Origin of the sequence: Microcystis ichthyoblabe FBCC-A1114, from assembly GCF_050500245.1 — a bacterium.
Taxonomy (GTDB): domain Bacteria; phylum Cyanobacteriota; class Cyanobacteriia; order Cyanobacteriales; family Microcystaceae; genus Microcystis; species Microcystis ichthyoblabe_A.
The window spans coordinates 4,662,975-4,778,317 of sequence record NZ_CP191408.1; the positions used below are offsets into that span (position 1 = coordinate 4,662,975).

Below are 115,343 nucleotides of genomic sequence, written 5' to 3' on the forward strand. Positions count from 1 at the left end.
AAAGCTAACGAAAGAATTAGGGATAGGAGCGAGCTTACTAGGAATTATTATTAATAAGTGAGAGATGGTGCGGCGAACTTTTTAGAGCTAAAACCATGAAAAGCTTATGATATATGGATTTCAGCCTTCTTGTCCCCCTTTCAGGTTTTTTCTGCCACATTTTTATACCCTATCCACAGGTCTATACTTACTTCCTCTATTTGGCTCAAAACCTCTTCTCCCCAGTGTTTCAGATATTCTGTTAATGCTTCTTCTGTTCTTTTTTTCACTAAGCCTATAATTTTTCCTGTGTCTATATTTACTAACACAGCATAGTAATTTCCTTTTCCCTTTATCATGGCTATTTCATCTATTCCTAGTTTTTTTAGCCCTTGAGGTTTTGCGGTTATTAACTCTTCTCCTAAGTCTTTGAGCATCGTCTCTATTTCTTGTTCGCTTACTCCATTTCTTTCTGCCGTATTTTTGAGATCACTATTCAGGACTTCGGCCACTATTTTTTTTCTAAATCTGTCTGTGTAGGTTCTTTTCTTCGGCAAATAATTTAGTTCTTCTGTGAATTTTTTCCCACATTTCTCGCAGCTCATCTGACGACGATTGATTCTCAGATATAATGCCTGTTCTCCAAAGGGTAAATCTCGGATTGTTAATTCATTGTTTTGATGAACTTTTTCCGTTTTACTTCCACAATGAATGCACTGGCTTTCTCTTGACATATTTTCTAAATGTAAAACAATTCCTATATCGGTAATAATTTGATAATTGGTAACGACAACTCCTTCTAGGTGAAGTAGCCCGGTCATTAACTTTAATTGTGGATTTGATGGCATAAGTATAGCTTGTGTCTAAAATTGCTGGTCTTGGCTGTCTATATTTTAAACAATAAATTGCTGTATTGCAAGCATAGTCAGCTTTTAAAGATAAATTATTGTTTTTATTGGTCAGCAATAAGTGTCTGTTTTTTCTTTGATTTTACACGACAAGTTCGGAAGAGCCATTAAAATCGGGAGTTCATAATTACCTAGTCACCGATAGTGATTAGACCCCACAGTGCGGTATTGGGTTTTATTGAGGGGGTGTCGGACCGATGGGGTAGGATAGTAGGACAGAGGAGGAGGCTCGACCGCAGAGAGCGGTATAATTAATATTTAGATGCCTTCATGCCTAACTTGAAGTGAGAGTATATGTTTAAAGAAACTACTTATTGGCATAAGTTCAGTTATTTTCTTGGATTGGTTCGAGAGATTGGTGGCTGGAATTTCCTATACCGCTATGTAATACGAGCATTTTATAAGATAACCAAGCTCAACCAGAAAATGGTTCTATTTAATAATGTAGAAATGACTCTGCCCTATGATAGTCGATTCGGAACGGAAATTTTCCTCAAGGGAAGCAAGTTAGATTGGGGATCTGAAATTATCCTTCATCGGTTCTTAGATATTAATAAAGACTTTATTGATGTTGGGGCTAATATTGGTTATTACAGTTTACTGGCTGCTCCTTCATCCAATCAGGTTTATGCCTTTGAACCCGATCCGAGAATGGTTGAACACTTAAAGAGAAATCTTTCCCAGTTTCAAAATTGTCATATTCTAGAAGAAGCACTTTTTTCCGAGCCTGGCACTATGGATCTTAATTTGAACTCAATGCCTGAACTAAATTCGCTGGTTAGGTATAGTCCCCAAGAGAACAAGGTGACAGTCAAGGTAAATACTTTAGACAAATTGATGTCTGATTATCCGTTACTAAGTGTTTCCTGTATCAAAACAGATGCTGAAGGAGCAGATTTCGATATACTAATGGGTGGCAAAAATCTTCTCATTCGAGATCAGCCTTTGGTCTTGTCGGAAATTTATCCAACAAAGAAGCTCCTCGAATTTATTAAATCTATTGAATTTACCTGTTTTGCTTTCGTCAAATCTAAGGATGAGAATGGAGATAATTTCCAACCAAAATTCATGAAGATTGAAACAAAACCGACAAACTCTCGTGTTAAAATGATTTTCTTAGTTCCTCATAGGCTCTTGTCAAGGTTTGAAGAGCTAAAAGATGTCTAACACTTCGTTGCTGCGGACGGAACAGAGCTTATTTCTAGGATAGCGATCATCATAGCTATAGTGTGCGTTCCTTGATGTGGCTCCTACTGCCGGACCGATAGATTTTGGGGAACGCACCATGCTCATTAAACATCTCCAAAAATTATAACCTGATCACAGCCTGCTTTGGGTGTATATAGCGGTTCTCGCATCTGTGCGGCACACTTAAACCTTTGCTGATTAAGCTGTTCAGGATCGGGAATGTACCTCTTGTGAATCAGAAACGCTATATACTAACTAAATAGTTCGATAGCTCAAATGTATATCTATCGTTGCTAATTCAATTTCACTGAAAAAATATCAGGGCTCTTCTCGACTTTGTGTGATAATTTTTGCTTATGGAATCTTGAAATGCTTATCGGGCAAGACGTTTAGGGCTATTTTAACGTTCGGCGATGACTTCGGCGTGAGATCAGTAGTTCGACAAGCTCACTAACACGAACGCTCAGTCGAGCTGCGGAAGAGACTATCAGTATAGATCTCGTTTCCACACATAAACCAGAAGAGCCGCCAGTTTTCCTAGCCATTGCCTGATAAGTGATATATTTACTGAAAAACTGGGCAATCTAGAACTAAACAGCATCGTGATGAGGGGGATAAGACTTTGGACTCTGCTAACGCTCAGAAAATTCTCGGCTATTTCATCGAAGAAGCAAAAGAACACCTGGAAACTTTAGAACAGGGTATTTTAGACTTAGGCAATCTCGTCAACAACAATGAACAGATGAACGAGATGTTTCGTGCCGTCCATTCCGTCAAGGGGGGGGCGGCCATGTTAGGTTATAGCAGTATCCAAAAAACTGCTCACCGTCTTGAGGATGCTTTCAAAATACTAAAAGAAAATCCTATAGAAGTCGATCAAAAATTAGAGTCTTTGTTCCTCAAGGGTTATGATCTGCTTCAGGTATTAATCGATAAGCTGCGGGAGCCCTTAGGTTTGCAAAGCGAGGAAGCTAACGCCATCGTTAAAAACGGTGAAGCGACTTTTGCCGAATTACAGGCCCATCTTAACTATCTTCTCGGCCAGGGAAAATCTACCTCTGCTATTGCGGCAGCCCCTTCTATCTCCATTAGCGTCAGAGATATACTCAAACAGATGTTACAACTGTTTAAACAGCAAGAAACCAGCGCTTCCCGTCAGCAATTACAAAAATTAATTTCATCTCTGTCTCAATTGGCCTCAGAACAGCAACAATGGCAATATTTAGTTAAAAATGCTCAATCGGCTCTGGCTAACCCCAAACATTCCTACCGTACTCTCGCCCCAGTTATCATTAAAGAATTAAAACAAGCCAGTGATTTATTAGCATGGGGTCGCGGGGAAGAAATCACCGTCAGTCAAGAATTGCAATTATTAGCCACCGCCAAATTACCACAAATCCTGATTACCCTAGAACCCGAATTAGCAGCTAGTACCCTGCGGCAAATGTTCAGTCGCCAACAGGTCTCGCAACTGGTACAGTTATTACAAAAAAGACGTTAACAGCTGCCCCAGCGTAATTAATTGTGCGCCAACCGAGGTGGCAATAATTCTCGATGGTGAATTGGGATAGAGCCAAACCAGAAAAAGCTAAGATATGGCAAGATAAAAACTTAATGCTGACGGCTGACAAATATCAGACCTGAGGCAGCATCTCTTGAATCACCGGTCAAGCTGGGATTTACTGAGAGTAAGCGATCTGCTAGAGTTTTAACGTTCGTTAAATTTCTCGGGCAGAGAAAACAAACAAAACCATAATGGTGTTACTGGGTGTGTGGAAGTGCTTAAAAATCTCAATTTTTCGAGGCGATACTCCTCGCTGGCCCTGCTGCTGGCTATTTTCGGATTATTTCACGGGACGGTCATGGCCGAAGAAGAACCCACAGAGACGGTTTTTCCCCGCGTCGAGCAGCTAGTACAGTCTCCTCCTGCGACGGGAGAAACTACTCCACCCGTGGCACCACCGACGGAAACTCCGACGGAAAACCCAATCCCTACAGAAACTCCCACCGCAGCTCCACCGGCACCGGCGGAGGAGTCGCGGGTTTTGGTGGCTGAAGTGGTAGTACAAGGGGCTAATCGAGAATTAGAAAATCTAGTTTATAATACCATTCGCACCCGACCTGGACGAAGCGCGACTCGATCGCAATTACAAGAAGATATTAACGCCGTTTTTGCCACGGGCTTTTTTGCCGATGTGCGGGCAGTTCCCCAAGATACGCCCCTAGGGGTGCGAGTTACCTTTGAGGTGCAACCTAACCCCGTTTTTCAGGGTGTACAAATTCAAATTGCCCCAGAAACCGTGGACAAATCGATTTTACCTGCCGGGGTGGTCGAGGAAATTTTCGCTAGTCAATACGGCAAAACCCTGAATTTACGGGAACTACAGGCGGGGGTAAAAAAAATTAATGACTGGTACAGCAAAAACGGCTATGATCTAGCCCAGGTGATCGGTGCGCCGCAAGTCAATCCCGATGGTCGGGTTATTCTGGTCATTTCCGAAGGTTTAATCGAAAAAATTCAAGTACGTTATTTTAACGTCGAACAGGAACCAGTCAAGGCTAAAACCAGAGAATTTATCATTACTAGGGAAATGCGCCTAAAAGCGGGGGATATTTTCAACCGTAATACTGCCCAACAGGATTTACAGCGTGTTTTCGGTCTCGGTTTATTCGAGGATGTGCGTCTGTCTTTTTCCCCCGGCAGCGACCCAAGGGAGGTGATTGTTAACGTCGATGTGGTGGAAGGTAATACGGGTTCCCTAGCCGCTGGGGGCGGTATTAGCTCGAATGCAGGCTTATTCGGCACTGTCAGCTATCAGCAGCGCAATTTTGGCGGTAATAACCAAACTTTAGGGGCAGAAGTTCAGTTAGGGGAACGGGAATTTTTATTCGATCTGAGTTTTTCCGATCCTTGGATTGCCACGGATAATTTCCGTACTTCCTACACGGTCAACGTTTTCCGGCGACAGTCGATTTCTCTAGTTTATGATGGGGAAGATTCCTCAATTCGGACGCTTAACGATAATGATAGTCCCCGTATCGTCCGCACGGGTGGCGGTATTACTTTTGTCCGTCCTTTGGCCCCTGATGTTTTTACAAAACCAAAATGGGTGGTTTCCCTAGGTTTTAACTATCAACAGGTACAGGTGCAAAATGCCAATGGTGACATCTCCCCCCTGTCTGCACCTCTCAATGGTTTTGGCAGTCAAAAACTGGCGTTTAGTTCCTCTGGGACCGATGATCTACTTTCCCTCAATATTGGCGCTATTCAAGATTTTCGCGACAATCCCCTGCAACCCACCAGTGGTTCTTTCCTGCGTCTAGGTTTAGAACAAACTGTCCCGGTTGGTTCTGGCAGTATTTTCGGAACTCGTGTTCGGGGTAGTTACAGTTACTTTATCCCCGTTCGGTTTATTAATCCCTTTAATCTCTTTGAAACCGATATTTTTAAAGGTCAGCAATCCCTAGCTTTTAATGTGCAAGCAGGGACAGTATTAGGCGATTTACCCCCCTACGATGCTTTTATTGTTGGGGGTAGTAACTCTGTACGGGGTTACGCCGAGGGAGAAGTGGGTAGCGGTCGCAGTTATTTCCAAGCGACGGCCGAATATCGTTTTCCCATTGTGGCAATTATCGGGGGGGCGTTATTTGTCGATTTCGGCACTACTATTGGTTCCCAAGGTGATGTCCCCGGTCAACCCGGGATTGTCCGGGATTTACCCGGTACTGGTCTCGGTTACGGTTTAGGTGTTCGGGTACAATCTCCTGTCGGCCAAATTCGGGTTGACTACGGTTTTAATGTCGATGGTAGTTCTCGTATCCATTTCGGTATCGGGGAACGATTCTAATCAGTTATCAGTTACCAGTTATCAGTTATCAGTTACCAGTTATCGATGAATTTAGTTATTTTTGCTGTTCACTGATAAAAGCTTTATTACTTGATAATTATGGTTTCTACTATCTCTAAACAATTTGAATTATCGGGAATTGGACTGCATTCGGGGGAGATAACACGGGTGCGCGTCTGTGGGGCAAATCCAGGAGAAGGACGTTATTTTGTCCGCAGAGATCTAGCCAATCAACCGATTATTCCCGCTCTAGTTTCTTCGGTTTACCAAACGACTTTATCAACAGAATTGGGACGAGGAGAAGCAAAGGTTAGAACTGTTGAGCATTTATTAGCGGCCTTAACCGCTTTGGGGGTAGAGGATGCTCGCATTGAGGTGGATGGTGCGGAAATTCCTCTCCTCGATGGTTCGGCTAAAATCTGGGTGGAAGCGATCAAAAATGCTGGTTTAAATAACTCTTTTTCTCCATCAGATTTAACCATTTCTCAACCGATTTGGTTGTACGAAGGGGATGCTTTTGTAGCGGCGATTCCTTCCCCTGAATTACGTTTTACCTACGGCATCGATTTTACTTATAAACCGATCGGTAATCAATGGTATAGTTGGAGTCCTAATCAAGAAAGTTTTCAAAATGCGATCGCAGATGCTCGGACTTTCGGTTTTGCCGATCAAATTGAATATCTGCAAAAGGCTGGTTTAATTAAAGGAGGCAGTTTAGAAAATGCTTTGATCTGCGATCAAAATCAATGGTTAAATCCTCCTTTACGCTTTGATAATGAGCCAGCAAGACATAAATTATTGGACTTAATTGGTGATTTGAGTTTACTGGGAACCATTCCCACCGCTCATTACATGGCTTTTAAAGCCAGTCATAAACTTCACGTTCAACTAGCTAAAGCAATTCAGGGTTAATTAGGGTTTGCGGCAAAAAGTTTTTCGTGGGGGTAGGGTGGAGGGATTCCCCTTCCCTTAATTCCTCGAGATAAAAACGTAAAATCCTGCTGGAGTTGATTAACTCCCCATAACGAGCAGTATTAACATTTAGTTTAAATGCTCCTCGTGGGCATTTGCCACGATTAGCATGGAGAGACTGGTATCTTGAAGAATACGAATGTCTGTTTTAGGGTATGGTCTTCTTTTTTTATTGTATAGTTTAATCGCCGTCTTGTCGCTTTGGTTTGGTTAAAGGCAAGAAACCCAACACTATCGGAAGCAAGATTAAATAGGGTATGATGGACGTTGGATAGAAGGGTTTAATGAAAGTGCAAGGGTTTTAAGTCCCTCAGATCGATTCCTCAACCTTTGTTTCTTGCACTTTTTTTGAAAAAAAAGCACATAACCCTTTTCTAGTAAAGCTTTTACCAATATTCAGCAAGCCCTAAATAAAGAGTGAGAAACAAACTAAATCCCTACCCCAAGAATCGGTACAAGGAAGCTTTTTTCGACAAAATTTATCGCAAACTAAGTAGATCATGAAAATTGACGAATTACTCAAGAACAAACGAGAAAAAATCCTTGCTATTGCTGCTAAACACGGCGCAAATAACGTGCGAATCTTTGGTTCTGTTGCACGGGGAGAAGCTGACGAAAAAAGCGATATTGATTTATTAATTGATTATTGTAGCGAACGTCGGAGTCCCTGGTTTCCCTTGCCGTTAATTCGAGAACTGGAAGACTTGTTAGGCTGCAAAGTTGATATTGTTACCGAACAGGGACTTAAAGATAGGATCAGAGAGCGCGTACTTAAAGAAGCAATACCACTATGAGGGATGATACCGAACGCTTGCGGGATATTTTAGAAGCAATTGAGCGTGTAGAAAAGTATGCTCGACAGGGAAAAACCGTGTTTGAACAACAAGAATTAATTCAAACTTGGATTGTCTATCATTTACAAATTATTGGTGAAGCAGCTAGAGCAACTTCTTAAGAATTTAAAGCAAGATATCCCGCAGTTCCTTGGCGAGATGCCAGCGATCTAAGAAACTTAACTATTCATGAATATTTTCGTATTAATCTAGAGATTATTTGGGATATTGTTGAAAATGATATTCCTCCTCTAAAAGGACAAATCGAAGCTATTTTACAGGAATTTATTTGACTAAACCCAACCCAATTACTTAAATTTCGGGTTTCACTATCGTTCAACCCCACCTACTTTATTCTTCGATTTACTTGATGGCTACCGGCAAAAGATAGCCACCAGCAATTATATTAATTTATCAAAGTTTGAACTTTTCCTATTCCCCTTGAGTCGCTTGTCTAACCTGTTCGATCTCTAATTCTAAAGCTTGTGCTATCTGTTCAAAGTTTAATCCTAAGGCCAATAAGCGAGGAATAGAGGCTAATTTTGCCGCTAATTCGCCTTCTTGTCGGCCTTCCTCTCTACCTTCCTCTCTACCTTCCTCTCTACCTTCCTCTCTACCTTCCTCTCTACCTTCCTCTAAAGCTTCCTGATACACTTTAGTTTGTTTTAAATCACTTAAACTAAACATCGCTTCTATCTCCTTTCTACTGACTTGGGGTAACTTATAAACCAAGATTGTCTCTATCAATTCTAAAAGTTCTTGCTGTTGTTTGAACTTAGGGAATTCTTGTCTAATCCGTGGAATTAATTGTTTTCCCTGCTCGATCGCTCTGGCGGTTGGTGCTATAATTAATTGTAACATCGATATTCCCTGGGATTCCACTTCCCTTAATTCCTCGAGATAAAAACGTAAAATCCTGCTGGAGTTGATTAAATCCCCATAACGAGCCGTCTCTACGCTTTCCACTGAACGCCGAGGATAAATAACTACTCCCTGCCAGTTGTTGCTTAAGTCTGTTTGGTGGAGATAGAGGAAGATTTCACTGAAGAAACGGGAATAAAACCTAAATTGTACTTCTAGGAAATTGTCTTCTTTGGCAATTTTTAAAACCTAGAACTAGGCTAACTTGTGGATAGGTGCATTCATTAGTATTCATATCTTGATTCAGCAACGCCATTTTTGATTACCACCGCTGACCATGGCCGTTAGCTGTCTTACTTGGGTTCAGTTTTAACTGTATAATGTATAAATCATTGTCTAAAGCTAGTGGAACTCATGCCTCTCTATACTTTCAAAGATAAACAAATTACTGAAGTCCAGAACACACAGTTTGGCATAGAGAAAATTCAAGAGCGTTCTGACCTCCAAGCTGCTCTAAGAGATAAAATCACAGTCATCTCTCCAGATACGTTGGTCATTTCTGAAGAGTTTTCAGAATGGACTGAAGGAGCTAGAAGAATTGATCTGCTCGGCATTGATAAACAAGCGAACTTAGTAGTCATTGAACTTAAAAGAGATGACACTGGTGCCCACATGGAACTTCAAGCACTTCGCTATGCCGCGATGGTTTCTACATTGACCTTCAAAAGAGCTGTTGAAATTTACCAGCAATATCTTGAAAAACGTTGTATTGGTAAAAATGCTGAGGAAGAAATCCTCAACTTTTTGGGCTGGAGTAATGCCCTAGAAGAGCAATTTCCAAAGGATGTCAGAATTGTTTTGGCATCGGCTAACTTTTCTAGAGAGCTAACCACAACGGTAATGTGGCTAAACGATCGAGATTTGGATATCCGTTGTGTTCGGCTACAACCCTATAAGCTTGGGGAAGAGCTTCTGCTTGACATTGAACAAATTATCCCATTGCCAGAAGCAGAAGAGTACCAAGTGAAGGTGAGAGAGCAAGCATCGGCTCAGAGAACGGCTGCCAGTTTTAGTAAAGATAAGACGCAATATCAGTTCCTTGGAAATATTTACAATAAGCGCCAGCTCGTACTAGCTATCGTTACTCATCACCTCCAAACAAATCCGGACACAACTTTCGACCAATTACGCCAGATATTCCCTGATGAAATTCATCCTAGCTTTGGTGTTGTTGCCCTACTAGAAAAAGCGACGGAAAAGGGAGGGGCTAAACGCTACTTCTTAAACGAGGAGCAGTTACTCCAAACCGGAGATGGTCAGACAATTGCCGTTTGTAATCAGTGGGGGATTGATAACATCAACCCAATCCTTGAAATTGCCAAGAGACAGGGATATCAAGTAGAAGAACTCTAAAAAATGGGTCACATCTACCAGCAGATAATCCGGTCAAGTTGGCAGTTGCGTTATTGCCAGACAGCTAACTTCACCCTTAGAGTGAGATGACAAAGTGAAAGCTTTTTTGGCAAATTGTCCCCAATTAAAATATAGCGTTTCCTAAGCTAGTGAGGTACACCTATTTTTCTTCCCTTTTGCCTCTTGCCTTTTGCCTAAAACCCATAACTTTTGTACCTCAGCAGACTGAAAAACGCTATATCAACTTTAGAGCATTGCTGGGCCACAGAGAAGACTTGAGGGGTGCGTTAATTAACTGTAACAGGTTCCATATTTAGGTTGACGGAGGTTATAATGTTAAATATTTAGACTATTGAGAGGTTTTTGATGGCTTCCATTACTGTTAATATCTCAGATGAGCAGTTTCGACGATTACAACAGTTAGCTCAGAACAGCCAAGTTTCCCCTGAAGACTTACTCAGTGCCAGCATAGAAGATTGGTTGGTTGGTCCTAAAAACGAATTTACTCAAGCATCAAGCTATGTACTCAAGAAAAACGCTGAACTTTATCGTCGTTTAGCATGATACGCTATCTAACATTAGTGGAAGTCCTCGATTTACATCATCAAATTATTCAACAGTCCCAAGGAGCTATGGGTATTCGTGACCTAGGTTCTTTAGAGTCTGCTATTGCTCAACCACGCATGACATTTGGCGGGCAGGATCTTTATCCGACAATTGTTGATAAAGCTTCAGCTTTGGGATTTTCAATTGTGATGAATCACCCATTTCTTGATGGCAACAAGCGCACTGGTCATGGGGCAATGGAAACATTTCTTGTGTTGAATGGACTGGAGATTAATGCTGTTGTAGATGAGCAAGAACGAGTCATTTTAGCTTTAGCCTCTGGTGAATTAGAACGTGTTGCCTTTACCAATTGGTTACGGCAAAACGTTGGAGCAAGCTAACACTGCATTGGATTCGACCTTACCAAAGTGATTTATAAAAGCCAAAGTTTGGCGGCTGCCGCTCAACTTAGAATGGGATGACGAAGTAACAGCTTTTTCGGTAACTTTTCCCCAATTAAAAGAAGACTTGAGACATTTTCAGGGTTGCTGATTTTTACTTGATGGCTACCGGCAAAAGATAGCCACCAGCAATTGTATCAATTTGTAAAAGATGGTTGACGTTTGTGCCAATCGGTGGCCTGTTCGTAGGCGTGGGCGACGTGAAATAATTGATCTTCGCGCAGCACATTACCCACTAATTGTAAACCAATTGGCAAACCTTGCCCATCAAAACCGCAGGGAAGACTTAACCCGGGTAAACCGGCTAAATTGACGGGAATAGTCATTAAATCCGATAAATACATACTCAGAGCGTCCGCCGTTTTTTCCCCGGCTTTAAAAGCTGTGGTCGGTGAAGTGGGAGAAACTAACACATCTACCGATTGAAAAGCTCGATCGAAATCCTCTTTGATCAAAGTCCTCACCTTTTGTGCTTTCAGGTAATAAGCATCATAATAACCCGCCGAGAGGGTATAGGTTCCCAACATAATCCGGCGCTTGACTTCCGCACCAAAACCCTTGGCGCGAGTCTTGGTGTACATATCAATCAAACTATCGGCATCTTCCCGAATACCGTATTTAACCCCATCGTAACGGGCTAAATTCGCCGATGCCTCCGAGGGGGCGATAATGTAGTAGGTGGGCAATCCGTAACGGAAACGGGGACAGGAAATCTCTTTAATCGTGGCACCGAGGGCCTTTAACTGCGCTAAAGCTTGATTAACTGCCTCAGCAACCACCTGATCCAAACCTTCCCCGAAAGTTTCCTTAATTACGCCAATTTTTAACCCTTTTAAACTGGTTTTCAGGAATTGGCTATAGTCAGGAATCGGCAGATTGAGACTGGTAGAATCTTGGGGATCGTAACCTGCGATCGCTTGTAATAAAATCGCCGCATCTTCTACGGTACGACCAAAGGGACCGATCTGATCAAGAGAAGAAGCGTAAGCCACCAAACCAAAGCGAGAAACTAAGCCATAGGTCGGTTTTAGCCCAACAACGCCACAAAATGAAGCCGGTTGACGAATTGAGCCACCGGTATCCGATCCTAGGGCCACCACGCATTCTTGAGCGGCCACAGCCGCAGCCGAACCCCCGGAAGATCCCCCCGGCACCCGGGATAAGTCCCAAGGATTAGCAGTAACGTGATAACCGGAGTTTTCCGTTGAACTACCCATGGCAAACTCGTCTAAATTGGTTTTACCGACGATAACTGCCCCTAAATCCCGTAATTTTTGGGTAACGGTGGACTCGTAGGGGGGGACAAAATTCTCTAAAATCCGAGAAGCGCAGGTGGTGGGGATACCCTTGGTGCAGAGATTATCTTTTAGCGCGATGGGAATACCTGCTAACAGATGCAGCGATTCACCCCTGGCGATTTTCTCGTCCACTTTTCGGGCTTGTGCGAGGGCTAAATCCGGGGTTAAATGGAGAAAGCTTTTTACTTGTGGTTCGATCGCTTGAATACGAGCGAGAAATTCTGTAGCGATTTCGACGGCTGTTTTTTCTTTATTAACGAGTTGTTGATGCAGTTGACGAATCGAAGTCATGTTCAGTTACCGGTTACAACCACCGTCAGGAGCAAGCAACAACCCCGGACAGCAAAGACTATTTTAGCGTCAGTTTGGCTGTCGGTCAGCTAATCCCCTAAAATTAAAGGAAAGCCTCGCAGGAAAACTAGAGTTATGACTTTTAATATCCGACAATTAGATAATTTAGACTACGATGAAGCCGAACCCTTACTAGAAGATTATATTACTGGAGCGATCGAAGAATATATCAATTCGCCCGAGGGAGAGGCCTATTATCAAGAAAAAGAAGAAGGTGGTGGTTGGATTGCTACCTTTGTCGAGTTGGGCTATCTCTATGAAGGTTATACCCTTGCTACCATGACTAAGGCAGATGTGCAGATCTTAATGGAGAAGATTTTACCACGCAAAATTACTATCCTCGATCCGACGGAAACCGAAGATGCTATCCCTGAATTAATTAGTTTTTGGCAATTTTTGGGACGAGAATATAAATTAACTCAGGCTAAGGCTATTATTAAATATTTAGAGCAATTAGGCGATCGCTTTAGTCAACTGATGAACGATCCCAACAGTGGCGGTTTTATGAAAAATCTCCTGTTACAAGCGCATCAGCAGGGTTTTGATATCACCAGTCAGGAGGGTTTAACAGCTTTTCAAGAAAAATATAATGCTGAACAACGCGCCAAACAGCAAGCGGCAGCAATATTGAAACAAACGCCTCCAGTTGTTCCTAAATCGGAAAATGTTCCCAAGGCAATGCAGGCCAAATATCAAGAAATTACCGCTATTACCGATAAATTTGCCGCTCAATATCTTAATGAAGAATACGCCCAACTTATTCGCCAATTAACTGCAACTTTAGCTCGTAAGCGTCCCTCTCCCCTAGAAAAAGGTAAAGCCAATTCCTGGGCTGCTGGCATTACTCACGCCCTAGGAATGGTCAATTTTCTCTTCGATCCTACTCAAAATCCCCACATTTCGGCCACAGAACTTTATCAGGCTTTTGGGGTTGCTCAAAGTACAGGACAAGCTAAATCAAAACAAGTGAGAGATTTACTGAAGATGTCCTATCTTGACTCAGAATGGGCTTTACCAAGCAATTTAGAGAACCATCCTAGCACTACTGTCCGGCAGTTAATCAGTACCATGCTCGGTGATAGTTAGGGTTTGCGATAAAAAGTCTGTTGGTGGAGTCAGGAGGCACTCTTGCAGCAGTAGATTTCTGAATGACCCAATCTCGATCGAGCTTGCAGACTAGACTCTAGTTACCTTTCCAGTTAAACTATAGTAGTCAATAGTTATAAAGTTTTAAACGATAACCTATTGTCAGCCTTTTTAACTGGTCACTTTATTACCCACCTATGTTAGACAGTTTCTCCCCCCAAACCTCTAGCGTCGTCCTCGCTTCCGTGGCGGACTATTTCAAAGTCCTGTCAGAAGTCAGTCGCCTACAGATTCTCAGTTGCTTGCAATTAGGCGCGATGAATGGTAAAGAAATCGCTGAAGCTACCGGACTAGGTCAAGCCAATCTCTCCAAACACCTGAAAGCTTTAACCCAAGCGGGAATTATCTCGCGGCAACCCCAAGGAGTCAGCGTTTACTATCAAATTACCGACCCCGTGATCTATGATCTCTGTCAGGGGGTTTGCGATCGCATTAGTCAACAAATGCGTCAACGGGCCCGAGAATTCGAGAGTCTGCCGGCTTTCCATCTCCCTAAATAAAAATCGCTAAACCCTTGACATTTTACCTCAATTATGATAGAGAAAAATTTCCATGCTCGTAGAAAAACTTTGTCAACGCTATCGGGTGGGAGAAAGAGATTTTCAGGGGATTAATTTGCGGGAAGGCGACTTAACTAATATTTCCCTCCCAGGAGTCAATTTTTGCCGTGCAGATCTGCGACAGGCCCGGTTAGGAAAAATACGCCTCGCGCGATCGCTGCTGAGGGAAGCGGATTTAAGTGAGGCGATTCTCTGGGGAGCAGATTTAAGTCAAGTGGACTTTTATCGAGCTTGTTTACGCGATGCGGACCTAAGCGGAGCTAATCTGCTCGAAGCCAATTTAGAAGCCACTTATTTAACCAAAGCCGTCTTAAACGGTGTTAATCTCAACAGTGCTAATCTCCAGCAGGCCCTATTAATTGATACGGATTTTCGCTCCACTTCCGACCAACGCACGGACTTGGGCAAAACTAACTTTTGCGGAGCCGATCTCAACTATGCTAATCTGAGCGGATCCCTGTTATATCGAGCCAATTTCGCTAATTGCCGACTTTGCCGGGTTAATTTTCGTGCTAGTCCCGAAAGAGACGGATTTATCACCGATCTCACCGGGGCCAGTTTCCGGGGTGCGGACCTCAGTTATGCGGATTTGCGCGGGGCAATTTTAGAAGATGTGGACTTAACTGGTGCTGATTTAACCGGGACTTTGTTTTAATCTGGGAAGCTTTTTCAGTAAACAGTAATCAGTAAAAAGATGTCATTTCACTGAAAACTCAAATCTGATCACTGATAACTGCTCACTGATAACTGATAATTGAAAGTCGATTTATTTAAAACCGACGGATGCTTGCCAAACAAAGGCCAGCAAGAGGAAAAATAGGGGAATCAGGGGCAAGACATCGACTAGGGGGTCGAAAATTTGGTATGCTTCCGGCAATTTGGCGAACAAAAGTGCAGTTTCCATCTCTCTATCTACCTTGACAAGAAAATTTTTAAACGTTTCCTGAAATTTTATCACGTTGGGGTAACATCTACGGCATCCTCAAGCCAAGGGGCAAAATCTTGGGCAAAAGTCCCCCCTAAGATAGATTGACGAATTTCACGGGTAAATCTGATTAATTCGGCGATATTGTGCAGAGATAAGAGAATATAACCCAACATTTCCCCCGATTTAATTAAATGATTCAGATAGGCACGGCTAAAGTGTTGACAGGTGTAACAGGGACAAGTCTCGTCTAAAGGGGCGAAATCCTCCTTAAAACGGGCATTTTTGAGGTTCCAACGCTCTCCCCGCACCAAAGCTGTGCCATGGCGACCAAAACGGGTGGGAATAACGCAATCAAACAGATCTATGCCACTAGCGATCGCCTTGGCCATTTCTCGATAGGTTCCCACTCCCATCAGATAACGGGGTTTATTTTCGGGGAGTAAAGGGGCAGTTATCTGGACAATGCGATGAATTAGGCTCGTTTCTTCCCCCACACTCACGCCACCGATAGCATAACCGGGTAAATCGAGTTTTACTAAAGATTGCGCCGCCGCTGCCCGTAAATCCTCATAGATTCCCCCTTGGACTATGGCGAATAAAGCCTGTTCTTGAGGTCGTTGATGGGCCGTCAGACAGCGCTCTAACCAGCGATAGGTGCGTTCTATAGATGCTTTCATGGTCTCATGACTGACTCCCGTGGGGGGACATTCATCGAAGGCCATAATCACATCAGCACCGAGGGCATTTTGAATCTGAATCGATTTTTCTGGCGTGATTTCGATTATTCTACCGTCCCGGGGCGATCGAAAGGTGACTCCCGACTCTTTAATTTGCCGCAGTTGACTAAGGCTAAATACCTGAAATCCACCCGAATCTGTTAATATTGGCTGATTCCATGCCATAAAATCGTGTAAACCTCCGGCTTTCTCGATAATACTTTCTCCGGGCTGCAGATGCAGGTGATAGGTATTAGCGAGAATCATTTGCGCCCCCGTGCTGGCGATTTGAGCGGGGGTCAAACCTTTCACTGTGGCCAAAGTTCCCACAGGCATAAAACGGGGTGTTTCTACCGGTCCGTGGGGAGTATGCCAAACCCCAACCCGCGCACCAGTTTGGGGACACTGGGCGATTAATTCAAAGGAAAATCCCACTGTTTCAGTTATCAGTTATCAGTTATCAGTATTTTTGCTCGCTGCCTAAAAGGGGCAATCGTTGTCGTCTTCGTCTTCAAACTGCACATCCCACTTAGCAGAAAGTACCTGAGTAACCATAGCTTCAAGGGTATCGGCATTGAGACGGGCTTTCATATCGGGATCTTGCAGTGGATTACTCAGGGGAATTAGCCGTAATTGCCGATTGTCTTGAACCAGATCAAAATAGGTTTCACCGTCGGGAGAGCGGGTTAGACGCAGATAATCGAAGCTATAGGTATTCAGATAAAGACTGTAGTTAGCAACTAGGGTGCTTTGCTGATAATCGGCGAAAACTTCCACTATCCATCCCTCTCCTTCACTCTGAATCACCCCTTCGAGACTATGGATGTAGCGAACTCGTCCGATATCATCGAGGAGACGACGCATATCTTCTTTAGCGATGACCACGCCAGAGTCAATAATACAGGGGGCGGGCAGGGGCTGTGAGGGCGGATGATAGTTCATAGGGATTGCCAGTAAAAAAATTTCCGTTAATAACCCACCGGAGGGGTTTCCACCGATTCCTGTTGCAATTTTTTTCGGGTTACGTCTCGATCTTAACCCAATCCGCTAGAACTTTTCACTGTTACTTAAGATTAAGACCGAAGAGGGATGATTAATTTCTGCTTACTAAATATTTACCTAAAATGTCGGCTTGAAGGAACCCTCGGTTTTACCCTATCCCTTATGGATAACTTTCTTAACAATTTTGTCAGTAAGCACTCCAACCCTTATCCTGACTTGATTTCAGTTTTTTCTTTGTCAGTAAGGGTGTCAACAAGGAATATTACAGATTGTTAACCGAATCTTGAAAGCGCTGTGGTACAAAGGGTTGAAATGTTAAGAAAGATGTGACTAATGGACAGGGTTTTACCGAGGGATGAAAGGCCAACCAGTATAGAACAGCACTTCGACACATTTCGACTGCCAGCTAATGCTAAAACTCGATATTAGAGATATAACCCCACAATTAGAGCCTACTAAAAAATGTGTAGGTTTAGACGTGGGACTAAAAGATCTTGATGCTGACAGCAACGGGAATACAGTAGAGCCTCCTAAGTATTATCGAAAATCAGAAAAACGCCTTAATAAACTGAATAGAAGAAAGTCGAAAAAGTTTAACAGAAGACAAAAGCAGTCAATAACTACAAAAAAGCTAGACAAAAGTACGCCAAGGGACATTTTAAAGTAAGTAGGCAGCGAGAAGAGTTTGCTAAAAAATTGGCACTCCGTTTAATTCAGTCAAACAACTTGATAGCTCAGGTCGATTTAAAAGTCAAAAACCTTGTGCGTAATCAAAAACTAGCCAAGAGTATTAATGACGCAGGTTGGTCGCCATTAAGAAAATGGCTTGAGTATTTTGGTATTAAATATCGCCGATTAACTATTGCAGTTAATCTAGCCTATACAAGTCAAGAATGCCTTAACTGTGGTCGCTTAGTCAAAAAGTCTCTATCAGTCAGAACTCATGTTTGTTTGTGTGGGTATATGGAAGATAGGGACAAGATGGCGCCATTAAATATACTCAAAAAAGCTACGATAGGGCATATTGGAAACTGGCACCTCGACTTGCGCTCAGTTTGGGGAGATTTAAGCTCTATCTTGGTTGGTAGTAATACGGCTCGAGTGAGCCTTACCGAACTCCTACCAAGACAACTTAAGTCAATCAACCAAGAATCCCTCGCATGATTGCGATGGGAGTGTCAACTCACTGGTCCAGGAAAGCTTAACTTTTCTCCTTGTATATAATGCTACTGACCGATGATCTACTTCTAGACTACCAACGTTGTCAACGCCGTGGGTTTTTAAATCTCTACGGCAATAGCCAAGAAAAAGACCCTGAGCGAGATTTTTTGCTTAAATTGCGTCAGGAGAGTCAAAGTCACGTTAAAAAAGTCCTGCAAGACTCCTATCCGGATTATTGTTCCTTGACTACTCCCAGCACGGATATTTTAGCCGCCGCTAGGGAAACGGAAGCTTTGATGGGTCAGGGGGTACCCTGTATTTATCACGGAGTCCTTTTACAATCCGGCTATCCCGTCTCTTTAACCGGTTCCCCCCATTTATTAATTAAACAGACAGGAGAGTCGAAATTTGGCGATTGGATTTATTACCCCCTCAATATTCAACTCGGTCGCCGTCCTAAGCCTGAATATAAGATGCTGGCTACTTTTTACGCCTATTTATTAGCCAGTATGCAGGGAGTTTTTCCCAGTTATGCCGAAATTGTCCTACGTCGTCATAATCGCTATCGGGTGGAATTGAATCTCTGGTTAACTAAACTAGAGGAAATAATCAAAAAGTTCGGCGAAATGGTGATTAATCGGCAAGAACCAGAAGTTTTCATCTCGCGTCAGCGTTGCAGTTTATGTCATTGGTATAGTCACTGTTATGGTATCGCCCAAGCGAGTCAACATCTTTCTTTAGTCCCGGGGGTAACTCCCAGTCGTTACCAATTTTTACAGTCTTTGGGGGTTTCCACCATGGAATCCCTGGCACTTACCTGTCCTACTCGTACGCGGGAGGGGATGGGGTTAGAGGTGGCTAATCAGTTACAATTACAGGCCCAAGCAATTATTGAAAATCGGGCCTTTCGCAAAAGCAACGGCAAAACTGCCTATTTGTCCCCCCTACCGAGGGCCGAGATTGAATTTTATTTTGATATCGAAGCGGAACCAGAACAGAATTTAGATTATCTTTTGGGGGTTTTACGCGTTGATTATCGGGTTAATACCCAGCAATTTTATCCCTTTTTGGCAGAAAAGCCAGAAGATGAAGGCAGGATTTGGCAGGAATTTTTAACCTTAGTCATGCAGGATTATCAAGCACCAATTTTTCACTTTTCTGAGTACGAAGTGGAAACAATTAAACGATTAGGTTATCTTTATAAAACCCCTTCTTCTTTGATTAATCAGTTAGTTTCTCGCTGTTTTGATCTGCACTATCATGTAGTTAACTCGGTAACTTTTCCCGTGGAAAGTTATTCTTTAAAATCCCTGGCTAACTGGATTGGCTTTCAATGGCGCGATCGAGGAGTAAGCGGGGATCAATGCGTTTGGTGGTATGACCAGTGGTTAAAAACAGGAGATCGGACTTTATTGGCGGCTATTTTACGTTACAATGAGGATGATTGTCGCGCCACCTTTAGGCTAAAAGACTGGCTTGTAAACTTTTTAATTTGATTCTAAAGATTTATGACAAATAGGGAAGAATGTAACCGCTGCTACCCGTAGCCGTCAAGGGAAAATGATAGGCTATGGATGTGAAAACAGTCCCCTCACCCAATGGTGATCCCCATGTTCTCCCCACTTTTTCCCCTTCTACTCCTACTGCTTTCCTTCCTTAGTCTTCTCTGGTATCAAAAGACCGATAATGATATTTTTAAAGCTCTTGCCGTTAGTAGTTTGATTTTTGCAATTATTTGGGGCTTAGTTCTCGTTCATTGGTCAATTCACCTGCTGGGACTGCTGTTATTGTTAAAATTCAGAACCCCCGCTTTCAGTTTGGTGCGCGTGCCTAGATGGTGATGGTTTGACCCTAATCTTCTAACTGTTGGCTAGGTACTTCGATCGCCTGTACATCGATCGTACCGGGAGGGGTGAGAATAATAAACTTACCCCCTGCCACTTTTAATGGTTCACCACAGTTAGGACATTGGCATTCCGTGCGATTAAAACCCGTAAATTCGTAGCTACAGACGGGACAGCTATCTTCAACTAAATTGCGTCGCAACCACCAGCGAAAAATTCCCCAAGCAATCACAGGGGAAAATATCAGGAATGCCACGAGAATTAAAAAACTATTGACTAACCAACCCAGTCCGATCGAGCCTAACAACAATCCGACTAAAATCAAAGATAAGAAACAACCCAAACCAGAATCATTGACAGAATAGCTGCGGAAAAAGTTGTTATTCACGGCTCAACCCTCGATTCATCAAAGCTGCAATTATCTTTAACCTAACACACTCCCAACACATTGCCACGGTTAAATTTTCTTTTTGACTCACCGGTTCCTCACTCTATTCTGCCTTGGCTTTAGTTTTGAGCGAGATTATCCGGAATAAACTACCTCAACCCGCTATGCTGAGGAGTGGGTCGTCTGCTGGCTTCAACTTGTTATAATAGTTACTCCCTATCCACCATATCTCTAAAAACCATGAGTGATCCTCGTTTATCTCTAGTGGCAGCTGCCCGAAGATTTTATCAACTGGGTTGGATGCTTGGCACGGCAGGTAATTTGTCCGCTAAAGTTGATGATCATAGTTTTTGGATTACTGCCAGTGGCAAAAGTAAAGGTAAACTCACAGAAGAGGATTTTGTGCGCGTGGATCTGACGGGAAAAGTCAGGGAATTAGCTCATCTGGATAATCGTCCTTCGGCAGAAACTAGCATTCATCAGGTGATTTATTGTCTCTTTCCCGAAGCACAAGCTTGTTATCATGTTCACTCGGTGGAAGCGAATTTAGTTTCCCGTTTTGCTCGTGAGGACAAGTTATCTTTACCTCCCTTAGAAATGTTGAAAGGTTTAGGTATTTGGGTAGAAAATCCTCAAGTATTTATGCCGGTTTTTGCTAACTATCTCGATGTGCCGAAAATTGCCGCAGAAATAGAAAGTAGATTATCAACTTTCCCCCCAGAAATTCCCGCTTTACTCATTTCTTACCATGGCGTGACGGTGTGGGGTGAGTCTCTAGAAACTACCGAGAATTATTTAGAGATAGTCGAGTATATTTTTCGCTATCTAGTGGCAGCCTATCAAGTAAAACCTTGGTAAACCTTCATTTAGACAAGGCAATCAGAAAAAAATTGCCGATATTTGCCAAGGCGCCACCCAGATTCGAACTGGGGGTAAAGGTTTTGCAGACCTCTGCCTTACCACTTGGCGATGGCGCCGATCAATCATTATTCATCTTAGCATAACAGATGACAGTTTGCCAAGAGTGGAACCCAAGAGTCAAGCGATCGATCTATAATTTAGGCAGCGGTTCTCTAATCTAGTGGGGTATTTTAGGCTTTAAAAAGCGATTATGATGAGAAATCCAGGATATTTACTAACTTTTATCGGTTTATTGGCTTTATCCTTGCCAGTAAAGGCTAATAATGCCGTTTACCTTAGCCAAAGTTCTAATACTGCCGCTACTTTCGACAGTTATCGTCAAGAATGTTTACAAAGAGCGCGTGGGGAGGGGTTAGCTGCTGATGTGGCAAAAGATCTATGCGACTGCACGATTAAAAAATTCCAAGCTCGTTACAATCTACAGCAATTCCGCGCCCTCGTGCAGAAGTCGAAAACCGATAAGGCTGCCGCTAGGACTTTATCCAGTGTGGGAGAAGCTTGTTTTGATGAGATTTTGTATGAATAGCAGTTATCAGTGATCAGTTATCAGTAAACAGTTATCAGTTATTAGCTTTTTCTCTCCCTTCTTCCCGCTCCCTTCTCCCTTCTCCCCAATTCATAATTCATAATTCATAATTCCCCTTTCCCCTCTCCTAGGGTGTTGAAAACGCTTACAGACCTTTTTAACCGCAAACACGCACCCTACAAGCTGTATTAAGATTAAACTAATACAAGTATATCAGAGGCGGTAAGAGTGGGTTTAGAACTAAGAGTTGCAATTTGAATAGCTGCTAGTGTACCTGTCCCGTCCCCATCAAAGAATAATCCTCCAGTGATTGTATTATAAATAAAGCGATTGCTGGCATTTAATGCAGTTGTTCCTAACACAAATTGAGCAGATGTAAGGGGAACTCCTGCGGCTAAACCACCGCCAAAACCCGCAGCAGAGACAGTAATTTTATCCCCCTGACTGGAGAGAAAATCAGTAATTGTGTCAATCCCTTCATTGCGGTTGTTGAAGGTGAATTTATCGCCACCCGCACCCCCTGTTATGGTATCGTTACCAGTACCACCAATCAAGGTATCATTCCCATCACTACCATTAAGGATATTGTTACCACTATTACCGGTGATAATGTTATTTAAGGTGTTACCAGTTCCATTAATATTTGTAGTACCAGTGAGGGTGAGGTTTTCTAGGTTATTACCGAGGGTATAAGTAACCGATGATTGAACAGTATCTGTACCTTGGTTGGCATTTTCCGTAATCGTATCGGTAGTAGTATCAACTTGATAAGTATCATTCCCTAAACCACCTACCAAAGTATCAATTCCTGTTGCACCATTAAGGATATTGTTACCACTATTACCGGTGATAATATTATTTAAGGTGTTACCAGTTCCGTTAATATTTGTAGTACCAGTTAACGTGAGGTTTTCTAAGTTATTTCCCAGGGTATAAGTAACCGATGATTGAACAGTATCTGTACCTTGGTTGGCATTTTCTGTAATGGTATCGGTAGTAGTATCAACTTGATAGGTGTCATTTCCTAAACCACCGATGAGGGTATCAATTCCTGTGCCTCCATTAAGGGTATCATTTCCCGCACTTCCTGTAAGGATATTTTTACCACTATTACCCGTCAGGATATTGTTAGCAGCGTTACCTGTCCCGTTAATATTTGTAGTCCCAGTTAGGGTCAAATTTTCCACATTAGCAGGTAGGGTAGTGGTGACATTAGCGTTTAAGGTGTCGCTGATGGTGACAATTCCCTTGTTATTGGTAAGAGTTGCATTGACGGGATTACTGAGGTTAATGGCAAAAGTTTCGTTTGCTTCATTAAGGTTATCATTGAGGATGGGAATGGTAATAGTAGCAGTGGAAGTATTAGGTGCAATGGTGATAGTTCCAGTTTTGCTAGTGTAATCTACATTAGCGGTAGCGTTAATGGGTGCAGTAGTATAATTGACGCTAATTGGTTGTGGATTGGGGTTGTTGACAGTGACGGTGAGGATGGCATTATTATCTTTACCCTCGACAACGGTGATATTATTGATGGAGAGTTTGGAGAAATCATCATTGGTGATTGTCCCAGTAACTGGAGTGGTTGTACCTACTTTATAACCTGTCCCCGCAGCGAGGGTTAAAATAACAGTTTCGTTACTTTCTACTATTGTGTCAGGAGTGGGGTCAATTGTTACGGTAGCAGTGGTTGAATTAGCAGCAAAGGTGACTGTATTGTTAGTCCCTGTACGAGTGTAGTCGGTATTAAGAGTCGCTGTCCCTCCCAGGGTGTAATTGACGGTTAAGGGATTAGTGGTTACTCCGTTACGGGTGAAGGTATAAATCAGATTTGTTGTCCCGTCTTCGGTAACGCTTGCGGGAGCAACTGCTAGGGTGATATTACTTATAACATCACCGACACCGAATAATTGAACTGAATCAATTTCTTCCCAAGTCCTAGTATCATGATCAATATCAACGTTTATTTTTGCGCCAACAACCAGATAATTAGTTGGCTGAAAATTGACTCTAAAATTGACTGGATTTCCTGGTAAACTAGGATCAACTCCAGACCAAATAGAGTGATAAACACCTTGATTATCTAATAAATCAATGCTTCTGACAAATCCATTTCCATAGGTTTCACGAATTTCTATACCGTCAGCATAAACTGGTGTAGAAAAACCAAGGGTGATAAATTCATCAGCTTGTGCATCTCCATCACCATTTGGTGTGGATGGGGCCCATGATGTTGAAATATCTCCATAGCTAAAAGTATTGGGTTGACCTAAAGCTTGTTCTGCACTCCATGAAGATGAAGAATATTGAGAACTAAAAGCAATAACACTAGAAGCATATTGTCCAGTTGCAGAAGCGTTGGTAATTGTCCCCGTCACTGGAGTGGTGGTCCCTACTGTATAACCTGTCCCGGCAGCGAGGGTTAAAGCGACGGTTTCGTTACTTTCTACTATTGTGTCAGGAGTGGGGTCTATTGTGACGGTAGCAGTGGATGAACCAGCAGCGAAGGTGACTGTATTGTTAGTCCCTGTACGAGTGTAGTCGGTATTAAGGGTAGCTGTCCCTCCGAGGGTGTAATTGACGGTTAAGGAATTAGTGGTTAATCCACTACGGGTGAAGGTATAAATCAGATTTGTTGTCCCGTCTTCGGTGACACTTGCGGGGGAAACTGCAAGAGTAATACTAGGGAGTTCATCATCATTAATTGTCCCCGTAACTGGAGTAGTCGTACCTACTGCATATCCTGTCCCCGCAGCGAGGGTTAAAATAACAGTTTCATCGGGTTCAACTATTGTGTCAGCAGTGGGGTCTATTGTGACGGTAGCAGTGGATGAACCAGCAGCAAAGGTGACTGTATTGGTAGTCCCTGTACGAGTGTAGTCGGTATTTAAAGTAGCTGTCCCTCCGATGGTGTAATTGACGGTTAAGGAATTAGTGGTTACACCAGTACGAGTGAAGGTGTAAATGAGGTTCTGGGTGCCATCTTCTTGAAGACTGCTAGGAGAAACAGCCAGGCTGACACTGGCATCGTCATTGATAATTGTTCCTGATACCGCGTTCGTCGTTCCAATTTTATAGGAACCAGATGTCAAGGTAAGGGCAACAGTTTCATCTGGCTCTACAGTGGTATCTACGGTAGGATCAATTGTGAGAGTGGCTGTACTAGAACCAGCAGCAAAGGTCATTGTCCCAGAGGTGGCGGAAAAACTCGTCCCTCCGGTTTGGCTGTAATCCGTATTAAAAGTAGCCGTACCGCCAACTGTGTAATTGACTGTTAAGGCCTCGCTTGTATTGCCCGATCGAGTGAAGGTATAGATGAGATTGGGTGTACCGTCTTCTTGGACATTGCCGGGAGAGACCGCCAAGGTAACGGTAGAATCGTCATCCGCGATCGCCCCCGCTACAGCGCTTGTGGTACCGATGTCGTATCCTGTACCCAGTGCCAAGGTGAGAACTACGGTTTCATTGGCTTCAATTGTGCTATCGGCGGTGGGGTCAATCGTTACGGTCGCTGTACTTGAACCCGCCGCAAAGGTAACAGTGTCAGCCGTCGCGGTATAAGTTGCGGCTCCGGTTTGGGTGTAGTCAGTGTTGAGGGTCGCTGTACCACCAACGCTGTAGTTGACGGTTAGAGGCGTTGACAGCCCTCCTCTGCGGGAAAAGGTGTAAACGAGGTTGGTTACACCATCTTCAGTGACAGAGGAAGGGGATACAGCGAGGGTAACAGCCCAGTTATTGCCGACTTCAACCGATCCCCCCTCATTGAAAATCCCGTTCAGTGTTTGATTGCTGAGGATTGCACCGGAATTGTAGATAAACTCCCCTAAAGCAACGCCACCTATACCCGCTGTTCCTGGATTACCACTGATTGCATAACTCCCACTAGCATTGCGCCCACCTGAGCCTCCTGAACCGGCGGAGCCGCCACTACCAGCAGTAACGGAATGGCTGCCGACGACGACATTGGTGAGCGTTGCCTGGCCAGCATTAAAGATACCACCACCCCGTGCATCACCGCCATCACCGCCATCGCCGCCATTGCCGCCGCGTCCACCGATAAATGGAGGACCAAAAAAGCCGGCCCAACTTCCACTACCGCCACGACCGCCATTGCCACCGCGACCTCCGATCGCCTGATTGTTGCTGATGGCGGTGTTAGTCATCGTGATGATGCCACTGTTGTAGATCGCACCACCGCTGGCATCACCACCGCTGCTGCCACGGCCACCCATTCCCCCTGCTCTTGGATTACCGCCACTGGGGAGACCATTGCTACCCGCTGCGCCATTCACCCCATCGATCCCCCGCGATTGGTTGTTCGTGATGGTGCTGTCGCGGATCGTGAGCGTTCCTGCGTTAGCGATCGCCCCACCGAAAGCGGCTTTCCCGTTAGTCACAGTGACTCCAGAGAGGATAACCGTGGCGCCGCTATGAATTTCAAAGAAACGATCCAAGCTGTTACCATCAAGAATAGTTAGATCCTTGCCTTGTCCTTGAATCGTTAGGGTTTTGCCTTGAAGTTGAATATCAAGGTCATCGGCGGTGGCGAGTGTGTATCTTCCCTCTCCAAGTAAAATTGTGCTGTCATTATTGGTAGTATTAGCTTGGGTAATAGCCTCTCGAAGCGATAAGAACCCATCCGTACTGCTTGTTACATCTTGTAGGGTTGTGACGATTTGGGTTGGCGTCGCAGATGAGACTACGCCAATGGTGAAGGCTTTATCAAAACTCAAACCGCCCTGGTCGGTGGTGCGAAGGCGGATGTTGTAGCTATTTTTAGTTTCAACGTCAAAGATTGTGTTGGTTTTGAGTTGGTTATTGGTAATGGTGAAGGCGTTGTTGTCGGTGCTTCCCGTCCCTGCGACTAGGCTATAGGTGAAGGTATTGCCAGTGTCGGGATCGGTACTGATCAGTTCACTGACCACTGTACCCACTGGTTGATCTTCAAGAATGTTCAGGTTAGCGAGGATGAGGTTTGTCGGTGCGTCGTTGTTAAGAATCGTGCCAGTGACGGCGTTAGTAGTGGCGATCGAATAGCCCGTTCCTGAAGCGAGGGTTAAAGCAACGCTCTCGTCACTTTCTACTTCAGCATCATTCGTGGGGTCAATGGTTACTGTGGCTGTACTTGCGCCTGCCGCAAAGGTGACTGTTCCTGTCGTCGTTGTGTAGGCTGTCGCGCCAGTTTGGCTGTAGTCGCTGTTGAAGGTGGCAGTACCGCTAACCGTATAGTTGACGCTGAGGGCGTTGCCAATAGATCCTGTGCGGGTAAAGGTATAAACCAGATTGGCGGTGCCTTCTTCGGTGACAGTGGAGGGAGAAACCGCTAGGGTAACAATCGTATCATCGTTGACAATCGTGCCTGTTACTGGGGTCGTCGTACCAATGGTGTAACCGGTTCCTGATGCGAGACTTAAAATAATCGTTTCATCAGCTTCAAAATTGTTGTCAGCAGTAGGGTCAACTGTAACTGTAGCGGTGGATGAACCAGCAGCAAAGGTGACACTTGAGCCAATGCTACTGTAGTCGGTTCCATGGGTTGCCGACCCCCCAATGAAGTAGTTAACTGTTAAGGCATTACTGGTGAATCCATTGCGAGTAAAGGTATAAACCAGATTTGTAGTGCCGTCTTCCGTAACACTGGCAGGAGCAACCGCAAGGGTAACAATCGTGTCATTATCAAGAATGGTGCCAGTTACCGCAGCGGTGGTGCCAATGTTGTATCCAGTTCCAGAAGCTAAGGTCAGAGACACTGTTTCATGGTCTTCCGGTGTTGTGTCAGCGGTAGGGTCAACTGTGACGGTAGCGGTGGATGACCCAGCGGCAAAGGTGACGCTTGTGCCAATATTATTGTAGTCACTACCGTTGGTTGCAGTTCCTCCAATAGTGTAGTTTACCGTGAGGGTGTTAGTGGTGGAACCAGTGCGGGTGAAGGTGTAGATGAGGTTCGATGTGCCGTCTTCTGTAACACTGGTGGAAGAAACAGCCAGGGTGATGGTTGGGAGGTCATCATTGGTAATTGTTCCTGTGACTGCACCTGATGTGCCAACGGTGTAACCTGTTCCTGATGCTAAAGCTAAGGTGACAGTTTCATCCGCTTCCCCTATGGTGTCAGCAGTGGGGTCAACTGTAACGGTAGCGGTGGATGACCCAGCAGCAAAGGTGACGCTTGAGCCAATGCTACTGTAATCATTGCCATTGATTGCCGTCCCCCCAATGGTGTAGTTTACTGTTAGGGCATTACTTGTGAATCCATTGCGAGTAAAGGTATAAACCAGATTTGTAGTCCCGTCTTCCGTAACACTGGCAGGAGCAACCGCAAGGGTAACAATCGTGTCATTATCAAGAATGGTGCCTGTTACCGCAGTGGTGGTGCCAATGTTGTATCCAGTACCAGCAGCTAAGGTCAGAGACACTGTTTCATGGTCTTCTGGTGTGGTGTCGGCAGTGGGGTCAACTGTGACGGTAGCGGTGGATGACCCAGCGGCAAAGGTGACGCTTGTGCCAATATTATTGTAGTCACTACCGTTGGTTGCAGTTCCTCCAATAGTGTAGTTTACCGTGAGGGTGTTAGCAGTGGAACCAGTGCGGGTGAAGGTGTAGATGAGGTTCGATGTGCCGTCTTCTGTAACACTGGTGGAAGAAACAGCCAGGGTGATGGTTGGGAGGTCATCATTGGTAATTGTTCCTGTGACTGCACCTGATGTGCCAACGGTGTAACCTGTTCCTGATGCTAAAGCTAAGGTGACAGTTTCATCCGCTTCCCCTATGGTGTCAGCAGTGGGGTCAACTGTAACGGTAGCGGTGGATGACCCAGCAGCAAAGGTGACGCTTGAGCCAATGCTACTGTAATCATTGCCATTGATTGCCGTCCCCCCAATGGTGTAGTTTACTGTTAGGGCATTACTTGTGAATCCATTGCGAGTAAAGGTATAAACCAGATTTGTAGTGCCGTCTTCCGTAACACTGGCAGGAGAAACCGCAAGGGTAACAATCGTGTCATCGTCAAAAATAGTGCCTGTTACCGCAGTGGTGGTGCCGATGGTGTAACCTGTTCCAGAAGCTAAGGTCAGAGATACGGTTTCATGGTCTTCTGGTGTGGTGTCGGCAGTGGGGTCAACGGTAACTGTAGCGGTGGATGACCCAGCAGCAAAGGTAACGCTTGTACCAATATTGCTATAGTCAATACCATTAGTTGCTGTACCCCCAATGGTGTAGTTGACAAGGAGGGTGTTAGCAGTGGGACCAGTGCGGGTAAAAGTATAGATGAGGTTAGATGTGCCGTCTTCTGTAACACTAGTGGGAGAAACAGCTAGGTAGATGAAAGGGGTACTTGAAGGAACCAGGCGATCGTCATTAAATGGGTCAGCAAACGATACCACCCCACTGGTCAATTGACTGCTCACACTACTGCTGTTCCCTCCATTACTAGAGAAACCCCAGGTAACAACAGAGCCATCGCTTTTTAGCGCCGCAAATGCACCACCATTGGAGAAAATCTGGGTGACACCGGATGCGAGACTGCTACTCACACTACTGCTGTTCCCTCCCCAATCGGAGTAACCCCAGGTAACAACAGAGCCATCGCTTTTTAGCGCCGCAAAGGCACCATTATTGGAGAAAATCTGGGTGACGGAAGTGAGACTGCTGCTCACACTACTGCTGTCCCCTCCATAACTAGAGTCACCCCAGGTAACAACAGAGCCATCGCTTTTTAGCGCCGCAAATGCGGACTCTGTGGAGAAAATCTGGGTGACACCGGATGCGAGACTGCTACTCACACTACTGCTGTTCCCTCCATAGTCATTGTAACCCCAGGTAACAACAGAGCCATCGCTTTTTAGCGCCGCAAAGGCATAAGCAGTGGAGAAAATCTGGGTGACGCCGGATGTGAGACCACTACTCACACTACTGCTGTTTCCTCCATAGGGGGAGGAACCCCAGGTAACAACAGAGCCATCGCTTTTTAGCGCCGCAAAGGCACCATTATTGGAGAAAATCTGGGTGACGCCGGATGTGAGACTGCTGCTCACACTACTGCTGTCCCCTCCACTACCACCCCAGGTAACAACAGAGCCATCGCTTTTTAGAGCCGCAAATGCAAATTTATTGGAGATAATCTGGGTGACACCGGATGCCAGACTGCTGCTCACACCACTGCTGTCCGCTCCAGAAAAACCAGCACCCCAGGTAACAACAGAGCCATCGCTTTTTAGAGCCGCAAAGGCACCATTATTGGAGAAAATCTGGGTGACGCCGGATGTGAGACTGCTGCTCACACTACTGCTGTCCCCTCCACTACCACCCCAGGTAACAACAGAGCCATCGCTTTTTAGCGCCGCAAATGCACTACGAGTGGAGAAAATCTGGGTGACACCGGATGTCAGCTGACTGCTCACACTACTGCTGTTCCCTCCCCAGCCAGAGTCACCCCAAGTAACAACAGAGCCATCGCTTTTTAGCGCCGCAAAGGCATATTGAGTTGAGAAAATCTGGGTGACACCGGATGTGAGTCTGCTGCTCACACTACTGCTGTCCCCTCCACTATTACCCCAGGTAACAACAGAACCATCGCTTTTTAGCGCCGCAAAGGCAGAACCATGTCCATACTCATGCCGTGTCCCATACGGTACACTCTTTGCAATACTTCCCCTAACCACAGTCCCCGGCATCACATCATTATCCAAAATCGTGCCCGTCACCGCACTACCACTACCCACCGAGTATCCCGTCCCCGCCGCCAAGGTTAGTGCCACCGTTTCATTCCCATCACTGACCAGATCCGAACTGGGATCTAAACTGAGAATGACGACATTAGAACCTGCGGCAAAAGTAACACTACCTGTGGTCGTACCAAAACTGGTGGCTCCCCGTTGCCCATAGTCGCTGTTAAAGGTGGCATTTCCACTGACGGTGAAGTTAACTGTTAGGGAATTGGTAGTATCCCCAGTACGACTAAATACATAAAACAGATTTTGGGGGCCATCTTCCGTAACTGTGGTGGGTGAGGTGAGGGATAAACTCACTGTGGGGTTGTTATACTCTACCTCTAGCTTTTGACCATTTACCTCTAGCCAACCTCCATCATCTTCGGTCTTCAATTCCGCTAATACACTGGGAGATAACACCTCACCCTGCACTAATGCCGCAAAAATCGCCCCCTCATCTCCCGCGCTATCCACCTGATTAACTTGAGCATCCACGTAATGCCCAATTTCTTCTAAAATTACATTAACTATCGCTGCTGACGAGGCCGTATTTAAAAAAGATGCTGATAGATAAATCTTATTCTTACTGCTGGAATATGCACCATTCGCCGTCCCCAAAACCTCATCACTGAGTACCTCAATCGGGGGAATTTGACCAAAATTTCGACTTTGCCACTGTTGTCGTAATTGCGTCGCTTTAACCACATCATAACTTGTGCCAAAAGCACTTTCTAAATTCACCCAAAAACCATCAGATTGAGCGAAATTGAACAAAACATCGTCAACAACAGGAAGAATCGGCAACAGTGAAGAAGTCATGACATTAACTGCAAAGGTTTATTGCTAACAGTTTTAGCCCAACAATCCCGAATTTGTCAAGGGTGCTATCACAAAAATTAACATTTATTACAAGAAAACGGGTTTCTCAAAGAAACCCGTTTTCTCATTTGTTGCGAAGATGCGATCGCTAACGTCAAAACTAGGCAGTTAAAGTATTTAACCAATTGATTAAATCTTCAACTGTAGAGAAATCGAATAAAGCTTCTGCTAATGCTTCGACATCATCAATACTTAACTCCATAATTTTAGTTTCTAATGAAGGATTAATCTCCCCTAACTTGCGTTTAAGTTGACGAAGAATCAATGTCTTTTCACGTTCAATACCTTGTTCGATACCTTGTTCGATACCTTGACGCATCCAACTGGTGGTAATTTGCATAACTCCCTCCTGTACAGGTTGACTAAATGTGCTAATCTCTTCTTGAAATTGTCTCTCTTCCACTGGATTAAGATTAAGATATGTATCAATAAATCCGGAAATTAATTGCATTCTCGCTGAATCTAACCTTAAAGTAATTAACAAGCGCAGACATTCCGCTTTTACCTTGGCTCGCTCTTTCTCGGCAATGTTCATCCTAGCCATCAAAGCTGAAGCAACCGGATTCGGTTGATTGAGAAAATCTCGCCAATTTAATCGATTTAACTGCACTACTTGATAGTTAAATTCTAAGACCTTAAAATCGGGAAAATCGACTACATATTGACTAATTGCTTCTCTTTTTGGCTTTGAATAAGAAAAAATTACAATCGGATAAATCGGTAGGACAAATTTCTCATGAAAGCGAGCAAAATAAGTAAACATTCGCCGATTAAACCATTTTCGAGAACTTTCCTGCGCCTCGACATGAATCAGAAAAAAAGATTCTTTTCCTCGAAACTTAACCTGTGCGACTAAATCGCTTTCATATCTTTCTCCTTCCGTGACATCGGTAAATACTTCTTTGTCTAAAAAAGTAATCGAGTCCCTATCTAAATAATCCATCAATTGAGGAAAAAATAACTCGATAAATTCGACAAAAAAGGTGGAGATTAACTCCTTAAATAAGCGGTCATGGTCAATATTATTAGTCATGTAATGTCATCTTAACTAATCTGAGCGATGAATGACTACTCTTATCTATTGTATTCTGAAAAGTCGGTTTTGGCAACGGATTGTTATGACCTCACCCCCTTAACCTACAGCGATTGCCAAATTCGTCCAAAAGCCATCAGATTGAGCAAAATCGAACAAAACATCGTCAACAGCAGGAAGGCTCGGCAACAGTGTAGAAGTCATGACATTAACTGCAAAGGTTTATTGCTAACAATTTTAGCCCAACAATTGCCAATTTTTCAAGGATGCTATCACAAAAATTAACATTTATTACAAGAAAACGGGTTTCTCGTAATGTTCACTACCCGATGAAATTGCTATGGTAAAATGTCCATAATAGACAAGAGAGAATTTACTTATGAGTGTAGCCGACGAAATTTACAAAATCGTGAAATCAATGCCTGAAGATCGAGCGAATAAAATTTTGGATTTTGCAAAGTTTTTGCAAGCTAAACCAGAGTTAGAAGATAAGCCATTAGATTTCCGCGATGCGGCGGGATTGGGGCAAGAAATGTGGCAATCAATTGATGTAGATGCTTATATTCAGCAGGAGCGATCATCATGGGAATAGTTTTACAACCTGAAAATATTGTATTTTTAGATACGGCTCCTTTTATTTACTTTTTCGAGCAACATCCCATCTTTTTTCCTTGTATGGAAAAGTTATTTTATGATGTCTCCATTTATCAGGTTAAGGTTATCACTTCGATGATCACTTTTATCGAAATTGTTACCCATCCAGCAAGGATAGGTAATCAGGAGTTGGTAGAACAATACCGGACATATTTCACCCGTTCGAGCCAAATTACTCTGTTACCAATCGATTTATCTATTGCTAATGAGGCGATCGCTCTTCGTACCCAATACACTCTCAAAACACCCGATGCGATTCAACTGGGAACAGCGATCGCATATTCAGCAACCTACATTATCACTAATGATAGGCAATGGAAACAGTTAACTCCTCAAAATGTATTGCTAGTAGATGAAATGTAGCGAATCAGTTCTGGAAATGAATGATTTGACCTCTCCCCCTAACCCCATCTCCTCGTAGGAGAGGGGGAATTGCGACTCCTGCGAGGAGATGGGGAACTACACTGATAACTGTTAACTGTTATCAGAAAACGGGTTTCTCGAAGAAACCTGTTTTCTAAATAAAGGTAATCACTCTCCCCAATTCATAATTCCCCTCTCCCGTATCATGCTTTGTGCTTTTTGTCAAAAAAACTTTTTTTTTGCAATAAAACTACATAAAAAAAAGATCATCGTTGTGGGTGAAAATGACTGATTTACCCGTCTTAATTAGGATAACCTTCTAGGTATGGCAAGGGTTTCAACCATTGCTGCCCAAAAAAGCACAAAATAACCCACTATGAAATTCTATCAAATCGCTGTAACCATGATAAAGTCGTTGTTAAATAAAAATCTTTCTCAATTAATTCTTAAGAATTTATAAATATTGCGGAATGTTAATTTAAATATTCTCAAGTTTTTGCAGTCAATAAATAATTTTTGCTTATCTTTGTCGGAAAATAGAACTTCTGCAAAAATCCAACATCTACCATTGGGTTAGGAGTCTCCGAGTCAGGATTCAGGAGTCAGGATTCAGGAGATTATTTTATTTATTCTCCCCACACCCCACACCCCACACCCCACACCCCACTTATTCAACAAAGATGAAAGAATCATGGCGAGAACGTCTGAATATCTCTCGAATAGCGATTAATGCCCCGAGGTTAACCATTGCTTTCTGGTTAGCGGTGGCCGTGGCGGGAATTTTGGCTTTTAGTTCCTTAAAATACGCGCTTTTCCCAGATATCAGCTTTCCAGTCGTCATAATTAACGCTCAAGCGGATTTAGCTACTGCTATCACCACGGAACAGCAATTAACTAAACCCCTAGAAAATCCTCTTTTCTCTCTCCCCGGTCGTCGTGATATTTCTTCGACTACTGCCCCCGGACAGTCAGTAATCAGCGTTTTCTTTAAAATTGGCACAAATTTAGACAAGGCCACCGCAGCAGTTAAACAGGCTATCTCGCAAGTCCCTTTACCCCCTCAAGCTACCACAGAAGTTATCCCCGTTGATTTAAATGAGTCGGCAACAGTCACCTATGCGCTGGTGAGTGAGCAGAAAAATCTAGAAGAATTAAGCCAAATCGCCCAAGATAATTTAATTCCGCCCTTAAAAGCTCTCCCAGGTACGGCTAAAGTTAATTTACTCGGTCAAGGTACAGTTAGGGAAGATAATCCCCATAAAAGCTTAACCCGACCATTACCCACGCTGGTACGCTTTAATGGCCAAGAAGCAATCGCAGTGCAGGTAATCAAAAAAGGTGCCGCCAATAGTCTCGATCTGGCCGCGGTCGCAGAAAAACTGGTTAAAGACATAGCACAAAAACTGCCCGATGTCAAGATAATTTTAGCTGAAACCCAAGCGGAATATATTCGCGCTGCCCTACAAGGCACGATCGATGATTTACTTTTGGCAGTTTTGCTGTCGGTGCTGGTGATCTTGATATTTTTAGGCAGTTTCGCCGCTACAATCATTTCTGCTCTGGTTATCCCCCTATCTCTTTTGGGGACTTTCATTATCATGGCCATCTATGGGTTTAATCTGGAAACCCTGACACTGCTGGCTCTCGCTTTAGTGATTGGCATTGTCGTGGATGATGCGATCGTCGATGTGGAGAATATTTCCCGTTTAATCGACGCGGGGGAAACCCCGAAAAATGCGGCACTCAAGGGGACAAGGGAGATCGGATTAGCTGTGACTGCTTCCACTTTAACCATTGTTGCGGTGTTTATACCCGTGGCTTTTATGGGGGGTGCGGTGGGACAGTTTTTTCAACCTTTCGGTTTAACTGTCTCGGCTGCGGTGATTTTTTCTCTGTTGATCGCCCGAACTTTATCGCCCGTTTTGGCAGTATATTGGCTGAAACCGCAGTCACAGGCAAAAATGACGAAACAAAAGCGACCGGTTGAGAATGCCTATCGACGGCTCTTAAACTGGTCACTGCGTCATCGTTTGCTGGTCATTGCTATTGCCCTAATTACCTTTTTTGCGGGTATTGCCTTGATTCCTTTTATTTCTAGGGGATTTATTCCCCGACTCGATCGCGGCGAGTTTAATCTGGTTTATACTTCTCCTTTGCCGAAAATAACGCAAATTAGTCCTAATAAACCGACGGCTAAGAGTTCTAGCGATAGTTTCGCTTGGATTTCCCAGTTAGCGAGTTCTCCCGAAAGTTTTCTTTTGCGTCGCACTATCCGCGATGGCAGCAAATTAGAAGCGCCAATTTTGCAGGATGGGGAAGTGGAATCGACTTTTATGATCGCCGGTTTACGCGGTGAGCCGAATCGGGGCAAAATTCACGTTACACTGAAGAGCGATCGTACATCTCACACCAGTGCGGTGCAGCAACGGATTCGGCAAATTTTACCGCCAATTAGAGGGGTGAATGTCAGTGTCGAGGACATTCCTTTTGTGCAGACGGAAGCGGAAAAGCCGATCCAAATTGCGATTAAAAGCGATAATTTGCAGCTATTGCGCGATAGTGCCGAGAAATTGCGGGTTGAGGCCGCTAAAATCTCTGGTTTAAAGGATATTTCCCTATCATCTAGATTAAATGAGCGGGGGGATTTTTTGGCGATCGAGCGTTTAAATGGTCAACAGGCGATTTTTCTCAGTGCTAATCTCAGTCCGGATTTAGGATTAGAAGATGCGGCGATTAAAATTGAAGCGATTCCTTTACCGGAAGGGATAACTTTACAGCGTTGGGGTACTTCTTCTCAAAGTAGCGATGTTTTGGGCAGTTTTGGTCGCACTTTAATCCTAGCGACAATTTTAATGTTAGGAGTTTTATGGCTATTATTCAGAAGACTGCTAGAAACTATCGTCATCGCTTTATGTTTACCTTTAGCGATTGTGGGGGCAATGTTGGGGTTATTGGTAACGGGTAGTGAGTTTAGTATGATTTCTCTGATCGGGTTTATTTTCCTCTTGGGATTACTGGATAAAAACGCTGTGTTATTGCTGGATTATACTAACCAATTGCGTCAACAGGGTTGGAGTCGGGAGGAAGCGGTTTTAGAAACGGGAATGATTAGGTTAAGACCGATTTTAATGACCACTTGTTCGACAATTTTAGGCATGATTCCGATCGCTTTGGGATTGGGTACTGGTGCGGAATTGCGGCAACCCATGGCGATGGTAATTGTGGGAGGTTTAGTCACTTCTTCCCTGTTGAGTTTAATTGTTGTGCCTGTGTTATATCTAAGTTTAGAGGATGTTTGGAACCAGATTAAAGCCGGTCAAAAGTAGCTAGTTTTACGGTTTTGGCTTCTGATTGCTATAGAGTCGTTTGAACTCTTTTTGTTGTTGATTATGATCGACAATTGGCTCAGGATAACCACAACGATGTCTTTCTAAACGGGGGATTTTCCCGGTTACTAAATATTCCGTATCTACGGAAGCTAATTCCGGCAACCATTGACGAATATATTCCCCTTCTGGATCGAATTTTTGTGTCTGACTAGCGGGATTAAAAATTCTTAAAGGTTTCGGATCCATGCCACTAGAGGCACTCCACTGCCAACCACCATTATTAGCGGCTAAATCGCCATCAAAAAGTTTCTGCATGAAGTATTTTTCGCCTTTTTGCCAGTTAATAATTAAATCTTTGGTTAAAAAACTCGCCACAATCATGCGACAACGATTGTGCATCCATCCCGTTTCATTTAATTGTCGCATCGCCGCATCAACGATCGGATAGCCGGTTTTTCCCTGGCACCAAGCTTGAAAATGTTCTTCGTTATCCTGCCAAGGAAAATGACGAAATTCTTTTCTATAAGCACCGACCGCCAATTCTGGGAAAAAATAGAGACAATGCTGGTAAAATTCCCGCCAAGCTAACTCTTGCTGCCAAGTGATAATACTATTTTTTGCTTCCTCGGCCCGGCAATTTTCTAATAACTCTAGGGTTGCCGTCCAAATTGTGCGAATGCCAATCGCCCCAAATTTTAAAGCGGCACTCAAGCGCGAGGTGCCATCGAAAGCGGGGAAGTTACGATCTTCTTGATAATTGTTAATAACCCCTTGACAAAATTCTTCTAATCTGCTATCGGCGGCTTTTTCTCCGGGGGTGAGGGGTAAGGGGTTTTGCCAGGTAAAACCTAAATTTTCTAGGGTTGGTAAGTTAATAGTTTCTGCGAGTTTCTCCCCCTCATTTTCGTCTAATCCTTGCAGGTTTTCTAGGGTTTTGGGGCTGGCTTTGGCTAATTGGCTCCAATTTTTCCAAAAAGGAGTATATACGGTGTAGGGACTTTTTGAGAGGGTGAGGACTTGTCCTGGAGCGTGGAGAAGTTGATCCCAGAATGTTTCTACTTCAATTCCTTTTGTTTGTAAAGCGGCGATTACCTGTTGATCCCGTTGACGCGCGTAGGGTTCGATATCGAGGTTAAAAAAAACTGCTTTTGCCGATAAATCGCTGGCTAAGTTGACGAGTGTTTGACTGGGGTTGCCGCGAATAATCACTAATTGACTACCTTTTTGGCGATAATTTTTTTCTAATTCCTCTAGACAACCGAGCAGATAGGCAACTCTAGCAGGGGCGATATCATCCCCTTCTAAAATAGCAGGATCGAGGCAGAAAACCCCGATGATTTTCGGACTACGCTCCCTAGCTTTACTCAGTCCAATATTATCCGAGAGACGTAAATCGCGACGATGCCAGAAAAGGATTAGGTTTGACATAAAGTAAGGTGATGAGAAGATTATCAGGAGGGAGATTATTTTACATTGAGCTTGTCGAAATGTGGGGTACAGTTAAGAACAAATACAATTCAAAAATACTCTTTCTGTCATTATAGGACAGTGGATCAAGAATAATTGTCTAATTGGGTGCATCTCATTTTTGTAAATCTACTGAGTTGGGATTTTTAAAGGGAAACTATCTTCTAAAGTTGGTCATTACTTCCGATTTTATCATTCAATGCAAGCCTTTGGGGGGTAGAACCCCCCAAACCCACCGTCGGGGGTAGGGCTGTTTCATTCTCCCATCAGAATATCAAAAGTAAAAGCGATCACAGTCAGATAAAATGAGGGTAATGATTCGGTAGTAGTGCCGTAGCCCTCTTGCTTATCTGGTATGAATTGTGTAGAATATTTGTTAATAAAAATAATTGGAACCCGATCAGTCTTTAAACCTCTAGCTTGAACATGACTTTTCTGATAAATATCTTTTTCTGGCTCCTGTCTGGCTTACTCAAATATCAGTCTAGCACCGAACAAAATCCCCCCCTAGTTCACCTCTATTCCCCTGTCCTAATTGTGGTTCTCACCATACGATCAAGAATGGTTCTACTCATAATGGAAAACCCAAACGTCAATGTAAAGAATGTGGTCACTGAGCCTTTACATTGAGCTTTTACATTGAGCTTTTACATTGAGCTTTTACATTGAGCTTGTCGAAATGTGTCGAAATGTGCTGAATTTAATCCCATGTATAGACGAGAATTACTGCAATTTATAGGCTCTCATGCTCTTTTTGGGGCTATTAATCCAGAATTTACTTGGAATTATCAAAATATTGACCATTGGGGCGAATTATCAACGAATTATCGCCTCTGCACCACGGGAAAGCAACAAACACCGATCAATCTGAGTATAGTGACTGAAAAAGAGCTATACCAACCCACCTTTAATTATCGTCCTATACCCCTAAAAATTCGCCATAACGGTCATACAATCTTGGTTCAGGCCGAAAAAGTTGGAAACATGAGTTTTCACGGCGAAAACTGGGATTTATTGCAGTTCCATTTTCATCACCCCAGCGAACATCAGATTAAAGGTCAGTCTTTCCCTCTAGAAATTCATTTAGTGCATCGAAATGGGAAGGGAAATTTAGCGGTTGTGGGCATCTTAGCCGAAATTGGTGCTTTTAATCCCTATTTACAAACCATTTGGGATTATTTGCCCCAAGAACCTTCTCCTGAAATGATTATCCCCGATACTTGGGTCAATGTCGGGCTTTTACTGCCGGAAAATAGCGGTTTCTATGAATATCAGGGGTCTTTGTCCACTCCTCCCTGTAGCGAGGATGTTCTCTGGTTAGTCTGGCAAAATACGATCAAAATTTCTCCCCAACAACTGCAACAATTGGCCGCAATTTTGCCCCGTAATGCGAGGAATATTCAACCCTTAAACGGGCGATCTATCCTGCATTCTTAGGCGAAATTGTCGGCATTTTGGCTAATTTAGATAATTTTATTAACTTTTAGACCAAAAATGGTAAATAACTCAGGAATGCGCTCAATAACTAAAGCTTCGGTCGCTGTCCAATCACTTTCTTTAGTGGCTAAAACCCCCAGAACACTCAGAGGAACCTGTAGAAATAGGTGACTTAAGAGGAGAGCGATCGCAGCAATGACTAAACCTAAAAGCCGCCATTGGGGGAGATAGGCGGCCACGGCAGCCGCTAGAGGGGCAAAATTATAGATAGGCCAAGCGATGAGAATTAAGAGGACGACTCCCAAAAGAGTCAGAAGACGATGGCGAGGACGTTGAAAAAGAGAGAGAATTTTTAACTGTTCGGGGGTGAGTTGACTCGGTTTCAGGGCGACCAACAAAAGACTAAAGATATCAAAAGGTTTTGTCCACTGCATCCAAAAGACGGGAATAATAGCGATCGCTCCCAGAAATAGCCATTCTAGCCAAAGAAAAGGCAAGGGATCGCCCACAGCTAAACCAATCCAAGCGATTTGTAAAAAGATTGGCAAAGCCGCTAACCCTGCCAGATGAATCCACAAAAAAGGTTCTGATTTCATAGAGGGAGATGAGAATTATAAATTATAAATTATGAATTATGAAGTGGGGAGATGGGGGAGTGGGGGAGTGGGGGAATTATGACTGATAACTGATAACTGATAACTGACTCCCGACTCCCGACGGTTCAAGTGTAATTAACTGGATAAAGTGCGACGTTTCATGACCATTTCGTAGGCTTCGATAATGTCGCCTTCTTTCCAGTCATTGAATTTAGAAACACCGACACCGCACTCGAAACCGGTCGCCACTTCTCGGGCATCTTCCTTCATCCGTTTGAGGGAATCAAGAACCCCCTGATAAACAATTTCCTTGCCGCGACGCACGCGCAGGAAGCGATTCCGCACCAGTTTACCGGATTGGACATAACAACCGGCCACGGCCCCACGACCGACGGTGAAGACGGCCCGCACTTCGGCAAAACCGAGGTGTTCTTCCACTTCTTCGGGGTCGAGAAGACCTTCCATCGCCCCTTGAATATCATCGAGAAGCTTGTAGATGATATTGTAATCGCGGATATCAACTCCTTCCCGATCGGCGGATGCGCGCGCACCACTGGCAAGGGTGGTATTAAAGCCTACCACCACCGCACCACTAGCGGCGGCCAGATCCACATCGGTTTCGGTGATTTCCCCCGGAGAGGCGAGGAGAACCCGAATCTGTACTTCGTTTTGGGGTAACTGTTTGAGCGCACCGAGGATGGCCTCGACGGAACCTTGCACATCTGCCTTGAGGATGAGATTAAGTTCCTTGAGTTGTCCTTCTTGAGCTTGGATAGAGAGGGTGCTAAGGCTAACGCGACGGGAGGAGAGGGCCTGTTGTAAACGGGTGTTGCGTTGTTCGATCGCCCGTTGATCAGCGATCGATCGGGCCTCTTTTTCACTTTCATAGACATCGAACTCATCGCCGGCGGCCGGAACATCACTAAGACCGAGGATTTCCACGGCAAAGGAGGGGGTGGCCGCTTCGACTTTTTGACCGCGATCATCGATCATCGCCCGAATTTTGCCGAAAACGGAACCAGCGACGATGCTATCACCGACGCGGAGAGTGCCATTCTGGACGAGCAGGGTAGCCACGGGACCTTTGGTGCGATCGAGGTTAGCTTCGATCACGGTTCCCTTGGCCAAGCGATCGGGGTTAGCAACCAGTTCCTCTACTTCTGCCACCAAGAGAATCATTTCCAGCAGATTATCGAGATTTTCCCCCCGCAGGGCGCTAACGGGAACCATGATCGTCTCACCGCCCCAATCTTCGGCCACCAGTCCCTGTTCGGTCAATTCCTGTTTAATTCGGTCGGGGTTAGCCGAGGGTTTATCGACTTTGTTAATCGCCACCACGATGGGGACTTCGGCGGCCCTGGCGTGACTAATTGCCTCTTTCGTTTGGGGTTGTACACCATCATCGGCGGCCACCACCAGCACCGCTATATCGGTGACTCTCGCCCCACGGGCCCGCATGGCGGTAAAAGCTTCGTGGCCGGGGGTATCCAAAAAGACAATCTGTTCCGGTTTGCCGTTATGTTCCACATCGACGTGGTAAGCGCCGATGTGCTGGGTGATGCCGCCGGCTTCTCCTTGGGCGACTTTGGTTTTGCGGATCGAGTCGAGGAGGGTGGTTTTACCGTGGTCAACGTGACCCATAATGGTGACTACGGGGGGACGACGCTGGAGACTTTCCCAGTCGGAGACATCGATCATCTCCGTGGTTTTGATCGCCGCCGACTGGGTGCTGGGGGTTTCCACGGTCATCTCGAAGTCCCTGGCGATCATTTCGATCGTGTCCACGTCGAGAGTTTGGGTGATATTAACCGCCATCCCTTTAAAAAATAGGGTTCTGATGATCTCGGTTTCCGGGACTTTCATCAATTCCGAGAGGTCGCGCACGGTAAGACTGCCGGTGATGACGATGCTTTCCGGGCGTTTTTCCTCTTGGGGTTCTTGACGCTCGCTTTTCGGGCTGCCGGTGTGGGCGGTTGGTTTACTGGGCCGCTTAACTTTGACTGCTGTTGGGGTGCCAGGGGTGGCAGCTTTAGCGCTGGGCGGTTTGGGGGGACGAGCGGTGGAAAGGGTAAAACTGGGGCTATTGATTAACCCGGATAGTTCCGATTCTAGATCATCGTCATCTTCAAAGAGAGCTTGGGTGCGGCGTTTGTTTTTGCCAGCAGTTTTGGCGGTTTTGGCCGCTTTTTTCTCTTCTTCTTCTTCTTCTTCCCAGCTAGATTTTTTGGCCATGCGAAGGGGCATGGTCGGTCGTTTGAGTTTTTTGGGCCCGTCTGCTCCGAGCAATCCGGTATCTGTATCGATTTCTGTGCCATCAACACCGGATTTCTTGGTGGTGTCGGTTTCTTCCTCGCCAGTAGCCGAGATTTTAGCGGGCATACCGGGGCGAACCGGGCGCTTCAATTCCACCGTCTCCCGCACTTCTCTAGCTGGTTCCGCCAGTTTCGGGCTTTTTCCGTCGGGTTTGCGGTTGAGGGTCGGTTTTTCTGGTTTAGCCAAGCTAACCCTGCGCTCAGGACTAGGGGCGTTTTCACTCTCGCCGCGCTCGCGTTTTTCTCCCCGCGGCCTGTCGTTACTGCCAGCGGCATTTTTAGATCGGGGTTCTGGCCGGCCCGAGGCGCTGCCCGGGCGTGGTTTCGGGGTGAGGGAGGGTCGATTAGGTGGGGCGATTAAGCTGGGGGATACTTCTGGCACTAGCGGGGTTTCGGTCGGGGTTTCTTTAACACTGGCGGACTGAGATGGCATCTGTGCAGCGGTGGGGGGAGTTTTTTCGGCCGCACCGTCGCGCCCTGGGGCAGCAACGAGGGGTTTAACTGGGGGACGGGGAGGACTGATTAAAGTCGGTTTAGCTGAGGAACCGGCAGGTCCGGGATAGATTTCCCCTTCTTCGCCAGTTTCGGGGCGGTTGTGTTTATGCAGGGCTAAAATCTTTTGTTTTTTTTCTTCGGCAGGACTAACCGATTCTCGCTGACCCGTACTATTTTTACTGGTACTCGAAACAACTCCCTTCGCAGCAATTGCCTTGATGCGTTGGGCATCCTCTTCGCTGATCGTGCTACTGTGGCTCTTGTACTCGATGTTCAACTGGTCACAGATGTCCAAAATGTCTTTGTTGTCTAGATTCAATTCTTTTGATAAATCGTAAATTCTGACTTTCGCGTTACTCATCCATTATCCCCCGGCTAAAGTGTTAGTGATCCTATAAGTTGGCTGATTTTTTGATCCTGTCAGGACTGCCCCCTTTCCATGGTAACGATTTTGTGGCTATGATCGTCAATTTTAATCCTGATTTGGACGACCTTGTTTGGCAGTCCCGATGCGCTCTTGCAAGGATTCATAGAGCGTTTCGGGAATATTGGCTTTTAGGGCCCGTCCGAGACGATTTTTTTGCCGGGCCAGTTGTAGGCAGTTAGGTTGCGGACAGATATAGGCCGCTCTTCCCATGCCTTGATCTAATTGTATCTGTCCGGATGGGTGTAGTCGGACAATTCGCCAAAAGGATTCCTTCGGGGCGAAGAGACGGCAGCTAATACAGCGTCGATAATTGACGAAGGGGTTCATTCTTGGTCTAAATCCTGCGCTTCTGGGTCGGTTTCATCGGTTTTTACCTCTTGTTCTCCTTTATACAGGGCGATATCCTTAATATCGATTTTCCAGCCAGTCAGACGGGCGGCTAAACGCACGTTCTGCCCTTCTTTGCCAATCGCTAAACTTAATTGATCCTGGGCCACCAGTACCAATGCTTGTCTTTCTTCGGCATTAGTGAACAAAACTTGGTCAATACGGGCGGGACTAAGGGCATTGGCGATGTAGGTGGCGGGATCTGGAGACCAGCGAATCACGTCGATTTTTTCGCCCCGCAATTCGTTCACCACGGCTTGAATCCGCGAACCTCTGGCCCCAATACAGGCCCCAACCGGATCCACGTCTCTTTCTAGGGTATCGACGGCGATTTTTGTCCGCGAACCAACGTGACGGGAGGGGGGATTAGCTTCCCGGGCGACGGCGACAATACGCACGATTTCCTCCTCGATTTCGGGAACTTCGTTGGCGAACAAATATACTACCAAGCCTGCCGCCGCTCTGGAAACAATTAATTGCGGGCCGCGTTGAGAACCTTCCAAGACTTTTTTGAGCAGAACTTTAAAGGTGGCGTTGGCGCGATAGTTATCGTTGGGCAGCTGTTCCCGTTTGGGTAGTTCTGCTTCCACTTCCGGTTGACCGTAGGTACTTTGTACCATGACAATGGCGGCCTGTCTTTCAAAACGGACGACCCGGGCCTGTAAAACGGTTCCTTCCAGATCTTGGAACTCCTCTTGAATCATTTTGCGTTGGTTATCCCGCAGTTTTTGCAGTAAAACCTGTTTAGTTTGAATCGCCGCCATGCGACCAAATTCTCTTTGGTCGGGGGTGACATCAAGAACTACTTCATCCCCTAATTGGGCTTCATCGGCCACTTCCTGCACCTCTTTGAGACCGATGTGATGGTCGGGATTGGTCACTTCTTCCACAATAGTTTTAGTAGAAAGGATGCGAAACCCTTCTTCTTCTACGTCTAATTCCACATCAAAGTTATTGAAATAATCTTCATGAAATTGAGCGGCTTTTTCTAAACTTTGGGCGCGTCGATAACGTTCGTAACCCTTGATCAGGGCTTCACGCAAGGCTTCCTGTACGGCATTTTTGGGCAGATTATGTCGTTGGCTAATTTCTTCGAGCATTATTTTTAAACCGGGCAAATTAACGGTAGCCATAATTATTTTTTCTCCTTACTTTTGAGTTATTAGTTTTTTATCTGTCAGCCTTGTATCAGTTATCAGATGTAAGTTTTAAGTTAATCAGTTAGTTAGTTAGTTAGTTAGTTATCTTCATCTTTATCCCTGATTATTGTTTACTGTTTACTGATTATTGCGCTGCTCATCTAAACGGACGCTGATGACGGTAGTGCGATCGATGGTCAGGGCGCGACCCTTTTGGTTAAGATAAATAGATTGCTCATCTCTACCTTGCAGTTTTCCGCGCCATTCTTTTGGTTTTCCCTGGCTATCTTGGCCGGTAATGATGACGGGAAAACCTTTAAAAGACTGAAATTCACGCTCACTGCTCAGTTGTCGAGAAATGCCGGGGCTAGATATTTCCAAAACGTAGGCACCGGGTAAGATTTCTTGACTGTCGAGGGCGGTTTCTAAAGACCGACTCATCTGCTCACAGTCCTCTAAACCAGTATCTCCCGCAAGATTGCGAATATCAACGCGCAGGACGGGAGGCCTTTTATTGGTTTGGAAAACGATATCGACCACTTCTAGCCCCAAGTTTTCAGCGATAGGGGTGGCTAGGTGCAGCAGGTCGGGGATGAGCGGATGGGTCATGATTTAGACAATAAAAAAAGCGGGCGAAACCCACTTCCCTAAACTGTTAGTGATTGGGATAGGCAGTTGTTAGACCACCTAGCTGAATACAGTATAGCAAAAAACCGTCATCACTATTTGCCCTCAGGGTCTTGCCGGGGAAAAACAGAACAGTGGTCACGATCAAGTCGATCTGTCACAATGAATACAGGGTAACTAGATATAGAGTCAATTATGGATCAAAAATCTCCGCTCACCGTAGTTAGAGCCAAGTCAGCTAAGAATCGTGGTCATCGGCCAGTATGGAAAGGGATTGTCAGCACTTGGATGATTCTGCAAACCTTTGGCCATGTCAATCCTGCTTGGAGTCAAAAAAACCCAAATACCCTCACCTACGGTGAATTGTTAGAGAAAATCGAGCAAGGCAAGGTAAAAAAGGTGGAAATCAATCCTTCTTTGCAGCAGGCAGCAGTTACCCTCGTCGGTCAAACGGATAAGGATACCCCGAAAGAAGTTAATTTATTTGACCAAAATCCCGAATTAATCAAGAAACTCGATGCTAAAAAAATTGAGTATGGTATTCTCCCCACCACTGACAATTCGGCCTTGATCAATGTTCTCACTAACCTGTTAGTGATTATTATCGTCTTGGGATTATTGGTGTTTATTATCCGTCGTTCTGCCAATGCTTCCGGTCAAGCGATGAACTTCGGTAAATCAAGGGCGCGGTTTCAGATGGAGGCGAAAACTGGCATAGAATTCAATGATGTGGCCGGTGTGGATGAGGCCAAGGAAGATCTAGAGGAAGTGGTAACATTCCTCAAACAACCGGAAAAATTTACGGCTATTGGTGCGAAAATCCCCAAAGGAGTCCTGTTAATTGGTCCTCCGGGGACGGGAAAAACTTTACTGGCTAAAGCGATCGCAGGAGAGGCGGGAGTACCTTTTTTCAGCATCTCCGGGTCGGAATTTGTGGAGATGTTCGTCGGGGTTGGTGCGTCGCGAGTGCGAGATTTGTTCCGAAAAGCCCAGGAAAATGCCCCTTGTTTGGTTTTTATCGATGAAATTGATGCCGTTGGTCGTCAACGAGGGATCGGTTATGGGGGAGGTAATGATGAACGGGAACAAACCCTGAACCAATTATTGACGGAAATGGACGGTTTTGAGGTCAATACTGGCATTATCGTCATTGCCGCCACCAACAGGCCTGATGTTTTGGATTCGGCCTTGCTGCGTCCGGGTCGTTTTGACCGACAGGTGGTGGTGGATTATCCAGATTCTAAGGGACGTTTGGCCATTTTGGAGGTCCATTCTCGCGATAAAAAGGTGGCTGCTGATGTGGCTCTGGAGGCGATCGCCAGGCGCACCCCCGGTTTTACTGGGGCAGATTTGGCGAATATGCTCAACGAAGCGGCGATTTTTACTGCCAGACGGCGCAAAGAGGCGATTACGATGGAGGAGGTCAACGATGCGATTGATCGGATTGTGGCCGGTATGGAAGGGCGTGCTTTAGTGGATAGTAAAGCCAAGCGTTTGATCGCCTATCATGAAGTTGGCCATGCGATTGTCGGTACTCTCTGTCCTGGCCACGATCAAGTGGAAAAAGTCACCCTGATTCCCCGGGGTCAAGCGCAGGGGTTAACTTGGTTCACTCCCGATGAAGAACAGGGTTTAACCAGTCGTTCCCAGTTGTTGGCCCGAATTGCGGGATTATTAGGGGGACGGGTGGCGGAGGAATGTGTCTTCGGTGAGGATGAAGTGACCACCGGCGCCGGTAATGATATTGAAAAAATTACCTATCTGGCCCGACAGATGGTAACGCGTCTGGGAATGTCGGAATTGGGATTGATTGCCCTAGAGGAGGATGGTAATTCCTATCTCGGTGGTGCTGGCGCTGGTTATCATGCCGACCATTCTTTCGCGATGATGGCGAAAATTGATGCACAAGTGCGGGAACTTGTCAAGCAATGCCACGATTTAGCAACAAAACTTATCCTTGACAATCGTATGGCGATTGATCGCTTGGTGGAGATACTGATTGAACAGGAAACCATTGACGGCGACGAATTCCGGCGTTTATTGAGGGAATTTCAGCAACAAGCGGATCGGTCAATGGTGACTATGGTTTAATTTGCCCTTCGTCTCCTTGCTTCATTCAGTGCTTAGGAGACGATTTCAGCCAAAAATCTGCTAATCAGTCGGACAAAGCCAGAATTAACGACTAACATTGTGAGCGGGGATTTTACTCATGGAATGACCGTTATGATTGCCTTTGGTGGAAGCAATAATATTAGCTTCTAAAGCTGAATTGATCTCGGACAACATTTCTAGATTGAAACGATAGCCGACGTTGCGGACGGTTTGAATTAAATTAGGTTGTCTGGGATCGGTTTCGATTTTTTTCCGCAGAGAGAGAACATGAGTATCAATTGTCCGGGGGTTATCGATTTCCTCGGGCCAAGCGCGACGCAGTAAATCGGCTCTTGATAGGGGTGTTCCCTCCGCTTGGGCTAAAACGTAGAGTAGGCTAAATTCTTGGGGCGTTAATTCGATATACTCCCCGCGAAATTGTACCCGTCTTTGGGCTAAATCTATTTTTAATTGTCCATAATCCAAGTGTAGGGGAGCAGCCCTACCGCCTAAACGACGGGTTAACACTTCTACCCTAGCCATAAATTCTTGCATTCCAAAGGGCTTTTTCAGGTAGTCGTCGGCCCCGGCTTTTAAACCATTGACCACATCTTTTTCGCCATTGCGGGCCGAGAGAATCAGTATTAGAGAATGTTTTTGTTGATAAAGCCAACGGCAGAGTTCGATTCCATCCCCGTCGGGTAAGTCGGAATCGATAATTGCTAAGGTTGGTTGACGGTGAAGGAAAGCTTGACGCGCACTTTGCAGGTTTGCCGATTGATTGACCAAATAGCCGGCCTGTTGCAGATGCCAAGCTAATAGCGATCGCAAGTGCGGGTTGCCCTCAACAATAGAAATATGGATCGATACCACTTGAGTTTCTGCCCCATTACTGCACAGATTGACACATTGTCAGGGTATCAGAATTAATGTCAAGATGTTGTAACAATCGTAACATTCGTCAGCCGTCAGCTTTTTAGCTATCAAGCATCGGTGGTCGGTGGTCGATGGCAAATTAGGTTACATTTCATCTTTGTATCGTTGACAATTAAAATTAAATGGAATTAAGCGATCGCATCCTCTTGGTGGATGATGTACCAGAAAATCTCTTACTCACTGAAGTTAACTCAACACTAACCTTGTTTGAGAACACTGGTAGGCAATTCCCGCCCATGGTTAATTAAGAAAAATAAACTGTAGTGAAATATACGGTTTTGACCTGTTCTAATGGGGATAGATAGGGGAAAAAAAATCATGTCGAAATCACTCTTTACCGATGCCAGCAGTCGCTTAGAACGGGCCCTTAAGTATGTCTCCATTTCCGATGATGCGATCGAGCGGTTAAAATATCCCAAAGCTAGTCTTAGCGTCTCCATACCCGTCCGTATGGACAACGGCACTTTAAGAATCTTCCAAGGCTACCGCGTCCGCTACGATGACACCCGCGGCCCCGGCAAGGGGGGTGTGCGCTATCATCCCAACGTCAGCATTGATGAGGTGCAGTCCCTGGCCTTTTGGATGACCTTTAAATGCGCCCTGCTGGATTTGCCCTTTGGTGGGGCTAAGGGCGGCATTACCCTAAATCCGAAAGAATTGTCAAAAGCCGAGTTAGAACGCCTTAGCCGGGGCTATATCGAGGGTATAGCCGACTTTATCGGTCCCGATGTCGATATTCTTGCCCCCGATGTCTATACCAACGAGATGATCATGGGTTGGATGATGGACCAGTACAGCATCATTCAGCGTAAAATTAGTCCGGCGGTGGTGACGGGGAAACCTTTAACCATGGGAGGCAGTCGCGGCCGCGATACGGCGACGGGAACGGGGGCTTTTCATGTTATTAACTCTCTTTTGCCGAAATTAGATAAAAAACCCGCTAATACTACCGTAGCCGTCCAAGGATTCGGTAACGCTGGGGCTGTAGTAGCGGATCTCCTCGCCAAAGCCGGTTATCAAGTGGTGGCGGTAAGTGATTCCCAGGGCGGCATTTATCGGGAAAAAGGCCTAGATATTGCCAGTATTCGTGAGTATAAACAGGAACATCGCGGAATTACTGCTATTTACTGTGAGGGTACTGTGTGTAATATCGTAGAACACGAGGCGATTAGTAATGAGGAATTATTAGCCCTAGATGTGGATGTTTTGATTCCGGCTGCCCTAGAAAACCAAATTACCGCCGAAAATGCCGATCGCGTGCGGGCGAAATATATCTTTGAAGTAGCCAACGGTCCGACTACCTCGGAAGCCGATCGCATTTTAGACTCAAAAGGGATTCTCGTTTTCCCCGATATTTTGGTTAACGCCGGTGGGGTAACGGTGAGTTATTTTGAATGGGTGCAAAATCGCAGCGGTCTTTATTGGCGATTAAACGAGATAAATGAGCGCTTAAAAGAAAGAATGGTGACAGAAGCGGAAAAAGTCTGGTCTTTCGCCCAGGAATTCGATATATCTCTGCGTACCGCCGCCTACGCCCACGCTATTGATCGTCTCGGTGAAGCCCTAGATGCCAAGGGAACCCGCGACTATTACCAAAATAAGACGAGAGCTTAAGGTCGTCGGTCGTCGGTCGTCAGGAAATAGGGTGATAGGGTTTTGGGGTGATAGGGTGATGAGACAGCTTCCCCACTTCCCCACTTCCCCACACCCTGTCCCCAGGAAAAACTTGTTGCCGCAAACCCTAAATATGGTCGAGCATGATGCCAGTCCAATTATCGTTGCCCTTGTATCATCAACTTTCTCAACCAGAGGTGATTGAATACTTGACCAGCGATGGGTCAGCGGGCTTATCAGCAGAAGAAGTGGCCAGTCGCTACGAAAAATATGGCCCGAATGAACTGCGATTTAAGCCGGGGAAACCAGCTTGGTTGAGATTTTTGGGGCAATTTCATCAGCCACTACTCTATATTCTCCTGCTTGCGGGTACTATTAAGGCATTTTTAGGGTCTTGGACGAATGCCTCGGTGATTTGGGGAGTTACCCTGATCAATGCCATTATTGGCTATGTGCAGGAAGCTAAGGCGGAAGGTGCGATCGCTTCCCTAGCCAAAGCCGTAACCACAGAAGCGACCGTGTTGCGAGAGGGACAAACCCTGCGGATTCCATCTCGGGATTTGGTGCCAGGAGATATCGTTTTATTGGCATCGGGGGATAAAGTACCGGCGGACTTGAGGCTGCTGAAAGTCCGCAATTTGCAAGTGGATGAGTCTGCCCTGACCGGGGAATCCTTGCCCGGGTCAAAAGCGATCGAACCCTTACCCGGGGATACGCCCCTAGCAGAACGGACAAACATGGCCTACGCAGGGAGTTTCGTTACCTTTGGACAGGGCAAAGGGATTGTTGTCTCTACGGCCAACGCCACCGAAGTGGGGCAGATTTCCCAGTCGATGGAAAGCCGAGTCAGCCTTAGCACACCCCTGACCCGTAAATTTGCCCAATTTAGCCGCACCCTACTCTACGCAATTTTGACCCTAGCAACCTTGACCTTTGCCATCGGGTTAGGACGGGGGAAATCTTGGATCGATATGTTTGAAGCTGCCGTTGCCCTCGCAGTGAGTGCGATTCCAGAAGGGCTGCCGGCAGTGGTAACGATTACCTTGGCCATTGGGGTCAACCGCATGGCCCGTCGCAATGCGATTATTCGTAAACTGCCCGCAGTGGAAGCATTGGGGAGTGCGACCGTCATTTGTTCCGACAAAACTGGAACCCTGACCGAAAATCAAATGACTGTACAGTCGATTTATACTGAAGGGCAATATTACGCCGTTAGTGGTGGTGGCTATAGTCCCAAGGGCGAAATTAGTCTGATTACCGATGGCAACCCCAGCAGCCCATTTGCAGATGAATTACCCCCGGCCCTAGGGGATTGTCTGGTAGCTGGTTTGCTTTGTAATGACTCCGGGCTAAAACAAAGGGGAGAAGATTGGTCAGTGGTGGGGGATCCTACGGAAGGGGCGCTGATTGCGGCCGCCGCCAAAGCAGGTCTCAGTCAATTGGGGCTATTGTCTTTAACCCCACGATTGGATGCAATTCCCTTTGAATCTGAGTACCAATACATGGCAACCCTGCATGATGGGATACCTCGTCTGATCTATGTCAAGGGATCGGTTGAGTCGCTGATGCGTCGTTGTTCCCAGATGATCGATCGCTATGGTCAGATGACCGCGCTGAACGCCGAACAGATCGAGCAAGCGGTAGAAACGATGGCAGGGCAGGGTTTACGGGTGCTTGCCTTTGCCAAAAAAGCAGCAGCGACCCATCAGCATTCTATCGACCATGAGGATATCGAAACAGGCTTGGTGTTTCTGGGATTACAGGGCATGATTGACCCGCCTCGTCCAGAGGCGATCGCTGCCGTTCATGCCTGTCAAACTGCCGGGATTCGGGTCAAGATGATTACTGGTGATCATCTTGTCACGGCGCGGGCGACCGCGGAACGGATGGGCATTAAAACGGCAGCACAAGTCTTAGCATTTGAGGGAAAACAATTAGCGCAAATGGATAATCATCAACTGGCCCAAGCGGTGGTCGATGGATCGGTATTTGCCAGGGTTGCCCCTACCCAAAAACTGCAACTGGTGGAAGTACTCCAGTCTCAAGGGGAAATCGTGGCGATGACCGGCGATGGTGTCAATGATGCGCCGGCTCTCAAGCAGGCCGATATCGGCATTGCCATGGGGAAAGGGGGAACGGAAGTCGCCAGGGAATCTGCTGATATGCTCCTCACTGATGATAACTTTGCCTCGATCAAGGCCGCTGTCGAAGAAGGACGCACCGTTTATCAAAATTTACGCAAAGCGATATCTTTTCTCTTACCTGTCAATGGTGGCGAATCGATGACCATTCTGATCAGTACTTTACTGGCGCGAGATTTACCCATCCTCTCCCTACAAGTACTCTGGTTGAACATGATCAACTCGGTCACGATGACTGTTCCCCTGGCCTTTGAAGCAAAATCCCCCGGCATTATGCAGTCACCACCACGCAATCCCAATGAACCTTTGATCACCAAAAAACTATTGCGCCGAATTTTGGCTGTTTCATTGTTTAACTGGATTCTGATTTTTGGTATGTTTGAGTGGGCTAAATCGACCACAGGAGATATTGCCGTTGCCCGCACAATGGCAATTCAATCCCTTGTGGCAGCACGGGTTATCTATCTGCTCAGTATCAGCCAATTAGGGATGAGCCTAGTGGACTACCTGCGTGGTCAGTCAACCTCGATTACTAATGCACCGATCCTAATTTTGGGGATTGTGGCTGCTGTTGTCCTACAAATTTTGTTTAGTCAATGGGGGGTGATGAACAGTCTGTTTGCAACGGCGACCCTAACCGGTCATCAATGGCTAATCTGTTTGTTGCCGATGCCGCTCATGGTACTTTGGGCAATTTTTGCCAATGTTATCGATCCTCCTCATTGTCATGGGAAATAACTAGGGTTTGCGGCAAAAAGTTTGTTGGTGGGGTTAGGAGTCAGGAGCCGGTCGTCGGTCGTTTGAGGCTTTGTTGCCCTCTCTTTTTGTACCAGTTTATGTACTAAAAGAAGGATAATGCAAGGTTTTTGAGAGTCCCAATCCGATTTTCGCAGCATGAACATCGGATTTTAACAGGTCAAAAGCCTCATTTTAAGCTGAGCTCACGGCCGAAGCCCACACCCCACACCCCACTTCCTCACTTCCCCACTTCCCCACTTCCCACTGTGCAGGGGGATTATTTTCTAGAGAATAAAACGTAAAAACAGGGAATAATAAACAGAGTTAACAGAGTTGCTAAAGACAAACCCGAAAAAACGACAATTCCTAAAGGTTGCAGGAATTCTCCCCCCTCTCCTAATCCTAAAGCGAGGGGAAATAAACCTAAAACCGTGGTCACGGTAGTCATTAAAATCGGTCGTAAACGTTGGGGAGCGGCCTTTAAAATAGCTTGTAGTCGAGTAAAACCGAATTCTTGCCGCAATTGATTGGCTAATTCCACCATAATAATCCCGTTATTAACCACAATGCCCACCAATAACACCACCCCGACGATGACAATGGCATTAATCGGGGTTTTGGTCAAATATAGTCCAAAAATTCCCCCCGCTAGGGCCAAAGGAACGGTTAACATAATCACCAAAGGGTCTATGAGCGAGTTATACTGGACGGCCATGACTACAAAGACTAAAAATACCGATAAACCCGCTAATAAACCCAAAGAACCCTGAATTTCTTGATTAGAGATGGCAGCAGCACTGGGTAAAATGCTGATACCATCGGGTAAGGGAGTGGAATTTAAAAGCGATTGTACCCCCGCGAGTGCGTCACTTAATTTCGCACCCTCGACTAAACTGCCGATAATAATAAAAACTTGACGCTGATTAATTCTCTGGATGACTGCTGGGGTTTTTCCCCCTTCAATCCTAGCGATATCTGCTAATTTTAAGTCTTCTTGCCTATTGACAAAAATAGGTATTTGTGAGATGTCACTAATTTTTTGCCGCGAGTTGGGGTCCAATTGCACTCGGATATCGATTAATCTTTCTCCCCGTTGCAGTTGGGTGGGGATTGATCCTTGAATAGCGGTCCGTAGCGTTTGTCCCACTTCCAGGGTACTCAATCCCAAACTATTTAAGCGGGTCCAATCGGGTTTAATCTGGATTTCCGGTTGTCTGGGGTCAGCATCGGCACGAAAACGCGCACTAGGGACTTTTTCATCGAGAATACTGAGGATTTCTTCACCAGCTTGCTCTAAAGTGTTCCCATCGGGTCCCTGTAACATCACATCCACGTCAGCACCAACGGAGGGAGAGTTATTAAGAATAATACCGCGCACTTGACCGGGAGTGAGACGCAAACGCACGTTAACGAGGTTTAATTGCTCTAGTGCTTTGCTCATGCGTTCGATATATGCTTCTGTATTAGTGCCTTGTTTGAGATTAATCGTACTAGAAGCACGCAAAATATTTTCATTGGTAGTTGTGCCAAAAAGAGAACCGCCACTGGTAGTAAAAACGTACTTAGTCTCTGGTTGTGATAATAAAATCTTTTCTACTTCCCGCATCACCTGACGGTTAGTATTTAAATTGGTACCAGGAGGAAATTGAGCAAAAACGTTCACCTGTCCGGTTTGAATACGACTAAAGACTTCCTGGGGGATATATTGCCAGAGATAGAAACTACTTCCCCCTAAAATTAAAAAGGCCAGCAGGATAACAGGTATTCTGTAGCGGATGATTTTAGCTAAAAAACGACCGTAGAGGATGGTTAAACCTTCTAGACGTTGACTAAAGACTTTTAAGAGCCAAAACCGATGGATACCACTAGAAACCCGCATATTTAACAAACGACTGGCTAACATGGGAACAACGGTTAACGCACACAGGAGAGAAGCAGCCACAGCAAAACTGATAGTGAGGATAATCTCGTTAAACAGCAGAGAGATAAAACCACCCAGTAATAAAAATGGCAGGATAGAGACGAGATTAGTCGCAGTGGAGGCCAATAAAGCAGATTCTACCTCTTGGCTGCTATTCCGGGCAATTTCTAAAAAATCTCGCTTATTTTGGTTTTGATTAACTTTGAGGGCAATATTTTCCAGCATGACGATGGAATTATCCACCACGATACCCACCCCTAGGGCCAATCCTCCCAAACTAAACACATTTATCGATAACCCGAATAACTTCATACAGATGATTGCGACGAGGGTAGAAAGAGGAATCGCTAGGGTAATGATAAAAGTCTGTCGCAGGGAACCGAGAAAGACGAATACAGTCAATCCTGCTAGAATTGTCCCCGCTAGTCCCGAAGAAACCACGTTATTAACCGCATTTTGGATAAATACAGACTCATCGCTAGTGGGGACGACTTGTATTCCCCCGGTCATTAACCCGGATTTTTTTAATTCTGTAATGCGTTTTTTGACCCCTTCTACCACAGCAATCGTGTTCGCATTCGGTTGTTTTTGGACGCTAACCCTGACGGCATTTTTTCCATTTAGGGTGACAAAAATTCTTTGTTCTTCTGTCCCATCGATAACTCTGGCCACATCCCGCAGATAGATTTTTTCTTCGGGATTATTACTATCGGTCAGTGCTAAATCTTGGATATCCGCTACGTTTTTAAATTTCCCCACCGCACGGGTTAAAGGTTCCCCAGTTTCTCCCTCTAGTCGGCCCCCAGAGATGTCCTGATTGCGTCTTTTTAGGGTGTCTAAAACCTGATTTAATCCCACTCCTAAAGATTGTAATCGCTGCAGGTCAATATTAACCTGAATTTCTTCTCTAACTCCCCCAATCACGTCCACCACTGCCACTCCTCCCACAAATCCTAATTCTCTCCCTAATTCTTCATCAGCAAATAATCTTAAATCTTTTAGGGGTAGGGTATCAGAAACGAGAGCAAATTCATAGACGGGTAAACGAGAGGGTTCAAATTTGTTTAAGCGCGGTTCCTCAATAATATCGGGTAAATTTTGTCGGACACGATTAAAACTTTCGGTAGCTTCATTTAAAGCGACATTTAAATCTCCCCCCGGTTGAAAAAATAAATCTACTCGCATCCTTCCCTCGCGAGTTTCTGAATAAACTTGCACTACTCCCTCGGTGGCACTCATTCCTTCTTCTAGGGGTTTAGTTACTTCTTCGAGAATAACTTCCGGGGAAACTCCCGGGACATTCATCCTTAAACTAATGCGAGGATAAGTGATAGAAGGAAGCAAATCTACTTGTAAACGATTTAGAAAAAAAAGACCGATGATGATAACTGCTATAGTTAACATCAATACTCCTATGTGACGACGAATTGATAGACCGCTTAGGGAGATGTTTTCTAACATGATTACCTATGGGGGAGAGTAAACAGTGAACAGTAAACAGTAAACCCATAACTGATAACTGATAACTGATAACTGATTAATTGTGCATAACTCGACCGAAACTCCATAATTTTTGATAATAATGACGACTGACGCTATCCCTATCATCGGTGAGTAGATTGATAGCGATACCATTGTTACCTGTTTCTTTTCCTGAACTGTGGATATATTGATTATTCCCTAGATATAAAGCCACATGATTAACTCTTTTATCACCAAAGAAAATTAAATCTCCTGGGAGTAATTCCTCTCGGTTTATTTTTTGACAAAAAGCCTCCTGTTGATAGGAATCCCTCGGCAACCAAATGCCAAAAGTGGCAAAAGCAGCCTGGATTAATCCTGAGCAATCGTAATTAGGTGCAAGGGTTCCACCCCAGAGATAATGATTGGTACAATTCATTGCTTCCTGAGTAAAAGAGATAATCTCAGGAATATGTTTTTCTATGTCCGAACGAGTTAGAGGAATTTTTTGATAAGCTGTGGTGGCCGCCGCAATTGCATCTAAATCTTCTCTGCATAACCAAGCTAAATAATTATCTTCCCTTAGCTGAATTTGTAGCCCTTTTTCGGTAATTTCTAGGGAAATAAATTTTAATTTTCTTCCCCGTTGTGCTTGGGTCGCTAACTCTTGACAACTGGGAGAATTGTAGAGATTTAAGTCTCTTAGACAGAGATATTCCTGGGTAGATGATGGGGGAAGGGAGATGATTTGCATAAAAAATAGCTCAGAATTTATTGACAGAAAAAACTGCATTACTAGCCAAAAGCAAAGGGATAACAACGAGGAGAATAACCTTAGTTCGTTCTGTCATCTTCAAGTTTCCACCTCTCTTAATTCGGCTCTCTTATTCTTTGTGTGAGCAGTTTAACTTACTATAGAAGCGATCAATCTTTGTGTCCTCTGTGTCTGGAGTGGTTCCTTCCACTCGCTCGCCAGCAGGACTGTATCTTAGAATACATTTTACCCACCAAACCTAAGAGAGCCTTAATTCTTGGCCATAAAGATAATCTATAACCGAACTGAATCCCTGAAAAATTATTAAACCTATGGCATAATTAACCTTTCAGGGGTCAAAAACTGCAAAAATAAGGCTTAAATGGCATACAATCGGTGAATAGAGCGTTTAATCGTTTATTATTCGTTTTTAATTCTCCTGACTACTGGCTACTGGCTACCGACACCTAACCCTAACAACAATTTTTGATTTTTACAACAGGTCTAGGATAGCCAGTTCCTTAACAATATGTTACGATAGCCGGCGAGAGGGGGTGGCCAATATCTGGAACTTTTGCTCTAGAGATAGATTCTAGGGATCAACAGTCACCTCCTAGAGTAAGCTTTTAATCAGATGTTGAGGTTAGTCTATGGCCAATGTTTCCGGGCGGTTTGAAAAGCAAGAATACAGCCAAAACTCAGAAAATACCGTCGCGGTGGTCAGTTCAGTCATGTCCGGTTTTAAAAAAGCATCTCCCCTGCAAAAGGGCTTATTTTGGGGAATAACCCTCAGTTTTACAGCCCTAGTTTCCGCCACTGTTGGGGCTGCCGTCGCTTTAATTAGTCCCTTACCCGCACCAATTGGGGCCATCTTCCAAAAAACATCTTTTCCCACCCAAACAGACATCCTTGAGGATCAAGCTTGGAATAGCTTAATCAATCAGCAGCTTTCTCGTCCTGTTAATATTTTAGTTATGGGCATCGATCGAGTTTTAGATGCCAAAAACGGCGATGATGTGTTTAAAGGTCGCAGCGACACCATGCTCCTAGTGCGCTTCGATCCTAGCGATAAAACCGTGAGAATGTTGTCTATCCCTCGCGATAGCCGCGTCAGAATCCCCGGCCACGGTTTCACTAAAATCAACGATGCTAACGTTCACGGTGGACCAACTCTAGCGGCAGAAGTTGTCACTAATACTTTAGGGGATGTCACCATTGATCGCTATGTGCGGGTGACTACCGATGCCTTTAAGGAATTAGTCGATTTAGTCGGGGGTGTAGAAGTTTATGTACCCGAACGAATGTATCATAAAGATGTCACCCAAAAATTAGAAATTGATTTACAAGAGGGTTGGCAAAATCTCAACGGCGACCAAGCAGAACAATTTGCCCGTTTTCGTAACCCGCAATACGGCGATATTGGTCGCGTACAAAGACAACAAATTTTATTAAAAGCACTCCAAAAAAAGATTTTTAGTCCGACAATTCTCCCCAGTCTCCCGAAAGCAGTACAGGTTTTACAACAATATATCGATACGAACTTAAGCGTCGAGGAAATGCTGGCTATCGCCAATTTTGGCCGGGAAATTAAACAGGATAACTTAAGAATGATCCTACTCCCCGGCCGGTTTAATAGCCTCGAGGAATACGATGGTCGCAGTTATTGGATTTTGAACCGTCGCGAAATTAGAACCATTGTGGCTAATAATTTTACCGATAACCACGCGGGGGGAGAAACCTCCGTTTATAGTCTGGGGATTGCCATTCAAAATGCCACCAATACCAAAGGTTTAGCCCGTCGTACTCGTGATTATCTGGCCAAACAGGGCTACACAAATGTTTATATTAGCGATGACTCCTCCCAAAAGCTAGAAACCACGGCGATTATTGCCCAAAAAGGTGATATTCAGTCCGCTAACCTCTTGAAAAATCAATTGGGAATCGGTAAAGTAGAATCATCCTCCACTGGTGCTTTAGACTCAGACCTAACTATTCGGGTGGGTGATGATGTGGCCCAGTTTCTCGACGCTCAACAGTAACAATGTTGAAAAATTTTTTCAGTCTGGTTTTAATTATTTTGCTGGCGATTCTGTGGCTACTTTTCGCGGCCCGTCCGGTGGCTTTGGCCCAAGATAAAACGATTAACTATAGTTTTGCCCAGCTGCAAGATCGGGATTTTTCCCATCAGGATTTGCGCGGAGGGGTTTTCGCAGCTGCCGCAATGCGGGGAGTTAACCTAGAAGGGTCCGATTTATCCTATAGCATTCTCACCGAGGCTGTCCTCTTAAAAGCTAACTTAAAAGGGGCTGATTTAACCGCCTCTTTGGTAGATAGAGTTACCCTCGATTTTGCCGATTTAACTAACACTATTTTTACCGATGCGATCACTACTCGCAGCCGTTTTTATGACACAATTATTACTGGGGCCGATTTCACTAACGCGGTCATTGATAACTATCAGGTCAAGTTAATGTGTGAACGGGCCGATGGCATTAATCCAGTCACGGGAGTGGCCACCAGGGATAGTTTAGGCTGTAATTAGGGTTTGCTGAATAAATCTAAAAACCTTGTTGGGTAATAATTTTAGACTTTTTATCAATCAAAAAGTACCAGATCTGGGAGTGATCGGGGGGAAAATCCCTGGACTTTTTCCCTGAAAATTAGGTAATTGACCCCCTCAAAACCCCACACCCCACACCCCACACCCTGTCCCCACAAAAAACTTTTTGCCGCAAACCCTAATTAGCAATTCCGGCCAGATTCTAACTGACTGCTCAAAAATAGCCTACCCCCTACACCCCGGCTATCTCGATCGAGACAGCAGAGGTGTAGAATGAAAATACTGAGCGAGGCTAGAGAAAGGAGAGGGACTCTTGATAATCGTCATCGATAACTATGATAGTTTTACCTACAATTTGGTCCAGTATTTGGGAGAATTAGCCTCCGAGTTCCCGATCGCCTTGCCGATCGAGGTCTATCGTAATGATAAAATAGACTTGGCCACGATCGAACAAATGCGGCCGGATGGGATTGTCATTTCCCCCGGTCCTGGTCGTCCGGTCGATGCGGGCATATCTCTGGAATTAATCGCCAAATTTGGCCCCCATTTGCCGATTTTGGGGGTCTGTCTGGGTCATCAAAGTATCGGTCAGGTATTCGGGGGGGATGTGGTCCGGGCCCCGGTCTTGATGCACGGCAAAACTTCCCCAATCTATCACAACAGTGAAGGGGTATTTCAAGGCTTAGAAAATCCTTTTACTGCCACCCGTTACCATAGTTTAGTGATCGATCGCTCCACCATGCCGGATAATTTAGAGATCACGGCCTGGGTGGAAGATGGCACGGTCATGGGAGTCCGTCATCGGGATTACCCCCAGATTCAAGGGGTACAATTCCATCCCGAAAGTATTTTAACCACTGCCGGCAAGGAACTTTTAAGAAACTTTCTCCGATCCCTCTAGTGTTTACCTATAATGTCGGCTTGAAGGCCCTCGGTTTCACCTCGGAGATGAAAGGTTCCGCCAGCATAGAACAGCACTTCGACACATTTCGAGGGGCTTCGATGTAAAGGCTCAGTGACACGAGCACGACTAAAAATAACTCTAATCTATAGTTGCCAATTTAATTTTAGTATGCTAGAATAGTTTGCGATCGTTGGGTCGATAACGCAAAATGTTTGTTTTAGAGTACAAGCTTAGAGGAAAACCATCTCAATATCAAGCCATTGATGAGGCTATTCGGACAGTACAGTTTGTTCGGAATAAATGTCTTAGATATTGGGAAGACAATAAAGGTGTAGGACAAAAGGATGTATATAAATATGTCACTCAATTAAGAAGTGAATACCCTTTTGTTCAAGACCTTAACTCTACAGCTTGTCAACAGGCTTGCGAACGGACTTGGACTGCTATTCTTAGGTTCTATAATAACTGTAAGAACAAAATTGCTGGTAAGAAAGGATATCCTAAATACTCTAAACGTACTCATTCTGTTGAGTTTAAAAAGTCAGGTTGGAAACTTAATCGAAATTCCAAGAGAATAACTTTCACTGATGGAAAAAACATTGGGGAGTTAAAACTAATTGGTAGTCGAGACTTGTTTTATTTTCAAGAATGGCAAATTCAACGGATAAGAATAGTTAAAAGGGCTGATGGATATTATTGCCAGTTAATGCTAAAACTCGATGCTAGAGATATAACCCCACAATCAGAATCGACGGGTCATTGCGTAGGATTAGATATGGGGTTAAAATATCTTTATGCTGACAGCAACGGGAATACAGTAGAGCCTCCTAAGTATTATCGAAAAGCCGAAAAGCGTCTTAATAAACTGAATAGAAGAAAGTCGAAAAAGTTTAAGAGAGGACAAAAGCAGTCTAATAACTACAAAAAAGCTAGTCAAAAATACGCCAAGGGACATTTAAAAGTAAGTAGGCAACGAGAAGAGTTTGCTAAAAAATTGGCACTCCGTTTAATTCAGTCAAACGACTTGATAGCATATGAAGATTTAAAAGTCAAGAACCTTGTGCGTAATCGAAAACTAGCTAAGAGTATCAATGATGCTGGTTGGTCACAATTGAGAAAATGGATTGAGTATTTTGGCATTAAATACGGCAGATTAACTATTGCAGTTAATCCTGCCTATACTAGCCAAGAATGCCTTAATTGTGGTCGGTTAATCCAAAAGTCTCTATCAGTTAGAACTCATGTTTGTTCCTGCGGATATGTGGAAGATAGAGACAAAATGGCGGCCTTGAATATACTCAAAAAAGCTACGATAGGGCATATCGGAAGCTGGTCGTCAGACCTAAACGCTTGGGGAGATTTAAGCTCTATCTTGGTTGGTAGCAATACCTGTCAAGACAACTTGAGTCAGTGAACCAAGAATCCCTCGCATAAGCGCGATGGGAGTGTCAATAATCCCCAACCCCTGAAATTAACCTTAAGTGGGTGGGTGGAATTAAATAGAAGATGAACGTAGGTTGGGTTGAAGCATGAAACCCAACACCCGCTCATGTTACGCTACCGCTAACCCATCCGACAAATAATTGTGCCTCCCTACTTAACTTGATTAATTCTGCATCTATATTTATGAAAAGGCGAGATTTTATCTTATCGGCGGGGACAAGTTTCTTAACCGTGACAGTAAGCTCAGTTTTGGCGGAAACTAAACCCAAACTAACTAACCCCACTCCCGCTCAAAAACCCGATGATTCCCTCTTAGTTCAATGGTTGGGTCATAGTTGCTTTTTATTCACCGGAGGAGGACAAAGAGTCCTAGTTAATCCTTTCCGGTCCATTGGTTGTACGGCGGGTTTTCCTTTGCCAAAAGTAGAAGCAGATATCGTTTTAATTAGTAGTCAACTGTGGGATGAAGGGGCTGCCGAGGGTTTACCCGGTAATCCGAAAATTTTGTTTGAGCCGGGGGCCTACGATCTGGGTAAATTAAAATTCCAGGGTATTAGTATCGCCCATGATCGCATGGGAGGGCAACGTTTCGGCATGAATGTGGCCTGGCGTTGGACCCAAGCGGGGATTAGTATTGTCCATTTAGGGGGGGCAGCGGCCCCAATTGAATTAGAACAAAGAATTCTGCTGGGTTCGCCGGATTTAGCTTTTATTCCCGTGGGAGGTGGTCCAAAAAATTATAATCCCCAAGAGGCAAAACAGGCGATCGAAGTTTTACAACCGCGAATAGCTGTCCCGACGCAATACTTCACCAGTGCCGCCGATAAAAATGCCTGTGAATTGGTGTCTGTAGATGAGTTTCTCAAGTTAGTCAAGGATAAAAATATCCGTTTAATCGGGGACAATAAATTACGGATTCGTGCCGCCGATTTACCGAAAAAAGGGACGCTCATTCGCGTGTTTGACTACCGCAATCTGTTAGAGAAATCCTAACTTTTAGGAGCCATTGACCTAGGACTGCTTTAGAGCATCTCCTAGTTCTCTAAAAATTGCTTTAACAATCTTATTAAAAATGTTTTTGCTGAAAGAATCTCGCTCTTTTTTTAGACAGGGATGGACAATTGCAGTTTTACTAATTGCCCTGCTTGTTTCCCTGCCAATTTTATCGGTGGCCAGTAGTTTATTAACTAATTCCAGTCAAGTCTGGCAACATCTGATCGAAACTGTTCTCTGGGATTATCTAGTTAATTCTTTTTGGTTAATGGGTGGGGTGGGTAGCGGTGTTTTAATCATCGGTGTTGGCACTGCTTGGTTAATAACGATGTGTCAATTTCCCGGTCGTCAACAATTTCAATGGTTATTATTACTACCCCTTGCCGCTCCTGCCTATCTCTTGGCCTATACTTATACCAATATGATGGACTATTTTGGTCCGGTGCAGACGTTCTTAAGAAGTGTTTTCGCTTGGAATAGTGTCGAAGATTATTGGTTTCCTAATATCCGTTCTCTTTGGGGGGGGATTCTGATGTTAATACTGGTGCTTTATCCCTACGTTTATCTGTTAGCAAGGGTCGGTTTTTTAGAACAATCTGTCTGCACAGTGGAAGCAAGTCGCTCCTTGGGATGTAACCCTTGGCGCAGTTTTTTTACCGTCGCTTTACCCCTAACAAGACCGGCAATTATGGCAGGATTAGCCCTAGCTTTAATGGAAACTCTGAATGATTTTGGTACGGTGCAGTATTTCGGTATTAATGCTTTTACCACGGGGATTTATAATACTTGGTTCGGTATGGGCGATCGCATAGCAGCGGGACAGTTATCCACAGTTTTAATGGTATTTATCCTCGTTTTAGTTTTCCTTGAACAATCCTCCCGTCGTCAAGCTCGTTACTATGAAATGACCAATCGTTTCCAGTCACCGACTAAGTACGAACTAGGATTTGTTCGCAGTTTTTTGGCAATGATCTCCTGTTTTGTGCTGGTATTTCTGGGGTTTATTGCCCCTGCTTTTTATCTAGCTTATCTAGCCTTTAATCATGCCCAAGAAACTTTTAATAATGACTTTTTTAGTTTGTCACTAAACAGTTTTTTTCTGGCTAGTTTAAGCGCAATTATTGCGGTAGTTTTAGCTTTAATTCTCGCCTACGGGGAAAGACTTAATCCGAATAAAACTCTTAAGGGTTCTGTGCGGATTGCGGCCGCTGGTTATGCTATCCCCGGCATTGTTATAGCCGTGGGGGTTTTAATTCCTCTCGGCCAATTAGATAACTTTTTCAATCAAGGATTAAATATCAATTTAATTCTGAGCGGCACGATTTTCTGTCTAATTTTTGCCTATATTGTCCGGTTTTTAGCCGTAGCTTTTTCCACGTTAGAATCGAGCTTAAGTAAAATTAAACCTAGTTTAGATGATGCTTCCCGCAGCCTTGGCTATGGCACTGGTGCCACTTTAATTAAAGTGCATATTCCTCTTTTGTCGGGGGGATTATTGACGGCGGCTATGTTAGTTTTTGTCGATGTGATGAAGGAATTACCTGCTACTTTGGTCTTAAGACCTTTTAATTTTGATACCCTAGCGGTGCGCGTTTATCAATACGCCAGTGATGAACGTTTGGTGGAAGCAGCAGCCCCGGCCCTGGCCATTGTCCTAGTGGGATTAATTCCAGTAATTTTTTTAAGTTGGCAAATTTCCCGACGGGCGATCGATTAAAGTGGTGGTCGATTCCTAGACCAGTTGGCGATCGGCCAGCAGCTTAGTTCTATAGTCTAGTACAAAATAATGTTACAGTTCTTGACAAGACTACTAGAGAGGGGGGGTGTCAGTGATAGGATTCCCTAAAACCCCTTTTCTTTATTTGTGTAGAGAGAACAACATCCTATGACAGAACTTTCTGGAAAAGCTCCCAAGTTCGGTGGCAGCACGGGCGGTTTACTCGCCAAAGCCGATCTGGAAGAAAAGTACGCCATCACCTGGACAAGCAGCAAAGAACAAGTCTTTGAAATGCCCACCGGTGGCGCCGCTATCATGAACGAAGGCGAAAATCTCCTCTATTTGGCCCGCAAAGAACAGGCGCTCGCTCTTGGTACCCAATTCCGGACGAAATTTAAGCCCAAAATCGAAGATTACAAAATCTATCGGATTTATCCCAGTGGTGAAGTGCAGTATCTCCACCCTGCTGATGGTGTCTTCCCCGAAAAAGTTAACGCTGGTCGTGAATTTTTCGGCAAAAAAGACCGCAATATCGGCAAAAACCCCGAACCAGCGACAATTAAGTTCTCTGGTGTCACTCCCTACGAAGCATAAATAAACCCTAAAATCGAGAGTGGGGAGTTAGATTTAGAAGCTATTTAGCCCCAAGATTTGACTTCCGACTCTCGATTTCTCTGATCGCAATCGGCTACAAGTGTTGTGCTATCCGTTTCCTGAACCATCAAAATATGATCTTCCCCGACTTCGATCGCTTTCGTGAACTGGCTGGCCAAGGTAACTTTATTCCTGTCTATCAAGAATGGGTCGCTGACCTAGAAACACCCGTTTCGGCCTGGTATAAAGTTTGTGCCGATCAAGCCTACAATTTTTTATTAGAGTCGGTGGAAGGGGGCGAAACCTTGGGACGCTACAGCTTTTTAGGCGGCGATCCCGTCTGGGTATTGGAAGCGCGGGGAAACACCACCACCCAAACTTTTCGCAATGGTTCTCAAGAGATTTTTTCGGGGGATCCTTTCGAGATTTTAACCCAATGTTTAGCCCCGATTGTGCCGGTTAAATTGCCGCAATTACCCGCAGGAATAGGGGGTTTATTTGGTTTTTGGGGTTATGAATTAATTAATTGGATTGAACCGCGAGTGCCTATTTATCCCGCTACGGATGCGGATCTACCGGATGGTATTTGGATGCAGGTGGATAATCTGATTATTTTCGATCAAGTTAAACGGAAAATATGGGCGATCGCTTATGCCGATATCCGGGGTAATAATCCCGATTTAGCAGCCGCTTATCAAGCGGCCTGCGATCGAGTGACACAGTTAGTTCTGAAGTTACGATTACCCCTACCAACTAATGCCAAAACCCTAGAATTATTACCAGTTGGTCAGGGAAAAGAATTAGTTTATGAAAGCAATACAACTCAGGAAAAATTCTGTCAAAATGTCCTAAAAGCCAAGGATTATATCAAAGCGGGGGATATTTTTCAGGTGGTTATTTCCCAGCGTTTAAATGCCAATTATCATGGTCATCCCTTCGATTTATATCGTTCCTTGCGTCTGATTAATCCTTCTCCCTACATGGCTTTTTATAACTTTAAGGATTGGCAAATTATTGGCTCTAGTCCTGAAGTGATGGTTAAGGCAGAACGGGACGAATTAGGTAAAATAAGAGCCACTGTCAGACCAATTGCTGGCACCCGTCGCCGGGGACAAAACTTCGGTGAAGATCAAGCTTTAGCAATAGATTTATTGCAAGATCCCAAAGAAATTGCCGAGCATATTATGTTAGTGGATTTGGGTAGAAATGATCTAGGCCGGGTGTGCGATCGAGGTACGGTCAAAGTGGATGAATTAATGATAATTGAACGTTATTCCCACGTTATGCACATTGTTAGTAATGTGGTGGGGGATTTAGCAACCAATAAAAGTGCTTGGGATTTATTAAAAGCTTGTTTTCCGGCGGGAACTGTCAGTGGGGCCCCGAAAATTCGCGCTATGGAAATTATTCATGAATTAGAACCCTGTCGTCGTGGTCCCTATTCAGGGGTTTATGGTTACTACGATTTCGAGGGACAGTTAAATAGTGCCATCACAATCCGCACTATGATTGTTCGTCCCCAGGGTAATCAAAATTATCTGGTTTCTGTGCAAGCGGGAGCGGGGTTAGTAGCCGATTCTGAGCCGGAGAAAGAGTATGAAGAAACCCTCAACAAAGCCAGGGGTTTATTGGAGGCAATTCGCTGTTTAAGTTAGATTTTTTAGCCCAGGATCGTCCTTCTCTATTTAACCTCATGAGGAGGAAAAATATTTAATCGGTAGCTCTAGGGGAAACTCTGGTACTGACAGAGTATTTAACTTTATCTTTATCGGTATCTCCAGTAGTCAGATTTACCTCAGCGTTGGCATTCAAAATCACTTGACCACCACCGTTGCGAACACAGGCAAAAAAACCGTCCACATCGCCAGGATCCGCGGCGATTAGTTCAAAACCCTCATGGTCATCACAAAAATTGGGGTTATTAGCAGTCGCTGCTAACATATCGGTGACGGGGGAAGGTTGCCAAGTAGCAATATTGTCGGGGGTGATGTAGTTGCCATCTTCGTCCAAGTTTGGACCATAGCGCCACAAGACTAGACCGGTCAAGCTATCTCCAGTCTGACTGTTTTGGGTATAGTAAACGATCTGGTCGGGGAGCAGCTGACTGGGATTGTTGGGGTCGGGAATTTGGAAAGCAAGAACTGGTCGCGCTCCTGCTGCTCGCGCTTGGGGTACTTTAGTCGTCACGATATTAGCTTCAGTCTCAACGATAATTCTTGCCCGTTTCACGTCGTCTGAAACAAACTCTAGAGTCCGATTAAGATTATTTTGGATTTCAGTACCAGCATTAGCTCGATAGTTACTTCTGAGCAGGTTAGTTACGCCAATTCCCGCCACCGAGATGGCAATCAGCATCATCGAACTTGCTAGTAAAACCTCTGTAATTGTAAAACCTGCTTGTCGAACCAGTTGGTGAGCTTGTCGAACTGGTTGGTGAGCTTGTCGAACCAACCGAGCGGATTTTTTTTGTAAACGGCCTAGGTGATTGATGTACCCTAAATAAAAACGCATAGCTTTAACCCGTGCCAATTTCTCTGTTCTGTACCCCCCTAAATATTTGGTATTTATTGCAGTCACAGAGGTTTTATTCAACTATCGGTCAATCAACTCAAAAGGTGTTTTCGGAAACCACTGAAAACTTACTACCACCTACTGCCTTCAAAATTTCCCTAGAAAACTCCCGATCAAAAATTTCTTGACCTAACTAACTTCACCACTAACCACATCATAGCCTAAAAAAATTCCATAGATAGTAATTGAACTATGGCCAGAGAGCTGATTTTGTTCACAGCTATTATGGGAGTAAGTGGTTTTACAGCTAATTCCGTACATTTGTATTAGTATAATTGTTGACCCTCAAGGAGATAAGAGGGCCCAAGGACTGGTTACAATCAAGGATAGGTAATTTTTCGATCGATGTCATCTAAATAATCATGCGTCTCTTACACACCATGCTCCGGGTCAATAACTTGCAGGAATCTCTACAATTTTACTGCGATGTGCTAGGAATGAAGTTATTGCGCCAGAAAGACTATCCCAATGGTCAATTTACCCTCGCTTTCGTCGGTTATGGCGATGAGGCTAATCATGCTGTCATCGAACTGACCTATAATTGGGGAGTCGATCGCTATGAGGTCGGTAATGCTTACGGTCATATTGCCCTAGGCGTGGATGATATCTATAGCACCTGTGAGAAAATTCAATCTCTTGGTGGCAATGTCACCCGGGAACCAGGCCCGATGAAACACGGTTCTACGGTGATTGCTTTCGTGGAAGATCCTAATGGCTACAAGATCGAGTTAATTCAACTAGGAACCCAGGGTGCTGCCGTGACTACGGCTTAATCAAAAACTTATGTCTGTTGAAATTGAACGGAAATTTCTGGTTAAAGGGGATGACTGGCGATCGCTTGCTCCTGGCAAGTTGTATCGTCAGGGATATATTCCTACCCAAGATGGATTGACAACTGTGCGGGTTCGTGTGGTTGGAGAGCGGGGTTATTTAACCATTAAAGGCAAGACTGAGGGCATTAGTCGTCAGGAATTCGAGTATGTAATTCCCCTAGAAGATGCGGCGCTCATGTTAGAAAACCTCTGTAAAAAACCTTTAATTGAAAAGATTCGTCATCGCATTTCTCTGGATAATTTAACTTGGGAAGTTGATGAATTTTTGGGAGATAATCAAGGTTTGATTATGGCTGAAATTGAGTTAGAACAAGAGGATCAAGTCATTACTATTCCCGATTGGATCGGCGAAGAAGTCACGGGAGATGAGCGATACTACAATAGCAATTTACAGAAATTTCCCTATAAAATGTGGTGATTGTAGTATTAATTTTCTCCCAGTTTAACTCTGGGTAGATAGGGCTTTTTCTGCTTCGTTTAGCTTATTCGTTACCCGTCGGAGAACGCCATTAATAAAACGATAACCTTCATCATCAGAATAACGTTTGGCTAATTCGATCGCCTCATTAATTGCTACTTTTTGAGGTATATCGAGATAGAGCATTTCTGCCACGGCAATTTGCAGGATATCTCGATCGATTCTTGGTAAACGATGCAGTTGCCAATCCACTAAAGCACCGGTTAATTCCTGTTCAATTTCCGCACGACGACGATAGACTGTACCGATTAATTCTAGGGCATATTCCCGCACTTCGTACTGACTAGATAACTGGACAATTTCGGGAAAATCTATCACGGTTCCTAAACGATTAATGGCATTGTGGGTAAGAGAAATTGCCTCTTTTACCATAGTTTGGGCGCTTTTTAGATTTGTTGCCTTAGTATCACTAGCGAGAATCCGTTCATTACCACGACTAATTTCAGCAGCAGCGGTTTCTAAGGTTTCTTGAATTTCTAGGGTTAAGGTTCTAACTGCGACTAAAATTAAATCGTTTAAAGTTTGCTGTTCTAGGTTTTCAGGATTGCCTTTAATCTGACTTAAACTCAAAAGGGCAAGTTCTCGAGCAATGCGACGGGGTTGTTGACGGGGAGGCATAGAAGTTTAGAAGGAGAGGAAAGAAAATTATACAACTTTATCGATCGCTATTCGGTTGGGTTAATTTTTCTCGGCGATCAATTTTTGACTAACTTCTACTTTAGCATAAAAGCCGCCAAAGATTTAACTTTTCAAGTTTTAATGAGACAAAAGACAATATCTATCTTGAATCTCCCCTAATTTAGTCTCAGCTTCTTGAGCATTAATAGCTAATTGAGCAAACTCTAGAAAGCGTTTTAATTCCTTGCGTAATAAATTCCTTTCTACTTCCCAGGTTTCTCGATCTAAGGTGGGTGGCATAACAATCATATCAAATAAAGTGGCCTGTTTTTTATCGGGATGGGGGCGCAATATTCGCCCGCGACGCTGAATAAATTGGCGAGGATTACCACTACTAGCCAGAATGACTGCGTTTTGAATTGATGGCAGATCTACTCCCTCATCTAAACATCTAATTGCCACTAATCCTTGCAGATAACCCTCCTCAAATTGTTGGCGAATTTTTTCTCGTTCTTCTAGGGAAGTTTCTGCGGTGTAGGTAGCAACTCGATAACCTAATTGATTGCCTAATAAATGAGTAACTGCCTCTACCTGACGACGATAATTAGCCGTATAATTTTCTACATAACCATCCCCACAATAAAATAAAGTATGATCCGTATCTAAACGCTCTTGCATCAATTGTTGTAAAGCCTGTAATTTATTACTCGCTGAACCAATTAATCGCGATCTTTGCATTAGCAATGCTGTTAAATTTTCATTGCCATTTAAATTACTATTTTTCTGCAAAGTCCAGCCGATTTTCTGGGTCAATTTTGCGTATAATAAAGCCTCATTATCGGTTAATTCAACCAAGACTGGATGATAAAAATAATTAACTAAAGCACCTTTGCTAATAGCATCAGCTAGGGTAAATTCTGGTTGTAGAATTTGCCCAAAATAATCAAGAATAGCGTCGGTTCCTTCCTCATCAAAATATCTTTCAGGAGTGGCGGATAAAGCCAATCTTAGACCTAAAGAACGGGGTAATAATTCTTCTAATCGGGGGGAACCTAAATTATGGGCTTCATCACCAACGATTAAAGTTTTATCGGGAAAAAATTTAATTTGTGATTGAAAACCCTCGCTAATAAAAGTTGAGTTAGTAGTTAAAATAGTGACAAATTTTTGATTACCCGCTTGCACATTATATAATTCTGTCGATAGTTGACTTTGCCATGTGTGGACACTTTCGTAGGCTAAAATCGGTTTAAGATTAAATTTTTCCGCTTCTCGTTGCCATTGATTGACTAGGTGACGATAGGGACAAATTACTAATAATACCTGCAGTTCTATCGCTTCGTAAAGTTCCATGGCAATAGCTAAAGCAGTAATGGTTTTACCGCTGCCGGTGGCCATTTTTAAAGTTCCTCGTCCCCGATTACGAAACCAACTGATAATCGCTGTATTTTGGTAGTCTCTCAACTCTAAATTGGGAGGAATTCTAGGAATACCAGAAGGATTGACTCGATAGAATCCTCGCAATTCAGCAACTTGCTTGATTTTGCGGGAACTGAGAAAATCCCTAGTTATTTTTTCCCAATCTATCCAGCAACTATTCATAGGACCTCTTGTAAAAATCAAAAATTGTTGTTAGGGTTAGTAGTCGGTCGTCAGGAGATTGTTTTTATTTATAGCGTTTCCTGTTCGCAAGAGGTTTATAATACTAAATCCTGTTTAAAAGGTATAGGATGGTGGGAAGTGGGAGAAACAATCCATAGCTTGGCAGTTCATCACAGTATTATAAATAGTTTTGGTATAAGTTTAAAAATAGCAAAAAGTCAAAAACCTAAAAACTAAAGGTTGCTCCCTATACAATTGGGATGGTCTTTTTAGTCCATCCCACAGCTATCAAACCACTTTTAACTTTTATCCTAAAAACCTAAGGAATGATTAGGATAATTTACCTGGTCGCTACTTCTTCTTTTTGGGGAGTATTTTGCCGAAGTTTTTCTTGATCTTGGCGACGTTTTTTAGCATAAAGTTGTATTGTCACTGCCATTAATACCACTAAAGCTACAATTAACCAAGTGGTCAAATCGAGGGGTAATTGATTCTTAAATACTGCCAAAAGGACAATAACTACCAATAACAGGGTTGGTGCTTCATTTAAGGCCCGAAATTGCTGTCCCGTCCAATTACATTCCCCTTTTTCTAGCTTCTTCATGATGCGACCACAGTAGAAATGATAGAGCAGTAAAAGAGCCACAAAGGATAATTTAATATGTAACCATCCCGATTTTAAAATTTCTGGTTCTGTGGAGATTAAACCGATCGCCATCGCCACGGTGACAATCATCCCCGGTGTGGTAATGATATTGTAGAGTCGCTTCTCCATGATCTCGTATTGTGCTTTCAGAATAGCTTGTGCGGGTTCCGTTTGTGTTGCTGCCTCCGCATGATAGACAAACAAACGTACTAAATAAAATAGTCCCGCAAACCAAACAACTACCCCAATCAGGTGAAATGCTTTAAACCAATAGTAAGCCATAGTCTATATTGTGATGTGAGTCCCGAATTAATTAGTCTAAGAGTTATCCATGCTTTCCCAGACCATCCCTATACAAAAGTTTAGACGGAAAATGGGGATTGGGGAGCAGGGAGAAGGGAGAGGGGTGTAGGGTGTGGGGTGTAGGGTGTAGGGTGTGGGGTGTGGGGAGCTTTTTCAGTAAACAATAAACTAAAAACTCACATCTGATAACTGATAACTGATAACTGATAACTGATAACTGATAACTGTCTCCTAACCCAATGTTGGACAAAGATAAGCAAAAATTATTTATTGACTCCACAAACTTGAGAATATTTAAATTAACATTCCGCAATATTTACAAATTCTTAAAAATTAATTGAGAAAGATTTTTATTTAACAACGATGTTATGCTGGTTACAGCGATTTTACTGAATTTCATAATGGGTTTTTCTGTGCTTTTTTGAGCAGCAACGGTTGAAACCCTTGCCACACCTAGAAGGTGATCCTAATTAAGACAGGTAAATGAGTCAATTTCACCCATAACGATGATCTTTTTTTTGTGTAGTTTTATTGCAAAAAAAAAGTTTTTTTGACAAAAAGCACAAATTATGCTGCGGTCTAGCGGATTTCTAGCTGCGAGTAATTATGGGAGAGAAGGGAGCAAGGAGAGAAAGTTCGAGCATTTGTACTAAAAATTCTCATAGGCAGTTTAAATTCAGTACAGCAAACCCTAATTATCTAAGAGCAAAGGTCGCAGAAAACCGCCATAATTCTCGTCATCCGTACCGATAAAGACTTCTACTTCACCTCTAGGAGATTCTCTGGTAGTCACCGCTTCCACTTTCGAGCCGTCGATTTCTGCAATTTTTTGGGGATTAGGGGCAAGAATTAGGCTATTATCGGCTGTAACTTGACCGATACGGTAAACAGCACTTCTAAACACTCCCGCACTATCTGGATCGTAAGCGGAAGCTATGTAGATATTACCTTGCTTATCTACGGCTAAATCGGAGATGGGGCGAATATTTTTACCGCTACCAAAAGGACTCCGAAAAGTTACCGACTGAAATTCCCCGAATTTTAAGGGATTGAAGGAGATATCCGTCCAGCGAATCTTTGTACTCTCTTGACTATCGGCCCGTTCTGCGTAGATAAATAGATAACGATCGCCTTGCCGACTAACAGCGATCGCCTCTACATTGTCCACCGCGATCGGCCAATTTATTTGCTCAACTATCTTGACTTGTTGCTGGTTGTATGCTGCTAAAAACAGTCTTTGAAAAGGTTTTTTCTCGCCACTTTCAGCCAACAAAAATAAGTTAGTTTGAGGAATATGAGTAATACTTTCGAGATCGTTACTCAATCCCTCTGGATTTGGCCAATCTACCCTTAAAACCTGCCATAATAGCGGTTTTTCCTGGGTAGGTAGCTGTAAAAGACTCAGCCTTGCTTGAGATGGATCACTTTTTTCGCCCTTATTTTTGGCATCGTGAACCCCTAGAAAAATATCCGCTTCCACCCAAGCTAAACCACTGATATCTGGGAGATAAGTCTCCAGTCGTCTCGATTCTTGAGCAAAAGAGACTTGCACGGCCGAAAAAAAGAAAATTAGCGTTAAAATACCCGAAAAAACTGTTTTTAATCGGCTATTCTTGCTAAAAAATGCTCTATTCTCTAACATCTCTTCCCTAACTCCCAATATCACTGATTAACTTCTCCACCACCCGATTTAAACCGACGGAATGGGAAGCCTTGCATAAAATGCGATCGCCTGAATCAATCACTTCCTTTAAACGATTAATTAAATCTGCGTGAGTTTGAAAACATTCGCAATCGACCCCAGTAGCGGACTCAGCAATAAACTTAGCTTCTGGGTCATCCACCAAGACAAACAAGCGATCTATGCCTAGTTTTTGCACCCTCTCACCGACTTGGCGATGTAATTGCTCCGAAAAAGACCCTAACTCCTTCATCGTGCCTAAAACAGCAAGATGACGCTGACCGGGGGTAGCTTTCAGTAAATCCAAGGCCGCTAACATTGATTCTAGACCGGCGTTATAGGTTTCATCGAGGAGTAGGATATCTGGCTCTAATTGGTAACGTTTAGCCCGACCACTGGGTAAATTAACTTTAATTCCCTGTTGCAAAGAAGTCCAATCGATGCCTAAAATTTTCGCTACAGCCAAGGCTGCCATAAAATTTAAAGCGTGATGACGACCAGATAAAGGTAAGTTAAAATCTAGTCCATTGACTCGTAAAGTAGTTAAATCCAGTAATTCCCCGACTATATCGCCGCCAGAGAAGCCATAGGTAATTTTTTTCCCCTGCCATACCCGTTTAGCTGTTTCCGTAAGTAAAGGGTGATCGTAGTTAAGAACAGCTATACTACTAGAAGGAGACTCGGTCAATAACTCGCATTTGGCCTCTGCGATCGCCGCTTCTGAGCCTAAACGACCGATGTGAGCGGTTCCCACATTAGTAATCACTGCGATGGTCGGTTGGGCGATTTGAGCGAGCAGGGCAATTTCTCCCCGTCCCCGCATTCCCATCTCGATTACAACACTATCGTGAGTTTCATCCAGTTCGAGGAGAGTTTTCGGCACTCCGATCTCATTGTTATAATTAGCCAGGGTTTTGTGTACCTTTCCCTGGGTTGCTAATACGGAAGCGATTAATTCTTTAGTGGTGGTTTTCCCCACCGATCCCGTAATAGCAATCACGGGTATAGTAAATTGATTCCGCCACCAATGGGCTAATTGCTGATAAGTTTCTAGGGTATTCTGGACTAGGAATACAGGAATATTTTTAGAAGAATTTACCGAAACTGGCTGATCAACAATCAAGGCCGCTGCTCCTCTTTCGATAGCCATATCGATAAAATCATGACCATTAAAATTATCACCTTTTAAGGCTAAAAATGCTTGTCCTGACTCAATACTGCGGCTATCGGTATTAATGCCAGATACTAAACTATCGGGACTAAAACTTATGTCAGCTTTATCTTGTAAGGACAATAATTGAGCTAGTTGATTCAGGGATAAATGACAGGGCATAGACAGTAAAAATAATTAGAGTAAATTCCGAATAATCTGAAAGATAGATTGAGGTTTAACGGGGACTTAGATCAGATAAAATCGATTCTTCTTGGCTCTCTCAATCGCACCGTGTGCAATGTAGGGACGCAACGCTTGCGCCCATAATCTAATATTGTGAATATTTTTGACCCCATGTCCGAGAGAGCCAACTCGATGCAGTAGAATGACCCAAAATAGGGACAGCCTAAGAAGGGAGCATCTACTATCTAATCACAATTGACTCCTTTACAGCAGTTATCTGATCACTTCCGTAGGACTAGGGTTATTGCTCAACAGGTGGGGAGCGAGGATTAAAAAGTTAAGTAATCTCAACTTCTAGCCAATGGCACCCCAGAGCTAGGGGATAATTAAACCATCGTCATTTAGGCTGCGTCTATCCGTGAAAATTATCGTTATCGGCAGTGGTGGTCGAGAACACGCTCTAGCTTGGAAACTCCTACAATCGCCTCAAGTAGAACAAGTGTTCTGTATTCCAGGTAATGGGGGAACGGCAATTTTACCTCAATGTGAAAATATCCCCCTAGCAATGGAGGATTTTGCTGAAATTAGCCGTTTTGCCCAGGAAAATAGCGTCGATCTGGTGGTTGTCGGTCCAGAATATCCCCTCTCCCTCGGCATTACCGATTATCTTCTCGCCCAGGAAATTGCCGTTTTTGGCCCCACACAAACCGGGGCCTTAATTGAATCGAGCAAATCCTGGGCAAAAGAATTAATGAGCGAAGCCGGAGTTATCACCGCCACTTCCGAAACCTTTACCGATGCAGAATTAGCAAAAACTTATATCCGAGAGCAAGGAGCGCCAATTGTGGTGAAAGCCGACGGATTAGCCGCAGGAAAAGGGGTAATTGTCGCCGAAACCGTAGATATGGCCCTAGAAGCGATCGATGATCTTTTTACCAGTGGCTTTACTAAAGTCGTGGTGGAAGAATTCCTAGAAGGGGAAGAAGTGTCCATCCTCACCCTCACCGATGGGATCAGTTTTCGTTCCCTGCTACCCGCCCAAGATCACAAGCGCATCGGTGAAGGCGATACCGGCAAAAATACCGGCGGGATGGGAGTTTATGCCCCCGCACCCATAGCCACCGCCGCCATTATCGAAGCGGTAAACCGAGACATCCTCGCCCCCATCGTCGCCACCCTACAAAAACGCGGCATTGACTATCGGGGAGTCCTCTACGCGGGTTTAATGATTTCCCCCGCCGGAGAGCCAAAAGTTCTCGAATTTAACTGTCGTTTTGGCGATCCCGAAACTCAAGCGGTTTTACCCCTACTGGAAACTGCCCTGGCACCGCTGCTGCTGGCTTGCGCTCAACAAAAATTAACTGATTTCCCCTCTTTACAATGGCGATCTGGTAGTGCCGTTTGTGTGGTGGCTGCCTCTGCCGGTTATCCCGACCACTACGAAAAAGGCCAGTTAATCACGGGAATTAAGGCAGCTGAAACCGCAGGGGCGATCGTTTTCCACGCCGGCACGGTTTTAAAACACGGCGATATCTTTACCGATGGCGGCCGGGTTTTGGGTGTCACTGCTATGGGAGCTAATTTTAATCAGGCGATCGAACTTGCCTATCAATCGGTGAACAGGATACACTTTCAGGGCATCTATTATCGTCGCGATATCGGCCACCGGGTAAGGGAAAAATAAGGGTCAGTATTGAGGCAGGGGTAAGGGGGTTTTGAGGATTAATTTATTAGCCAATTTCCCCTTTTTTCCGCCTCTCTGACCGAATGCTCACCTCTTTCTAGGGTAATCCCTGACAAAGGCGAATCTGATTTGTCAAAAAACCAGTAACTATTGATAAAATCATGAAACTGAATCGCCTAACCAAATTGCCATCCCTATGCGAATTTTGCTCTATTCTTATAACTATTATCCTGAACCGATCGGCATTGCTCCCCTAATGACAGAATTGGCGGAGGGATTGGTTAAAAGAGGTCATCAAGTTAGGGTTTTAACCGCCTTTCCTTGGTATCCTAATAGTGAAATCGATCCCGAATACCGCGGAAAAATCTATCTGGAAGAAGAACGAAATGGTGTTAAAATTCAACGTTCCTACGTTTGGGCGCGCCCCGAAAGAAGTTTAAAAAATCGAATTTTCTTTGAATTGAGCTTTGTTTTTTTGAGTTTCTTTCAGGCTCTCAAAGGTGAAAAACCCGATCTAATTTTCTTAACTGTCCCCGGATTACCCGTTTGCGTTCCCGCCGCTTTATTGAGTAAATTATATGGGGTACCGATTATTCTAAATTTACAGGATATTTTGCCCGATGCGGCAGTTCATGTGGGATTATTAACTAATGAGAAAATGATTAAGGTTTTTAGTCGTCTCGAAAAATTTGCCTATCAAACTGCCAGCAAAATCTCGGTTATTGCCGATGGTTTTACCAAAAATCTCCTAACTAAAAATGTGCCGAGTCAGAAAATTATTGAAATTCCTAATTGGGTGGATGTAAGCTTTATTAAACCTCTGCCGAAAAACAATAATTATTTTCGCCAAGAAAATCATCTTGAGGGCAAATTTGTTGTTTTATATTCTGGCAATATTGCCCTAACCCAACCCCTAGAAACCCTGATCGATGCTGCAGTTTACTTAGTTGACATCCCTGAGATTAAAGTGGTAATTGTTGGTAAAAAAGAAGCACTCGATCGCCTAGAAAAGTATCGCCAACAACAGGGGGCCAGTAATGTGCTTTTATTACCCTTTCAACCCCGGGAAAAATTACCAGAAATGTTAGCCGCCGCTGATGTGGGTATGGTGATGCAAAAACATAACGTGATTTCCTTTAATATGCCGTCCAAAATTCAGGTATTATTAGCTAGTGGCCGTGCTATTATTGCTTCTGTTCCCGCCGCTGGAACTGCTGCTAGGGCGATCGAGCGCAGTGGTGGTGGTTTGGTGATTAATCCTGAAGATCCGGAGGCATTAGCTACAGCTATTTTAAAGCTATACAAAAACCCAGATTTAGCAACTATACTAGGAGAAAAAGGACGACAATACGCGGAAGAAAATTATGCCTTTGAAAAGACTTTGGATCAATACGAAAATCTTTTTTCTCAAGTAATTAGTTAATAATTAGGGTAAGTAGTTATAATTAAATTGAAGATAGACCCCCCCTTAATCCCCCCTTGATAAGGGGGGTATCTGACAATTTTTAATACCTACCTATAGGGAATAGGGGAATTTCAACTAAAACCCTAAAACCCTAAAACCCCATCAGCTAACCTCTAACTCCCACTTAACTATTTTCATGTTTGATAATTTCTCAAAAAAACTCCCCTGGCAAAGTCTCAAACAAGCGATCGCTTTTGTCTTAACAATTATTGCTTTAACTCCAGTGGTTACAGCTTTAATTTCTAGTGTTAATCAGCCCCAAATCCAATCGAATATTCAACTATATCAAACCAATCTCAACCTACAAGTCACGACTCTCAGCAGCGATGCTGACCCTAATAGCGAGGAATTTGCTAATCTTAAATTAATGCAAACTTCCCTGATCGGTGAAGATCCCTACAGCACTGCCGAGGAACAGTATTTATCAGCCCAGAAAAGTGCCAAAAAAACAATCACCGAACTAGAAAAATCAGCAGTTAATCCCGAACAAAAAAAATCCCTTGAGCGCGACATCAACTCCTTAAAAGATTTAGAGCTAAAATTAAGTCTCATTCAAGCTAGTCAAGGTGACTTGGATTCGGCACGGCAAATCTGGCAAGAGATCAAGGAAAAATCAGCATTTGAGAACTATAAACCTGCTGTTTTAAAAAATGCGCTGCTGTTAGAGGGATTGTACAGTGAACCCCCCCAAATTGCTGCCGATGCTGAAGCGAGAATCGAGCGCAATTTTCAAGGATGGTTTCGTTATATCATTCTGGAAAAATTATATAGTCTCGAAAATCGTCAAGAGGATTTACTCGCTTTAGAGGAAGAACAGAGTGAAGTGGCGGCTAATGCCTTAATTAAACTAATTTTAGTGGCTTTGTTGCCTCTTATCGGCGGTTTAATCGGTTTTGTGCTGTTGATATTTTTATTAGTGCAGTGGCTGCTCCGCAAACAGCGAGCGCTGCTCTTTCTAGATGATAGTCTCGCTTGGCAAACTAAGTGGGGAGGAGAAACCCTCTGGTGGGGAATAATTATTGGTTTCTTTTTCGTCGGACAAATTGTTTTACCGGTAATTTTCGGGATTTTATCGAGTTTCTTGAGTCTCAATCCCGAACAATTTAACCTAGAAGCTAAAGCAATATACGTTGTAGTTAGTTATTTAGCCTTAACATTGAGCAGTTTATCGGTTTTATACCTAGCAATCAAGCCTTTTCGCCCTTTACCTCCCGATTGGTTTCGTTTTAAACTCTTTAGTCCTTGGCTTCTCTGGGGATTAGCCGGCTATTTTGTCGCTTTACCCCTGGTTATTATCATTTCTTTGCTCAATCAACTAATTTGGCAAGGACAAGGAGGCAGTAACCCGCTGCTGACTTTAGCCCTAGAATCCCAGAATACCTTCGCTTTAATCTGTTTTGGCTTTACTGCTTCCCTTGCCGCTCCTTTTTTCGAGGAAATTGTCTTTCGCGGCTTTTTACTAGCTTCTTTGACTCGTTATCTGCCTGTTTGGGGTGCAATTGCGCTTAGTAGTTTGATTTTCGCCCTTGCTCACCAAAATTTGTCAGAAGTGCTGCCTTTAACCGTCCTAGGTTGTGTTCTTGGCTTTGTTTACACCCGCTCGAAAAATTTATTATCCTCGATGTTGGTTCATAGTCTCTGGAATGGTGGCACCCTGTTAAGTTTATTTTTATTGGGCAGCGGTGCGGGTTAGGTGAAGTCTCTGGTTTTCGGGGTAGTCTAGGGATAATATCCAATACACTTGTACTTTATCTTGATGAGAGAAGGCTGTAATTTATAATTAAATATCAACCTAAGTGGGTGGGTGGAATTAAATATAAGATGAACGTAGGTTGGGTTGAAGCATGAAACCCAACGCCTGCATGGGTTACGCTACCGCTAACCCATCCTACAAATAATTGTGCCTCCCTACTTATCTCTGTTGGACAAACCATGACTATCGCTCAAAGCTTACCCCTAGTGGAGTCTCATGTAAACCCCGAGATAATCTTCCCAGAAGGCGAATTTTGGAGTGATGAACCACCCTTGGAAAGTAACCTACATCTACAACAAATTATTTTATTAATTCAGTGTTTAGAATGGTGGTGGCGCGAGCGAGAAGATTATTTTGCCGCCGGCAATTTAACCATTTATTACAGTCCCAACCAGAAAAAGTCAGAATTCTGCCGTGGTCCCGATTTTTTCGTGGTTTTGGGGACAAATCCCAATCCCAACCGCAGAAGTTGGGTAATTTGGCGAGAAGAGGGCAAATATCCCAATTTAATTATCGAAATTCTCTCCGATAGTACCGCCAAAGTTGACCGAGAGGAGAAAAAACAAATTTATCAGGATATATTTCGCACTCCCGATTATTTTTGGTTTGACCCAGAAAGCCTAGAATTTGAAGGATTTACTCTAATTAGCGGTCAATATCAACCGATTACCCCCAATGCTCAGGGACGGCTCTGGAGTCAACAATTAGGCTTATATTTGGGTTTATCTGCCAATAAATTGCGCTATTTTACCCCCGAAGGGGAATTAGTACCCACTCCCGCAGAAGCGGCACAACAGGCAGAAACCCAAGTTGAACAGGAAAGGCAGAAATCCGCAAAATTAGCGGCTAAACTGCGGGAATTGGGCATAAATCCCGATGAAAATCTCTAATCTTTCTCTGTCATCCCTTGCACTTAATTAGATAACCACATCGTTGCTCACCTTGATTGATCCAGTGAGTCCGTTCGATCGTACAATCGGGAAGCAGCAGCGCAAACATTTCTAATTCATGGCCACAGATACTGGGATAGGAACCAGCCACCTCAGCAATAGCGCAATGATGCTCGGCCAGGACATAACTTTTTTCTGCTTCCAGTGCCACTAATTCTGCCATGTAACCCTCCTCTTGGCGAATTTCCAGCAATTTTCTCATTCTTTCCCCTAAAGACCCCTTCCCGAGGCGCAATTGATATTCTGCCGCTTTGCGTTGCCACTGTTTTTTGAGAATTTCCCCCACCTGTTGCTCTCCCACCGTCTCCACGAGAGTATTGAGGAAAGAAACGGCGAAATTATCGTAATTATGGGGAAAACGGCCACGACCTTGACGACTGAGACGATAAATATGCTGGGGTCGTCCTATCTTATTTTGTACCGCAAAATATTCGATCAGTCCTTCCCCCTCCAAATCCTTAAGATGGCGTCGCGTCGCTTGCGGACTAATGCTTAACTCCTCGGCCAAGTCTTGGGCAGTAGATTGACCGTTTTTGAGCAAATATTGTAGAATATCGTCTTTCGTCGAGGCGGGTTGAGTCGTGGTCATGATACCAAAAACAGAGGCTTTAGCGTACAATTGCTGAGGGTCAAGGAGCGGCCAATTACCCCTACAGAGTAACTTGAATAACAGAGGTTTATCAGCATCCTCTCAAATTTTCCGTGACTTTGACAACAGCTTTGTTGTTAATCTATTATATAATCAAGTTAAACAACAGGAAAGTTGTTTAACTGCCTCCCCTGCCTACCGCGTAGAGAGAACACTAACCCCCATGAGTGCAACCACCGTTAAAAACCTCGTTAACCAACCCTACAAGTACGGTTTCATCACCGATATCGAATCGGAAACCATCCCTCGCGGTTTGAATGAGGAGATTATTCGCCTAATTTCGGCGAAAAAGAAGGAACCGGAATTCATGCTCGATTTTCGTCTCCGGGCCTACCATCAATGGCAAAAGATGACCGAACCCAGTTGGCCGCACGTTTCCTATCCTGCCATTGATTATCAAAATATTATCTACTACTCTGCACCCAAACAGAAAAAAGCAAAACTCAACAGTCTTGAAGAAGTTGACCCCACTTTAATCGAAACCTTTGAAAAATTAGGCATTCCCCTTTCGGAACAAAAACGCCTTTCTAACGTCGCTGTCGATGCTATCTTTGATAGCGTTTCTATCGCCACAACTTTTAAAGAAAAACTAGCAGAACAGGGGGTTATTTTCTGTTCTATTTCGGAAGCTTTACAGGAACATCCCGACTTGGTGCAGAAATATCTCGGTACTGTGGTTCCCGTGGGTGATAATTATTTTGCCGCTCTTAATTCTGCCGTTTTTAGCGATGGTTCCTTTGTTTTTATCCCCAAAGGTGTCGTCTGTCCGATGGAATTGTCCACCTATTTTCGGATTAATAACGGTGAGACAGGACAATTTGAAAGAACTTTAATTGTCGCTGAAGAAGGGGCATCGGTAAGTTATTTAGAGGGTTGCACCGCTCCGATGTACGATAGTAATCAACTTCATGCCGCCGTCGTGGAATTAGTCGCCCTCGATAATGCGGATATTAAATATTCGACCGTACAAAATTGGTACGCTGGCGATGCCAATGGTAAGGGAGGTATTTACAATTTCGTCACTAAACGGGGTCTGTGTAAAGGAGTTAATTCTAAAATTTCTTGGACGCAGGTGGAAACCGGTTCAGCAATTACTTGGAAGTATCCCAGTTGTGTCTTAGTCGGCGATAATTCCGTCGGGGAATTCTACTCAATTGCCCTAACTAATAACAAACAACAGGCCGATACAGGTACGAAAATGATTCACATTGGCCGGAACACCAAGAGTACCATTATTTCTAAGGGAATTTCTGCGGGTAACTCCCAAAATAGTTATCGCGGTTTAGTGAAAATGGGACCGAAAGCCAAGGGAGCAAGAAATTACTCCCAGTGTGATTCTATGCTGATTGGAGATAATGCCGAAGCTAACACTTTCCCCTATATTCAGGTGGATAACAACAGTGCTAAAGTAGAACACGAAGCTTCTACCTCTAAAATCGGTGAAGACCAATTATTCTACTTCGCACAACGGGGTATTTCCGAAGAAGATGCTGTCTCTATGTTAGTCAGTGGTTTCTGTAAGGATGTCCTCAGTAAATTACCGATGGAATTCGCCGCCGAAGCTGATAAACTCCTCAGTCTCAAGCTAGAAGGAACCGTCGGATAACAGTTATCAGTTATCAGTTATCAGTTATCAGTTATCAGTGTTCGCTGAAATATAATTAGTCTCTAGAAATATTTGCAGTTGCCAACAAAAAAACATGAGTGAAGTAATTTTATCGGTAAAAAATCTGACCGCTAGTATTGATGGAAATCAGATTCTTAAAGGAGTTAACCTCGAAATTAAAGCGGGTGAAACCCACGCAATTATGGGACGCAATGGCTCAGGAAAAAGCACCTTTTCCAAAGTAATTGCCGGACATCCCGATTATGAAGTAACTGGGGGAGAAATAATTTATAAAGGTGAAAACCTTTTAGACAAAGAACCCGATGAACGAGCGCTTATGGGTATCTTTCTCGCTTTCCAATATCCCTTAGAAATCCCCGGCGTTAGTAACCTTGATTTTCTTCGCGTTGCCTATAATGCCCGACAAAAATATTTAGGTTCGGAAGAATTAGATAGTTTTGACTTTGAGGAATTAGTCGAGAAAAAACTAGAAGTTGTCCAGATGAATCCTAGCTTTCTTGGCAGAAGTTTAAACGAAGGTTTCTCCGGTGGTGAGAAAAAACGTAATGAAATCCTACAAATGGCTTTATTAGAACCTACTTTAGGAATTCTCGATGAAATTGACTCCGGTTTAGACATCGATGCTTTGCGAATTGTTGCCCAGGGAGTCAATCACTTAGCTACTCCCGATAACGCTTTTTTACTTATCACTCACTATCAGCGTCTGCTCAACTACATTGAACCCGATGTTATTCATGTTATGTACGATGGGCGCATTGTCACCAGTGGCGGTAAAGAATTAGCCCTCGAATTAGAAAGAACTGGCTACGATTTCCTCGATGAACAAGTATTAGCCGTTAAATAATCTAGTTATCAGTTATCAGTTATCAGTAGTCAGTCCCGATGAAAAAATTTTCACCACCAGAGATGAAAGAGGTTTCCTTCCCCACACCCTACACCCCACACCCTACACCCTACACCCCACACCCTACACCCCACACCCCACACCCCACCCCCTCTTACCAATGACAGCCATAATCACGAAACCTGAACAATCAGGAGAATTATTGTTAAAATTGTCGCGAGAAACGGTTCCCACTATCGATAACGGTAAAATTCTCGAATTAAGAGAATCGGGAGCCAGTAAAGCTCACGAATTAGCCATCCCTGGCAGAAAAGACGAAGAATGGCAATTCACCGATTTAAGTCAACTCTGGGCGATCGATTTTCGCGCTCCCCAAACCGTTACAATCGATAAAAATGCTCTGGCTGTTTTTTTACTGCCCGAAGCCAAAAACAGCCGTATAGTCTTCGTTAACGGCATTTATCAGCCTGAATTGTCCGATATCTCCGCTTTACCCCCCGGTGTCAGCGTCAGCAATCTCGCCAATGCACAAAAAGATGTTCTTGTCAACTATCTAGGGAAAGAAAAAACCCCCGAATTTTTTACCGCACTCAACCAAGCTGGACTAAGCGATGGGGCAGTAATTCACGTCACCGCTAACACCGTCGTCACAACCCCGATACATCTCCTATTTATCACCGTTGTGGAGGAAATTCCCCGCTTTTATCAGCCCCATAGCCTCATCGTGGCGGAAACGGGAGCCAGTGTCAATATTATCGAGAATTACGGAGCTTTAGCCGAACATTGCTCCGATTTACCTGTAAATTACTCTTATTTCACCAACGCTGTCACGGAAATTTACCTCGAAGCCAACGCCGAGGTTATCCATACCAGAGTACAACGGGAATCGGGAGATGGTTTTCACATCGGACGCACGATAATTGAACAAGGGCGCGATAGCCGTTACACTCTCAACGAGATAAATCTAGGAGCTAAACTCTGCCGTCATAACCTCGATATCCTGCAAAAAGGCGAACAAACCGAGACAAATCTGCACGGATTAGCCATGATTACCGGACAACAAACCGCCGATACCCACAGCGCCATCTATCTCAACCATCCCCACGGTATCAGCAACCAACTGCATAAATGTATCGTTGATGGTAGCGCTCACGCCATCTTTAATGGTAAAGTGTTTGTTCCCAAACCTGCCCAATTAACCAACGCCTCCCAGTTAAATCGGAATTTGTTAATTTCTAACAAGGCACGAGTCAACACCAAACCGGAATTACAAATTACCGCCGATAACGTCAAATGTTCCCACGGGGCAACCATTAGCCAACTGGAAGCCGATGATTTATTCTATCTGCAAAGCCGGGGCTTAAGTGCCGACACCGCCCGCAGTTTGTTAATTGATGCTTTCTCGGCCGAGATTTTAGCTAAAATTCCTCTAGAATCCCTCCGCCAAAGATTGGGGCAATGTGTCGCCTGTCGCAGTGTGGAATAACTCTACCGGGGTGGGTGTCAACCTGCCCAAAGTACCCCTCTGACTCCTGACTAAAATGACAATTATCCAAGAAAAAACCCTCGCCCAAAAAGTCCGCGCCGATTTCCCTATCCTCCATCAAACCGTACACGATAAACCCCTTATCTATCTCGATAGTGCTGCCACTTCCCAAAAACCGATTCAAGTATTAGAAACCCTGCGAAACTATTACGAAAAAGATAACGCTAATGTGCATCGGGGGGCGCATACTTTAAGTGTCCGGGCAACGGAAGCCTACGAAGGGGCCAGAGATAAGGTGGCTAGGTTTATTAATGCCGCTTCTCGTCAGGAAATTGTCTATACTCGCAACGCCACGGAAGCGATTAATTTAGTCGCCTACAGTTGGGCATTAAATACCCTGAAAGCAGGGGATGAAATTATTCTCTCGGTGATGGAACACCACAGTAATTTAATCCCCTGGCAAATTGTTTGCCAAAAAACGGGGGCGGTGATTAAATATGTGCAATTAACCAGCGACGAAAGCTTTGATTTAGAACAATATAAATCCTTGTTATCTGAGAAAACTAAATTAGTGGCTGTCCTCCATGTTTCCAATACATTAGGCTGTATTAATCCCGTTGCCGAAATAGTCAGCCTTGCCCATCAAGTCGGGGCGAAAGTATTAATTGATGCCTGTCAAAGTGTCCCCCATTTAGCCATTGATGTGCAGTCCATAGATTGTGATTGGTTGGTGGCTAGTGGTCATAAAATGTGCGCCCCCACCGGTATTGGATTTTTGTACGGCAAAGAGGCGATTTTAGAGGCAATGCCGCCCTTTTTTGGTGGTGGCGAAATGATTGCGGAAGTCTATTTAGACCATTTTACCTGTGCGGAACTGCCCCACAAATTTGAAGCGGGAACCCCCGCTATCGGCGAAGCGATTGCTCTCGGTGCTGCGGTAGAATATTTAATGGGTTTAGGTATGGATAATATTCATGCCTACGAAGAAGAGTTAACCGCCTGTTTGTTCAAAAAATTAGGAGAAATTGAGGGTTTAAGAATTTACGGACCATCACCTAGTTTAACAGGCCAAGGTCGGGCTAGTTTAGCCGCCTTTAATGTGGAAGGGATTCATGCTAGTGATTTAGCTACTTTATTAGACCACGAAGGAATCGCTATTCGTTCCGGTCATCACTGTACCCAACCTCTACACCGCCTTTTTGATGCTTCCGGCAGCGCGCGGGCAAGTCTATATTTTTATAATACCCGCGAAGAAATCGATCGCTTTATTGTCGCTTTACAGGAAACTATCGATTTCTTTGCCAATTGTTTTTCTTAGGGGTATCTCTGGCCCCTTTTCCTGTTCTTAAAGAGTGAAGGAAGTTACTTATTATTATCAAGGAATTTGTCCCGAAACGGGCGAGTTATTGCGCTTGCCCCGCACTCTTTTGGCTGAAAAAATTGCCCGAGATTTGATGACAACTATCACCAATCCTGAAGGCAAAATGTATGGCATTTTGTTAGGAGAAAATGCCGATGGCGAAATAGAAATTTTAAAAGCTTTTTCTGGACAGGGAGAAGCCACCGGCTGGGTTCCATCTCTAGTGGGGAGAGAAAAAATTGTGCTGGAAGAAAAGCGAGTTTTGCAACTTTTAGAAACAATTAAACAGAAAATTATCACCCTACAATCAATCCCAGAACATAATTTATATCGACTCAATCAAGCAAGTTTTGAACGTAAAATCCAAGCTTTACAGCAACAACATCAAAACCATAAACAGGAACGAGATAGACTAAGAAACTTAGGAAATTTAAACTCAGAAGAATTAGAAAAGTTAAATAATCTCAGTCGTCAGGAAAAAAGAGCAATAAAGCAATTAAAACAGGAACAAAAACAAGTTTTAGAACCCTTAATTGAGAAAATAAACTTAGCCAATCAGAGAATTATTGAACTTAAGCAACAGCGTAGAAACCTCTCCAAACAGTTACAGGAATTGCTGTATCAATCCTACTGTTTAAATAATTTTTCTGGACAATCTCTCTCCTTAGCTAAATTGATGGGCAGTAATTTGTTACCGACAGGAACAGGGGAATGTTGCGCCCCAAAATTATTAAATTATGCCGCTATGAAAGGATTAAAACCCATCGCTATGGCCGAATTTTGGTGGGGAGAATCGAATCGAGATAGAAAACAGGGAGAATTTTATGGCGCTTGTCAAGAAAGATGTCAACCTCTCATGGGTTTTTTACTCTCTGGTTTACGTTCATCTCTAGAAATTATCTACGAAGACGAGGGAATAATTGCTATTAATAAACCCCCAGGATTATTATCGGTAGCAGGACGTTATCAAGATAGTCAAGATGCTGTGGTTAATCGGTTTCGTCGTCAGGGAAAAAATGTCATTCCCGTTCATCGTTTAGACCGAGAAACTTCTGGTATATTATTACTAGCTAAAAGTTTAGATATTTATCGTTGTTTATCCCAACAATTTCAACGGCGAGAAGTGGAGAAAATCTACGAAGCTATATTGTCAGAAATTGTTGAGCAAGAATCGGGTATAATTGACCTACCTCTCTGGGGAAATCCGCAAAATCGACCCTATCAAACTGTGGACTGGCAAAGGGGAAAACCTAGTCAAACCTATTTTAAAGTTATCGGTAAAGAAGGCAATTATTCTCGCCTCGAATTTATTCCCTACACGGGAAGAACCCATCAAATTCGTGTTCATAGTCAAGCGGGATTAGGGATAGGAATTTTAGGCGATCGCTTGTATAATGGTAAGCAGTCCGACCGTTTGTACCTACACGCTAAACAATTATCTTTTCGTCATCCTCAGACCGAAAATAAACTTGATCTGATCATTCCCACTCCCTTTTGAGAGCTATAAAATCTCAACTTCTTGCGGAGCCAAAAATTTGCTGGCTCTCTTCGGTTTGGTGGGTAAAATGTATTCTAAGATGCAGTTATCCTGGCGAGCGAGTCGAACAAACCACAAAGACACAAAGGACACAAAGATCGCTCTCTCCTATATAAGTTAAACTGATCACACAAAGAATAAGAGAGCCATTTGCTGGCATTGACAATTATGAACTTGCTTTAGGCTATCATCAGGTGGCTGAATAAGACTTTTGCAGGATATCTCTTAAGATGCCTTCGCCCTAATTAAAGGCGGCCTTGATCGCTTTTTACGCTAGATTGTGCTATAATGAGAAGTTGGCATTTTTTAGGCAGAGAGCAGTTACAGGAGGTGAATTAGGTTAATGACCCAAGTGGTAGTTGGTCAGAACGAGGCGATCGAATCAGCCCTACGTCGTTTTAAGCGACAGGTAGCGAAAGCGGGAATTTATGCGGATATCAAAAAGCATCAATTTTTTGAAACCCCTCAAGAAAAGAGAAAGCGTAAAGCAGTAGCCCGAAGACGACAAAGAACCCGTCGTCGTTAAAATTCCGCCAGTCAGAAGCTGAACAAAGGCTTCTGGCTGTCTTTTATTTTCATCGGGTTTTGGGGGTTGGGAAACAGATTAGGGAGTAGGGGAGTAGGGATAAAACAACTGATGGCTGTCTCTTGCCAGAGTGCCTATCTCTACTGGGAAATTAATTCTGCACGACTACTTAAAACTCAACCCTTTGACCATAACTTAGGAGACTTTGTAGGGTTGCGAGGCGATTTTCCCAGACTTGTATTTGATAGGCAGATAAATCTTTTTGTCTGGACATCACAGATTTAAATTGATAGCTAAATCGCTTTAGAGCATTTTGAGTTAAAGTCAAATTGCGAGGGCTGGGATTATTAGCTAATTGCTCTAATAGATTAGCCATTTCGTCCACTTCTTGCCCCCAAGTTTTTAAGGTTCGCTCCTCCATTGCCCATAAATTATTAACTATTAAAAAACTCCACTCTTGACGCAGAGAATTAAACCGCGCTGCTGCCGTTTTAAAGGGTTGACGGTGGGGTAAAGGTTCAGCTTTTTTCGTAATTATCGATCCCTGAATGCGATTAAGAATTGTTTGCAGGTTGGGATTGAGATTTTCTGTGGCAAAAAGAGCGAATCCCGAAGTGGGAAGATTGCGAATAAATTGTAGTTGATCGATGGTGACTTGATCGGGTACTTTTAACAGACGGATACCGGGTATAATCAGAGCATTTCCTGCAATTTGGCGATCAAATAAAGACTGGGTTTTATCTTCTAAAGTCCCTGTATCGAGAGCATAAGTCATTAAAAATATTATATCTATCCATTGATTTTGTCCCCATTCTTCCCAGTTTTGCTGAATACGATATAACCGTTCTTTTTGTTCTAGGGGAAACACCGCCGCCGACATTTTTAATTGGGGGCGAATCTGTTTTAAACGAGTAGAAACCTGGGAGACAAAAGTATCAACCTGACGGATTTTAAAGCTAGTCCATTGTTCCCATAAAGCACCCCGGGGATTTAAAGTAATGGGATCAACTCCTGTCATTTGTTTAAATAACCAACGGCTGGATTTACCATAACCATAGGTTTGATTAGAATCTTGACTCTGGAAAGGATAACGAATATAATCTAACTGCAAGCCATCCACATCGTAATTCTTGACAATTTCCTCGTAAAGAGATAAAAGATAGTTCTGTACTTCGGGATTAGCAGGATCAAAAAAGGCCTTTTTCGTGCCTTGACTGTAATCAAAAGAACCACCACTTTTATTAGTTGCACCCCAATCGGAATTACGCGATAAAACTGGACCGAGATAATTTAATGGTTGCTCTAATACTTTATTATGAGCTTGATTAGCCGCCGCAAAAACCCACACCCAGGCGTGGATTTCCATATTGCGTTCATGGGCTAATTTAACGGCAACTTTGAGGGGATCCCAACCTCTAGTTAAAGGGTTTTGTTCGGGGGCAACTTGACTGGGATAAATAGTATAACTAGCATTAACTGTCTCGAAAAAGACCACATTAATACCCGCTGCCGCCATGCGATCGAATACTTTAGCTAAATCCTCCTCGTTTTTAGCTTGTACGATCGTGCCTCGATCTAACCACATTGCTCGTATTTCTGGTTGGGCAAATTGTCGATTAGTGGGATAATTATCCCAAAGATTTCGCCGCGCTTGTAACCAATATTCCCGCGCTTGGGTATAGTCCCCCTGAGCGATTAAATTCTGAAAATTATTTAAGGTTCCTTGGGCATTTTCTAGGGCTAAACGGAATCGTCTCGCCCCATCCGAGGTGGGGGAATTTTTTGCCCGATTATGAAATGCTTGTGCTAGGGATTTATCGGTAGTTAAAGTGTTATTATTACTGGCTTCTAAAGCTAAGAGAGTCGCCCCATAACGCCCGATTAATCCCTGCAATTCTGCCGTCATCTGGCTAATTTGTTGAGAAGTTAGGCTCGCTCTGGGGGGAATTGCCTCGGTACTCGGACTTAATCTCGCCGTTTCCCTGGGGGGATTTTCTGCAATCTGGGGTAGAGGGCGACGGGGTGCGGTCGCCATTGGTGTATTATTAATATTATTAACTATTGTTGATTGCCCTTGACAATAGGGCGCAATTGTGCTAGGAGAAGAACTGCGATTAATGCCGTAGCGTTGCAGAGCGGTTTCTAGCCAAGCGCTATCGAGGGCGAGATTAGCCACGGCATCGCTGCCCCAGCGCCAACCGAGAAAGATCGAGTTATTATTGAGGACAACGGCAGGGGGATTATTGCGCGCTCCCCAGACGGCTACGGTTTGGCTATTAATTCCCGTGGGGATAACCACACCACCGAGGAGACTGCTGGCTAAAGGTTTTTGGTTTTTCAGTTCACCTAAATTAGTCGGTCGCAGGGTGTAAGCTTGAGGGTGGGGATAGGCCCAGTAAGCCCCGAATAGCGATCGCAGTTGATTCCGCACAGCAGGTTCCGAAAGATTTCCCGCCGGACCGGTGACGATAATTTTACCACCGCGATTCAGCCAACGACTCAAGACACTAGCTTGTAAACCGGAAATAGTCTCGACGTTGGGGATGATTAGAACCTTAATTTTATTCAAATCCGCGTCGCTTTGCCACTGATTACTCTGGAGAATGCAGTAATTAACCCCGACATTTTGCAAACGATTGGTTATATCTGTCCATTGATTGGCATTTTCCTGACTTTTTAACACTGCCACTGGTGTCGCTAAAACTGGGATTGGTAGCAAGACACCCACACAGGACAAAAGACAGACAATTAGGGGCTTGTTAAAAAGATGATCACGACGGAAGGACGATCCCAGCACGTTTTTTTCTCTTAATTTTTTTGGTTAACTCCTCCTGATCTTACCCAACTTAGCCAAAAAATAGTATCTTTGGCAACAAAAATTACGTCTTAGCCGTCCGCAACGGGGTTTTAGGGTTTTAGTTGAGTTTCCCCACTTCCCCATTCCCCCATCTCCCTACAACTGTAAGGACAATTGCCGAAAGTGATCGCCGCGATGTTCAAAACTTTGGTATTGGTCAAAACTAGCGCAAGCTGGGGATAATAACACCACTTTAGCCTCTTTTGCCAGTCCTAATTCAGCCGCACGTTGAACTGCCCTGTCCATCGTCTCTACACATTCATAATCTTGATAACCTGCTGACTGTAAACGACGGGCAAAATCGGCGGCAGCGTCACCAATCAGCAGCACAGTGGCGACTTTTGCCTTAATTTCAGCGATCCAAGCCCGATCATCCCCTGCTTTCGCTTCTCCTCCCGCGATTAAAATCGCTGGACTAGGGACTGATTGTAAACCCACGGCGGCGGCATCGTAGTTAGTTGCTTTACTATCATTAATAAAGTCTAGTCCTTTATGAGTACAAATGTACTCTAAGCGATGGGCAACCCCGGGGAAAGTGGCGATCGCTTCGGTAATGGCTTTTTTCTCGATTCCTGCCAATCTAGCGGCGGCCACAGCCATAAGCAAATTCTGCTGATTGTGACTACCCACCATTTTCAGGAGATTAACCGGGGCAATTAACTCCCCAAAAGCCACGATCCAGTTATCTTGCAGATAAACACCACGACTAGGATCGCCCAAAAGCGCCTCTTTGCCTTTCACAGAAGTCCAGTAAGCTTGTTGCCATTGACTAACACCGATTTGACGCAGATAGGGATCATCACCGTTGAGGATTTGGCGATCGCTTCTTTGCAGTAAAGAGGCTTTAATCTGATAATAATTTTCCAGGGTTTGATGACGACTGAGGTGATCGGGGGTAAAAGTTGTCCAGATGCCGATTTTCGGCGCTAAATCCCGACTGGACTCGATCTGATAACTACTAATCTCCGCAATAATCCAATCGTATTTATCGGCTTTTAAAGCCAATTCACAGGCAGCATAGCCGATATTACCGCAGGAAGGGGCATTTAACCCCGCTTTTTGAAAAATAGCGGCACAGAGGGCGGTGGTGGTGGTTTTACCGTTAGTTCCCGTAATCCCCAACCAAGGGGAAGATTGCAGATAACGCCAAGCTAATTCTAATTCTCCGATCGTCTCGATGCCTTTTTCTCTGGCAGTAATTAAAATCGGGGCATCCCAAGGCACGCCGGGGCTAACCACGATAAGATTAGGCAAGTCTGAAGCCTCTAGACTGAGATTTTGACCAAGATTGACCATAATTCCTTCTCTTTCCAGATTGGTTTGCAGTGCTTGTAAACTGGGAGAATCAGAGCGATCGCTTAATGTCACCTGCCAACCATCCCGTTTTAAGCATCTTGCCGCTGCTATTCCCGATCTTCCCAATCCAATAATCGCCGCTTTCGCCATCTTGTTGCCACTCTACTCAAGAGTCAATTTTTCGCAATCTCTATCCTACTGTGGATTGTTACCTTATTTCTGCCCCTAGATCAGCGATAATCTTAGTCTATTCTGTCTGCTCCTTGCAGTATAATAAAATGGAATGCTTATAATTTAGTCCTTAAACTAACAAAAATTAGTATGAATATTCAACTAAAACCAAATCAAGAAAAATTTATCGAAGAACAGTTAAAAAGTGGCAGATTTGATAATGTAGAGCAGCTCATAGATACCGCTTTACACTTGCTGTCCAACATCAATGAAGATTATTTAGAATGGCGAGAAGAAACCGGTCATCAAATTGATATTGCTGTAGCTGAATTAGACAATGGGGAAGGATTAGAGGTCGAAACAGTTATCAACAATATTTTAAAAAAATTTCAGAAAGAGCGTCAATCCTAATCATGAATCGTTATATTATTGCCCCATCAGCCAGTCAAGATTTAAACAAGATTGCTGATTATTTTTTAGCGGTAAACGTGGAAGCTGGGGAAAAACTATTGATAAAATTTTCCCAAAAGTGTCAACAATTAGCACAATTTCCCAATTGAGGACGTAGTTACAGTCATATTAGATCGTCCTTGAGAGGGTTGCCTTTAGATGGATATATTATTTTCTATCGAGTTACTGATGACACAGTAGAGATTTTAAGAATAGTTAGCGGTCGTCAAGACTTAGAAGCTTTATTCTCCGAGATAAAATAAATCCCTAGCAAAAATCCAGCAGAATTGAGCAGACTCCAAGACCTTTCAATTGGCCTGATTGCCTTTCCTAGCTGATGGCTGAAGGCTGACGGCCGACGGCTGAATTATAAAACTATTTCCCCTAGGAAAACAAAATTCTCTGACTTGCGTCTAAATCGATAAAATAAATGCAAGTACGATCCCCATAACAAGGCTCCCTATTTATGAATCTAAAATCATCCCTAAAATTTACCCTACTGTTTTCACTTCTGGGGGGTTGTCTCCTGACGACACCCAGTCAAGCAACTCTCTTTGAACAACGAGAAGTTAATCAAGAGGATTTTATCGCTATTGCCCGTCCCTACGGTAACGGTAAATACGATTTGCTGATTTTGCAACAAATTCCCAGAAAACGCCAATGTTGGGCGGTAAATGGCAGAGAACCGACCATTGTTCAGCCTCTCCTCCTCGATTTCGATTTTACCGGCAGTTGTGAACGAGCCACCGACAGTAACGGTTATTCCCTTCGCATTCAGGGCAAAGATTACGGTTTAGAATACCTGCTGCGTATCGTACAACGCAACGGGGAATTAGTCCTCGTGGGAACTCCCCGCAATCCCAGACAATCAGAGGTAATTATTGGACGGACAAAAGGTTTAGGGACCGGTTTAATCCAAATTTATCTCATCGATGGCTGGCGCTTTACTAAACGCAGTCTAGCCGGTCAAAATCTCAGTCATATCTATCTAACTGCCGATAGTCCCAGTTTCAATCCTCCCCCGGAATTACTCGCGGGTAATAGTTATTCCCTCCCCAGAGAATCCGTCAAAGCAGAAACACCGGTTAATCCTTCCGGTGATCCCGAAGTGCGAGAATATACCTTTACCGCTGCAGAAACAGCAGTAGAGAGCAATCCTCAGCCAGTGGCCACTAATCCGGTACCAAAGCCAAATTTAACCCCACCGTCCCCAGTTACCCCTAATTTACCCCCCCTAACTCCTCCCAATTCCCAGAATACTAATGCAATTGTACCACCACCGCCGCCGCGCAACCTAGGCAATCAGAGAAGTTTATCGGATGTGATTACTTTTAATCGACCAGCTGCTAATCCCAGTAGTGGTAATATGAGCAATAGTGGCCGCCAAGGTTTTAAAGTAGTAATTGAAGCCAAAACCGAGAGCGATCGCAGCAAAGTTCGTTCTCTCTATCCCGACGCTTTCCCCACTTCCTACAAAGGTCGTTCCCTCTGGCAAATAGGCGCTTTTAGCAGTCGTGATAAGGCTGAAAACGCTTTACAAAGTCTTGCTCCCCTGCGCGGATCGATCGTACCATTTTAGCCGTTAAAAATTGTTAGATGCCCCCCTTATTAAGGGGGGATTAAGGGGGGATCGGCCCCCCGTTTATCAAGGGGGACGGGGGAGATCAAAGGCAAAATCTATCGTCTATTTAATTATAACCACTTACTTAACTGATAACATGGAAATATCGGAACTAAAAAAAGGTATCGAGATAGTAGGATCGCGCCTGGGTAAAACCCAGGACTATCTTTGACTTACCCACTTTAAAGGCCAAAATTAAAGACTTAGAACAGGTGGCAGCCGTCCCCACTTTTTGGGATAATCCCGATACTGCTCAAAAAACCCTGCAAGAACTAAACGAATGTAAATCTTCTTTAGAAACCTATCAGGGTTGGTGTGAACAATTAGAAGATACTAAGGCAATTATCGAGTTATTAGAATTAGAATCCGATCGAGCTTTACTAGAAGAAGCAACGGACAATTTAACTCATTTACAGCATGACCTCGATCGCTGGGAATTGCAACAGCTTTTAAATGGTCCATACGACGCAAAAGGAGCGGTTTTAACGATTAATGCGGGGGCCGGGGGAACCGATGCCCAAGATTGGACAGAAATGCTCCTGAGAATGTATTCTCGCTGGGCCGAGAAACAGGGTTATAAAGTCACTTTAGCAGAAATATCAGAAGGAGATGAAGCGGGAATTAAATCGGTGACAATTGAGATTGCCGGAACTTATGCTTACGGTTATCTAAAAGGAGAAAAAGGCACCCATCGGTTAGTCAGAATTTCCCCTTTTAATGCTAATGGTAAACGTCAAACCAGTTTCGCTGGGGTGGAAGTGATGCCAATTTTGGGCGATGATGCGGTGAGGGTAGAAATTCCCGATAAAGATTTAGAAATTACCACCACTAGATCTGGGGGAAAAGGTGGACAAAATGTTAATAAAGTGGAAACTGCCGTGCGTGTAGTTCATCTTCCCACAGGTATCGCTGTACGTTGTACCCAAGAGCGATCGCAATTACAAAATAAAGAAAAAGCCCTAGCTTTATTAAAGGCGAAATTGTTAATTATTGCTCGGGAACAACAGGCTCAAGCGATCGCTGAAATTCGCGGCGATATGGTGGAGGCCGCTTGGGGCAATCAAATCCGTAACTATGTTTTTCATCCCTATCAATTGGTTAAGGATCTCCGTAGTAATGTGGAAACCACCGATGTTACTGGGGTAATGAATGGGGATTTAGATAGCTTTATTGAAGCCTATTTACGTTTGGGGGGGAACAGTGCAGGTTATACTGATTCCTAAGATGAGAGCAGCTCTATTTTCTTACAAATTCTGTTCTTATGCTATTTGTCCTCTACTAAGAAGAAAAATCAATGGTTATTATCGAGATTACCAATGTGGAAGAAATATTGAGCGCAAAAATTGGCTCTTTCGCTGCTAAAATCGTCCAAGCTCTAGCAGATGATGAGGGGAAAGTGGAAGAGGTTCTCATCAAAGAATTACAGGCTAATTTTCAGGAAAGGGGGATTAAAGCTAATCTGTTTAGCGTCACTGGGTTAGATATGCTCGGCAATGGTAGGCTAGAAGTTAACGTTAATGTTCGTTCTGCTAATATGATGTCCTAAGAGATGAAATCGCCAATGGTTGGGTTAAATATAGTTAAACCCAACCTTATTTTGGTAGTTACCATCAAAAGCAATGGCAACGAAGCTTGAGGTTATAATAAACCAACAAAATGTAACGGTCCTTGACCGGTAATTAATTCGATAATAATTGCCAGAAAACCGATCATCGCTAATCGACCATTCCACACCTCGGCTGCCGTTGTCATCCCCCATTCCCAACGTTCCTGGGGATACATTTTCATATTCGCTTTCGGATGGGTAATTTGCTCGAAAGTGGTGGGTTTTTCCTCTAGGGATTTGACCACTAACTGGGAGAGAGATTCGATAAACATCGGGTGAGTGTTAAGAGCCGGTACTCGCTGAAAATGTTCAATTCCCGCTTCTTCCGCCACTTCTCGGTACTCTATATCGATTTCTTGCAGGGTTTCGATGTGTTCCGAGACAAAGCTAATCGGCACGACCAATAAATTCTTAATTCCCTGCTCTCCCAACTCTTTTAAAGCATCTTCAGTATAGGGTTTTAGCCATTCCACCGGACCGACGCGACTTTGATAGGCTAAAGTGTACTGATTGGGTCGGTTTAGAGTACGCATGATCGCCCTAGTGCATTCTTCAATTTCCCTTTGATAGGGATCTCCCGCTTCCTCCACATAACTTTGGGGGACACCATGGGCGCTAAAAAAGATATGTACTTGGTCAGGATTAGCACACTGCTCTAATTCTCGCGCAATCAGATCGGCCATAGCACTCAGATAAGTGGGATGATCGTACCAAGAGGGGATGAGAGTATATTCCGTTAAACGCAGATAGGGATCCTGCTGCCACATTTCCTCCAGCACACGAAAACTGGAACCACTGGTGCTGATGGAAAATTGGGGATAAAGGGGGAGAATAACTAATTTTTTGATATGGTCTCGTTTAATCCGCTCGATCGCTTCTTCGGTGAAGGGATTCCAGTAACGCATCCCGATATAAACGCTCACCTCGCGGCCCATTTCCGCGAGACGTTGTTGCAGTGCCGTGGCCTGTGCTTCCGTAATCTTGAGTAAAGGGGAGCCACCACCAATCTGACGGTAATTTTCCTGGGATTTACTCGCTCTTAGCGTCGATATTAACCAAGCTAACGGTTTTTGTAATCCTTTGATCGGTAAACGGATGATCTCTGGGTCAGAAAAAAGGTTAAATAGAAAAGGACGCACATCCTCTAACCGCTCCGGCCCACCCAAATTTAATAATAAAACCCCAACGCGACCCATAGTGTTAACAGATAATTTTTAAATTTTCAGATTCTTTACCAAGTTTAACAATATATCGGTGGAACCGTTAAAACAAATTACAGGCTACAGAGAACTTAATCAAATTTTGGAGGTTGATCTTGGCTACTATTTTACGTCCCCTCAGTTATCAATATCAATGGCTTTACGATGGTATCTCCCGTCTGGCTGCCCTAGCAGTGGGTGGGGAGTCCTGTTTTCGGCAATTAGCTCTAGAAGGTTTAAAAATCGCTAAAAATGACCCTATCCTCGATCTCTGTTGTGGTGCGGGTCAAACCACCCGTTATTTAGTCCCCCTATCCGATCACTGTACCGGTTTAGATGTCTCTCCTGTGGCTCTGGAGCGAGCTAGTTTAGCGGTGCCGCAAGCGCATTATGTGGAGGGATTAGCCGAAAAAATGCCCTTTAATGCCGGAGAATTCGCCTTTGTGCATACTAGCGCCGCTCTCCACGAAATGGAACCAGAGCAGTTAGAGGAAATTCTTAAAGAAGTGTATCGAGTTCTCAGACCGGGGGGAATTTTTGCCCTCGTGGATTTTCATCGACCCACTAACCCGCTTTTTTGGCCTTCTTTAGCCCTATTTTTGCAATTATTTGAAACCGATACCGCTTGGCAGTTTATCGATCGGGACTTGATCCGATCTTTACAGGCGATCGGTTTTCGTGATTGTCAACAAAAATTATACGCTGGTGGCAGTTTACAGGTGATTCAAGCGGCCAAGTGAAGAGATAGGCCAGGCAAGATTTTCAGGGGCAGTCGGTCATTTATACTAAATAAGGCAACGGTTTTTTAATCAAGCTGAGTTCGATCGACTCGCTGCCAGTTATTTTTGAGAAGTTAATGACTAGAGCAAAAATTCTACAACCCGATTTAATTTTAGGGGATACGATTCTCGGTCTCACTCCGGAGATTTTGAGTCAGCATCAGATTAAGGGATTGATTCTCGATGTGGACGATACCCTTGTTCCCCTTCAGGAAACGACGGTTTCTGACGATTTACAGCGTTGGGTCGATTCCTTGCGTCTTTATCTACCGATTTGGTTGGTAAGCAATAATCTCAGTGAAAATCGCATCGGTGCGATCGCTGATAATTTACAACTTCCCTACCTTCTCGGTGCGGTGAAACCCTCTCGACGCAAACTCCGGCAAGCGATGGCAGCCATGGGACTCCCCCCCCAACAAATTGCTATGGTTGGCGATCGCTTGTTTACCGATGTTTTAGCGGGAAATCGTCTGGGAATGTTTACCATTCTGGTGAAACCAATGGTAAATCCCTTGACGGGGGGGGCAGCTTATCCAATCCACGATTTTGAGGTGTGGGTATCACAAATTCTCGGCGTTTCCCTGCATCCGCAGCATTACTTAATAAAACCTGACCAATCCTCACAAAAGTAAATATTAAAAAATACTTAACTATAGAGGTAAATGGCGAAAAGTAGGAAATACTATAGAGAATTTGAAATGAGGTCAGCCGAGATAAAGACCTTAACGAAAATATGGCACGGGAATTCCCCACCCTGAGCAAGCGCACTGGTGGGGATCCCCCGACCGCCTTGTTTACCTCCGATCAAAGCCTGTACTATAATAGACCTCTTGTAAAAATCAAAAATCTTCCCTTAGGTGAGGAGCCAGTAGTCAGTATTCAGGAGAATTAAGAATGAGAATTAATCAATTAAATGCTCTGTTTAGGGATTTTATGCAATTTTACGCCTATTTTTCTCATTTTTGAACTCTCAAAAATTAATTAGGCAAGAACTCTCATCTCAAAAGCTTAGTCAAGTGATGGGAGCAGTCTGGTGGTGGGATTATCTCAGGTAGCTCTCAACCAGGTTTGACCAAAGCTCAAAAACGAAGAAAAAACAGCCTGGTTAGGAGAATGTTACTCGCAGGTTTTGCAGCCAACGACTATTTAGGCATTGAGAATAAATAAACTTTACAGATAAAACTCCTTCTACCCTTTTGAGAAAAGGTGAAACAGGATTAAGTGTAAAACTTATTTATGCTTACTGCCTAACGATTAAGTAGTATGTAAAAGTCAACCCGATAATTGCTGAGGCAGCCTTTTTCAGTTATCAGTTCACTGATAACTCGCATCTGATAACTGGTAACTGATTACTGATTCAGGGCTGAGGACTAAAATAAGCGATCATCGAACTAGCTGAAGTATTGATCCCCGTGGTGTGGTACTGTCAATTCAGTGTATTTATCTGCACTGACTTAAGATTTGTCGCTGTTGTCATCCCCTTCTCCTGTCGATGTTTTTGAGGCTTTCTATGACCGACATTCCTTTCACCCTAGACCAACTGAGAATTCTCAAAGCGATCGCTGCTGAGGGAAGCTTTAAACGGGCGGCAGATACCCTGTATGTATCCCAGCCGGCGGTCAGTCTTCAGGTACAAAACCTCGAAAAACAGCTAAATGTGCCGTTATTTGACCGAGGCGGTCGGAAAGCTCAATTAACAGAAGCGGGACACCTACTCTTAAACTACGGCGAAAAAATTATCACTCTCTGTCAAGAAACCTGTCGGGCGATCGAAGATCTACAAAATCTGCAAGGGGGAACCCTAATCATCGGTGCTTCCCAAACCACGGGGACTTATCTTCTTCCCCGCATGATCGGACTGTTTCGGCAAAAATACCCAGAAGTATCCGTACAGCTACAAGTTCATTCCACCCGTCGCACCTCTTGGGGTGTTTTTAACGGTCAAGTGGATTTAGCCATTATCGGGGGAGAAGTTCCCGCCGAATTACAAGAAACCCTGCGGATTATCCCCTACGCAGACGATGAACTGGCTTTAGTCCTGCCTATTTTTCATCCTCTGTCTAAGGTAGAAATGATTCAAAAAGAGGATTTATATCGACTAAAATTTATCACCCTCGATTCCCAATCGACGATTCGCAAAGTCATTGATAAGGTTTTAACTCGTTGCGAGATCGATACCAAACGCTTAAAAGTGGAGATGGAACTGAACTCGATCGAGGCGATTAAAAATGCCGTACAATCCGGTTTAGGGGCGGCTTTTGTCTCGGTGACAGCGATCGAAAAAGAACTACAAATGGGCGTGATCCACGCTACCAGAATTAAAGATGTGGAGGTACGTCGCACTTTGTCGGTAATTATTAACCCGAATCGTTATCGCTCAAAAGCGGCCGAAGCTTTTACCCTAGAAATACTACCCCAATTCTCCACCTATCCGGAATATCTGGCTGACGACCACAACTTTGAACCGATTCCTAACTCACAAACCGCCGAAATTATGAGTAAATAAGTCGATCGAGATGGGCAAAATCTTCCTCGGAACATTGAAGCTATTTCTTGGGAAAATTACTGCCGGGATAAATTACTTTTTTATCGACTTTGATCCAATGGAGACTTTCTAAACGACTTCTAAGATTAGTAATAGTTACTCCCAACTCGTCGGCGATCGCATACAGATGTCCCCATTTAGTCAAGTCACGGCCCTTGATGGCTTTCTCTAACTCACTCATCGCCATTAGTAAACAACTGGCAAAATATTGGGCTTGCCATTCAATTCTTTGGCTAGAATCAACTGTCCGACATAGAAAAGGTTGAATTGTCTCTAGGGAATCTCCCTGATTGATTCGATCCAAAAAGTTAGAGACGGCTGTTTGATTAATATGAAGGACAAAATGACCAATTTCATGGGCTAAACTCGAATTTTTAAAACCTTCTTTTGCTAGGGATGAATTGTGAGAATCTTTTAAGAATTTTACATCTTCATTGAGAATAATTTTCTTTTCTGTGGGAATAATCATTGCGGCGATTTCTCCCTCTTGATCTGGCTTTATGTCCGTCCATTCAATAGCCAAATCAAAATAATCAGCCACTGCTTCCGCAATATCGCAATTTTTTAAGGGACGACGACGATTAGCTTTTACTTTCTTGAGAATATTGTCTGCCTGAGCTTCAATCACTGTTTTGGGAATAAAACTATAGGGTTTAATAATATCCAAGATATTTACTCCTCTGGTTCTAATTTTGTCGCCTCAGAAATAATTTTTTGGGCAAAATTGGGATTGTCTTTCATGCGACGCAATAAAATTGGCATTTGTTGGTATTTTTGAACTAACTCTTTGAAGACTTTTTGATCATCTGAACTCAGTCGTCCTGCTAATTCTCCTAGAGTTTGAGCATTTAATTTTAAATGAGTCGCTAAGGACTCAATAACCTGCTGACTAGGAGGATAACCCGCATGATCATTTTCTAGCTTCGATAGATAGGTATAGTCCACCCCAATCAACTTAGCTAGTTCTCTCTGACTATATTCCTCCTCTCGACGAGCTTTGCGGATAACCTGTCCAAATGTTTCTGACACTGCTTTTCTCCCAACCGCTCAAAAAAATTATATCAAGGGTTGACTATTTCAGTCAACATAGGCTAAAGTTAGTTCATTGGCGTTGATTATTTTAGTCAATGTCATCCTAGCATTATCCTGACCGAGGGAAAAAATCTTGTCCTGCCAGTCCCCCAAAAAGCCTTGGTATCCTCCGATGAGCTATAGTCTTTGGCGATCACTAAAACCAGCGATTGGCTATGAGAATTGGCATTGTCAGACAAAACGGGGGTTTGAAAAAGCGCGAAACAAAGAACCAGAAGTCCAAAGATTATTATCAGAAGATAATCAACCGCAAAAAATTGGTAAGTTGGCACAAAGGGGAGTTTTTGAGTTTCATCAAGAGCCAGTGAGATTATCAGGTTCCCATGGGGTGGAACAAGTGGCAAAAATCCTGCAATTAAATCAAGAATCGCCAGAAATTCAAGCTAGGGTTTTAGTAATTTTAAACAATTACTATCAACAACCAATTTTATTGAATCAAGAGATTATTAATTTATCTAGAGGCGATGAAGGTTATCCAGAACCTATTGTTATCGAGCAAGGCAAATATCGGTTTAATTTGTCCGCTGCCTTTGATTGTATTTTCAGAGAAGCTGATGACACTATACATATTTTAGATTTGAAAACTGGTCAATCTAATTTTGATCGTCGTCAGGCTCATGTTTATTTACTGGCGGCTAGTTACCGTTATCCTCAGAAAAAAATTGTCGCTTCTTTTTACAATTTAGAAACCCAAACAAGCTCAGAAAAAATATCCCTGTCTTCTGAGGCAATAGAAGCAGTTAAAATCGAACTAGCTTCCCTGGCCAAAAAACATCAGCAACAACTACAAAAATATAAAGATCACCCCAAAGATTTTTATCATATTTTTCCGCCTCAAAGTGGCTATGTCTGTCGTTATTGTCCGTTTACATCGATTTGTGATTATGCAAATAAGGAGGTTTAGATCATGAATTACACAGAAACTAAAACAGCCAACTCTCCAATATTTTTGAGTGAAATTAGTTCCTTAACTCTCAAGAATAATTGTTTAAATTGTTTTAAGCTTAATCATCAAGTTACTAGAAAAATAGGTAATCGTTTTGGTTGGCAATTCAGTCGGAAGTTTCCTGCTGTGGTGGTTATTTTTGAAGATAATTGTTTTTGGGTATTAGCTAAAGATGAAAAATCTCTTCCCTCTCCACAACAGTGGAAAGAAGCTTTATCAGATATTCAAGAGGTTTTACGAGAAGATATTGGCGATCACTATTATTCTATTCATTGGCTAAAAGACTTTCAGATAACAGCTTTAGTTACAGCACAATTAGCAGTTAGAATTCTGAAAATATTTGGTAAATTTTCCTATCCAATAGTTTTTCCCAAAGATAGTCAGATAAGTGAAAACCAAGTACAGGTAAGGAGAGAAGTTAACTTTTGGGCAGAAATCATCAATGACACCGATCCAGCTATTTGTTTAACTCTTGAAAGTAGTATTGTCTATAGTGGAGATTTAGAACAGTTTTATGAAAATCATCCCTATAGACAAGATGCGGCTAAATTATTAGTAGGTTTAAAGGTTAAAACTATAGAAACTAATGGGACAGCTAAAATTATTAGAATAGCGGGTACAATTGGGGAAAGAAGAGAATATTTATTAAAAAAAGCTACGGGTTCAATTAGTCGAAGAAAATTAGAAGAAGCTCATCTTGGGCAGCCAGTGGTGGCGGTACAATTTGGCAAAAATCCCGAGGAGTATATTTATCCATTGGCAGCTTTAAAACCCTGTATGACAGATAAAGATGAGAGTTTATTTCAAGTCAATTACGGAGAGTTATTAAAGGAAACAAAAATCTTCTATGCTGAACGACAAGAACGATTAAAGTTATATAAACAGGAAGCACAAAATACTTTAAATAACTTTGGGTTTCAGTTAAAAGAAAAAAGTATTAACAGCCAAGAATACCCCGCATTATTTTGGACTCCTTCTATTTCTCTTGAGCAAACTCCCATCTTATTTGGTAAGGGAGAAAGGGGAGAAAAAAGAAAAACTCTCAAAGGATTATCGGAGGGTGGTGTATATAAACGTCATCGAGAATATGAAGATCCTGCTCGTAAAATTCGTTTAGCTATTCTGAAACCAGCTAATTTGAAAGTGGGAGATTTTAGAGAACAATTAGAAAAGCGATTAAAACTTTATAAATTTGAGACCATTTTGCCAGCAGAGAATCAAATAAATTTCTCTGTTGAAGGTGTAGGATTTGAAAAAAGAGCTAGACTGGAAGAAGCAGTTGATCAATTAATTGGAGGAGAAATTCCTGTAGATATTGCTTTAGTATTTCTTCCTCAAGAGGATCGCAATGCTGATAATACTGAAGAAGGAAGTTTATATTCGTGGATTAAAAAAAAGTTTTTGGAGCGTGGAGTTATAACTCAAATGATTTATGAGAAAACTTTAAATGATAAGAGCAACTATAAGAATATTCTCAATCAAGTTGTCCCCGGAATCCTAGCCAAATTAGGAAATTTACCCTATGTCCTTGCTGAACCTCTAGAAATTGCCGATTATTTTATTGGTTTAGATGTGGGAAGGATGCCTAAAAAAAATCTTCCAGGGAGTCTCAATGTTTGTGCAAGTGTGCGACTATATGGAAAACAGGGAGAATTTGTTCGCTGTCGGGTAGAAGATAGTTTAACCGAGGGAGAAGAAATTCCTCAACGTATTCTGGAAAATTGTTTACCGCAAGCTGAACTAAAAAATCAGACAGTTCTCATTTACAGAGATGGTAAATTTCAAGGAAAGGAGATTGAGAATTTACTAGCAAGAGCTAGAGCGATTAATGCTAAATTTATTCTCGTAGAATGTTATAAAACTGGCATTCCTAGACTTTATAATTTTGAGCAAAAACAGATAAATGCTCCCTCAAAAGGATTAGCTTTTGCTTTATCAAAGCGGGAAGTTATCCTGATAACGTCCCAAGTGTCTGAACAAATAGGTGTTCCTCGTCCCTTGCGCTTAAAAGTTCATGAATTAGGAGATCAAGTAAATTTAAAACAGTTAGTTGACACTACGTTAAAATTAACTTTACTTCACTATGGTTCTCTCAAAGAACCCCGTTTACCTATCCCTTTGTATGGAGCGGATGCTATTGCTTATCGACGCTTACAAGGAATTTGTCCTAGTTTATTAGAAGATGATTGTCAATTCTGGCTTTAGAGAGGAAAATTATGTAAATTCTCCTAAGTACAGGACAAAAAGCTGGAAAAGTAGGCGGGAGTAGGGTTTTATCAAAAATAGCACTAATCTTGAAACCCCTAGGAACCAATATAACGCATTGAAACAAGCTCTCAAACCTCCTCAAGGGATGGCACGGAGCAAGACTCTCTTTCCTCGCTCTCTTCTTACTGGCTCTGTTGAAAGTAAAAACCGTCAACCTCAAGGAATTAGCTCTAGGTTTTGAAGGTCGGGTATTGGTAGAGTCCCATTACAAACGATGACAACGCTTGTTTGGGGACTTCGAGAGAGATTATACCAATTCTCCAAAGTCTGACTACAGAAGTTTAATCCCCCTAAATCCCCCTTAAAAAGGGGAACTTAAAGGGGGATTTAAATTCGATGTGTAGTTTTCATTTAGAGAAATGGTATTACTCTCAAATAGCTCCCATTGTAGTCCAGTGGCTCCATATCTCTCAACCCTGGGTATTGAGTATTGACCGCACCAATTGGTCATTTGGTAGTCATCACTACAACATCCTCACAGTCGGCATTGTCCATGAAGGGGTAGCTATACCCATTCTCTGGTGGATGCTCAAGAAGAAAAAAGGCAACTTAGACAGCGATGAACGGATGCGAACGGTTACTTTCTTGATCTCCGCAATTATTTTGCCCACTGCTGTTATTGTATGTCTTGAATCCGCAAAAGTCCGTATAATTTAGCCAAGAAAATTATTTTTCTTTTTCAATTAATCCAGATTCAGTTTTTTTAACTAAATCTGAGGCAAATCTTTCACTAAATCCCACTAAAAAAGCACAGGAAAAGATAAATAAATCCTGACGGGCTTTGTTTGTTATTAAACTAGAAGAATTTTGATCCTGGGTAATCATAAAATCAATTTTAATCAACGTATCTGAGCTAATTAAACTAAAGATAAAAATACCGAAAATTAGACCAATTAAGGGTCTAAACAAACCAATAAAAAAAGGAATGAGGGGGTCGTCATATTCTTGGTCTGTAAAGTCGATAATTCTGAGTAAAATACTGGCAACACTTCCCAACACTCCTGCTGTTGCCGCATAAACTAAACCATAAAATATATGCCGATTAGGATTTATCGTATCACTCGATGATTTTAACTGTTCTGAATAACTACTAGAAGGAATGGGTACTGGGGAGTTTGCTTGAGGTAATGGTTTTGAAATAAGTGCCTCCTTTTGAGAGGATTTCTGGTGTAAATTATCATCAAATATGTAAATTTCTTGAGCAGAAAATTTGAGGGCAATAATAGATAAAAAAGTTGTAATAGATAAACCTAAAAATATTTTGAATGGGACTGATCTTGTAGAATAGATAGAACTAAATCCATTTAAAATATGTCCCCATAAAAAATAGCGACTATTATTAATTTCCTTTTCTAGATTAATTCTGAATTCTCGAATAGCATCAACTCCGACTTTATTAGTTTTTGCCATGAGCAATATATATTTAATTTCCTCTAATAACAAAATCAATTTAGTTGGATCATTGTTAAAAATAAACCAACCAATTTTCCAGCTATTACTTTTTTTATAAATCAAATAATTCAGATGATGAATCTGTTGAACTAAGTTAGCAATTTCTAGTTGTAATTCAGGAGAAATTATCGGCAAAACCTCTAATAAAACTTCCCGAATATCCGCATTTAAGGCGTTAATATCGTCATTTTTTTTGACTGGAGTGGAAGTTATCATATTTTTTGGGGACTTTTTAGATTGATTAATAGAATGAAAAGGGGCGTTGCTGAATCAAGGTATGAATGACAACTTTGCACCCATCCAAAAGTTAGTTTGGGTCTAGGGTTTAAAAATCCCACAAGAGAAGATTCATATCTCAAATTAGCAACGCCTGAAAAGGCTATCTCTCCTCCGTATGCCTTCTGGCGACTAATTCAATTTTGTTGATACATTTTGATTATCTCAGATTTTGGATCATTTTTTCTGGGGAGTACTCTAACACTTTAAGAGGAGGAAACAGGAACAGACGAACTGTTTTCTTCGTGCTGTTGATTACGAGCAACGGCTGTATAGCCATTACCTGAGATCATCACATCACTACAGGCGATCGCTGTATTAACGAATAGCGAAAAACTGATGAGTACAGTAATAAAAAGATCGAGAATTTTGGTAATGTTCTTGCTCATTATGTTGTAGATGCCATTTTTAAAAAGATAAACTTAAAAAATAAACTTGGTTGCTATGAAGGCGATCGCATTTTCAATTAGGAGATAAATAAGAGCGATCGCCTGATCGAAAACAGTAAAGATTACGGCCTTGTTTAGGGAATTATTTGAGATTTTGGTAGCCTACAGAAATAAAAGCCACAAACAATCGAGGGCAACATCAGCACCGGCATCGAGGGCAACATCAGCACCAACATCAACGGCAGCATCAGCGTCCACAGCTAATCCGGCAGCATCGGCGTCAACATCGGCGGCATCGGCAGCAGCATCGGCAGCATCACCAGCATCACCGGCGTTTGTTGTTCCAGGGTCGGAGGGTTCAATCAGTTCTGGCGGTTTAGAGAAATTAATGGGAGTGCCAACATTAGTAAAAATCCCAGTCGCATAATCGGTTATATCCGCCACTTCAATTCCTTCTGAGGCTAATGCGGTTACTGCGGTTTCCTCTGAGGAGAAAATCTCCGAAATGACCTCAAATACCCATTCGGTAAAGGCTTCACCTACTTCCATTGCTTTATTTTGAAGATACATTCGGATAATTAATACAGTAACTTTCTTAATATCTCCGAGAATAACTTGCCAAGTTGTGGGAATAGTTGAATTAGCATAATAAAATTCTCCCATTTGTCCAGAGAAGGAATAAGTTCCTGCTTGAAAAAATGTTACCTTTTCGTTTAAGGTGAGAGTTCCATCAAAATAATTCCCGATGTAGCTACTGCTAGAAGTTGGGGCGGTTTGAGTTCCAAATTGAACAGTTCCGGATGTATTAATCGGCATAGAACCGGTCCAAGTTAGGGTATTTGTCGCCTGATTAAAATTACTTGTGGGAATAGTGGTGGTTGTATTATTATTACCAAAATTGAGAGAGACTTGAGGGGTATTACCGCTCATAGAAACGTCTAACTCTGGTCCCATAATCGGATTAGAATTAGAGTTAGAACTAGAAGATGAAGGCGTTAAAACTGTCACCCCATAAGAACCGATCCACTCAGATAGATCCTGTGGTTGAGATAATTCTCCGGCAAAAGTTCCCGACTGAGTGAAGCTACCACTACTATTGAGATTGGTTTGTAATTTCCCGGTAAAAGTCGGTCCTGAGTAGCTATTTTGACTATTTGCCGTAGCTTGATCAAAGGTTAAAGTAGCAGCAGAATTATTACCAACGTTAGAAGTCCAAGTCAGTTGATTGTAGACAGCATTGTAAGACCAATTATTAATAACTACGCCATCGAGAAGAATCTGTAATGTGCCGGATGGATCACATTGAATGGTTAAAGAGGGGGGTTGCGCCCAAGGAGAATAGGAAGTAACACCATAGAAACCTGTCCAATTTTTGAGGGGGAAACTAACAGGATTGCCAATTTCTCCATAATAGGTTAACGTTTGGGTTTCTCCTTGATAGGAAACGGTTATTGTACCTTGAAACCAAGGACCTGTATAGCCGGTGGGTTGGGTAGAACTCAGAGAAATCGGAGAAGTATAATAGAATTGAACTTGTCCGGCGGTGGTATTTCCTCCGGTCATTGGCCAACTTAAAACACCATTATTAAAGGTGTAGTTTTCTAGCGTGACACCACATAATTGAGGAATAGCTTGATTATTGGAATCAAGAACAATAGCCAGTACAGGGGCAGTATTTTGAGTAATATTTCCTTGGGGAACAACTTCAGTTAATCCATAAACTCCTAACCAGAAAAGCAGATCGGTATAGCCAAATTGGAGTAAGGCTTGATAAAGGGCTTGGGGAGTGGTATCATAGCCCTGTTGTTGAAACCAACTGGTTAAATTTTGGTTAGCGGTGTTAATAATTTCGGTGCTAGTTGCGCCGTTTTGTTGTTGGGTTTGAGCATTGGTGGCAAGGGTTTCTAATTCAGTGTTAAACTGTTGAGCAATGGATGAATTTTCTAAGAGAAATTGTAGAAAACTTTGGGCTGATTGATCCGTAGAAGTTTCGGCAATTTGCCCAGAAAATGTGCCAGATTGACTAAAGCCACCGCTTCCATTAGGATCGGTTTGTAAAGTCCCTGTAAAACTTAGACCAGAATAGGCATTAGGACTATTAGCAGTGACTACGGAAAAAGTTAGAGAAGCGGCGGATCCATTGCCACCGGAGGTTGTCCAAGTGAGTTGATTATTTGAGGCATCAAAAGACCAATTATTAATAACAATATTCTCAAAAATAACCTCTAATGAACCGGTATTATTGCCTTGAATTGTGAGAACGGGGGGTTGGCTCCATTCGGAGTAAGTTGTGGTTCCATAATAGCCGATCCAATCCCATAAAGGATCCGGATTTAAACTGATAAAAATATTGTTAGTTGTTGGACTATTCTCACCGCCGTTAAGGCTAACTGTATAGGCACTACAGGCAATCACATTATCAGTTGAACTATTAGTCGTTTCGGTAAATCCTGAAGGAGTGAGTAGATTAATATAGGGAGTAGAACCCCCCGACCAAAACCAAAAATCTATTGTTGTTCCGGCAATGGTTATTAAAGGAACACTGCCCTTTTGTATGGTTTGATTGCCAGATCCATTGGTTAAATAAAAGCTGGCTACATTATATAACCCCGGTGTAACGACTCCCGATTGTGCCCCTTGAATCCATTTATAATCTTTACCAATAGCTTCTAGAACACCACTAAAGTCATAGGACATATTATAACCATTGTTACTGGGGAAATAATTGACGAGATAAAAGGTGTAAACAATTTCACCGGTATCTGGTGGTACTGGTGCATAACCATAAACTTGTTTAGGGGGATCATAACTATTTTTAAAAGTAACCATTTGACCTTTTTAGTGATTCAATTTCGTTAATTTTGCCAATGGGCGAAAAAACTTTCTTTCGCCCATCTATTGCGATTAGTGAAAGGGTTTAGCCCTTAGAAATCCTCCCCCCCGCCATAAAATGGAAGTTCTTTCAGATCACTGTCCCCATCGTCATCACCGTCGCCATCACCGTCGCCATCACCGTCGCCATCACCACCACTGTCTTTCCCTGCTTGGTTAATCTGTTGAGTTGGAGGGGGACCAGCATTTGAGCTTCCCCCCCCTGTATTTGTAGGTTCTTCGAATTGTGTACCACTTCCACTCTGAGAAGTGTTAGGGGATTGCTCGTTGATTACGAGGGGCTTCGGTGAACCTTCTGTGGTAGTGCTAGTGGTAGTGGTAGTGTTAGTGGTAGTGTCGCCGCCCTCATCGCTGTCTGAGTCGTCGTCCTCATCGTCATCGTTTCCTGAACCTGATTCTGTTCCCCCTTGTTCGGATTCACCTCCACCTGAACCTCCACTTGAGCTACTTTTTTGTTCAATTTCCGGTTGTTCCTCAGCATTCAAACTATCCTCCCCAGAGGGAGCATTTTCCTCACTCATTGACTTTTTAGTGACTAAAGAACTGATTTTGCTATAAAGCCATTTAGCCGGTAGCTCTATGAAAAGAGTAAAAAGACCCTCAAAAACCTTCATACCCATTCCATTGAAAAATCCCATTACAATGCCCTGCTCAATTTGTTTCCATGTGATAAAAGGTTGTTTAGCAGGGGAAGTGGAGGAGGGAGGCGGCTCGCCAATTTGACCACTATAGGAGTAACCTCCGGCGTTCAAGCTACCGACTGAGGTAGATAAGGTTAAAGTTCCACTAAAATAATTACCGATATAACTACTACTGGACGTTGCGGCAGTTTGTTGGCCAAATTGAATCTGTCCAGATGTGTTAATTCCACTGGAACTTGTCCAACTTAAGGTATTGGTTGCTTGATCGAAAGAATCGATCGCCGATGGAGGAATCGTAGCGATCTGATTATTGCCAAAGTTGATCTGAACTTGGGGAGAATTGTTACTGAGGTAGAGATTTAATTCTGGACCCAAAACATCATCACTATCGTCATTACTGGAACTTGGAGAGAGAACCGTTACCCCATAACTTCCTACCCATTGGTTCAAAGATTTAGGAGTGGAAAGAATTCCATTGTAGGTGTAGGTTGTCCCCCCATCGGTATAAGTTCCAGTAAAACCGGGTCCGTTATAGGTTGATGAACCACTAGGTTGTACTTGAAGAAAAGTCAGATTTCCTGCTGTTGAATTATTAGTAGTGGTCCAAGTTAATTGATTGAGAGCGCAGTTATAAGTCCAATTCTGAATCGTTTCTCCTCCTACAGTTACTGTAAATCCTCCAGAACCATCGGGTTGAAGAATCAAAGCTTGTCCTTGAGAAGATTGACTACTGCCGGGGGGGGTGAAAGTAGTCGTGCCGTAGTATCCTGTCCAAAAGCTGAGGGGAAAACTCACAGGTTGACCGAGTTCTCCGGTATAGTTCCATTGAGTTCCATTGATGGTTATAGTACCTTGAAACCAAGTCCCCAATCCGGAAACGCTCTTGACGCTCTCGACGGTGTAATTACCTCCTGAAAAATTGCTAGGAATGGGGTTAGGAAGGGGGGGGGAAATCGTAAAAGGAAGATAGTAGTAAAACGTGATGTTAACACCATAAGTATAACCATACTGAGAAACCGTAAAGCTCAGACTAGGATAAGGACTGGTATTCGTTCCGGGGGTAAAGGTAAAGTCAGAAGTAGGAATAATGGATCCACCCAAGATAGGGTAAGCATTCCCCGTATTAGAATCGATAGCGATGGTTAAAACCGGTCCGTTTTGGGTGTTGTTAGAATTGCTAGGATCGCTGAGTTGACTCAAACCATAGACTCCCTGCCAAAAACCTAACTCATTTTGAAGACCAAATAGGAGAGCTTGATAGACTTGTAGGGAAGTGGTTTGATAACCATTCTGTGTTAACCAAGTTGTTCCGGCTTGAGGATTGCCATTGCCATTTTTAATTGCCGTTACATACCCGTTTATTAGGCTAGGATTGTTAATCGCTGCTGCGAGAAAACTTTGTCCTTCGGTATAGGGATTGGTTGTCGGTTGATTAGCTGTCATTTGTGTACCTCGTGTTAGAAAAATTTACTAATTTGCCCTCTATCTTGGGGGCATGGCTGTTAGGTTCGAGTTGTTAACTCGCCTCGCAATAAATTGACGAGGCTAATAGAAAACATTCGCTGAATTGAACTATAAAATCCAAGTTTTAACCAAGAAGGAAACAGCCTTGGGGGGGATCTTGGGGGTTGAAAGGGTAGTCCTTTTCCTCGCAACAGATTATTTTCCCTCCTCACCTTCAATCTCATCACCACCATCATTAGAATCTTGATCACTAGATTGGTTTTTCTGCTCAACCTGCTGGATTTTTTGATCAGATAAGGGGTTTGGCTGTGATTGTTGGGAGGTTGAGCCTTTTTGATTCACATCTACCTTTTGGCTGGTTGGTTGTTGGGTAATCTTAGGTGGAGTAGGCACAGTTGATTGATCTATACCAGAATTTCCATCATCAAGATTTTGAGAAGCATTTGGAGCATTATTGTCAGGCTGAAACTGAGAGGGAGGCTGGGGGTTTTCGCCGAATTTCTTGTCAGCAAATTGATCCTCTGAACCTTGCTGATCATTCTTCTGGTTCTTTAGTTCTTCTTTCTGCCTCTTTACTTCTTTCAGCTTTTCCATTCTCTGGGGCTTTATTTCTTCCCAATTTTTGATTAACTCTTGACGTTGTTTTGATCTCAGCCATTGATCACGACTTGTATACTTAATGTCTTCCAAAGCTTTAATAAACCGATGTTCTGGGTTGTTCTGATCAAGACGATCATAGTTTCCGGTTTTAATGTATTTTTTCAGAGGTGATTTATAGTCGTCAGCCCCGTTGTCAGGCTCAGGCTCAATAGCAGAGGACATTTGATTCAATATCCCTCTTATCTGTATTTCAGCGTTAGCGAAAGCACTAGGATCCTCACTGTTGTTAGCATTGTTCCAAATTTCCGCCATTTTTGGAAATGCTTGATCCATCATTGCTTTAATTTCCTTTGGTGAGGCCAGTTTATTATTTTGGGGTTGATCTTCTAACTGTTTTTGTTCATTCCCAACCTCTTGCTTAATCTCTGGCTCTAAAGATCGAATTTCTGCATCATATTCTTCTTCTTTTTCGATATTTTCTAGGGATTCCTGTTCTTTTTTCTTCTGATCCTGCTTTTCATACCACTGCTCAATCACCGCAGCATCATATTGTTTGTCTTGAAAGTCGTCCTCAATCTTTTGCCGTGCTTGCTCACGCTCCTGTTGGCATTGTTGTATAGACTGGTAAGCCCATCGCGCCAGCTTGTAACCCCCATAGATCAAGCCAACGGCAACAACTAAACCACCTATCCCGACTCCAACCCATGCCGCAGGATGAGCGTTGAGCCATGCTATCGTCTTTTTCCACCAACTTTCTGATTGCTCTTGCTCTGTTTCCTGTTCGGATAAGCTGACAGTGGGTAAAGCCTCCGCATTCGCGGAACCGAGCGCCCCGAAGAAACTCTCTTGAGGAGCATTTGCACCAGTTTGTAAAGTGCCTTGAAACCAGTTTCCTGTATATCCTGTGGGGGGATTAGGGTCTGTATTCACTTCGGGAGTATAGTAAAAGGTAATCTCTCCAGCGGTGCTATTACTCTCCAAGCCCCAAGATAGGATAGGATTAAAGTTCCCATCAGATTCCACGCTCTTAAAGGTATAGTTCACCAGTGCTACCCCGTTTAGATAGGGGGTGATATTCCCGTTAATATCCGGCAAAATGCAGAGGACGGGGGCATCAGTGCTGATAGTTCCGGTTTGCTGATAACTCTGTCCATAAATCCCTAGCCAATAGCCTAGAGCGGTATTTTGCACAGCGACTAAAGCCTCATAGATTAAAGCCGGAGTGGTATCATAACCTTGGCCGTGTAACCAGTCAGTGAGCATAGCGGGGGCGTTGTCCTGTCCGT

The 115,343-nt window shown here is 43.6% G+C and carries 87 protein-coding genes, 1 tRNA gene and 7 pseudogenes (1 of these 95 only partly in view); 58 read left to right on the forward strand and 37 right to left on the reverse strand.

Annotated features, from left to right (window positions below):
• Positions 1-149: 149 nt before the first annotated feature.
• Positions 150-827, reverse strand: a pseudogene (locus ACQY1Y_RS22770) (transposase family protein); the annotation flags it as partial.
• Positions 828-1,181: 354 nt separating this feature from the next.
• Between ACQY1Y_RS22770 and ACQY1Y_RS22775 the strand changes: the two are divergent.
• The 6 genes and pseudogenes from ACQY1Y_RS22775 (at position 1,182) to ACQY1Y_RS22800 (ending at position 8,021) form a co-directional block, all read left to right on the forward strand.
• Positions 1,182-2,054 (forward strand): FkbM family methyltransferase, encoded by an 873-nt coding sequence (locus ACQY1Y_RS22775; protein ID WP_430013616.1) that lies wholly within the window; start codon positions 1,182-1,184, stop codon positions 2,052-2,054.
• Positions 2,055-2,697: 643 nt separating this feature from the next.
• Complete coding sequence (locus ACQY1Y_RS22780; RefSeq protein ID WP_430013617.1) at positions 2,698-3,576, forward strand: Hpt domain-containing protein; 879 nt, start codon at positions 2,698-2,700, stop codon at positions 3,574-3,576.
• Between the two features lie 361 nt (positions 3,577-3,937).
• Positions 3,938-5,923: a BamA/TamA family outer membrane protein gene (locus ACQY1Y_RS22785; protein ID WP_430014709.1), complete on the forward strand. Its 1,986-nt coding sequence runs from the start codon at positions 3,938-3,940 to the stop codon at positions 5,921-5,923.
• A gap of 99 nt (positions 5,924-6,022) precedes the next feature.
• Positions 6,023-6,835 carry a UDP-3-O-acyl-N-acetylglucosamine deacetylase gene (gene lpxC, locus ACQY1Y_RS22790; RefSeq protein ID WP_002738636.1) on the forward strand — a complete coding sequence of 271 codons (813 nt, stop codon included), beginning with the start codon at positions 6,023-6,025 and terminating at the stop codon, positions 6,833-6,835.
• A gap of 560 nt (positions 6,836-7,395) precedes the next feature.
• Positions 7,396-7,689, forward strand: coding sequence for a nucleotidyltransferase family protein (locus ACQY1Y_RS22795; RefSeq protein ID WP_002738918.1), 294 nt, complete (start codon positions 7,396-7,398; stop codon positions 7,687-7,689).
• Positions 7,686-8,021 (forward strand): annotated as a pseudogene (locus ACQY1Y_RS22800) (HepT-like ribonuclease domain-containing protein). The gene ACQY1Y_RS22795 and the pseudogene ACQY1Y_RS22800 overlap by 4 nt, the downstream one beginning before the upstream one ends.
• 139 nt (positions 8,022-8,160) lie before the next feature.
• Here ACQY1Y_RS22800 and ACQY1Y_RS22805 read toward each other — a convergent pair.
• Positions 8,161-8,811, reverse strand: a pseudogene (locus ACQY1Y_RS22805) (Rpn family recombination-promoting nuclease/putative transposase); the annotation flags it as partial.
• A gap of 192 nt (positions 8,812-9,003) precedes the next feature.
• Here ACQY1Y_RS22805 and ACQY1Y_RS22810 point away from each other — a divergent pair.
• The 3 genes from ACQY1Y_RS22810 to ACQY1Y_RS22820 all read left to right on the forward strand — a co-directional run bounded on the left by ACQY1Y_RS22810 (position 9,004) and on the right by ACQY1Y_RS22820 (position 10,949).
• On the forward strand, positions 9,004-10,002 hold the full coding sequence (locus tag ACQY1Y_RS22810; protein ID WP_430014710.1) for a hypothetical protein: 999 nt from the start codon (positions 9,004-9,006) through the stop codon (positions 10,000-10,002).
• Between the two features lie 366 nt (positions 10,003-10,368).
• Positions 10,369-10,566: a hypothetical protein gene (locus ACQY1Y_RS22815; RefSeq protein WP_002739031.1), complete on the forward strand. Its 198-nt coding sequence runs from the start codon at positions 10,369-10,371 to the stop codon at positions 10,564-10,566.
• Positions 10,567-10,583: 17 nt separating this feature from the next.
• Positions 10,584-10,949, forward strand: a complete 366-nt coding sequence (locus ACQY1Y_RS22820) for a type II toxin-antitoxin system death-on-curing family toxin (RefSeq protein ID WP_430013618.1) — start codon at positions 10,584-10,586, stop codon at positions 10,947-10,949.
• Positions 10,950-11,146: 197 nt separating this feature from the next.
• On the opposite strand, the gene gatA is transcribed toward ACQY1Y_RS22820, so the two are convergent.
• Entirely contained in the window at positions 11,147-12,598 is a 1,452-nt protein-coding gene (gene gatA / locus ACQY1Y_RS22825; RefSeq protein WP_430013619.1) for an Asp-tRNA(Asn)/Glu-tRNA(Gln) amidotransferase subunit GatA, read from the reverse strand.
• 135 nt (positions 12,599-12,733) lie between these two features.
• Here gatA and ACQY1Y_RS22830 point away from each other — a divergent pair, with 135 nt between their 5' ends.
• From ACQY1Y_RS22830 to hetL, 3 genes are all read left to right on the forward strand, one after another.
• A complete protein-coding gene (locus ACQY1Y_RS22830) occupies positions 12,734-13,744 on the forward strand; it encodes a DUF6398 domain-containing protein (RefSeq protein WP_430013620.1) in 1,011 nt (336 codons plus the stop codon).
• 197 nt (positions 13,745-13,941) lie between these two features.
• The gene (locus ACQY1Y_RS22835; RefSeq protein ID WP_430013621.1) at positions 13,942-14,304 is read left to right on the forward strand and encodes an ArsR/SmtB family transcription factor; all 363 of its coding nucleotides are present in this window, start codon (positions 13,942-13,944) and stop codon (positions 14,302-14,304) included.
• 52 nt (positions 14,305-14,356) lie between these two features.
• Complete coding sequence (gene hetL, locus ACQY1Y_RS22840) at positions 14,357-15,019, forward strand: heterocyst differentiation pentapeptide repeat protein HetL (protein ID WP_430013622.1); 663 nt, start codon at positions 14,357-14,359, stop codon at positions 15,017-15,019.
• Between the two features lie 111 nt (positions 15,020-15,130).
• On the opposite strand, the gene ACQY1Y_RS22845 is transcribed toward hetL, so the two are convergent.
• From ACQY1Y_RS22845 to ACQY1Y_RS22855, 3 genes are read right to left on the reverse strand one after another with little or no spacing between them, the layout of a single operon-like run.
• Positions 15,131-15,268: a photosystem II reaction center protein K gene (locus ACQY1Y_RS22845; protein WP_002739211.1), complete on the reverse strand. Its 138-nt coding sequence runs from the start codon at positions 15,266-15,268 to the stop codon at positions 15,131-15,133.
• A gap of 50 nt (positions 15,269-15,318) precedes the next feature.
• Positions 15,319-16,443: a tRNA guanosine(34) transglycosylase Tgt gene (tgt, locus tag ACQY1Y_RS22850; RefSeq protein ID WP_002738723.1), complete on the reverse strand. Its 1,125-nt coding sequence runs from the start codon at positions 16,441-16,443 to the stop codon at positions 15,319-15,321.
• Positions 16,444-16,488: 45 nt separating this feature from the next.
• The gene (locus ACQY1Y_RS22855; RefSeq protein ID WP_002738355.1) at positions 16,489-16,950 is read right to left on the reverse strand and encodes a hypothetical protein; all 462 of its coding nucleotides are present in this window, start codon (positions 16,948-16,950) and stop codon (positions 16,489-16,491) included.
• A gap of 463 nt (positions 16,951-17,413) precedes the next feature.
• Here ACQY1Y_RS22855 and ACQY1Y_RS22860 point away from each other — a divergent pair.
• The 3 genes and pseudogenes from ACQY1Y_RS22860 to ACQY1Y_RS22870 form a co-directional block, all read left to right on the forward strand.
• A pseudogene (locus ACQY1Y_RS22860) lies at positions 17,414-18,174 on the forward strand (RNA-guided endonuclease InsQ/TnpB family protein); the annotation flags it as partial.
• 59 nt (positions 18,175-18,233) lie between these two features.
• A complete protein-coding gene (locus tag ACQY1Y_RS22865; RefSeq protein ID WP_002778420.1) occupies positions 18,234-19,667 on the forward strand; it encodes a TM0106 family RecB-like putative nuclease in 1,434 nt (477 codons plus the stop codon).
• 102 nt (positions 19,668-19,769) lie between these two features.
• Positions 19,770-20,012, forward strand: coding sequence for a hypothetical protein (locus ACQY1Y_RS22870; RefSeq protein ID WP_002738501.1), 243 nt, complete (start codon positions 19,770-19,772; stop codon positions 20,010-20,012).
• Between the two features lie 10 nt (positions 20,013-20,022).
• On the opposite strand, the gene ACQY1Y_RS22875 is transcribed toward ACQY1Y_RS22870, so the two are convergent.
• Positions 20,023-20,403 carry a hypothetical protein gene (locus tag ACQY1Y_RS22875; protein WP_002738992.1) on the reverse strand — a complete coding sequence of 127 codons (381 nt, stop codon included), beginning with the start codon at positions 20,401-20,403 and terminating at the stop codon, positions 20,023-20,025.
• Positions 20,404-20,643: 240 nt separating this feature from the next.
• Between ACQY1Y_RS22875 and mtnB the strand changes: the two genes are divergently transcribed.
• Positions 20,644-21,261 (forward strand): methylthioribulose 1-phosphate dehydratase, encoded by a 618-nt coding sequence (gene mtnB, locus ACQY1Y_RS22880; RefSeq protein ID WP_123231240.1) that lies wholly within the window; start codon positions 20,644-20,646, stop codon positions 21,259-21,261.
• Between the two features lie 48 nt (positions 21,262-21,309).
• Here the strand turns inward: mtnB and ACQY1Y_RS22885 are convergent.
• Positions 21,310-21,380, reverse strand: a tRNA-Cys gene (locus ACQY1Y_RS22885).
• Between the two features lie 134 nt (positions 21,381-21,514).
• Here ACQY1Y_RS22885 and ACQY1Y_RS22890 point away from each other — a divergent pair.
• Positions 21,515-21,850: a hypothetical protein gene (locus ACQY1Y_RS22890; protein WP_036402579.1), complete on the forward strand. Its 336-nt coding sequence runs from the start codon at positions 21,515-21,517 to the stop codon at positions 21,848-21,850.
• 194 nt (positions 21,851-22,044) lie between these two features.
• Here the strand turns inward: ACQY1Y_RS22890 and ACQY1Y_RS22895 are convergent, their stop codons facing one another.
• A complete protein-coding gene (locus ACQY1Y_RS22895) occupies positions 22,045-31,371 on the reverse strand; it encodes a Calx-beta domain-containing protein (RefSeq protein WP_430013623.1) in 9,327 nt (3,108 codons plus the stop codon).
• Positions 31,372-31,531: 160 nt separating this feature from the next.
• Positions 31,532-32,464, reverse strand: coding sequence for an Rpn family recombination-promoting nuclease/putative transposase (locus ACQY1Y_RS22900; protein ID WP_430013624.1), 933 nt, complete (start codon positions 32,462-32,464; stop codon positions 31,532-31,534).
• 27 nt (positions 32,465-32,491) lie between these two features.
• Here ACQY1Y_RS22900 and ACQY1Y_RS22905 point away from each other — a divergent pair, with 27 nt between their 5' ends.
• The 4 genes from ACQY1Y_RS22905 (at position 32,492) to ACQY1Y_RS22920 (ending at position 36,807) form a co-directional block, all read left to right on the forward strand.
• Positions 32,492-32,749 (forward strand): hypothetical protein, encoded by a 258-nt coding sequence (locus tag ACQY1Y_RS22905; RefSeq protein WP_430014719.1) that lies wholly within the window; start codon positions 32,492-32,494, stop codon positions 32,747-32,749.
• Between the two features lie 94 nt (positions 32,750-32,843).
• Positions 32,844-33,056 carry a DUF2281 domain-containing protein gene (locus ACQY1Y_RS22910; protein ID WP_002738971.1) on the forward strand — a complete coding sequence of 71 codons (213 nt, stop codon included), beginning with the start codon at positions 32,844-32,846 and terminating at the stop codon, positions 33,054-33,056.
• A complete protein-coding gene (locus tag ACQY1Y_RS22915; protein ID WP_430013625.1) occupies positions 33,047-33,481 on the forward strand; it encodes a type II toxin-antitoxin system VapC family toxin in 435 nt (144 codons plus the stop codon). The genes ACQY1Y_RS22910 and ACQY1Y_RS22915 overlap by 10 nt, the downstream gene beginning before the upstream one ends.
• Before the next feature lie 680 nt (positions 33,482-34,161).
• Complete coding sequence (locus ACQY1Y_RS22920) at positions 34,162-36,807, forward strand: efflux RND transporter permease subunit (RefSeq protein WP_430013626.1); 2,646 nt, start codon at positions 34,162-34,164, stop codon at positions 36,805-36,807.
• A 6-nt stretch (positions 36,808-36,813) separates the two neighbouring features.
• Here the strand turns inward: ACQY1Y_RS22920 and ACQY1Y_RS22925 are convergent, their stop codons facing one another.
• Complete coding sequence (locus tag ACQY1Y_RS22925) at positions 36,814-38,238, reverse strand: FAD-binding domain-containing protein (protein ID WP_430013627.1); 1,425 nt, start codon at positions 38,236-38,238, stop codon at positions 36,814-36,816.
• 465 nt (positions 38,239-38,703) lie between these two features.
• On the opposite strand from ACQY1Y_RS22925, the pseudogene ACQY1Y_RS22930 reads away from it, so the two are divergent.
• Positions 38,704-38,888: pseudogene (locus tag ACQY1Y_RS22930) on the forward strand (IS1/IS1595 family N-terminal zinc-binding domain-containing protein); the annotation flags it as partial.
• 97 nt (positions 38,889-38,985) lie between these two features.
• Complete coding sequence (locus tag ACQY1Y_RS22935) at positions 38,986-39,714, forward strand: carbonic anhydrase (RefSeq protein ID WP_069474752.1); 729 nt, start codon at positions 38,986-38,988, stop codon at positions 39,712-39,714.
• Positions 39,715-39,740: 26 nt separating this feature from the next.
• Here ACQY1Y_RS22935 and ACQY1Y_RS22940 read toward each other — a convergent pair whose 3' ends face one another.
• The 5 genes from ACQY1Y_RS22940 to rimP all read right to left on the reverse strand — a co-directional run bounded on the left by ACQY1Y_RS22940 (position 39,741) and on the right by rimP (position 45,679).
• A complete protein-coding gene (locus tag ACQY1Y_RS22940) occupies positions 39,741-40,310 on the reverse strand; it encodes a low-complexity tail membrane protein (RefSeq protein ID WP_002738450.1) in 570 nt (189 codons plus the stop codon).
• 135 nt (positions 40,311-40,445) lie between these two features.
• Complete coding sequence (infB, locus tag ACQY1Y_RS22945; RefSeq protein ID WP_002778404.1) at positions 40,446-43,478, reverse strand: translation initiation factor IF-2; 3,033 nt, start codon at positions 43,476-43,478, stop codon at positions 40,446-40,448.
• A 111-nt stretch (positions 43,479-43,589) separates the two neighbouring features.
• A complete protein-coding gene (locus tag ACQY1Y_RS22950) occupies positions 43,590-43,871 on the reverse strand; it encodes a YlxR family protein (protein ID WP_024970683.1) in 282 nt (93 codons plus the stop codon).
• Positions 43,868-45,064 (reverse strand): transcription termination factor NusA, encoded by a 1,197-nt coding sequence (gene nusA, locus ACQY1Y_RS22955; protein ID WP_002738721.1) that lies wholly within the window; start codon positions 45,062-45,064, stop codon positions 43,868-43,870. The genes ACQY1Y_RS22950 and nusA overlap by 4 nt, the downstream gene beginning before the upstream one ends.
• A 144-nt stretch (positions 45,065-45,208) precedes the next feature.
• Positions 45,209-45,679 (reverse strand): ribosome maturation factor RimP, encoded by a 471-nt coding sequence (gene rimP, locus ACQY1Y_RS22960; RefSeq protein ID WP_002756173.1) that lies wholly within the window; start codon positions 45,677-45,679, stop codon positions 45,209-45,211.
• Positions 45,680-45,892: 213 nt separating this feature from the next.
• On the opposite strand from rimP, the gene ftsH reads away from it, so the two are divergent.
• Positions 45,893-47,788, forward strand: a complete 1,896-nt coding sequence (ftsH, locus tag ACQY1Y_RS22965; RefSeq protein WP_149107547.1) for an ATP-dependent zinc metalloprotease FtsH — start codon at positions 45,893-45,895, stop codon at positions 47,786-47,788.
• Positions 47,789-47,872: 84 nt separating this feature from the next.
• Here the strand turns inward: ftsH and ACQY1Y_RS22970 are convergent, their stop codons facing one another.
• Positions 47,873-48,661, reverse strand: coding sequence for a response regulator transcription factor (locus ACQY1Y_RS22970; RefSeq protein WP_430013628.1), 789 nt, complete (start codon positions 48,659-48,661; stop codon positions 47,873-47,875).
• A gap of 381 nt (positions 48,662-49,042) precedes the next feature.
• On the opposite strand from ACQY1Y_RS22970, the gene ACQY1Y_RS22975 reads away from it, so the two are divergent.
• Together ACQY1Y_RS22975 and ACQY1Y_RS22980 are read left to right on the forward strand one after the other, a co-directional pair.
• Positions 49,043-50,338, forward strand: a complete 1,296-nt coding sequence (locus ACQY1Y_RS22975; RefSeq protein WP_184891226.1) for a Glu/Leu/Phe/Val family dehydrogenase — start codon at positions 49,043-49,045, stop codon at positions 50,336-50,338.
• Positions 50,339-50,484: 146 nt separating this feature from the next.
• Complete coding sequence (locus ACQY1Y_RS22980; protein WP_430014711.1) at positions 50,485-53,217, forward strand: cation-transporting P-type ATPase; 2,733 nt, start codon at positions 50,485-50,487, stop codon at positions 53,215-53,217.
• Positions 53,218-53,494: 277 nt separating this feature from the next.
• Here ACQY1Y_RS22980 and ACQY1Y_RS22985 read toward each other — a convergent pair whose 3' ends face one another.
• Positions 53,495-56,599 carry an efflux RND transporter permease subunit gene (locus ACQY1Y_RS22985; RefSeq protein ID WP_430013629.1) on the reverse strand — a complete coding sequence of 1,035 codons (3,105 nt, stop codon included), beginning with the start codon at positions 56,597-56,599 and terminating at the stop codon, positions 53,495-53,497.
• Between the two features lie 76 nt (positions 56,600-56,675).
• On the reverse strand, positions 56,676-57,353 hold the full coding sequence (locus ACQY1Y_RS22990; protein ID WP_002738550.1) for a C40 family peptidase: 678 nt from the start codon (positions 57,351-57,353) through the stop codon (positions 56,676-56,678).
• A 650-nt stretch (positions 57,354-58,003) separates the two neighbouring features.
• Here ACQY1Y_RS22990 and ACQY1Y_RS22995 point away from each other — a divergent pair.
• From ACQY1Y_RS22995 to trpE, 8 genes are all read left to right on the forward strand, one after another.
• On the forward strand, positions 58,004-59,392 hold the full coding sequence (locus ACQY1Y_RS22995; RefSeq protein ID WP_016516524.1) for an LCP family protein: 1,389 nt from the start codon (positions 58,004-58,006) through the stop codon (positions 59,390-59,392).
• A gap of 2 nt (positions 59,393-59,394) precedes the next feature.
• Complete coding sequence (locus tag ACQY1Y_RS23000; protein ID WP_430013630.1) at positions 59,395-59,895, forward strand: pentapeptide repeat-containing protein; 501 nt, start codon at positions 59,395-59,397, stop codon at positions 59,893-59,895.
• A 331-nt stretch (positions 59,896-60,226) separates the two neighbouring features.
• On the forward strand, positions 60,227-60,814 hold the full coding sequence (locus tag ACQY1Y_RS23005) for an anthranilate synthase component II (protein ID WP_002739409.1): 588 nt from the start codon (positions 60,227-60,229) through the stop codon (positions 60,812-60,814).
• 211 nt (positions 60,815-61,025) lie between these two features.
• Positions 61,026-62,231 (forward strand): RNA-guided endonuclease InsQ/TnpB family protein, encoded by a 1,206-nt coding sequence (locus ACQY1Y_RS23010; RefSeq protein WP_430013631.1) that lies wholly within the window; start codon positions 61,026-61,028, stop codon positions 62,229-62,231.
• Positions 62,232-62,443: 212 nt separating this feature from the next.
• Positions 62,444-63,253 (forward strand): MBL fold metallo-hydrolase, encoded by an 810-nt coding sequence (locus tag ACQY1Y_RS23015; RefSeq protein ID WP_430013632.1) that lies wholly within the window; start codon positions 62,444-62,446, stop codon positions 63,251-63,253.
• Positions 63,254-63,332: 79 nt separating this feature from the next.
• A complete protein-coding gene (locus tag ACQY1Y_RS23020) occupies positions 63,333-64,970 on the forward strand; it encodes an ABC transporter permease (protein ID WP_002739216.1) in 1,638 nt (545 codons plus the stop codon).
• A gap of 168 nt (positions 64,971-65,138) precedes the next feature.
• Positions 65,139-65,564, forward strand: coding sequence for a photosystem I reaction center subunit II PsaD (locus ACQY1Y_RS23025; protein WP_002738785.1), 426 nt, complete (start codon positions 65,139-65,141; stop codon positions 65,562-65,564).
• 134 nt (positions 65,565-65,698) lie between these two features.
• Positions 65,699-67,219 (forward strand): anthranilate synthase component I, encoded by a 1,521-nt coding sequence (gene trpE, locus ACQY1Y_RS23030; RefSeq protein ID WP_002738459.1) that lies wholly within the window; start codon positions 65,699-65,701, stop codon positions 67,217-67,219.
• Between the two features lie 55 nt (positions 67,220-67,274).
• Here the strand turns inward: trpE and ACQY1Y_RS23035 are convergent, their stop codons facing one another.
• Positions 67,275-68,075: a PulJ/GspJ family protein gene (locus ACQY1Y_RS23035; protein WP_430013633.1), complete on the reverse strand. Its 801-nt coding sequence runs from the start codon at positions 68,073-68,075 to the stop codon at positions 67,275-67,277.
• Positions 68,076-68,264: 189 nt separating this feature from the next.
• Complete coding sequence (locus tag ACQY1Y_RS23040; RefSeq protein WP_002739126.1) at positions 68,265-68,396, reverse strand: hypothetical protein; 132 nt, start codon at positions 68,394-68,396, stop codon at positions 68,265-68,267.
• Positions 68,397-68,497: 101 nt separating this feature from the next.
• On the opposite strand from ACQY1Y_RS23040, the gene gloA reads away from it, so the two are divergent.
• Together gloA and ACQY1Y_RS23050 are read left to right on the forward strand one after the other, a co-directional pair.
• Positions 68,498-68,908, forward strand: coding sequence for a lactoylglutathione lyase (gene gloA, locus ACQY1Y_RS23045; RefSeq protein ID WP_002738911.1), 411 nt, complete (start codon positions 68,498-68,500; stop codon positions 68,906-68,908).
• A 10-nt stretch (positions 68,909-68,918) separates the two neighbouring features.
• Positions 68,919-69,386, forward strand: a complete 468-nt coding sequence (locus ACQY1Y_RS23050; protein WP_002738505.1) for a CYTH domain-containing protein — start codon at positions 68,919-68,921, stop codon at positions 69,384-69,386.
• 24 nt (positions 69,387-69,410) lie between these two features.
• On the opposite strand, the gene nusB is transcribed toward ACQY1Y_RS23050, so the two are convergent.
• Together nusB and ACQY1Y_RS23060 are read right to left on the reverse strand one after the other, a co-directional pair.
• A complete protein-coding gene (gene nusB / locus ACQY1Y_RS23055; RefSeq protein ID WP_193978597.1) occupies positions 69,411-70,064 on the reverse strand; it encodes a transcription antitermination factor NusB in 654 nt (217 codons plus the stop codon).
• A 138-nt stretch (positions 70,065-70,202) separates the two neighbouring features.
• Positions 70,203-71,666 (reverse strand): DNA phosphorothioation system restriction enzyme, encoded by a 1,464-nt coding sequence (locus tag ACQY1Y_RS23060; protein WP_430013634.1) that lies wholly within the window; start codon positions 71,664-71,666, stop codon positions 70,203-70,205.
• A gap of 24 nt (positions 71,667-71,690) precedes the next feature.
• Between ACQY1Y_RS23060 and ACQY1Y_RS23065 the strand changes: the two genes are divergently transcribed.
• Positions 71,691-71,903, forward strand: a complete 213-nt coding sequence (locus ACQY1Y_RS23065) for a hypothetical protein (protein ID WP_002739415.1) — start codon at positions 71,691-71,693, stop codon at positions 71,901-71,903.
• A gap of 103 nt (positions 71,904-72,006) precedes the next feature.
• On the opposite strand, the gene hemJ is transcribed toward ACQY1Y_RS23065, so the two are convergent.
• The 3 genes from hemJ to ACQY1Y_RS23080 form a co-directional block, all read right to left on the reverse strand.
• Positions 72,007-72,594 (reverse strand): protoporphyrinogen oxidase HemJ, encoded by a 588-nt coding sequence (gene hemJ / locus ACQY1Y_RS23070; protein ID WP_002739167.1) that lies wholly within the window; start codon positions 72,592-72,594, stop codon positions 72,007-72,009.
• A gap of 712 nt (positions 72,595-73,306) precedes the next feature.
• Positions 73,307-74,257 carry a hypothetical protein gene (locus ACQY1Y_RS23075; protein WP_430013635.1) on the reverse strand — a complete coding sequence of 317 codons (951 nt, stop codon included), beginning with the start codon at positions 74,255-74,257 and terminating at the stop codon, positions 73,307-73,309.
• Positions 74,258-74,264: 7 nt separating this feature from the next.
• The gene (locus ACQY1Y_RS23080; protein ID WP_430013636.1) at positions 74,265-75,629 is read right to left on the reverse strand and encodes a UDP-N-acetylmuramoyl-tripeptide--D-alanyl-D-alanine ligase; all 1,365 of its coding nucleotides are present in this window, start codon (positions 75,627-75,629) and stop codon (positions 74,265-74,267) included.
• A 421-nt stretch (positions 75,630-76,050) separates the two neighbouring features.
• Between ACQY1Y_RS23080 and purD the strand changes: the two genes are divergently transcribed.
• The 4 genes from purD (at position 76,051) to ACQY1Y_RS23100 (ending at position 81,424) form a co-directional block, all read left to right on the forward strand.
• On the forward strand, positions 76,051-77,316 hold the full coding sequence (gene purD, locus ACQY1Y_RS23085) for a phosphoribosylamine--glycine ligase (protein WP_430013637.1): 1,266 nt from the start codon (positions 76,051-76,053) through the stop codon (positions 77,314-77,316).
• Positions 77,317-77,512: 196 nt separating this feature from the next.
• On the forward strand, positions 77,513-78,739 hold the full coding sequence (locus ACQY1Y_RS23090; RefSeq protein ID WP_430013638.1) for a glycosyltransferase family 4 protein: 1,227 nt from the start codon (positions 77,513-77,515) through the stop codon (positions 78,737-78,739).
• 178 nt (positions 78,740-78,917) lie between these two features.
• Positions 78,918-80,474, forward strand: coding sequence for a CPBP family intramembrane glutamic endopeptidase (locus tag ACQY1Y_RS23095; RefSeq protein WP_430013639.1), 1,557 nt, complete (start codon positions 78,918-78,920; stop codon positions 80,472-80,474).
• A 239-nt stretch (positions 80,475-80,713) separates the two neighbouring features.
• Positions 80,714-81,424, forward strand: a complete 711-nt coding sequence (locus ACQY1Y_RS23100) for a Uma2 family endonuclease (protein WP_430013640.1) — start codon at positions 80,714-80,716, stop codon at positions 81,422-81,424.
• 10 nt (positions 81,425-81,434) lie between these two features.
• On the opposite strand, the gene sufR is transcribed toward ACQY1Y_RS23100, so the two are convergent.
• Positions 81,435-82,073 (reverse strand): iron-sulfur cluster biosynthesis transcriptional regulator SufR, encoded by a 639-nt coding sequence (gene sufR, locus ACQY1Y_RS23105; protein WP_002738893.1) that lies wholly within the window; start codon positions 82,071-82,073, stop codon positions 81,435-81,437.
• Between the two features lie 223 nt (positions 82,074-82,296).
• On the opposite strand from sufR, the gene sufB reads away from it, so the two are divergent.
• The 6 genes from sufB to rpsU all read left to right on the forward strand — a co-directional run bounded on the left by sufB (position 82,297) and on the right by rpsU (position 89,513).
• Entirely contained in the window at positions 82,297-83,739 is a 1,443-nt protein-coding gene (sufB, locus tag ACQY1Y_RS23110) for a Fe-S cluster assembly protein SufB (protein ID WP_002738588.1), read from the forward strand.
• Positions 83,740-83,833: 94 nt separating this feature from the next.
• The gene (gene sufC, locus ACQY1Y_RS23115; RefSeq protein ID WP_002795094.1) at positions 83,834-84,604 is read left to right on the forward strand and encodes a Fe-S cluster assembly ATPase SufC; all 771 of its coding nucleotides are present in this window, start codon (positions 83,834-83,836) and stop codon (positions 84,602-84,604) included.
• A 160-nt stretch (positions 84,605-84,764) separates the two neighbouring features.
• Positions 84,765-86,090 (forward strand): Fe-S cluster assembly protein SufD, encoded by a 1,326-nt coding sequence (sufD, locus tag ACQY1Y_RS23120; RefSeq protein ID WP_430013641.1) that lies wholly within the window; start codon positions 84,765-84,767, stop codon positions 86,088-86,090.
• Between the two features lie 55 nt (positions 86,091-86,145).
• A complete protein-coding gene (locus tag ACQY1Y_RS23125; RefSeq protein ID WP_430013642.1) occupies positions 86,146-87,408 on the forward strand; it encodes a SufS family cysteine desulfurase in 1,263 nt (420 codons plus the stop codon).
• Between the two features lie 34 nt (positions 87,409-87,442).
• Positions 87,443-88,948, forward strand: a complete 1,506-nt coding sequence (locus tag ACQY1Y_RS23130) for a pseudouridine synthase (protein WP_430013643.1) — start codon at positions 87,443-87,445, stop codon at positions 88,946-88,948.
• A 382-nt stretch (positions 88,949-89,330) separates the two neighbouring features.
• The gene (gene rpsU, locus ACQY1Y_RS23135) at positions 89,331-89,513 is read left to right on the forward strand and encodes a 30S ribosomal protein S21 (protein WP_002738938.1); all 183 of its coding nucleotides are present in this window, start codon (positions 89,331-89,333) and stop codon (positions 89,511-89,513) included.
• Between the two features lie 169 nt (positions 89,514-89,682).
• Here rpsU and ACQY1Y_RS23140 read toward each other — a convergent pair whose 3' ends face one another.
• Both ACQY1Y_RS23140 and murD read right to left on the reverse strand, forming a co-directional pair.
• Positions 89,683-92,310, reverse strand: a complete 2,628-nt coding sequence (locus ACQY1Y_RS23140; protein WP_430013644.1) for a glycoside hydrolase family 10 protein — start codon at positions 92,308-92,310, stop codon at positions 89,683-89,685.
• A gap of 156 nt (positions 92,311-92,466) precedes the next feature.
• Positions 92,467-93,816 (reverse strand): UDP-N-acetylmuramoyl-L-alanine--D-glutamate ligase, encoded by a 1,350-nt coding sequence (murD, locus tag ACQY1Y_RS23145; protein WP_002795100.1) that lies wholly within the window; start codon positions 93,814-93,816, stop codon positions 92,467-92,469.
• A 171-nt stretch (positions 93,817-93,987) separates the two neighbouring features.
• Between murD and ACQY1Y_RS23150 the strand changes: the two genes are divergently transcribed.
• The 5 genes and pseudogenes from ACQY1Y_RS23150 (at position 93,988) to ACQY1Y_RS23170 (ending at position 97,454) form a co-directional block, all read left to right on the forward strand.
• Positions 93,988-94,248, forward strand: coding sequence for a ribbon-helix-helix domain-containing protein (locus ACQY1Y_RS23150; RefSeq protein ID WP_002739380.1), 261 nt, complete (start codon positions 93,988-93,990; stop codon positions 94,246-94,248).
• A gap of 2 nt (positions 94,249-94,250) precedes the next feature.
• A pseudogene (locus ACQY1Y_RS23155) lies at positions 94,251-94,550 on the forward strand (type II toxin-antitoxin system RelE/ParE family toxin).
• A gap of 203 nt (positions 94,551-94,753) precedes the next feature.
• Positions 94,754-95,866, forward strand: a complete 1,113-nt coding sequence (locus tag ACQY1Y_RS23160; protein ID WP_430013645.1) for a DUF3747 domain-containing protein — start codon at positions 94,754-94,756, stop codon at positions 95,864-95,866.
• Positions 95,867-96,005: 139 nt separating this feature from the next.
• Positions 96,006-97,131 (forward strand): peptide chain release factor 2 gene (prfB, locus tag ACQY1Y_RS23165; protein ID WP_192575066.1). Its coding sequence is split into 2 segments (ribosomal slippage): positions 96,006-96,077 and positions 96,079-97,131, totalling 1,125 coding nucleotides; the frame shifts between segments, so codons are not numbered across the junction.
• Between the two features lie 71 nt (positions 97,132-97,202).
• Positions 97,203-97,454 carry a hypothetical protein gene (locus ACQY1Y_RS23170; protein WP_002739055.1) on the forward strand — a complete coding sequence of 84 codons (252 nt, stop codon included), beginning with the start codon at positions 97,203-97,205 and terminating at the stop codon, positions 97,452-97,454.
• 92 nt (positions 97,455-97,546) lie between these two features.
• Here ACQY1Y_RS23170 and hemH read toward each other — a convergent pair whose 3' ends face one another.
• Positions 97,547-98,710 (reverse strand): ferrochelatase, encoded by a 1,164-nt coding sequence (hemH, locus tag ACQY1Y_RS23175; RefSeq protein ID WP_002738693.1) that lies wholly within the window; start codon positions 98,708-98,710, stop codon positions 97,547-97,549.
• A gap of 119 nt (positions 98,711-98,829) precedes the next feature.
• On the opposite strand from hemH, the gene ACQY1Y_RS23180 reads away from it, so the two are divergent.
• The 3 genes from ACQY1Y_RS23180 (at position 98,830) to ACQY1Y_RS23190 (ending at position 101,998) form a co-directional block, all read left to right on the forward strand.
• Entirely contained in the window at positions 98,830-99,453 is a 624-nt protein-coding gene (locus ACQY1Y_RS23180; RefSeq protein WP_002738717.1) for a class I SAM-dependent methyltransferase, read from the forward strand.
• Positions 99,454-99,569: 116 nt separating this feature from the next.
• Positions 99,570-100,124: a YqeG family HAD IIIA-type phosphatase gene (locus ACQY1Y_RS23185; protein WP_002756104.1), complete on the forward strand. Its 555-nt coding sequence runs from the start codon at positions 99,570-99,572 to the stop codon at positions 100,122-100,124.
• A gap of 878 nt (positions 100,125-101,002) precedes the next feature.
• A complete protein-coding gene (locus ACQY1Y_RS23190) occupies positions 101,003-101,998 on the forward strand; it encodes a LysR family transcriptional regulator (protein WP_002747787.1) in 996 nt (331 codons plus the stop codon).
• 40 nt (positions 101,999-102,038) lie between these two features.
• Here ACQY1Y_RS23190 and ACQY1Y_RS23195 read toward each other — a convergent pair whose 3' ends face one another.
• Positions 102,039-102,704, reverse strand: coding sequence for an ImmA/IrrE family metallo-endopeptidase (locus ACQY1Y_RS23195; protein ID WP_430013646.1), 666 nt, complete (start codon positions 102,702-102,704; stop codon positions 102,039-102,041).
• 5 nt (positions 102,705-102,709) lie between these two features.
• Positions 102,710-103,066, reverse strand: a complete 357-nt coding sequence (locus ACQY1Y_RS23200) for a helix-turn-helix domain-containing protein (RefSeq protein ID WP_002738811.1) — start codon at positions 103,064-103,066, stop codon at positions 102,710-102,712.
• A 175-nt stretch (positions 103,067-103,241) separates the two neighbouring features.
• Between ACQY1Y_RS23200 and ACQY1Y_RS23205 the strand changes: the two genes are divergently transcribed.
• From ACQY1Y_RS23205 to ACQY1Y_RS23215, 3 genes and pseudogenes are all read left to right on the forward strand, one after another.
• Positions 103,242-104,033, forward strand: coding sequence for a PD-(D/E)XK nuclease family protein (locus tag ACQY1Y_RS23205; RefSeq protein WP_002756102.1), 792 nt, complete (start codon positions 103,242-103,244; stop codon positions 104,031-104,033).
• A gap of 3 nt (positions 104,034-104,036) precedes the next feature.
• Positions 104,037-106,280, forward strand: coding sequence for a Piwi domain-containing protein (locus tag ACQY1Y_RS23210; protein WP_430013647.1), 2,244 nt, complete (start codon positions 104,037-104,039; stop codon positions 106,278-106,280).
• A gap of 70 nt (positions 106,281-106,350) precedes the next feature.
• Positions 106,351-106,934: pseudogene (locus ACQY1Y_RS23215) on the forward strand (hypothetical protein); the annotation flags it as partial.
• Positions 106,935-107,009: 75 nt separating this feature from the next.
• Here ACQY1Y_RS23215 and ACQY1Y_RS23220 read toward each other — a convergent pair.
• The 5 genes from ACQY1Y_RS23220 to ACQY1Y_RS23240 form a co-directional block, all read right to left on the reverse strand.
• A complete protein-coding gene (locus ACQY1Y_RS23220) occupies positions 107,010-108,011 on the reverse strand; it encodes a hypothetical protein (protein WP_430013648.1) in 1,002 nt (333 codons plus the stop codon).
• Between the two features lie 266 nt (positions 108,012-108,277).
• Complete coding sequence (locus ACQY1Y_RS23225) at positions 108,278-108,460, reverse strand: hypothetical protein (protein ID WP_002747805.1); 183 nt, start codon at positions 108,458-108,460, stop codon at positions 108,278-108,280.
• A gap of 162 nt (positions 108,461-108,622) precedes the next feature.
• Positions 108,623-111,289 carry a hypothetical protein gene (locus tag ACQY1Y_RS23230; protein WP_430013649.1) on the reverse strand — a complete coding sequence of 889 codons (2,667 nt, stop codon included), beginning with the start codon at positions 111,287-111,289 and terminating at the stop codon, positions 108,623-108,625.
• Between the two features lie 95 nt (positions 111,290-111,384).
• Positions 111,385-113,436 (reverse strand): hypothetical protein, encoded by a 2,052-nt coding sequence (locus ACQY1Y_RS23235; RefSeq protein WP_430013650.1) that lies wholly within the window; start codon positions 113,434-113,436, stop codon positions 111,385-111,387.
• A 216-nt stretch (positions 113,437-113,652) separates the two neighbouring features.
• Positions 113,653-115,343, reverse strand: the 3' portion of a protein-coding gene (locus tag ACQY1Y_RS23240; RefSeq protein WP_430013651.1) for a hypothetical protein. It continues 127 nt past the right edge of the window; 1,691 of the gene's 1,818 nt are visible here — the last part of the coding sequence; its start codon lies off the right edge, out of view; the stop codon is at positions 113,653-113,655.

Bases quoted from the DNA above. Each gene is read 5' to 3' on its own strand.
- ACQY1Y_RS22775 (WP_430013616.1), top strand. From the start codon at position 1,182: ATGTTTAAAGAAACTACTTATTGGCATAAGTTCAGTTATTTTCTTGGA.
- ACQY1Y_RS22785 (WP_430014709.1), top strand. From the start codon at position 3,938: ATGGCCGAAGAAGAACCCACAGAGACGGTTTTTCCCCGCGTCGAGCAG.
- lpxC (WP_002738636.1), top strand. From the start codon at position 6,023: ATGGTTTCTACTATCTCTAAACAATTTGAATTATCGGGAATTGGACTG.
- ACQY1Y_RS22795 (WP_002738918.1), top strand. From the start codon at position 7,396: ATGAAAATTGACGAATTACTCAAGAACAAACGAGAAAAAATCCTTGCT.
- ACQY1Y_RS22810 (WP_430014710.1), top strand. From the start codon at position 9,004: ATGCCTCTCTATACTTTCAAAGATAAACAAATTACTGAAGTCCAGAAC.
- ACQY1Y_RS22815 (WP_002739031.1), top strand. From the start codon at position 10,369: ATGGCTTCCATTACTGTTAATATCTCAGATGAGCAGTTTCGACGATTA.
- gatA (WP_430013619.1), bottom strand. From the start codon at position 12,598: ATGACTTCGATTCGTCAACTGCATCAACAACTCGTTAATAAAGAAAAA.
- ACQY1Y_RS22830 (WP_430013620.1), top strand. From the start codon at position 12,734: ATGACTTTTAATATCCGACAATTAGATAATTTAGACTACGATGAAGCC.
- ACQY1Y_RS22835 (WP_430013621.1), top strand. From the start codon at position 13,942: ATGTTAGACAGTTTCTCCCCCCAAACCTCTAGCGTCGTCCTCGCTTCC.
- hetL (WP_430013622.1), top strand. From the start codon at position 14,357: ATGCTCGTAGAAAAACTTTGTCAACGCTATCGGGTGGGAGAAAGAGAT.
- ACQY1Y_RS22845 (WP_002739211.1), bottom strand. From the start codon at position 15,268: ATGGAAACTGCACTTTTGTTCGCCAAATTGCCGGAAGCATACCAAATT.
- ACQY1Y_RS22855 (WP_002738355.1), bottom strand. From the start codon at position 16,950: ATGAACTATCATCCGCCCTCACAGCCCCTGCCCGCCCCCTGTATTATT.
- ACQY1Y_RS22865 (WP_002778420.1), top strand. From the start codon at position 18,234: ATGCTACTGACCGATGATCTACTTCTAGACTACCAACGTTGTCAACGC.
- ACQY1Y_RS22870 (WP_002738501.1), top strand. From the start codon at position 19,770: ATGGTGATCCCCATGTTCTCCCCACTTTTTCCCCTTCTACTCCTACTG.
- mtnB (WP_123231240.1), top strand. From the start codon at position 20,644: ATGAGTGATCCTCGTTTATCTCTAGTGGCAGCTGCCCGAAGATTTTAT.
- ACQY1Y_RS22890 (WP_036402579.1), top strand. From the start codon at position 21,515: ATGATGAGAAATCCAGGATATTTACTAACTTTTATCGGTTTATTGGCT.
- ACQY1Y_RS22895 (WP_430013623.1), bottom strand. From the start codon at position 31,371: ATGACTTCTTCACTGTTGCCGATTCTTCCTGTTGTTGACGATGTTTTG.
- ACQY1Y_RS22900 (WP_430013624.1), bottom strand. From the start codon at position 32,464: ATGACTAATAATATTGACCATGACCGCTTATTTAAGGAGTTAATCTCC.
- ACQY1Y_RS22905 (WP_430014719.1), top strand. From the start codon at position 32,492: ATGAATGACTACTCTTATCTATTGTATTCTGAAAAGTCGGTTTTGGCA.
- ACQY1Y_RS22910 (WP_002738971.1), top strand. From the start codon at position 32,844: ATGAGTGTAGCCGACGAAATTTACAAAATCGTGAAATCAATGCCTGAA.
- ACQY1Y_RS22915 (WP_430013625.1), top strand. From the start codon at position 33,047: ATGGGAATAGTTTTACAACCTGAAAATATTGTATTTTTAGATACGGCT.
- ACQY1Y_RS22920 (WP_430013626.1), top strand. From the start codon at position 34,162: ATGAAAGAATCATGGCGAGAACGTCTGAATATCTCTCGAATAGCGATT.
- ACQY1Y_RS22925 (WP_430013627.1), bottom strand. From the start codon at position 38,238: ATGTCAAACCTAATCCTTTTCTGGCATCGTCGCGATTTACGTCTCTCG.
- ACQY1Y_RS22935 (WP_069474752.1), top strand. From the start codon at position 38,986: ATGTATAGACGAGAATTACTGCAATTTATAGGCTCTCATGCTCTTTTT.
- ACQY1Y_RS22940 (WP_002738450.1), bottom strand. From the start codon at position 40,310: ATGAAATCAGAACCTTTTTTGTGGATTCATCTGGCAGGGTTAGCGGCT.
- infB (WP_002778404.1), bottom strand. From the start codon at position 43,478: ATGAGTAACGCGAAAGTCAGAATTTACGATTTATCAAAAGAATTGAAT.
- ACQY1Y_RS22950 (WP_024970683.1), bottom strand. From the start codon at position 43,871: ATGAACCCCTTCGTCAATTATCGACGCTGTATTAGCTGCCGTCTCTTC.
- nusA (WP_002738721.1), bottom strand. From the start codon at position 45,064: ATGGCTACCGTTAATTTGCCCGGTTTAAAAATAATGCTCGAAGAAATT.
- rimP (WP_002756173.1), bottom strand. From the start codon at position 45,679: ATGACCCATCCGCTCATCCCCGACCTGCTGCACCTAGCCACCCCTATC.
- ftsH (WP_149107547.1), top strand. From the start codon at position 45,893: ATGGATCAAAAATCTCCGCTCACCGTAGTTAGAGCCAAGTCAGCTAAG.
- ACQY1Y_RS22975 (WP_184891226.1), top strand. From the start codon at position 49,043: ATGTCGAAATCACTCTTTACCGATGCCAGCAGTCGCTTAGAACGGGCC.
- ACQY1Y_RS22980 (WP_430014711.1), top strand. From the start codon at position 50,485: ATGCCAGTCCAATTATCGTTGCCCTTGTATCATCAACTTTCTCAACCA.
- ACQY1Y_RS22985 (WP_430013629.1), bottom strand. From the start codon at position 56,599: ATGTTAGAAAACATCTCCCTAAGCGGTCTATCAATTCGTCGTCACATA.
- ACQY1Y_RS22990 (WP_002738550.1), bottom strand. From the start codon at position 57,353: ATGCAAATCATCTCCCTTCCCCCATCATCTACCCAGGAATATCTCTGT.
- ACQY1Y_RS22995 (WP_016516524.1), top strand. From the start codon at position 58,004: ATGGCCAATGTTTCCGGGCGGTTTGAAAAGCAAGAATACAGCCAAAAC.
- ACQY1Y_RS23000 (WP_430013630.1), top strand. From the start codon at position 59,395: ATGTTGAAAAATTTTTTCAGTCTGGTTTTAATTATTTTGCTGGCGATT.
- ACQY1Y_RS23010 (WP_430013631.1), top strand. From the start codon at position 61,026: ATGTTTGTTTTAGAGTACAAGCTTAGAGGAAAACCATCTCAATATCAA.
- ACQY1Y_RS23015 (WP_430013632.1), top strand. From the start codon at position 62,444: ATGAAAAGGCGAGATTTTATCTTATCGGCGGGGACAAGTTTCTTAACC.
- ACQY1Y_RS23020 (WP_002739216.1), top strand. From the start codon at position 63,333: ATGTTTTTGCTGAAAGAATCTCGCTCTTTTTTTAGACAGGGATGGACA.
- ACQY1Y_RS23025 (WP_002738785.1), top strand. From the start codon at position 65,139: ATGACAGAACTTTCTGGAAAAGCTCCCAAGTTCGGTGGCAGCACGGGC.
- trpE (WP_002738459.1), top strand. From the start codon at position 65,699: ATGATCTTCCCCGACTTCGATCGCTTTCGTGAACTGGCTGGCCAAGGT.
- ACQY1Y_RS23035 (WP_430013633.1), bottom strand. From the start codon at position 68,075: ATGCGTTTTTATTTAGGGTACATCAATCACCTAGGCCGTTTACAAAAA.
- ACQY1Y_RS23040 (WP_002739126.1), bottom strand. From the start codon at position 68,396: ATGTACGGAATTAGCTGTAAAACCACTTACTCCCATAATAGCTGTGAA.
- gloA (WP_002738911.1), top strand. From the start codon at position 68,498: ATGCGTCTCTTACACACCATGCTCCGGGTCAATAACTTGCAGGAATCT.
- ACQY1Y_RS23050 (WP_002738505.1), top strand. From the start codon at position 68,919: ATGTCTGTTGAAATTGAACGGAAATTTCTGGTTAAAGGGGATGACTGG.
- nusB (WP_193978597.1), bottom strand. From the start codon at position 70,064: ATGCCTCCCCGTCAACAACCCCGTCGCATTGCTCGAGAACTTGCCCTT.
- ACQY1Y_RS23060 (WP_430013634.1), bottom strand. From the start codon at position 71,666: ATGAATAGTTGCTGGATAGATTGGGAAAAAATAACTAGGGATTTTCTC.
- hemJ (WP_002739167.1), bottom strand. From the start codon at position 72,594: ATGGCTTACTATTGGTTTAAAGCATTTCACCTGATTGGGGTAGTTGTT.
- ACQY1Y_RS23075 (WP_430013635.1), bottom strand. From the start codon at position 74,257: ATGTTAGAGAATAGAGCATTTTTTAGCAAGAATAGCCGATTAAAAACA.
- ACQY1Y_RS23080 (WP_430013636.1), bottom strand. From the start codon at position 75,629: ATGCCCTGTCATTTATCCCTGAATCAACTAGCTCAATTATTGTCCTTA.
- ACQY1Y_RS23090 (WP_430013638.1), top strand. From the start codon at position 77,513: ATGCGAATTTTGCTCTATTCTTATAACTATTATCCTGAACCGATCGGC.
- ACQY1Y_RS23095 (WP_430013639.1), top strand. From the start codon at position 78,918: ATGTTTGATAATTTCTCAAAAAAACTCCCCTGGCAAAGTCTCAAACAA.
- ACQY1Y_RS23100 (WP_430013640.1), top strand. From the start codon at position 80,714: ATGACTATCGCTCAAAGCTTACCCCTAGTGGAGTCTCATGTAAACCCC.
- sufR (WP_002738893.1), bottom strand. From the start codon at position 82,073: ATGACCACGACTCAACCCGCCTCGACGAAAGACGATATTCTACAATAT.
- sufB (WP_002738588.1), top strand. From the start codon at position 82,297: ATGAGTGCAACCACCGTTAAAAACCTCGTTAACCAACCCTACAAGTAC.
- sufC (WP_002795094.1), top strand. From the start codon at position 83,834: ATGAGTGAAGTAATTTTATCGGTAAAAAATCTGACCGCTAGTATTGAT.
- sufD (WP_430013641.1), top strand. From the start codon at position 84,765: ATGACAGCCATAATCACGAAACCTGAACAATCAGGAGAATTATTGTTA.
- ACQY1Y_RS23125 (WP_430013642.1), top strand. From the start codon at position 86,146: ATGACAATTATCCAAGAAAAAACCCTCGCCCAAAAAGTCCGCGCCGAT.
- rpsU (WP_002738938.1), top strand. From the start codon at position 89,331: ATGACCCAAGTGGTAGTTGGTCAGAACGAGGCGATCGAATCAGCCCTA.
- murD (WP_002795100.1), bottom strand. From the start codon at position 93,816: ATGGCGAAAGCGGCGATTATTGGATTGGGAAGATCGGGAATAGCAGCG.
- ACQY1Y_RS23150 (WP_002739380.1), top strand. From the start codon at position 93,988: ATGAATATTCAACTAAAACCAAATCAAGAAAAATTTATCGAAGAACAG.
- ACQY1Y_RS23160 (WP_430013645.1), top strand. From the start codon at position 94,754: ATGAATCTAAAATCATCCCTAAAATTTACCCTACTGTTTTCACTTCTG.
- ACQY1Y_RS23170 (WP_002739055.1), top strand. From the start codon at position 97,203: ATGGTTATTATCGAGATTACCAATGTGGAAGAAATATTGAGCGCAAAA.
- hemH (WP_002738693.1), bottom strand. From the start codon at position 98,710: ATGGGTCGCGTTGGGGTTTTATTATTAAATTTGGGTGGGCCGGAGCGG.
- ACQY1Y_RS23185 (WP_002756104.1), top strand. From the start codon at position 99,570: ATGACTAGAGCAAAAATTCTACAACCCGATTTAATTTTAGGGGATACG.
- ACQY1Y_RS23190 (WP_002747787.1), top strand. From the start codon at position 101,003: ATGACCGACATTCCTTTCACCCTAGACCAACTGAGAATTCTCAAAGCG.
- ACQY1Y_RS23205 (WP_002756102.1), top strand. From the start codon at position 103,242: ATGAGCTATAGTCTTTGGCGATCACTAAAACCAGCGATTGGCTATGAG.
- ACQY1Y_RS23210 (WP_430013647.1), top strand. From the start codon at position 104,037: ATGAATTACACAGAAACTAAAACAGCCAACTCTCCAATATTTTTGAGT.
- ACQY1Y_RS23220 (WP_430013648.1), bottom strand. From the start codon at position 108,011: ATGATAACTTCCACTCCAGTCAAAAAAAATGACGATATTAACGCCTTA.
- ACQY1Y_RS23225 (WP_002747805.1), bottom strand. From the start codon at position 108,460: ATGAGCAAGAACATTACCAAAATTCTCGATCTTTTTATTACTGTACTC.
- ACQY1Y_RS23230 (WP_430013649.1), bottom strand. From the start codon at position 111,289: ATGGTTACTTTTAAAAATAGTTATGATCCCCCTAAACAAGTTTATGGT.
- ACQY1Y_RS23235 (WP_430013650.1), bottom strand. From the start codon at position 113,436: ATGACAGCTAATCAACCGACAACCAATCCCTATACCGAAGGACAAAGT.